The organism is Ruminococcus sp. B05 (genome assembly GCF_003628495.1).
GTDB lineage: Bacteria > Bacillota > Clostridia > Lachnospirales > Lachnospiraceae > Schaedlerella > Schaedlerella hominis.
Genome location: NZ_RBZR01000010.1, coordinates 1 through 115,343, shown reverse-complemented (window position 1 = coordinate 115,343; position 115,343 = coordinate 1). Strand labels below are relative to the sequence as shown.

General features: G+C 36.9%; 102 protein-coding genes, 2 tRNA genes and 1 pseudogene (1 of these 105 running past the window's edge). 91 read left to right on the top strand and 14 right to left on the bottom strand.

Translation table 11 applies throughout. The annotated features are described in order from the left end of the window. Positions 1-439: the 3' portion of a hypothetical protein gene (locus D8Q48_RS09370; protein ID WP_118037135.1), read on the top strand. Its footprint begins 134 nt before the window's first position; only the last 439 of its 573 coding nucleotides appear in the window; its start codon lies beyond the left edge, outside the window; it ends in the stop codon at positions 437-439. A 9-nt stretch (positions 440-448) separates the two neighbouring features. Next, complete coding sequence (locus tag D8Q48_RS09365; protein WP_118037140.1) at positions 449-820, top strand: hypothetical protein; 372 nt, start codon at positions 449-451, stop codon at positions 818-820. 76 nt (positions 821-896) lie between these two features. Here the strand turns inward: D8Q48_RS09365 and D8Q48_RS09360 are convergent, their stop codons facing one another. After that, a complete protein-coding gene (locus tag D8Q48_RS09360; protein WP_008688150.1) occupies positions 897-1,103 on the bottom strand; it encodes a DUF6219 family protein in 207 nt (68 codons plus the stop codon). Between the two features lie 179 nt (positions 1,104-1,282). Here D8Q48_RS09360 and D8Q48_RS09355 point away from each other — a divergent pair, with 179 nt between their 5' ends. The 36 genes from D8Q48_RS09355 to D8Q48_RS09175 all read left to right on the top strand — a co-directional run bounded on the left by D8Q48_RS09355 (position 1,283) and on the right by D8Q48_RS09175 (position 43,789). Continuing rightward, the gene (locus D8Q48_RS09355) at positions 1,283-1,600 is read left to right on the top strand and encodes a helix-turn-helix transcriptional regulator (RefSeq protein ID WP_117457281.1); all 318 of its coding nucleotides are present in this window, start codon (positions 1,283-1,285) and stop codon (positions 1,598-1,600) included. A gap of 152 nt (positions 1,601-1,752) precedes the next feature. Then, entirely contained in the window at positions 1,753-1,965 is a 213-nt protein-coding gene (locus D8Q48_RS09350; RefSeq protein WP_055182410.1) for a sporulation initiation factor Spo0A C-terminal domain-containing protein, read from the top strand. 7 nt (positions 1,966-1,972) lie between these two features. Further along, positions 1,973-2,404, top strand: coding sequence for a hypothetical protein (locus D8Q48_RS09345; protein WP_121056345.1), 432 nt, complete (start codon positions 1,973-1,975; stop codon positions 2,402-2,404). Positions 2,405-2,730: 326 nt separating this feature from the next. Continuing rightward, positions 2,731-3,204, top strand: coding sequence for a sigma factor-like helix-turn-helix DNA-binding protein (locus tag D8Q48_RS09340; RefSeq protein WP_181992154.1), 474 nt, complete (start codon positions 2,731-2,733; stop codon positions 3,202-3,204). A gap of 574 nt (positions 3,205-3,778) precedes the next feature. Further along, on the top strand, positions 3,779-4,159 hold the full coding sequence (locus D8Q48_RS09330) for a type II toxin-antitoxin system PemK/MazF family toxin (RefSeq protein ID WP_055182403.1): 381 nt from the start codon (positions 3,779-3,781) through the stop codon (positions 4,157-4,159). Next, positions 4,140-4,388 (top strand): DUF6870 family protein, encoded by a 249-nt coding sequence (locus D8Q48_RS09325; protein WP_005344286.1) that lies wholly within the window; start codon positions 4,140-4,142, stop codon positions 4,386-4,388. The genes D8Q48_RS09330 and D8Q48_RS09325 overlap by 20 nt, the downstream gene beginning before the upstream one ends. A 139-nt stretch (positions 4,389-4,527) precedes the next feature. Continuing rightward, positions 4,528-6,225 carry a recombinase family protein gene (locus tag D8Q48_RS09320; RefSeq protein WP_055182401.1) on the top strand — a complete coding sequence of 566 codons (1,698 nt, stop codon included), beginning with the start codon at positions 4,528-4,530 and terminating at the stop codon, positions 6,223-6,225. Then, complete coding sequence (locus D8Q48_RS09315; protein WP_055182399.1) at positions 6,226-7,926, top strand: recombinase family protein; 1,701 nt, start codon at positions 6,226-6,228, stop codon at positions 7,924-7,926. Further along, positions 7,917-9,491 carry a recombinase family protein gene (locus D8Q48_RS09310; protein WP_055182396.1) on the top strand — a complete coding sequence of 525 codons (1,575 nt, stop codon included), beginning with the start codon at positions 7,917-7,919 and terminating at the stop codon, positions 9,489-9,491. Before D8Q48_RS09315 ends, D8Q48_RS09310 begins: the two co-directional genes overlap by 10 nt. An 87-nt stretch (positions 9,492-9,578) precedes the next feature. After that, positions 9,579-10,178 carry a site-specific integrase gene (locus D8Q48_RS09305; RefSeq protein ID WP_237998803.1) on the top strand — a complete coding sequence of 200 codons (600 nt, stop codon included), beginning with the start codon at positions 9,579-9,581 and terminating at the stop codon, positions 10,176-10,178. 898 nt (positions 10,179-11,076) lie between these two features. Further along, on the top strand, positions 11,077-11,772 hold the full coding sequence (locus tag D8Q48_RS09300; RefSeq protein ID WP_121056343.1) for a response regulator transcription factor: 696 nt from the start codon (positions 11,077-11,079) through the stop codon (positions 11,770-11,772). A 45-nt stretch (positions 11,773-11,817) separates the two neighbouring features. Continuing rightward, the gene (locus D8Q48_RS09295) at positions 11,818-14,475 is read left to right on the top strand and encodes an MFS domain-containing histidine kinase (protein WP_121056341.1); all 2,658 of its coding nucleotides are present in this window, start codon (positions 11,818-11,820) and stop codon (positions 14,473-14,475) included. 200 nt (positions 14,476-14,675) lie between these two features. Next, positions 14,676-15,827, top strand: coding sequence for an SAM-dependent methyltransferase (locus tag D8Q48_RS09290; RefSeq protein WP_121056339.1), 1,152 nt, complete (start codon positions 14,676-14,678; stop codon positions 15,825-15,827). Positions 15,828-15,891: 64 nt separating this feature from the next. Then, positions 15,892-18,360, top strand: a complete 2,469-nt coding sequence (locus tag D8Q48_RS09285; protein WP_121056337.1) for a C39 family peptidase — start codon at positions 15,892-15,894, stop codon at positions 18,358-18,360. 118 nt (positions 18,361-18,478) lie between these two features. Further along, positions 18,479-19,870, top strand: a complete 1,392-nt coding sequence (gene asnS / locus D8Q48_RS09280; protein WP_121056335.1) for an asparagine--tRNA ligase — start codon at positions 18,479-18,481, stop codon at positions 19,868-19,870. A 24-nt stretch (positions 19,871-19,894) separates the two neighbouring features. Next, positions 19,895-21,229: a CCA tRNA nucleotidyltransferase gene (locus D8Q48_RS09275; RefSeq protein ID WP_022075465.1), complete on the top strand. Its 1,335-nt coding sequence runs from the start codon at positions 19,895-19,897 to the stop codon at positions 21,227-21,229. Between the two features lie 66 nt (positions 21,230-21,295). Next, positions 21,296-22,303 (top strand): CotS family spore coat protein, encoded by a 1,008-nt coding sequence (locus D8Q48_RS09270; protein ID WP_117989953.1) that lies wholly within the window; start codon positions 21,296-21,298, stop codon positions 22,301-22,303. A 179-nt stretch (positions 22,304-22,482) separates the two neighbouring features. Further along, positions 22,483-22,755, top strand: a complete 273-nt coding sequence (locus D8Q48_RS09265) for an HU family DNA-binding protein (protein WP_022075463.1) — start codon at positions 22,483-22,485, stop codon at positions 22,753-22,755. A 119-nt stretch (positions 22,756-22,874) separates the two neighbouring features. Continuing rightward, complete coding sequence (locus tag D8Q48_RS09260; protein WP_022075462.1) at positions 22,875-23,114, top strand: RNA-binding S4 domain-containing protein; 240 nt, start codon at positions 22,875-22,877, stop codon at positions 23,112-23,114. 140 nt (positions 23,115-23,254) lie between these two features. Further along, positions 23,255-23,539 carry a sporulation protein YabP gene (yabP, locus tag D8Q48_RS09255; RefSeq protein WP_022075461.1) on the top strand — a complete coding sequence of 95 codons (285 nt, stop codon included), beginning with the start codon at positions 23,255-23,257 and terminating at the stop codon, positions 23,537-23,539. Between the two features lie 9 nt (positions 23,540-23,548). Beyond that, positions 23,549-23,830, top strand: a complete 282-nt coding sequence (yabQ, locus tag D8Q48_RS09250; protein WP_117989954.1) for a spore cortex biosynthesis protein YabQ — start codon at positions 23,549-23,551, stop codon at positions 23,828-23,830. A gap of 195 nt (positions 23,831-24,025) precedes the next feature. After that, positions 24,026-24,352 (top strand): septum formation initiator family protein, encoded by a 327-nt coding sequence (locus D8Q48_RS09245; protein ID WP_117989955.1) that lies wholly within the window; start codon positions 24,026-24,028, stop codon positions 24,350-24,352. A 199-nt stretch (positions 24,353-24,551) separates the two neighbouring features. Further along, positions 24,552-25,949: a SpoIIE family protein phosphatase gene (locus D8Q48_RS09240; RefSeq protein WP_117989956.1), complete on the top strand. Its 1,398-nt coding sequence runs from the start codon at positions 24,552-24,554 to the stop codon at positions 25,947-25,949. A 42-nt stretch (positions 25,950-25,991) separates the two neighbouring features. Beyond that, positions 25,992-27,464 (top strand): tRNA lysidine(34) synthetase TilS, encoded by a 1,473-nt coding sequence (gene tilS / locus D8Q48_RS09235; RefSeq protein ID WP_117989957.1) that lies wholly within the window; start codon positions 25,992-25,994, stop codon positions 27,462-27,464. Beyond that, entirely contained in the window at positions 27,433-27,960 is a 528-nt protein-coding gene (hpt, locus tag D8Q48_RS09230; RefSeq protein ID WP_022075456.1) for a hypoxanthine phosphoribosyltransferase, read from the top strand. Before tilS ends, hpt begins: the two co-directional genes overlap by 32 nt. Before the next feature lie 16 nt (positions 27,961-27,976). After that, entirely contained in the window at positions 27,977-29,806 is a 1,830-nt protein-coding gene (gene ftsH / locus D8Q48_RS09225) for an ATP-dependent zinc metalloprotease FtsH (protein ID WP_117989958.1), read from the top strand. A 30-nt stretch (positions 29,807-29,836) separates the two neighbouring features. Continuing rightward, positions 29,837-31,891 (top strand): glycoside hydrolase family 13 protein, encoded by a 2,055-nt coding sequence (locus D8Q48_RS09220; protein ID WP_117989959.1) that lies wholly within the window; start codon positions 29,837-29,839, stop codon positions 31,889-31,891. A 13-nt stretch (positions 31,892-31,904) separates the two neighbouring features. Then, a complete protein-coding gene (metG, locus tag D8Q48_RS09215; RefSeq protein WP_117989960.1) occupies positions 31,905-33,806 on the top strand; it encodes a methionine--tRNA ligase in 1,902 nt (633 codons plus the stop codon). Between the two features lie 28 nt (positions 33,807-33,834). Then, on the top strand, positions 33,835-35,061 hold the full coding sequence (locus tag D8Q48_RS09210; protein WP_117989961.1) for a HipA domain-containing protein: 1,227 nt from the start codon (positions 33,835-33,837) through the stop codon (positions 35,059-35,061). Positions 35,062-35,070: 9 nt separating this feature from the next. Next, complete coding sequence (locus tag D8Q48_RS09205; RefSeq protein ID WP_117989962.1) at positions 35,071-35,361, top strand: hypothetical protein; 291 nt, start codon at positions 35,071-35,073, stop codon at positions 35,359-35,361. Positions 35,362-35,678: 317 nt separating this feature from the next. Then, a complete protein-coding gene (locus D8Q48_RS09200; protein ID WP_117989963.1) occupies positions 35,679-36,899 on the top strand; it encodes an L-aspartate oxidase in 1,221 nt (406 codons plus the stop codon). Between the two features lie 63 nt (positions 36,900-36,962). Continuing rightward, a complete protein-coding gene (gene nadC, locus D8Q48_RS09195) occupies positions 36,963-37,820 on the top strand; it encodes a carboxylating nicotinate-nucleotide diphosphorylase (RefSeq protein WP_022075451.1) in 858 nt (285 codons plus the stop codon). A gap of 20 nt (positions 37,821-37,840) precedes the next feature. Then, on the top strand, positions 37,841-38,353 hold the full coding sequence (locus D8Q48_RS09190) for a transcription repressor NadR (RefSeq protein ID WP_117989964.1): 513 nt from the start codon (positions 37,841-37,843) through the stop codon (positions 38,351-38,353). 171 nt (positions 38,354-38,524) lie between these two features. After that, positions 38,525-38,785: a hypothetical protein gene (locus tag D8Q48_RS09185; RefSeq protein WP_117989965.1), complete on the top strand. Its 261-nt coding sequence runs from the start codon at positions 38,525-38,527 to the stop codon at positions 38,783-38,785. A gap of 30 nt (positions 38,786-38,815) precedes the next feature. Next, positions 38,816-40,660, top strand: a complete 1,845-nt coding sequence (locus tag D8Q48_RS09180) for a GBS Bsp-like repeat-containing protein (protein ID WP_117989966.1) — start codon at positions 38,816-38,818, stop codon at positions 40,658-40,660. A 126-nt stretch (positions 40,661-40,786) separates the two neighbouring features. Beyond that, the gene (locus D8Q48_RS09175) at positions 40,787-43,789 is read left to right on the top strand and encodes a glucosaminidase domain-containing protein (RefSeq protein WP_121056333.1); all 3,003 of its coding nucleotides are present in this window, start codon (positions 40,787-40,789) and stop codon (positions 43,787-43,789) included. Positions 43,790-43,833: 44 nt separating this feature from the next. Here D8Q48_RS09175 and D8Q48_RS09170 read toward each other — a convergent pair whose 3' ends face one another. Further along, entirely contained in the window at positions 43,834-45,093 is a 1,260-nt protein-coding gene (locus D8Q48_RS09170) for a lipopolysaccharide biosynthesis protein (RefSeq protein ID WP_117989968.1), read from the bottom strand. Between the two features lie 157 nt (positions 45,094-45,250). Here D8Q48_RS09170 and D8Q48_RS09165 point away from each other — a divergent pair, with 157 nt between their 5' ends. The 11 genes from D8Q48_RS09165 to D8Q48_RS09115 all read left to right on the top strand — a co-directional run bounded on the left by D8Q48_RS09165 (position 45,251) and on the right by D8Q48_RS09115 (position 58,186). Then, positions 45,251-46,051 carry a glycosyltransferase gene (locus D8Q48_RS09165; protein WP_330514563.1) on the top strand — a complete coding sequence of 267 codons (801 nt, stop codon included), beginning with the start codon at positions 45,251-45,253 and terminating at the stop codon, positions 46,049-46,051. Positions 46,052-46,060: 9 nt separating this feature from the next. Beyond that, positions 46,061-46,750: a glycosyltransferase family 2 protein gene (locus tag D8Q48_RS09160; RefSeq protein ID WP_117989969.1), complete on the top strand. Its 690-nt coding sequence runs from the start codon at positions 46,061-46,063 to the stop codon at positions 46,748-46,750. A gap of 8 nt (positions 46,751-46,758) precedes the next feature. Further along, positions 46,759-47,112: a DUF2304 domain-containing protein gene (locus D8Q48_RS09155; protein ID WP_330514562.1), complete on the top strand. Its 354-nt coding sequence runs from the start codon at positions 46,759-46,761 to the stop codon at positions 47,110-47,112. 116 nt (positions 47,113-47,228) lie between these two features. Beyond that, entirely contained in the window at positions 47,229-48,011 is a 783-nt protein-coding gene (locus tag D8Q48_RS09150) for an ABC transporter permease (protein WP_330514561.1), read from the top strand. 15 nt (positions 48,012-48,026) lie between these two features. Beyond that, positions 48,027-48,761, top strand: a complete 735-nt coding sequence (locus D8Q48_RS09145; RefSeq protein WP_022075131.1) for an ABC transporter ATP-binding protein — start codon at positions 48,027-48,029, stop codon at positions 48,759-48,761. Between the two features lie 14 nt (positions 48,762-48,775). Continuing rightward, entirely contained in the window at positions 48,776-49,378 is a 603-nt protein-coding gene (locus D8Q48_RS09140; protein WP_022075130.1) for a hypothetical protein, read from the top strand. 15 nt (positions 49,379-49,393) lie between these two features. After that, a complete protein-coding gene (locus D8Q48_RS09135; protein WP_172696979.1) occupies positions 49,394-51,571 on the top strand; it encodes a glycosyltransferase in 2,178 nt (725 codons plus the stop codon). 1 nt (position 51,572) lies between these two features. Continuing rightward, on the top strand, positions 51,573-53,759 hold the full coding sequence (locus D8Q48_RS09130; protein WP_117989972.1) for a glycosyltransferase: 2,187 nt from the start codon (positions 51,573-51,575) through the stop codon (positions 53,757-53,759). Then, positions 53,749-55,167, top strand: a complete 1,419-nt coding sequence (locus D8Q48_RS09125) for a DUF2142 domain-containing protein (protein ID WP_172696978.1) — start codon at positions 53,749-53,751, stop codon at positions 55,165-55,167. The genes D8Q48_RS09130 and D8Q48_RS09125 overlap by 11 nt, the downstream gene beginning before the upstream one ends. Positions 55,168-55,185: 18 nt before the next feature. After that, positions 55,186-56,433, top strand: a complete 1,248-nt coding sequence (locus tag D8Q48_RS09120) for a glycosyltransferase domain-containing protein (RefSeq protein WP_117989974.1) — start codon at positions 55,186-55,188, stop codon at positions 56,431-56,433. Positions 56,434-56,467: 34 nt separating this feature from the next. Further along, positions 56,468-58,186 (top strand): glycosyltransferase, encoded by a 1,719-nt coding sequence (locus D8Q48_RS09115; protein WP_172696977.1) that lies wholly within the window; start codon positions 56,468-56,470, stop codon positions 58,184-58,186. Between the two features lie 44 nt (positions 58,187-58,230). Here D8Q48_RS09115 and D8Q48_RS09110 read toward each other — a convergent pair whose 3' ends face one another. The 3 genes from D8Q48_RS09110 to D8Q48_RS09100 form a co-directional block, all read right to left on the bottom strand. After that, positions 58,231-59,250: an acyltransferase gene (locus D8Q48_RS09110; protein ID WP_117989976.1), complete on the bottom strand. Its 1,020-nt coding sequence runs from the start codon at positions 59,248-59,250 to the stop codon at positions 58,231-58,233. A 14-nt stretch (positions 59,251-59,264) separates the two neighbouring features. Then, the gene (locus D8Q48_RS09105) at positions 59,265-60,305 is read right to left on the bottom strand and encodes an acyltransferase (RefSeq protein ID WP_117989977.1); all 1,041 of its coding nucleotides are present in this window, start codon (positions 60,303-60,305) and stop codon (positions 59,265-59,267) included. 586 nt (positions 60,306-60,891) lie between these two features. Next, on the bottom strand, positions 60,892-61,755 hold the full coding sequence (locus tag D8Q48_RS09100) for a methionyl aminopeptidase (protein WP_117989978.1): 864 nt from the start codon (positions 61,753-61,755) through the stop codon (positions 60,892-60,894). 236 nt (positions 61,756-61,991) lie between these two features. Between D8Q48_RS09100 and D8Q48_RS17190 the strand changes: the two genes are divergently transcribed. The 13 genes from D8Q48_RS17190 (at position 61,992) to D8Q48_RS09035 (ending at position 78,655) form a co-directional block, all read left to right on the top strand. Then, complete coding sequence (locus D8Q48_RS17190) at positions 61,992-63,815, top strand: GH25 family lysozyme (RefSeq protein ID WP_118687892.1); 1,824 nt, start codon at positions 61,992-61,994, stop codon at positions 63,813-63,815. A 158-nt stretch (positions 63,816-63,973) separates the two neighbouring features. Continuing rightward, the gene (locus D8Q48_RS09090) at positions 63,974-66,724 is read left to right on the top strand and encodes a VanW family protein (RefSeq protein WP_172696976.1); all 2,751 of its coding nucleotides are present in this window, start codon (positions 63,974-63,976) and stop codon (positions 66,722-66,724) included. Between the two features lie 551 nt (positions 66,725-67,275). After that, on the top strand, positions 67,276-68,337 hold the full coding sequence (locus tag D8Q48_RS09085; protein ID WP_117989981.1) for a PD-(D/E)XK nuclease family transposase: 1,062 nt from the start codon (positions 67,276-67,278) through the stop codon (positions 68,335-68,337). A 305-nt stretch (positions 68,338-68,642) separates the two neighbouring features. Continuing rightward, positions 68,643-69,035 (top strand): hypothetical protein, encoded by a 393-nt coding sequence (locus D8Q48_RS09080; RefSeq protein ID WP_147422753.1) that lies wholly within the window; start codon positions 68,643-68,645, stop codon positions 69,033-69,035. A 188-nt stretch (positions 69,036-69,223) separates the two neighbouring features. Beyond that, positions 69,224-70,906: a phospho-sugar mutase gene (locus tag D8Q48_RS09075; RefSeq protein WP_121056329.1), complete on the top strand. Its 1,683-nt coding sequence runs from the start codon at positions 69,224-69,226 to the stop codon at positions 70,904-70,906. A 137-nt stretch (positions 70,907-71,043) separates the two neighbouring features. Further along, complete coding sequence (locus tag D8Q48_RS09070) at positions 71,044-72,120, top strand: ATP-dependent 6-phosphofructokinase (RefSeq protein ID WP_121056327.1); 1,077 nt, start codon at positions 71,044-71,046, stop codon at positions 72,118-72,120. Positions 72,121-72,180: 60 nt separating this feature from the next. After that, positions 72,181-73,785, top strand: a complete 1,605-nt coding sequence (gene dnaX / locus D8Q48_RS09065) for a DNA polymerase III subunit gamma/tau (protein ID WP_121056325.1) — start codon at positions 72,181-72,183, stop codon at positions 73,783-73,785. Positions 73,786-73,787: 2 nt separating this feature from the next. After that, positions 73,788-74,141 (top strand): YbaB/EbfC family nucleoid-associated protein, encoded by a 354-nt coding sequence (locus tag D8Q48_RS09060; RefSeq protein WP_022075422.1) that lies wholly within the window; start codon positions 73,788-73,790, stop codon positions 74,139-74,141. After that, a complete protein-coding gene (recR, locus tag D8Q48_RS09055; protein ID WP_117989987.1) occupies positions 74,141-74,737 on the top strand; it encodes a recombination mediator RecR in 597 nt (198 codons plus the stop codon). Before D8Q48_RS09060 ends, recR begins: the two co-directional genes overlap by 1 nt. Positions 74,738-74,747: 10 nt before the next feature. Further along, positions 74,748-75,875 carry a LacI family DNA-binding transcriptional regulator gene (locus D8Q48_RS09050; RefSeq protein ID WP_121056323.1) on the top strand — a complete coding sequence of 376 codons (1,128 nt, stop codon included), beginning with the start codon at positions 74,748-74,750 and terminating at the stop codon, positions 75,873-75,875. A gap of 272 nt (positions 75,876-76,147) precedes the next feature. Next, complete coding sequence (gene fsa, locus D8Q48_RS09045) at positions 76,148-76,801, top strand: fructose-6-phosphate aldolase (protein ID WP_117989988.1); 654 nt, start codon at positions 76,148-76,150, stop codon at positions 76,799-76,801. A 91-nt stretch (positions 76,802-76,892) separates the two neighbouring features. Further along, on the top strand, positions 76,893-77,729 hold the full coding sequence (locus D8Q48_RS09040; RefSeq protein WP_117989989.1) for a transketolase: 837 nt from the start codon (positions 76,893-76,895) through the stop codon (positions 77,727-77,729). Next, complete coding sequence (locus tag D8Q48_RS09035; protein ID WP_022075417.1) at positions 77,717-78,655, top strand: transketolase family protein; 939 nt, start codon at positions 77,717-77,719, stop codon at positions 78,653-78,655. The genes D8Q48_RS09040 and D8Q48_RS09035 overlap by 13 nt, the downstream gene beginning before the upstream one ends. Positions 78,656-78,711: 56 nt before the next feature. Here the strand turns inward: D8Q48_RS09035 and D8Q48_RS09030 are convergent, their stop codons facing one another. Next, positions 78,712-79,230: a phosphohydrolase gene (locus D8Q48_RS09030; protein WP_243116263.1), complete on the bottom strand. Its 519-nt coding sequence runs from the start codon at positions 79,228-79,230 to the stop codon at positions 78,712-78,714. Positions 79,231-79,469: 239 nt separating this feature from the next. Between D8Q48_RS09030 and D8Q48_RS09025 the strand changes: the two genes are divergently transcribed. The 7 genes from D8Q48_RS09025 to nrdD all read left to right on the top strand — a co-directional run bounded on the left by D8Q48_RS09025 (position 79,470) and on the right by nrdD (position 85,796). After that, complete coding sequence (locus D8Q48_RS09025; RefSeq protein WP_117989990.1) at positions 79,470-80,639, top strand: LysM domain-containing protein; 1,170 nt, start codon at positions 79,470-79,472, stop codon at positions 80,637-80,639. Positions 80,640-80,699: 60 nt separating this feature from the next. After that, positions 80,700-81,893 (top strand): DUF5711 family protein, encoded by a 1,194-nt coding sequence (locus tag D8Q48_RS09020; RefSeq protein ID WP_121056321.1) that lies wholly within the window; start codon positions 80,700-80,702, stop codon positions 81,891-81,893. Between the two features lie 9 nt (positions 81,894-81,902). Beyond that, positions 81,903-82,721, top strand: coding sequence for a CvpA family protein (locus D8Q48_RS09015; RefSeq protein WP_117989992.1), 819 nt, complete (start codon positions 81,903-81,905; stop codon positions 82,719-82,721). A gap of 69 nt (positions 82,722-82,790) precedes the next feature. Beyond that, positions 82,791-82,863: transfer RNA gene (locus D8Q48_RS09010), tRNA-Ala, on the top strand. A 46-nt stretch (positions 82,864-82,909) separates the two neighbouring features. Beyond that, a tRNA-Asn gene (locus D8Q48_RS09005) sits at positions 82,910-82,981 on the top strand. A 169-nt stretch (positions 82,982-83,150) separates the two neighbouring features. Next, positions 83,151-83,441 (top strand): GIY-YIG nuclease family protein, encoded by a 291-nt coding sequence (locus tag D8Q48_RS09000; protein ID WP_117989993.1) that lies wholly within the window; start codon positions 83,151-83,153, stop codon positions 83,439-83,441. A 138-nt stretch (positions 83,442-83,579) separates the two neighbouring features. Further along, positions 83,580-85,796, top strand: a complete 2,217-nt coding sequence (gene nrdD / locus D8Q48_RS08995; RefSeq protein WP_121056319.1) for an anaerobic ribonucleoside-triphosphate reductase — start codon at positions 83,580-83,582, stop codon at positions 85,794-85,796. 63 nt (positions 85,797-85,859) lie between these two features. Here nrdD and D8Q48_RS08990 read toward each other — a convergent pair whose 3' ends face one another. After that, positions 85,860-86,711 (bottom strand): AraC family transcriptional regulator, encoded by an 852-nt coding sequence (locus tag D8Q48_RS08990; protein ID WP_117989995.1) that lies wholly within the window; start codon positions 86,709-86,711, stop codon positions 85,860-85,862. A gap of 305 nt (positions 86,712-87,016) precedes the next feature. Here D8Q48_RS08990 and gnpA point away from each other — a divergent pair, with 305 nt between their 5' ends. The 4 genes from gnpA to D8Q48_RS17535 all read left to right on the top strand — a co-directional run bounded on the left by gnpA (position 87,017) and on the right by D8Q48_RS17535 (position 92,429). After that, positions 87,017-89,170: a 1,3-beta-galactosyl-N-acetylhexosamine phosphorylase gene (gene gnpA, locus D8Q48_RS08985; protein WP_117989996.1), complete on the top strand. Its 2,154-nt coding sequence runs from the start codon at positions 87,017-87,019 to the stop codon at positions 89,168-89,170. A 78-nt stretch (positions 89,171-89,248) separates the two neighbouring features. Further along, the gene (locus D8Q48_RS08980; protein ID WP_117989997.1) at positions 89,249-90,556 is read left to right on the top strand and encodes an extracellular solute-binding protein; all 1,308 of its coding nucleotides are present in this window, start codon (positions 89,249-89,251) and stop codon (positions 90,554-90,556) included. A gap of 72 nt (positions 90,557-90,628) precedes the next feature. Further along, on the top strand, positions 90,629-91,507 hold the full coding sequence (locus D8Q48_RS08975) for a sugar ABC transporter permease (RefSeq protein ID WP_118687897.1): 879 nt from the start codon (positions 90,629-90,631) through the stop codon (positions 91,505-91,507). Between the two features lies 1 nt (position 91,508). Continuing rightward, complete coding sequence (locus tag D8Q48_RS17535; RefSeq protein WP_330514551.1) at positions 91,509-92,429, top strand: carbohydrate ABC transporter permease; 921 nt, start codon at positions 91,509-91,511, stop codon at positions 92,427-92,429. Positions 92,430-92,515: 86 nt separating this feature from the next. Here D8Q48_RS17535 and D8Q48_RS08960 read toward each other — a convergent pair whose 3' ends face one another. The 6 genes from D8Q48_RS08960 to D8Q48_RS08935 form a co-directional block, all read right to left on the bottom strand. Further along, entirely contained in the window at positions 92,516-93,430 is a 915-nt protein-coding gene (locus tag D8Q48_RS08960; protein WP_117592861.1) for a DUF6551 family protein, read from the bottom strand. A gap of 2 nt (positions 93,431-93,432) precedes the next feature. Further along, positions 93,433-94,353 (bottom strand): hypothetical protein, encoded by a 921-nt coding sequence (locus D8Q48_RS08955; RefSeq protein ID WP_117649589.1) that lies wholly within the window; start codon positions 94,351-94,353, stop codon positions 93,433-93,435. Continuing rightward, positions 94,340-94,756 (bottom strand): hypothetical protein, encoded by a 417-nt coding sequence (locus D8Q48_RS08950; RefSeq protein WP_044999283.1) that lies wholly within the window; start codon positions 94,754-94,756, stop codon positions 94,340-94,342. Before D8Q48_RS08950 ends, D8Q48_RS08955 begins: the two co-directional genes overlap by 14 nt. After that, on the bottom strand, positions 94,716-95,504 hold the full coding sequence (locus tag D8Q48_RS08945; protein WP_055145192.1) for a hypothetical protein: 789 nt from the start codon (positions 95,502-95,504) through the stop codon (positions 94,716-94,718). Before D8Q48_RS08945 ends, D8Q48_RS08950 begins: the two co-directional genes overlap by 41 nt. Further along, positions 95,501-97,354: a recombinase family protein gene (locus D8Q48_RS08940; RefSeq protein ID WP_121056317.1), complete on the bottom strand. Its 1,854-nt coding sequence runs from the start codon at positions 97,352-97,354 to the stop codon at positions 95,501-95,503. The genes D8Q48_RS08945 and D8Q48_RS08940 overlap by 4 nt, the downstream gene beginning before the upstream one ends. 129 nt (positions 97,355-97,483) lie before the next feature. After that, positions 97,484-97,873: a helix-turn-helix transcriptional regulator gene (locus D8Q48_RS08935; protein WP_008374249.1), complete on the bottom strand. Its 390-nt coding sequence runs from the start codon at positions 97,871-97,873 to the stop codon at positions 97,484-97,486. 225 nt (positions 97,874-98,098) lie between these two features. On the opposite strand from D8Q48_RS08935, the gene D8Q48_RS08930 reads away from it, so the two are divergent. The 4 genes from D8Q48_RS08930 to D8Q48_RS08915 all read left to right on the top strand — a co-directional run bounded on the left by D8Q48_RS08930 (position 98,099) and on the right by D8Q48_RS08915 (position 102,213). Continuing rightward, positions 98,099-98,314 (top strand): hypothetical protein, encoded by a 216-nt coding sequence (locus D8Q48_RS08930; RefSeq protein ID WP_013976761.1) that lies wholly within the window; start codon positions 98,099-98,101, stop codon positions 98,312-98,314. Positions 98,315-98,437: 123 nt separating this feature from the next. Next, positions 98,438-98,758: a helix-turn-helix transcriptional regulator gene (locus D8Q48_RS08925; protein WP_013976760.1), complete on the top strand. Its 321-nt coding sequence runs from the start codon at positions 98,438-98,440 to the stop codon at positions 98,756-98,758. Between the two features lie 57 nt (positions 98,759-98,815). After that, a complete protein-coding gene (locus tag D8Q48_RS08920; RefSeq protein ID WP_117649579.1) occupies positions 98,816-99,304 on the top strand; it encodes a chemotaxis protein CheY in 489 nt (162 codons plus the stop codon). Positions 99,305-99,414: 110 nt separating this feature from the next. After that, positions 99,415-102,213, top strand: coding sequence for a DNA methyltransferase (locus D8Q48_RS08915; protein ID WP_117592868.1), 2,799 nt, complete (start codon positions 99,415-99,417; stop codon positions 102,211-102,213). A 1,179-nt stretch (positions 102,214-103,392) separates the two neighbouring features. Here D8Q48_RS08915 and D8Q48_RS08910 read toward each other — a convergent pair. Then, positions 103,393-104,190 (bottom strand): helix-turn-helix transcriptional regulator, encoded by a 798-nt coding sequence (locus D8Q48_RS08910; protein WP_117649577.1) that lies wholly within the window; start codon positions 104,188-104,190, stop codon positions 103,393-103,395. A gap of 241 nt (positions 104,191-104,431) precedes the next feature. On the opposite strand from D8Q48_RS08910, the gene D8Q48_RS08905 reads away from it, so the two are divergent. From D8Q48_RS08905 to D8Q48_RS08840, 14 genes and pseudogenes are all read left to right on the top strand, one after another. Further along, positions 104,432-105,535, top strand: coding sequence for a tyrosine-type recombinase/integrase (locus D8Q48_RS08905; RefSeq protein ID WP_121056315.1), 1,104 nt, complete (start codon positions 104,432-104,434; stop codon positions 105,533-105,535). 18 nt (positions 105,536-105,553) lie between these two features. After that, positions 105,554-107,284 carry a site-specific integrase gene (locus D8Q48_RS08900; RefSeq protein WP_121056313.1) on the top strand — a complete coding sequence of 577 codons (1,731 nt, stop codon included), beginning with the start codon at positions 105,554-105,556 and terminating at the stop codon, positions 107,282-107,284. Then, a complete protein-coding gene (locus D8Q48_RS08895) occupies positions 107,271-108,779 on the top strand; it encodes a tyrosine-type recombinase/integrase (protein WP_225877012.1) in 1,509 nt (502 codons plus the stop codon). The genes D8Q48_RS08900 and D8Q48_RS08895 overlap by 14 nt, the downstream gene beginning before the upstream one ends. After that, on the top strand, positions 108,763-109,170 hold the full coding sequence (locus D8Q48_RS08890) for a DUF6262 family protein (RefSeq protein ID WP_117592877.1): 408 nt from the start codon (positions 108,763-108,765) through the stop codon (positions 109,168-109,170). The genes D8Q48_RS08895 and D8Q48_RS08890 overlap by 17 nt, the downstream gene beginning before the upstream one ends. Before the next feature lie 20 nt (positions 109,171-109,190). Next, positions 109,191-109,571, top strand: a pseudogene (locus tag D8Q48_RS08885) (TnpV protein). A 154-nt stretch (positions 109,572-109,725) separates the two neighbouring features. Beyond that, positions 109,726-110,022, top strand: a complete 297-nt coding sequence (locus D8Q48_RS08880; RefSeq protein ID WP_117592881.1) for a hypothetical protein — start codon at positions 109,726-109,728, stop codon at positions 110,020-110,022. A 185-nt stretch (positions 110,023-110,207) separates the two neighbouring features. Continuing rightward, positions 110,208-110,438 carry a hypothetical protein gene (locus D8Q48_RS08875; RefSeq protein WP_330514549.1) on the top strand — a complete coding sequence of 77 codons (231 nt, stop codon included), beginning with the start codon at positions 110,208-110,210 and terminating at the stop codon, positions 110,436-110,438. Continuing rightward, complete coding sequence (locus D8Q48_RS08870; protein WP_243116261.1) at positions 110,438-110,899, top strand: hypothetical protein; 462 nt, start codon at positions 110,438-110,440, stop codon at positions 110,897-110,899. The genes D8Q48_RS08875 and D8Q48_RS08870 overlap by 1 nt, the downstream gene beginning before the upstream one ends. Beyond that, complete coding sequence (locus tag D8Q48_RS08865; RefSeq protein WP_118687898.1) at positions 110,850-112,142, top strand: polyhydroxyalkanoate depolymerase; 1,293 nt, start codon at positions 110,850-110,852, stop codon at positions 112,140-112,142. Before D8Q48_RS08870 ends, D8Q48_RS08865 begins: the two co-directional genes overlap by 50 nt. 517 nt (positions 112,143-112,659) lie before the next feature. Next, on the top strand, positions 112,660-112,926 hold the full coding sequence (locus D8Q48_RS08860; RefSeq protein WP_330514548.1) for a hypothetical protein: 267 nt from the start codon (positions 112,660-112,662) through the stop codon (positions 112,924-112,926). Between the two features lie 93 nt (positions 112,927-113,019). Continuing rightward, entirely contained in the window at positions 113,020-114,078 is a 1,059-nt protein-coding gene (gene rsmH / locus D8Q48_RS08855) for a 16S rRNA (cytosine(1402)-N(4))-methyltransferase RsmH (RefSeq protein WP_117990001.1), read from the top strand. A gap of 40 nt (positions 114,079-114,118) precedes the next feature. Beyond that, positions 114,119-114,646, top strand: coding sequence for an anaerobic ribonucleoside-triphosphate reductase activating protein (gene nrdG / locus D8Q48_RS08850; RefSeq protein ID WP_121056310.1), 528 nt, complete (start codon positions 114,119-114,121; stop codon positions 114,644-114,646). Positions 114,647-114,654: 8 nt separating this feature from the next. Further along, on the top strand, positions 114,655-114,891 hold the full coding sequence (locus tag D8Q48_RS08845) for a hypothetical protein (protein ID WP_121056308.1): 237 nt from the start codon (positions 114,655-114,657) through the stop codon (positions 114,889-114,891). A gap of 30 nt (positions 114,892-114,921) precedes the next feature. Next, a complete protein-coding gene (locus tag D8Q48_RS08840) occupies positions 114,922-115,182 on the top strand; it encodes a hypothetical protein (RefSeq protein WP_121056306.1) in 261 nt (86 codons plus the stop codon). Positions 115,183-115,343: the final 161 nt, after the last annotated feature.

The following is a 115,343-nucleotide window of genomic DNA, read 5'->3' as shown; positions in this document are numbered from 1 at the left end:
GAAATTGATTTTAGAAAATCAGATTGTGTTAGAAGAACTAGATATGGAGTGCCAGGAGAAGATCAATGAAGATATGGCATATGCGTTAAGTTATCTGAGCATTTATAGTAATCAGCTGAATGTGCCGAAGATGCACCGGGAAATGAATAACCTGATGATCATTTACGGTTTGTCAGATATGATCTATCGCGGAATGACACTGGTGAAGTTTTATGCACCGAATGGTGTGATGCTCAGTGAGATCCTTCATTCCTGTTTTTGTAGTCATTATAATAAGACAGATGTGGAAGTACAGCAGGAGTTAGGTATAGGTAGGACTTCATTTTATAAAATGAAGAAGCAGGCACTTGGATATTTAGGGTTTTACTTTTATGAGATCGTGGTACCGCAGGCAAAGGATAAAAGATTTAAACCGTCACTGGGCGTTGAGGAAGAGTAGGTGAGTAATATGAGATACGAAGATTCGATGAAAGGTATAGCTGATCAGATAATCGAAGAACAGCAGCGAGCCAGTAAAATTAAAAACAATCCAGAAGAGTTCCATTGGCATGACGAATATGCAACGTTGAATTTCTTTCGATTCATCTGTAAAAATATTGGTAACTTGGAAAATGCAGAAATTGAAAAAATGATTAGTCGTTTGAAAAGCATAGATCAGAATGCAGTGGAAAACCATGTGAAAGGTGCTGTCTGGGCATTTGATTATGATAAGATGTTCTGTGTATTGATGGAAAATGAAATTTGCCGAAAGGTGTGTGAAAAGAATAAATATAATAGTTGGACGAAGCTGATTGGACAGTATTGTGTTTCAATGGCTTAAAGATAAAGAAAGTTGCTGGAGAGAAAGAATATTCTCCAGCAACTTTGTCTTTGATGAATAAAGATCAATTTTTTATTTAACTATTCTCACTATTATTTGATTCAGTGATTTTTTTCTTCTTTGGAGAAACCAGTTTGTGACCGGAATAAATGGACATGCCCATACAAAGCAATGAAGAATAGGCAAAGTATTTATGTGCAGTCATAGATTTTTTGATTCCAGAATAAATGCATCCCAACATACAGAAAAGTGCGCCTAAGGACCAGTATTTATGTGATTTCATGATTTGATACCTCCTTTGATTTAACTGATTCAATCATAACGCTTTTTTACGAAAATGCAAAGAAAAACTTTGAATATAGTTCTGTAGAATTAGAACTTGGTTTTGCGATTCTGTATATTTAAGATATTCACAAGTATACTAAATTCAGAACGATTATTCGTTCTGGAGGAGGTGTTACGATGGATTTGAAAGCAGTAGGACAGCGAATCAAATCAGCACGAGAAGCAAAAAATCTCACGCAAGAGGAACTGGCTGCATTAGTAAATTTAAGTCCGACGCATGTGAGTGTAATAGAGAGAGGCTTGAAAGTTACAAAATTGGATACCTTTGTTGCAATTGCAAATGCATTAGATGTTTCTGCAGATACTCTTTTGATTGATGTTGTGGCACATTCAGTTACAGGTGTTACCAATGAGCTGGCAGAGAAAATAGAAAAACTTCCGATCAAAGAGCAGAAAAAAATTATCAAAGTAATCCATACATTATTGGAAGAATAATATGACAAAACTAGGAAGAGCAAGTAGCTCTTCTTTTTTTTGCCCCTTTATCCAGCTTTAAGTTGTAAAGTGTCTTTTCATGACAATAGAAATATGCTAAATTAGTTCTATAGAACAAGATATAATTCTACCTGTATATTGGAGGAAAATGAATGAGAGAGAAAACTATTTATGAGAAGATTGCAGAAAAGTACAACACAACACCAGAAGAGGTACGCAGAGAAATGCAGATAGCCATAGATGCAGGATTTGATAATCCCGATCCGGCTGTGCAGGAAGAATGGAAGAAAATGACACTTAAAGGAGACAGACCTACACCGGAAGAAGTAGTCAATTACGCAGTAAAACAATTTAAAGGAAATTAATGAAAATATGAAGAAAAAGATAATTGCAGTGATAACAGGAGCAGTGATCTTGATAATTGCTGCAGGAAGTATTTATGGGAAATCTGAATCTGGTCATAAGGAAGGCGAACCGGATGTAGTTGGAACATTTTCCGTAAATCGAGATGAAAATATTACAGTGGTGGCTAACCGGGGACATATCGGGGATAAAGAAGCTTTTGCAAGAGAACTTTTGCAGATGTACAAGGATGATTCATTTTATTCGACAAAATTCTCCACAGACAGGGGATATGCGACGAGCCTTGATATGAACATCTATTTATGGAAAGAGGATATTGAAGATGGGGAATCGGTAATGACAGCCGAATATAGACCTGTAGAATACGGAAAGGACTATGATGTAGTCAATAATCCTGATAAATTTCAACTATATATAGATGGAAAAGAAGCAGAAAAATAACACGGTGAACTTTTTATACTGAAATATGTACGATTCCAATAATGATATGAACTTATGGGAATATATTGCGGATACTTTGTGAACTTTATCCTGATACAATGATTATGCTGATGAAAGAAGGCATAGATAACTGAATACAAGAAAGAGACGAAAGCCTCAGTAGTTAAGAAAAAACTACTGGGGCTTTTTTTCGTGCCTGAATTTCTCAGCCAATAACTGCGGGCGTATCCCGGCAGGATAAAGGCGGAGCAGGCATGATCCTAAACAGAGGTCCGCCTTCTGGATTTGAAACGAGCAACAAGATTTCAAATTCAGGAGGAACGGATATGTATATTGAACACCCATATTTTTACGAAGGAAAGTATTACGCAAATATTGATGGAGAAATGATCGAGATTACAAAAGAAGTTGCGTATGCGATGAATAATTTTTACAGAAGCAGCAAGGCAAAAAAAGTTGAGATTAAGAATGAACTGGGTGAGGTTGTGGATAAGATGCTGAGAGAAGTACCTTACAGCGGTCAGTCTATTGATGGAGAAGGCTTCATGATTGAGGATTTTCCAGATCTGAACTGTGATGTGGAGCACTGTGTACTGACAAAAATGGAACAGCAGGATATTCACACAGTGATCTATCAACTGAACTCAGAGGAACGCATGATTATTTATGGCATTTTCTTTGAAAACAAGACACAGACACAGATGGCGGAAATTATGGGGATTTCCAGACAGATGCTGTCATACAAGCTGAAATCCACTCTTAATAAGATGCGTGAAATGTATATGAATAAATTTTTTTAAAAAATTTTTCAAAATCTTTTGCATCTGCCAAAGTCATTTGACTTTAGTAATTAGAGGAAGTTAAAGGACTTCCTAAAATGAACCATGATAACTGAATATCCAATAATAACTGACGTGACATTTCATACAGTGAGCACGAGGAAGATGCCGCTATAGGATTATAAGACGTAAAAACCTTTTTAGAGCTAATAATGCTGCGAAAAAGCACTGACCAAAGCCAGTCGGCAGACTGGTGATGCGATGACATGTGTGAGATGCGATACACTTGCAGACCCTGAGAAGTCTGTAACTGGTAAACCTATGAACTGCTGGAGCCTGGAAACGAGAGTTTTTTGGTTGTGGTCCGGAGTGTAGCATCCGGACAGGTTATTATTCCCTTCCTGCAGATGTAGGAGTAACGATTCGGGGTATCGAGGATAAATAGAATCGAGCGAGCACTGTTTAATAATCAAATTGGCTATAGAGGTTATGCGGCAGAGCTTTCCGTCTTGGAAAGGAACTCTGCCGTATTCCTGTGGAGCCAATATAGCGCTATGAATGCTTTACAAATAAAAAAAGATTGGAGAGATGACAAGTGACGATTCGAAGAGGAGATATCTTATGGGCGGATCTCGGTATGTTCCCGACAACTTCGGTTCAGGGTGGAGTAAGACCGGTGATCGTAGTAAGTAACAACAAAGCTAATACATACAGTTCAGTCATTACAGTAGTTCCGCTGACGTCAAGAATATATAAGAAGCGGTATTTACCAACACATGTATTTATCAGTAAATACGATATGATAGGGATCCGAAAAGGAAGCCTGGCATTGGCTGAACAGGTTATGAGCATTTCTACAAAATGTATTATTGAGAAATGCGGAAGAGTAAATAAGTGGAGCCTGGATCGGGTACTGAAAGCAGTACGGATTCAGATGGGAATGGAAGGAGAAGGGCATGACTGCGGAAGAATATAGAAACTATCTGGAAACGGATTTTGATGATGTGGATCTGAAGGAATTGAAGGATATCCGAAAAATAAGGATTGACCGGAATCAGACGAAGGAAAAAAGAATAGCTCAATATCTCAGACAGGTGGGAAATCCCTATCTTGTCTGTATAGGAAATGTAAAAGTGAAAATAAGGTTTGCAAACAATGGAGTATCTTTTGAAGATGCATTTGAGGAACTTTTGCTTTCTGTATAAAAAGTGATGGTAAAATCTGAAGAGTTATGTTAATATGGAAACGAGGAATTCAGGACTCCTCATTCATATCAGGACAAAATCGACTCACCCTCTGGGTTTTACCAATGTTGATGGAAAGGTAAAACTAAGGAGGATGAAGATGAATCAAATTAACAATTCAAAGAAAATCTATCATGCAGCCATTTATGTTCGTTTATCGAAAGAAGATGGCGATGTTGCTACTGCTGGAAAGCGTGAAAGCAACAGTATCTCAAATCAGAAAGATCTGATAAAAAATTTCCTAAAAGATAAAAAGGATATAGTTGTTGTATCAGAACGGGTGGATGACGGTTACAGCGGTTCTAATTTTGAACGTCCTGCATTTCAGATGATGCTGGAAGATATCAAAAAAGGAATTGTGGATTGTGTCGTTGTAAAAGACCTTTCCCGTTTTGGACGTGAGTATATTGATGCCGGAAAATATATCGAAAGATTATTTCCGGCACTTGGCGTGCGGTTTATTGCGGTCAATGATCATTATGACAGCCTGGAAGGGAAAAGTCAGGCAGACGAAATCGTAATTCCCTTCAAGAATCTCATTAACGATGCATATTGCCGTGACATTTCTATCAAAATAAGAAGCCACCTGGAAGTAAAGAGAAAAAATGGGGAATATATTGGAGCGTTTACACCGTATGGATACCAGAAAGATTCAGATAATAAAAACAAACTGGTGATAGATGTATATGCGGCAGGTATCGTCAAAGAAATTTACCGCATGAAATTATCAGGTATGAGCCAGACAGCAATTGCCAATGCATTGAACAAACAGGGTGTTCTTTCACCAATGGAATACAAGCACAGTCTTGGAATAAGGATTCAGGATAATTTTAAAACACACGAACAGGCAGAATGGAGCGCCATGTCGGTAAAAAGAATCCTTGAAAATGAAGTATACACTGGAACTCTGGTGCAGGGAAAAAGAACAACACCAAACCATAAAGTAAAAAAATTGATGAAAAAGCCGGAGACAGATTGGGTTAGAATTGAAAAAAACCATAAGGCTATCGTATCAGAACGAGAATTTGCACTGGTGCAGAGATTATTAGGGATAGATACAAGGACTTCTCCGAACGAGGAAAAGGTATATCCATTATCTGGACTTGTGGTTTGTGGAGACTGTGGGGCAATGATGATCAAACGGGATGTTCCGGCAGGAGGAAAGGTATATGCTTACTATATCTGTTCCAGACATGCGGCTACGAAAGCGTGTGCAGCACACAGAATACCAATGGGTAAACTAGAAGAAACAGTATTGGAACTGGTAAAAATCCATATTGAAAATATCCTTGATATGAAAAAAATCATGGATTTTATCCATGAAGTACCATTTCAAGAATTGGATATAAAAGAACTGGAAATTAGAAAAGAAGCAAAAGAAAAAGAAGCCGTGCGATGCCGGGAGTTAAGAGATTATCTATATGAGGATTTCCGTGAAGGAATCATTTCAAAAGAAGATTATAAAGAGCTTCATGACGGGTACACAGAAAAACGGAAAAAAGCCGAGGAAGCAGTCCGAAGCATTGATCAACAGATCAGTGAAGTCCTGGAATCAAAAAGTGATAAATATCATTGGCTGGATTATTTTGCCGAGCATCAGAATATACAAGAACTTACAAGAACTGTTGCTGTTGAACTGATTGACCAGATATTGGTATATGACAAAAAACATATTGAAGTCAGATTTAATTTTGATGACTGTTATCAATCCCTGTTACGGCAGATACAGTCGGTGGGATGTGATGTCAGCACAGGTATGGACGGAAGAATAGAAATTCAAAAGAGGGAGGTCGTATAAATGGCTCGAAAATCAAGAAAAGTAGATTATGTGAATGTTGGAAATAAAGAAAATTTGGTTACAGAAGCTGAAAACCAGTGTGAAAAAGTTTCACATGCAGCCCTTTATGCAAGGCTTTCTTATGAGAGTGAAAAGAACAGAGAAAGAAATACGATAGAAACGCAGATGGTTTTGCTTCATAATTTCGTAAAAGAACAGAAAGATATCGTGGTTGCAAAGGAATATTATGATATATCTAAAACCGGAACTAATTTTGAGAGAGATGGTTTTAATGAGATGATGCAGGACATCAAAGAGGGAAATATTGACTGTGTTATTGTTAAAGATCTTTCTAGGCTTGGAAGAAATTATGTAGAGGCGGGAAGCTATATTGAAAGAGTGTTCCCATTCTTTAATGTGCGTTTTATTTCGGTGAATGATCATTATGATTCGTTCAGAGATGACATAAGTCTGCTGATCAGCATGTCAAACGTGTATAATGAGTTTTATTCCAGAGATTTGGCAAAGAAAATAAGAAGTTCATACCGGACGAGCTGGGCAAATGGCGAATTTCCTTCCGGTCAGATGGCTTATGGTTATGAAAAAGACAAGGATAATCCTCATCAGCTGATTCCAGATCCAGTAGCAGCACCAGTGGTGAAAAAGATATTTCAGTATTTTATTGATGGAATGACTTATGCTGAGATTGCCCGGAAATTAAATGCGGATGGGTATCTCTGCCCGAAAGCCTACAAGCTGGATAAAGCAGGAAAAGCAAATGAAAAGTCAGCGGCATGGACATGGAGTGGAGGAACAGTCCACAAAATCCTTGAGAATCAATATTATGCCGGTGATAGTGTGCATAATCAGTTTACCAATGATTCCTGGGCTGCACAGAGACAGAAAATGAATCAGAAAGAAGAATGGATCATTATCAAAAATACCCATGAGGCACTTGTGAGCAGAAAGGATTTTGATGAGGTACAGGAAAAGATTGGTCATATCGTAAAGCGGGTTAATGAAGCTCGTAAATCAAATGGCAATAATGTAAGAGACTTCAACTTTTTCAAGCAGAAAATTGTATGTGCAGACTGTGGAAAAACCATGTATTTATATGGGAAAACAAAAGGCAATCATCGTAGGTTTTACTGTGGAAATAATAAGCTCCACGGGAAGTGTACGCCACATTCTATCACTGATTTGGAAGTGAATGATTATGTACTGCGTGTGATACGTGCACATATCAATGTATATGTTGAAAATGTAGATTTGATTCGGCGGTTGAATCAAAGACAGGAAAGCATTAAAAAATATGATGTGTTTAACAGGGAAATCAAGAAATGCCGGAAAGAACTGGAAAAAGTGGCAGTACACCGGGAAAGATTGTTTGAGGATTATGTGTGCCGTATTATTGATGCAGAGCAGTATGAAACATTTTCAAAGCAGGATGCGGAAACAGAAAAAGAGATCCAGAATAACATGGAAATTTTATTAAAGCATCAGGTTGGATATGAAAAAAATTTTCACACAGAGGAAGAATGGGAAACATTGATCAATAAATACCGCAATACGAGAACGCTGACAAAGGAAATGGTCAATGCTTTTGTAGAAAAAATCGAAATACATGAAAGCGGTTCTATTACGGTACGTTTGGTGTATGATGATATGTTGGAAGAATTAAGAAAATATGCAAAAGAACGGGAGGCTGAGTTATGCCAGTAACAGAATGTATCGCTGTTTATATCAGACTTTCGTCGGAGGATAATGATGTAGATGGCAGTATAAAAGCCGAAAGTAACAGTGTCAGTGCACAGAGAATGCTGATAAACGAATTTATCAAAAAACAGGACGAATTTACTAACTGTCCAGTAGTTGAATATGTAGACGATGGGTACAGTGGTACAAACTTTAACCGTCCTGGCTTTCAGAGGATGATGGAAGATGCAAAAACAGGACGTATAAAAAGTATTGTTATAAAGGACTTTTCAAGATTTGGAAGAGATTATCTGGAAGTGGGGAATTATCTGGAAAAAATCCTGCCAGTCCTTGGTATTCGAATTATCTCAATTAACGATGGCTTTGACAGTATCAATTCCTCTGGTTTTACTGGAGGAATGAGCGTAGCGTTAAAAAATATGCTGAATGCAATGTACAGCAGAGATTTGTCCAGAAAAGTTCGTTCTGCTATGAAAACACATGCTAAAAACGGTGAATATATGCCGGCTTTTCCCAAATATGGATATATTAAAGATCCAGAAGATAAGCATCATCTGGTTATAGACCCAGAAGCGGCTGAAATAGTGAAACTGATATTCACAATGGCGGCAGATGGGAAAACAAAAGGACAGATAGCAAAATATCTGAACGAAACCCATGTGCTTACATGCCGGGAGTATATGTGCAGAAAAGGTATAAAAATGCACAGAGAAAACGAAAAAGAAAAGAAACTCTGGTCAGTCACAACAATCTCAGATATGCTCAAAAATGAAGTGTATCTTGGGAAAATTATTTGGAATAAAAAGAGAGTGGCAAGAACAGGAAGCAATAAATTGGTTTCCAATGATAAAGAAGAGTGGATTGTTGTAGAAAATGCACATGAACCAATTATATCCGATGAATTATTCCAGAAAGCAAATGAAAAAGCATTTACTAACCAGAAAAGAGTTCTTACAAAAAGAGGAGTAGCCTGCCCTATTTTCTTTTGTCCGACCTGTGGAAGAAGACTTGGTTTTACCAGCAGAGAGACTGGGTATCGCTGTATGCAGGCACATATCAGCGGTCTTAGTGGGTGTGTGGAAAGTAAAATGGACAGGAAAGAAGCAGAAGAAACAGTACTGGATGCAGCCAGAAATATGGCACAACTCATTTCGGAAAATCTTGAGAAAAAGAAAAGTGAATGGCATAAAACAATTTTGAAAGAAGAAAATATCGCAACACTGGAAAGTGAAAAAAAGCGACTCTCGTCAAGAAAAATGAAACTGTATTCTGATTATCGTTCAGAAGTGTTGGACAAGGAAGGGTATATGGAAGAACTGGAAAAAACGACTTCCCGTATTTCAGAAATCACTTTGCAGATAGCAGAATTGGAGAATGAGATTGCTACAGCGAAGAAAAAATGTGATGAAGCAACAGAAAAAGAAATGGAAGTAAATGAGATTGCAGCATTGCAGGATTTTGACAAAATACAGCTGTCAAAGATTATTGAGAAAGTCTTTATTTATGAACCAGGTCGTATGGAGATAAGCTGGAAGATGGATGACATTTTCTACAAAGAAGAAAAAGCATAAACGGAATAAGATTGTTCGCAGGAGCATCACTGGATGAAAACAGTGGTGCTTTTTGCGAATTAAAAGCAAATTTTTTTTAGACTTATATTGACAAAAGCAGAACTGCTTGGGCTTACATGGGATGATGTAGATTTTCGGAAACGGGAAATTTCTGTAAATAAAACGTTGGTGTATATCAAAGATAAGGAAACAAAGAAGTATGTATTCAAGTACCAGACACCAAAGACAAAGAACAGTATACGGACGATTCCCATGCAGGACAGTGTGTATAAGGCTTTAAAACGTCAGTGGATTCAGTTGAAAGAAATGCAGTTGTCAGCTAGTGAATGGCAACCATTAGAGGGATTTGAAAATCTTGTGTTTGTTGGAAAGAACGGAAAACCGATTACAGAACACACCTTTCAAGTGACGTTAGACTGGATAGAAAAATCTATCAATAAGGAACGAAAAAAGCAGGCAGAGAAAAACAAGACAGTGTTTATACCGATTCCGCATTTTTATCCACATGCACTTCGTCATACTTTTGCAACGCGTTGTTTTGAAGCCGGGATTGACGCAAAGGTAGTACAAGGATTCCTCGGACATTATTCCATAGCAATCACACTGGATTTGTATACGCACGTCACAGATGATAAAGCAAAATCGGAAATGGATAAATTACAGAATTTGTATAAGGAAATCATATAATCAGAACAAGAATAAGAAAGAGAATAGAAAAGGTGCAACATTTCTTTAGAAAATTATTTGACCGAGATTTGACCGAAGCGGATTTTGCAACAAGTACAGAACAGCGAAAACCCGCTAACCACAAGGGCTAACGGGCTTCGTTGTTTTATAGTTATCTAAAGGAATGAGAGTAAAGTGTACATCGGGAAGTTACGCCCGATGTCTACTTTATGAGGGGGGAGATAGTTGTTTTATCAACTATCTGAGATTATTATATCCAGAAAATGTGTCTAAAATATGTTGAATCTATAAAAGAAATCGAAAAATTATAAACAACTTAGAAACTAAAGTCCGAAAAAGAACAATATGCGGGGAAACAAAAATCCGCTAACCACTATGGCTAACGGATTTCGTGTTTTCTATTTAACTAAAAGGAATGAGAGTAAAGTTTGATATCTTGAAATCTGTCCAAGATATCTTAACTTTATGAGGGGGGGAGATAGTTGCTGTATCAACTATCTGAGATTATTATATCCAGAAAATATGTCTAAAATATGTTGAAATTATAAAAGAAATCGAAAAAATATTATGAAAATATGAATTTTATCTCAGTCGGAGTCCAATCTCCGACTGAGATAAACGCTCCGCGGGGATGCGCAGTGATTCTGATAAGAATATGTCAGCTCCGCTGACCAGAATCACGCGCCAAGTCTCACGGATGTTCGACTTGAATTCAGTCGGGAAGACTCCCACCTCTTCAGGTGGTGAGAAATAGTAAATTTGTCTCACAGACGTTCGACTTGAAAGAAAAGCAGCAAAAATGACATATGGATGGAACATTAATAAAATCATAAGATTTCCCCTAAACCTTTTTAATTTTTTCGTTCTATCATGTATACTGTAAGGGAGGTGATGAAGAATGTACAACATCGTAGTATGTAATGATGATAAAGAAATCGTAGAGGCAATAGATATTTATTTGACTCAGGAAGGCTATCATATCTTGAAAGCATATGATGGCGAACAGGCATTAAAGCTGTTGGAGACAGAGGAAGTGCACTTGTTAATTTTGGATGTGATGATGCCAAAACTGGATGGAATCCGTGCAACATTAAAGATTCGCGAAAAGCATAGTATTCCAATCATTATTTTATCGGCAAAATCAGAGGACGTAGATAAGATATTAGGATTAAATGTAGGTGCAGATGATTATGTGACAAAGCCGTTTAATCCGTTGGAATTAATCGCACGTGTGAAATCACAGATTCGCAGGTATACCCAGTTTGGCGGGAATGCAAAAGAACAGAAGGATACCATTTATGAGACCGGTGGACTGCAGATGAACGATGATTTGAAACAGGTCACAGTAGATGGGGAATCTGTAAAACTGACACCGATTGAATACAATATTTTAAAATTATTAATGAAAAATCAGGGAAGAGTATTTTCAATTAACCAGATTTATGAATCAATATGGAATGAGGAGGCAATCGGAGCTGATAATACAGTGGCGGTACATATTCGTCATATCCGGGAAAAAATTGAAATCAATCCGAGAGAACCACGTTATCTAAAAGTAGTGTGGGGAGTCGGATATAAGATTGAAAAGCTGTAAATATAAAATGCAGCTTCCTAAATTAAGAGGTAAGGGTGTGATTATATGAAGAAATGGTATAAAAAACCGATTACAAAGGCGATATTGGTTTTTGTTGCGATTGTTACAGCAATATTGCTTGGAATTAGTGTTTTTTTATTGGCAAGCTTGAATGGTGTAGTATATGATGCAAAGCTACGAGCAGAGAAAAAATATGAGAATGCAAAATCATTTGAGCAAACAATGTATCAGACGGCAACCTACGTGGCGGAGAGGATTCATATACAAGACGAATTCGAGACAGATGGCAAATATAATCCGGATAAGATTGTAGACATTACAGAGTATGCAAAAAACAGAACGATATCCGGAGAGAATACTTCCGGAGTTGCATACAAGTTAGGTGAGCTGGCAGCATGGGGACAGGCAAAAGAAATGAGTAGTGAGGATGCGGATGACTATCGCATTATTGTCTGTAAGAAAAAAGATGGAAAATACTATTATTACTATTATAATGAATTCCAAAACCTGATCAATGATGCTAAACTCAGGGTTATTTTAAATGGAGCCCAGCTTCGACCGGAGGAGAATGCAGGGGAGAATAGTCAGCTGCAAACATTTTACGATAATTTGTCTTATAATTATAGCGTGGGAATGTCAAAATATTATGATACCATCCGAATTGAAGATGAAAAAGGAAATACTCTCTACACAGATTGTTGGATATATGACAGTAATTGGGATTCTTCAATAGGAAAAGAAGAGGCTGCGCCGATTGGTGCAAAAAATCTGTTAACACTCATTAATGAAAATGAAAAGTTAAACGGAAAGCTGGATAAGATATACAATGATTTGAGCAGTTCATTGGAGAATATTGCTTGTGATGCAGAACAGTATGGCGAATATAAAGATTCTACAGATTTTTCGGAAGGAAATACAAATTTCAAGTATCTGCTTGTGGATCAGCAGGCGAAGAAAGTGTACACAAATAATAGTGCATGGACACAATATAGTGATGTAGATAAAAATATAGAAGAATTAAAAAAACAAGAGCATAGCAAGTATGTTGTAGTAAAGCCTAAGTTGGCAGATTTTGAATCGAACTTAAAAGATACAGATGCCAGAAAATGGAAAGAAGTCTTTCATATTTTAGCAGAAGACAATAAAGAATCCGACAATTATATTTTTGTGGCAGCGGTCGATACAGATTTCCCGGTTCAGGACGTATTTTACACATATAATCAAAATTACCGGCAATATGCTCCATATATCAATATGGCAAGTGCATTTATTATAGTCGGCATAGCACTGTGTTTAATCATTATAGTCTGGCTGACAGTAGTAGCAGGGCGAAATTCAGAAGATGAAGAACTTCATTTGAATTCATATGATTATTGGAAGAGCGAATTGGGAGCAGCGCTTGTAATTGTGCCATGGATTTTTCTGACGATGTTTGTCGGAGGATGCTGGGAAGTAACCTGTTACGATGCTGTGGGTTGGGGAAATACATCTCAACAGTATTATTATACATTTTCTTTGTCAGGAATGAATTATGTGCTCGTAACGATTTATATGGGACTGAGTATGGTATTGTTCCTTGCGGGATATCTTAGTCTGGTAAGAAGGATTAAGGGACGAATCCTCTGGAAAAATAGTATTTTATACTTCATTTTAAAATGGTGTATCAAAGTCTTGTGTGCAATTGTTAGATTTTTCTGCGATTTTTGGAGAAATCGAAGTATTACCTGGCGGGCAGTTATAGTGTTTATTGGATTTGTATGTATTCACTGGCTTGGTATGAGCTCAGGTTTCAGTTTGTTTATTTTCCTTATGTTCGTAGCGGAAATTGTAGGGGTATATTATATTGTGCGAAACGCAATTGCAAAGGATAAGATACGAAAAGGAATTGAAAGAATTGCATCCGGAGAGTTGGAATATCAGATACCGACAGAAAAACTAAAGGGCGAATATAAACATACTGCGGAGATGATAAATGATATAGGAAATGGATTGAATCGTGCTGTAGATGAAAAAATCAAAAGTGAAAGACTGAAGACGGATTTGATCACAAATGTGTCGCACGATATTAAAACACCTCTTACATCGATTATTAATTATGTGGATTTGTTAAAGCGAGAAGAGATTGATGATCCAAAGATTCAGGGATATTTGAAAGTCTTAGAGGAAAAGTCTCAGAGGTTAAAGACATTGACGGAGGATGTGGTAGAAGCATCAAAGGTGAGCAGTGGCAATATAAATCTGCAGATGATGGATGTCAATTTTGTGGAAATATTGAATCAGACGATTGGCGAAATCGAAGAGAAGATGTCGACAAATGATTTGGAAGTGATTGCATCTGTTCCGGAATCCCCGGTTATTGTTCATGTAGATGGACGCAGGATGTGGCGCGTTCTGGAAAATATTTTCAATAATGCGGCAAAATATGCAATGCCGGGAACACGTGTATATGCCGATCTGCAAATAAAAGAAGAAGTGGCAGAATTTACATTGAAAAATATTTCCGCTCAGAAGCTGAATATTAAAGCGGAAGAGCTTACAGAACGATTTATCCGTGGAGATATTTCAAGAAGTACAGAAGGAAGCGGTCTCGGGCTTTCTATTGCAAGTACATTGACAGAGATGCAAGGTGGAACATTTGAAGTATATGTGGATGGTGATTTGTTTAAGGTGACGATCACATTACCACTTAAAGAAAGTCGATAAAAAGAAATAACAGAGAGTGGGTTTATGACTTTTTACATTTTGTAAAAAAGCCATAAACTCACTCTCTTGTCGGTTGCCCCGAAAAAACTTCTGTGATAAAATAAATCCGATAGTAGGAAAAATTATATTCGATAGAAAATTTGATTTTACTGTTTTCAGGTACTGTGAACAGTAACAATTTAAACATAGAAAGAGTAAATATGGAAAATATAAAAAAATTGTTATGTGAAACATTAAATATAGATTTTATACAGGCTATTTTGAGTAATCCCCGTACAAAAGAGGGAATTATAAAAGTAAAAGTCAGACCGGTAATGATGAAAGACCGGTTATTTTTGCAATTAGAATCTTTTTCGAAGACACAAGCATTTCATGAAAATCTGGAGCCGGATGCAGCAGTTGAGAGAATTGTTGATTATATGAAAGAATTTAAACAAATGCAGATGGCAACCAAAGATACAGATTATACGATACTTATCAGTAAAAAGGGAAAGGTTACAATACAGAAAAGAGCTGTAAAAACAAGCAGGAACGTCAAAATACAGGCACATAATCGAAGCAAAAAATATATTTTACAGGAAGGTATGAAGGTACCATTTTTACAGGATCTTGGGGTTATGACACAAGATGGCAAGATTGTGAGAACACGGTTTGATAAGTTCCGGCAGATCAATCGCTTTTTGGAATTTATTGAGGATATCCTGCCACAGCTGGATAAGGATAGAGAAATCACAATTCTGGACTTTGGATGTGGGAAATCTTATTTGACATTTGCAATGTATTATTATCTGCATGAATTGAAGCAATACGATATCCGCATCATCGGACTAGACTTGAAATCAGAGGTTATCGCACATTGTAATGCATTGAGCAAGGAATACGGATATGAAAAACTGACATTTTTAGAGGGCGATATTGCAGATTATGAGGGTGTCAATGAAGTTGATATGGTTGTGACACTGCATGCATGTGACACGGCAACAGATTATGCACTGGCAAAGGCTGTTGGCTGGAATGCAAAAGTCATACTTTCAGTTCCTTGTTGTCAGCATGAATTGAACAGCCAGATTGAAAATGAGGTTCTGGCTCCGATTATGAAATACGGATTACTAAAAGAACGATTTGCAGCACTTGTGACAGATGGTCTGAGAGCAGAATATCTGGAAAGTATGGGATATGATACACAGGTTCTGGAATTTATAGATATGGAACATACACCGAAGAATATTTTACTTCGAGCGGTGAAGGCAAAGGAGAAGCATATAAAGAAAGAAAAACAATGTAAAGAACAGATTCAGGCATGCGAAGAATTTTTGCATGCATCACCGACATTGGGGAGACTGCTTAATTAGGCAGAGATGGACAGGTGAAGTCAAATGAAAACAAAATTAAAAAAATAAGGGGTCAAAACTGAATATGAAGAAAAGAAAAAAATCAAGGAAATGGATGAAAATAGGAATTCTCATCCTGATATTTTTAGCAGCAGTACTTGTGAGCAGTCTGGTCATGAATAAGGGAACCGATGACCAGACGATTAGTTTAGGTGAGCCGACATTGCCGATGGTATCGGTCATTGTAGATGACAATGAGGTAAATGCGTTGCCGGGGTATACTACGGAGATGAACATAACAGCAATGCGTGATACGATCACTCCGGTGGCAGCAACAAGGACATTACAGTTGAATCTTTATAGCTATGGAGAGCAGATCCGGAAAATTTCTTACGAGGCGTATTCGCTTGACGGAAAGGACTGCTATCTGAAAGAAAATGTTGAAGAATGGAATGGTGGAAATTCGGATACGGAATCATCGCAAGTGACGTTAAACTTAAGTCGTGCAGTGGACGATTCAATTCAGGAGGCAGTTCTAAAAGTAACTTTAACGTTGGAAGATAAGGATGTTTATTATTACACAAGAATCGAGCAGAATTTCAATCGTTCAGCCAGAGAGTGTCTGAATTTTGCTAAAAGCATCCATGAGAAAACATTTGACAAACAATATGCAGAAGAACTGGAAGCTTATCTTGAGCCAAATGAAGAAAGTGATAATACAACATTGCAGACTGTGAATATTCATTCGAATATTTCGCATTTACAGTGGGGAGACTTAAATCCACAAGTGTCAACAGATGTGGACTGGAGCATCAAAGAATGTAATACAGTATATACGTCTTTGTTAGCAAGATATCAGGTGACATGTACCGGAGACAGCGGTGAAGTGGAAACTTACAATGTAAAAGAGTTTTTCCGTGTGCGTTGTAATGCAGGGCAGATGTATCTGCTGGATTATTCAAGAACGATGAACCAGATATTCAACGGAAATAAGCAGGTGATAGATAAAGATGGTATTATGCTGGGCGTGACGAATTCGGATGTTGCCTATGCGACAAATAAAAAAGGAACTATTGTAGCATTTGTCCAGGAGAGAGATTTGTGGTTATATAATAAAAATACAGATGAATTATCACAAGTGTTTAGCTTTGCTAATATGGAAGGGCAGGATGAACGTTCCAGAAATGACCAGCATGCAGTACGTATCATTCAGATGGACAATAAGGGAAATATAACATTTGCCGTATATGGATATATGAATCGTGGAGAATATGAAGGACAGGTTGGTGTTGCGGTTTATTACTTTGATGATAATAAAAATGCCGTACAGGAAAAGGCATTTATCCCGAGTACAAAGTCATTTGCAATTGCGGAAGACGAGCTTGGAAAGATGGTATATTTTAACGAAGAGCAACAGATGCTTTATGTACTCGCAGGCGGTACGTTTTATCAAGTATCAATGGAAGATTATGAGCAGACCAAACTGGCAGAAGATCTGGACGAAGGACAGTATGTGGTATCTGAGGATGGACATTTGATCGCATATGAGAAAGATGGTTCGTTAAATACAGCTACAGAGGTAGAAGTGTTGAACCTGGCAAATGGAAAATCTTATACAGTTGAAGCGAATGAAGAAGAGGCTGTCCGTCCGCTTGGCTTTGTTGCAGGTGACTTTATTGTAGGAAGGATACGTGAATCGGATAAAGGGACTACGGTTACGGGGCAGGATATTTTACCGATGTATCAGTTGGAAATCAGGGATTCTTCAAATCAGGTGTTGAAGACATATGCACAGGAAGGTGTATATATTTCCGATATACTGGTAGATTCTAATATGGTAACGCTAAATCGTCTGACGAGAAATGAGAATACTTATACTACGGCGGTCCAGGATTATATTACGAGTAATGAAGAACGTAAAAAGAATAATATCACACTGGAGATTACTTCATCGGACGTAAAAGAAAGGCAGATGCGATTCACCTTTGCGGATGGAATTGAGGAAATGTCACCGAAGATATTAAGACCAAAGCAGGTTGTATCATCAAAGTCGATTACGATAGCATTTGATGATGAGATACGTTCGGATAAATATTATGTTTATGGTATGGGCGAGCTGGTAGCAATTTATGATAAAGCCGCTTATGCAATCCAGAAAGCAGAGCAGGTTTCCGGTGTTGTGATTTCTTCGGAACAGGCTTATGTCTGGGAAAAAGGAAACCGAGATCTGGTGTACAGTACAGATGTAGGGGCATTTAAGAAAGCGGACGATCAGACTTCATTGGAGGCATGTACAAATTATATGGAGCAGTATGATGCAAAGCGAATGGATTTGACAGGATGTTCATTAAACCAGATTCTTTACATTATCAATAAAGGAAGACCGGTTATTGCTATGACAGATGCAAGTCACGCGATTCTGCTGGTTGGATATACGACAGACAATGTCACTTATATTGATCCGGACACAGGCGAAGGCAAGACGGTAGATACTGCGACAATGGAAGCAATGGTGGCAGGAAGCGGAAATACATTTATAGGATATGTAAAATAAGAAACACGAAAGAAGATAGTTGGAGTAAATAATGTATTGAAAGCATTGCACTTTAGAAACGAGCAGTGCTATAATACTGATATTGTGTAACTGAAGATAGAAAAAGGAGTATTTTGATATGGATTTGATAACAGTAAAAGAGTTATTTAAGAACAGAGAAGAATATCTGGATAAGAAAGTAACAGTTGGTGGATGGATCAGAAGTATCCGTGATTCTAAAACATTTGGATTTATCGTGGTAAATGATGGCTCGTATTTTGAACCACTTCAGATTGTGTATCATGACAAGATGGAGAATTTCCAGGAAATCTCAAAGCAGAATGTCGGAGCTGCAATCGTAGTGACAGGAACATTGGTCGCAACACCACAGGCAAAACAGCCATTTGAGATTCAGGCAGACGAAATCACAGTAGAGGGTGCTTCAGCACCGGATTATCCACTGCAGAAAAAGCGTCACAGCTTTGAGTATCTTAGAACTATTTCGCATCTTCGTCCGAGAACAAATACATTCCAGGCAGTATTTCGTGTACGTTCTCTGGCAGCATATGCAATTCATCAGTTCTTCCAGGAGAGAGGATTTGTATATGTACACACTCCGTTAATCACAGGAAGTGACTGTGAAGGTGCAGGAGAGATGTTTAGAGTAACAACACTTGATATGGAAAATCTTCCAAAGAACGAAGACGGAACAGTAGATTACAGTCAGGATTTCTTTGGTAAAGAAACAAGCCTTACAGTAAGTGGTCAGCTTAATGGTGAGACTTATGCACAGGCTTTCCGTAACATTTACACATTTGGACCAACATTCAGAGCTGAGAATTCTAATACAACAAGACATGCAGCAGAGTTCTGGATGATCGAGCCAGAGATTGCATTCGCAGATTTGGAAGATGACATGGAGCTGGCAGAGGCTATGTTGAAATATGTTATCAATTATGTGATGGAACAGGCTCCGGAAGAGATGAACTTCTTCAACTCATTTGTAGATAAAGGACTGATTGAGCGTCTGAAGAACGTTGTAGAGTCTGATTTCGCAAGAGTAACATATACAGAAGCGGTAGAGATTCTTGAGAAGAATAACGATAAATTTGATTATAAAGTATCTTGGGGATGTGATCTGCAGACAGAACATGAGCGTTATCTTACAGAAGAGGTTTATAAACGTCCTGTATTTGTTACAGATTATCCAAAGGAAATCAAAGCATTTTATATGAAACTGAATGAAGACGGTAAGACTGTAGCAGCAGTAGACTGTCTTGTACCGGGAATTGGTGAGATTATCGGAGGAAGCCAGAGAGAGGATGACTATGACAAGCTCCTTGGAAGAATGAATGAGCTTGGGCTGGAAGAGAAGGACTATCAGTTCTATTTGGATCTTAGAAAATATGGTTCTACACGTCATGCAGGATTTGGTCTTGGATTTGAGCGTTGTGTAATGTATCTGACAGGTATGTCAAACATTCGTGACGTAATTCCATTCCCAAGAACAGTAAATAACTGCGAATTATAAGGCTAAGAGGAGAACAGAAATTATATGAAGATTACGTTACCTGGCAAAGTGACAGAGATTATTGAAAATTTACAGATGCATGGATATGAGGCATATGCGGTTGGAGGATGTGTGAGAGATTCAATTCTTGCAAAAGAACCTCAGGACTGGGATATCACTACGTCTGCAAAGCCGGAAGAAATAAAAGCACTTTTTCCGAGAACAGTAGATACTGGAATTGAACATGGAACGGTAACGGTTCTTATGGGGAAAGATATGTATGAAGTGACGACATATCGAATTGACGGAGTTTATGAAGACAGCCGCCATCCAAAGGAAGTAATCTTCACAAATAAGCTGGAAGAAGATTTGCGCCGTCGTGATTTTACGATCAATGCAATGGCATATAATGATGATGTTCGTCTGGTAGACGCATTTGGCGGAATGAAGGATCTGAATTATCATTTGATCCGTTGTGTAGGTGATCCGAAGGAACGCTTTGAAGAAGATGCTCTGCGAATCCTGCGTGCAGTGAGATTTTCCGCACAGTTGGATTTTGCAATTGAAGAACATACCGCAGATGCAATTCGTTCACAGGTGCTGTCATTGAAAAATATCAGTGCAGAAAGAATACAGGCAGAATTGATAAAGCTGCTTATGTCAGATCATCCGGAGCGTCTCAAGGATGCATACGAGTTGGGAATCACAAGAGTGATTCTTCCGGAATGGGACCGTATGGTCGGGGTGGAGCAGCACACACCGCATCATATGTATGATGTGGCAGAGCATACACTTCATGCGATCATGAATGTAAAGCAGGATAAGATACTGCGTCTGACGATGTTATTCCATGATATGGGAAAACCATTTGCAAAAACGACAGATGAAAACGGACAAGATCATTTTAAAGAGCACTCAATCGGCAGTGAGGAGAAAGCCCGTTCCATCATGCAGCGCCTGAAGATGGATAATGATACGATCAAAAAAGTAACAAAACTGGTATGTTATCATGATTATCGTATCGAGGCGACAGGACCGAATGTACGGCGTGCCATGAATCGTATAGGAGTAGAATTATTTCCATATTATCTGGCAGTTCGTATGGCGGATGTGAAAGCACAAAGTTCATATCAGCGACGTGCAAAGATTGAAAATATCATTGCAATGCGAGAGATTTATCAGGATACTTTGATCAAGGAGCATTGTGTGACACTTAGAGACCTTGCAGTTACGGGCAAGGATCTTATGGAGATTGGCATGAAGCCGGGAAGAGAACTTGGCAATATGTTGAATGAGCTGTTGGAGTGGGTTATTGATGATCCACAATGTAATAAAAAAGAGCTGCTTTGTGAGTATGTAAAAGAAAGGCTTGGACTTTAAGAATACTTTGGCTGCCTCTTACATAGATTAAAAAGAGTTATGAATCGTGTAATGTAGGGGGCAGCAATGAGAGAAAGTGAATTAGAAATCTTAGAACAATATCCAATTGAGGCAGAAAGCACCCGTAAAATCAGGGGTGCGTTTTTTATCAACACGAAAGAGGGAACGATGCTGTTAAAAGAGACAAAAATCTCTGACAGACGTGCCCTCTTATTTTATACGCTATTATGTCAGCTTGAAGAGAGTGGCAAATATGTGGACACACCGATACTGAATTCGGAAAATAAATTGGTCAGTACCGCAAGAGATGGAAGCCGGTATCTGCTGAAAAAATGGTATGACGGGAGAGAGTGTGAGGTGCGGCGTGAAGCAGATGTGCTTATGGCAGCAGAAAATCTGGCACACTTGCACCTAGATATGAAATGGAGAGACATATGCAGTGTAGAGGAAAAACAGGAGATACGGCCGCCGGCGGGAAGACATTTGAAAGAAGAAATGATATGTCATAACCGCGAATTGAAAAAGGTGAGGGCATTTGTGCGAAAACGCGTGAATAAAGGGACATTTGAAGCAATGTATTTAAAATCCTTTGAGCAAATGTATGAGGCAGGAAAAGCGGTGGAGGAGCGTCTTGCAAATTCTAAATATGATGAGCTTTATAAATCGAGTGTTGAAGAAGGTTTGTTAATCCATGGAGATTACAATTATCATAATGTGCTCTTGCTTCCGCAAAAGGTTGTGACAACTAATTTTGAACATTTTAGAAGAGACGTGCAGGTGTTGGATTTGTATTATTTTTTGCGGAAAGTTATGGAAAAATATCATTGGAGTGTTGTACTTGGAAATGAAATTTTAAGCCGGTATAACAGTGTGAGGACACTGCAGAAAGAAGAACTAGAATATATTGCGTTGAAAATAGCTTATCCGGAGAAATTTTGGAAAATTGTGAATGCTTATTATCATTCCAATAAGGCGTGGATGCCAGAGAAAAATGTCGAAAAACTTGAGCTTGCAGTAGCTCAAAATCAGGAAAAACTACGATTTTTAGAAGTGATATTTGACTTTCGGTTATAGGAGGTGGAAAAAACGGCAAAAACCACGTGTTTTCGCCGTTTTTTAAGCGTAGAATGCTTGACAAATAGTAGTGGAAATTGTATAACAGTATCTAAGGGCAAAGCCGAGAAACGGCGAAGAAGAGCCTTTACCCGGTTAGAATTAGAATTCTACTATAATAAAAAGGAGGAAATATTCATATGAACAAAACAGAATTAATCGCAGCAATTGCAGAAAGAGCAGAAATTTCTAAGAAAGATTCAGAAAAAGCAGTAAAGGCTTTTATCGATGTTGTTACTGAAGAACTGAAAAAAGAAGAGAAAGTTCAGTTAGTTGGATTTGGAACATTTGAAGTAAGCAAGAGAGCAGCAAGAACAGGTAAGAACCCACAGACAGGTGAGCCTATGACAATCAGCGCTTGCAACGCACCAAAATTCAAAGCTGGAAAAGCTCTGAAAGATGCTGTAAACTAAGACGAATAGATGAAAAGCAGGCATCGCAGGATGCCTTGTAAATAAAGGAGAAAGAGGCAGAGGGTTATATCCTCTGCCTCTTTCTCCTAAAAAAGGGATTAAAGAAAAGGAAAGATAAGATGAGATTAGATAAGTTTTTGAAGGTTTCCCGCTTGATCAAACGAAGAACAGTTGCGAATGAAGCCTGCGACGCGGGACGAGTTCTGGTGAACGGAGTTGTCGCAAAAGCTTCTGTAAAGGTAAAGGTCGGAGATATTATAGAAATCCAGTTTGGAACAAAGACGGTTAAAGTAGAAGTTTTGGATATTCAGGATACAACAAAGAAAGAAGAAGCAAAAGATTTGTTCCGTTATTTGTAAAAAATAAAAAGACATAAAATTTAAAACTCTTTCATATATATTTGAATGGAGATACTTTCAATCTCGAAAGGTTGAGAAACTCCTGACATATCCAGACATGGAAAACATGCTTTGGAGATATTGAGAGAGGGGGAGTTTGTGTGGAAGAAAGGCAGATTGCAAAGGCACACAAGCTGGTCATCAATAATCGAAAGACAAGTATGGTGACTGGTGTGCTTGACGTATTATCCTTTGATTTAAATGAAGTTGTGCTTGAGACCGAACAAGGCATGTTGCTGGTCAAAGGTACGGACCTGCATGTAAATAGGCTTAGCGTGGAAAAGGGAGAGATAGATATTGCCGGCAATATAGACAGTATTATTTATTCCGATACAAATCAAACAGGGCATCCAAATGAAAATTTGTTTACAAAATTATTTAAATAGGAAATGCCTATGATGCTTGGAATTAGAACAGAAGCTGTTATTTTTTTCTATGCGTGGCTGTCTGGCTGCATTTTATTTATTGTTTATCAAGTGTTGATCCAGATGAGAAAGTTAATACGACATTCAATTGTAATGATAAATTTGGAAGATTTTTTGTTCTGGATGGGAACCGGGGGTTATTTGTTTAGACAGATGTATCGCACAACGCATGGAACGATACGATGGTTTTTCCTCCTGGGAGTGATTTTGGGAAGTGTAAGTGCATGGCTTGTGAAACGAAAAGTTTTCTGATGTGTATCCTTCGTGCCAATCAGCGTAGTGATTGACACGGGAGTGAACGGTAATGTCAATGTAACAATTTATTAAGAAATATGTAAAAATTACTTGAAAATAAACATTAAACCAGATATTATAAAAACACAAGCAGAGGTATAGAAAAGTAGAAGGGACGTAACATGTAGTTCGCAAAGTAAGGTGAGTGCAGTTATGAATAATAAAAAAGCAGGAAAGCAGGGCCATAAGAAAAAAAGAACAGCCCGTCCGCATATGAAAAGTGTACAGATAATCTGCGTAGGATTGGCAGTGTTAACATTAGTATTTGGCATAGGTTCCATCTCTATTTATTCAAAAAATCAAGACTATAAACAGCAGGAAGCTGAATTGGAAGCCCAGATAAAGAAAGAGGAAGAACGGTCAAAAGAGATAAAAGAATATCAGGATTATGTTAAGACTGATGATTACATAAGAGAAGTTGCGGAAGATAAACTGGGCTTAGTGGATCCGAATGAGATCCTTTTCAAGCAGACGAATTGAATATAGAAAAATAAAAACACGAACGAAAAACTCCGGAGAGAACTCCGGAGTTTTTTATTACATTAGGAAAATTTATTTCTTATGTAATAAAAATCCTCCGGCAGGATACGCACTGCGTCGTACAATGTAAATGTCGCAAGCGGCCGCCGCAGGTGCTTGAATGTGCAAAGCACATTCTTTTTGGAGGTGACATAATAAAATGGAAGAAGGACAGATGCTTCATACAAGCCCATACGTGGCACAGATAGAAAAGTTTGCAGATTCACTTACACAATTGGCGAATACATTTCTGAAAATGGAAAATAAGAAAAAATCTTTTACAAATGATGAGATTGATGCGATGTTTGCTCAAGTGAAAGAGCATGTCTGCGCAAAATGTGAAAAAAGAGACTGGTGCTGGGGAGAAAATTATGTACACACATGCCAGATGGGGTATGAAATATTATCGGCGGTAGATAATTATGGAGATGAAATGAATGTAGAAACGAAGCGTAAGCTGAAACAGTGCTGTATTCGTGCTCCGCGATTTCTAAGAGAAATGTTAGAGGCATTTCAAGCGGCCCGGCAGAACATGATGTGGACAAACAGGATGGCATTAAGCAGGGAGGGATGTGCGATCCAGATGGACACATTTGCCGAAATGATACGTCAGACCGCAAAGGAAATGGAGGATAGTATTTTCCATGATGAATGGTTGGAAAAAAGAATTATTGAGGCACTAAAGAAAAAAGGAGTCCGGGTGTTAAAAACTGATTTTTTTATGAATTCGGAAGGAAAATATGAAATCCATGTAACTGCAAGAGCAATGTATGAGCAATGTTTTACAGTCCGTGAGATTGTGAAAGAAATTTCGATTGCAGCCAGACGAAAACTAACTCCCGCAAAGGAACAGGCACAAATAATGGGTCGGGAATACATTACGGTAGTATGCATGGAAGGACCGGAATATTACACGTTGCAGGGAGTTGCAAAAGTCGGAAAAGGAAGCTGTGAAATATCAGGCGATAATTTTATGATGCTGGATCTTCCGGGAGGAAAGCAGGGAGTTGCATTGTCAGACGGAATGGGTTCGGGAGAGCGGGCATGCCGCGAGAGTACATTGGTGATTGAGTTATTGGAGGAGTTGCTTGAAGCAGGATTTCCTGAGAAAATGGCAATTCAGATGATTAACACAACACTGGTAATGGGACGGGAAGAGATACATTATTCTACAATAGATATGTGTGTGTTTGATTTGTATAGCGGCATATGTGAGTTTTTAAAAGCCGGCGCATCGTCGACATTTATTAAAAAGAAAGATAGCATCGAGCACTTGCGTTCAACTAGTCTGCCGATAGGAGTGGTTCATAAGCTGGACGTAGATCACGCAAAAAGACAGTTGGAAGATGGTGATTTTGTGATTATGGTTACCGATGGAATTATGGATGCGCTGCCGGTAGGGGAGCAGGATGTGTTATTGGAAACGATTATAAAAGGAACTGCAATCATAAATCCGAAAGAAATGGCACAACACATTTTAAAACAAGTATTGAATTGGACAGGCAAACCGCCTGAAGATGATATGACCGTATTGGTTATCGGAATTTGGAAATATTAAGGGATTGTTGCATTTTTCGGGGAGATTGAGTATAGTTTACTTATGAAACGAATAGAAAAATTTATCCAAAAATATCATATGCTCACCTGTGGCGATAAGGTGATTGCAGGTGTATCGGGAGGTGCAGATTCGGTATGCCTGTTTTTGATGCTCTTAGAATTGAGAGAAAAAATAGGGTTTGATTTAATTGCAGTGCATGTACATCATGGGCTTAGAGGAGAGGCAGCAGACCAAGATCAGCGATTTGTAGAAGCATTATGCGAGCAGCATCGAATCCCATTGGAAATTTTCCGTGTGAATCTGGAATCAATTGCGAAAAAGAGGAAACAATCTTTGGAGGAAGCCGGGAGAATGGTGAGGAGAGAAGCATTTGACAGTGTGTGCCAAAAATACGGAGGAAATAAAATTGCATTAGCACATCATCAAAATGATAATGCAGAGACACTGCTTTGGAATCTGTCACGAGGAACCGGGTTAGACGGACTAGGAGGAATCCGTCCGGTTAATGGAAAATTTATCCGTCCGCTGCTATGTATGAACAGAAAAGAGATTGAAGAATATCTTTCCAAGAGAAAGCAATCCTATTGTATTGATGAAACGAATGCAGGGACAGATTATACAAGAAATAAATTGCGGCATCTGGTACTCCCGATTTTAGAAGAACAGGTCAATTCGGCTGCAGTCCGGCATATGAATGAAACAATGGAGCAGATATGGGAGCTCCAGGAATATATGCAGGAACAAGTGGAGGCTGCATATCAAGAATGTGTACAGGAACATTCTGAAAAAGCATGTTGGATTCAAATTCAGCAAAATTCCTTTGAAACATTTCCGGAATTGATAAAGAAAATGGTGATCCGAAAAGGCATGGAACAAGTGGGGGGCAAAAAAAGAGATTTGAGCCACAAACATGTCGATGTGATGATGGAGTTAATGAATAAGCAAGTAGGACGGACACTGGATCTTCCTTATGAAATGCATGCAAAACGAAATTATGAAGGAATCCGGTTAGAGAAAAGAAGAACATATTCGTCCGGGGAAGAAAAGAAAGCAGAAATCATGCAGGAATGCATGAGTGAATTGAACATTCCGGGGGAAATCATACTTGCAGACAGGAATCTTAAAGTTCGATGTAAAATACTGGAAAAGCCTAAAAATCTTTCAATAAAGGATATACCACAAAAAATATACACGAAATGGTTTGATTATGATATAATAAAGAGCAGTCTGTATATTAGAACAAGACAGGCAGGCGATAATATTGTAATTGATGAAAAAGGTCATCAAAAAAAACTAAAGAGTTGGTTTGTAGATGAAAAAATCCCGAAAGAGGTAAGAGACAGTCAATTGTTGCTCGCAGAGAACAATGATATTTTATGGGTTTTGGGACACCGGATGAGCCAGGCTTATCAAGTGAAGCAGTCAACTAAGTGGATTCTACAAATTGAAGTAGAAACATACAAAAGTGATGGAGGAAAAGAAAATGGCAGAAACAATTCGAGAGTTAGTATCTGAAAAAGCTGTAGACGAGAGAATCGTAGAGCTGGGAAAACAGATTAGTAAAGATTATGAAGGAAAGCAGGTACATTTAATCTGCGTACTGAAAGGCGGAGTCTTCTTCATGTGTGAATTGGCAAAGAGAATTTCTGTGCCTGTATCGATGGACTTTATGAGTGTCAGCAGTTATGGCGATGATACAAAATCCAGCGGAGTTGTAAAAATCGTGAAAGATCTGGATGAAGCAATTGAAGGAAAAGATGTGTTGATCGTAGAGGATATCATTGATTCCGGACGTACATTGTACTATCTGATTGATATTTTGAAGAAGAGAAATCCAAAAAGCGTTCATTTGTGTACATTATTAGACAAACCGGAACGTCGCGTGAAAGACGTGAAAGTAGATTATGTTGGATTTAATATTCCAGATGAGTTCGTAGTAGGATATGGTCTGGACTACGCACAGAAATATAGAAACCTGCCTTTCATCGGAGTAGTGGAAGGTCTGGAGTAGAGAGGAGCATATTAAATTGAATAATGACAGCAAGAAGTATAAAGGCACTGGCGTAACATTCTTTGTAGTCATCATAGCAGTGCTTTTTGCACTTTGGTTTGCAAGCCGGATCCAGGCTCAGGGGCAGGAAGTGACTTACACAAGATTTGTACAGGAAGTCCAGGATAGCAACATCAGTGACGTAACAATTAACCAGAACCGGACTGTACCAACCGGCTCAGTGTCATTTGTGTTAAAGAATAGTGGCTCAGCAGGGAAAGTGAATGTATCAGATGTGAATAAGGTGCAGGAGCTTCTCAGTAAATATGATATAGATTATAAGATGCCGGATGTAGCGGAAGCAGGAATTTTTGAGACAACAGTATTGCCGGTTATGTTGACGGCATTAGTTGTGATGTTCTTGTTTATGTTAATGAACAGACAGGCAGGAGGCGGTTCGAACGCAAAAGCCATGAATTTTGGGAAGAGTCGTGCGAAGATGAGTGCTCCTGGTGAAAAGAAAGTAACATTTGAAGATGTTGCCGGATTAAAAGAGGAAAAAGAAGAACTTGAAGAAATCGTAGATTTCCTGAAAGATCCAAAAAAATATGTTCAAGTCGGAGCAAGAATTCCGAAAGGTGTATTGCTTGAGGGACCTCCGGGAACAGGTAAGACATTGTTGGCAAAAGCTGTTGCGGGAGAAGCCGGAGTACCATTCTTTACAATTTCAGGTTCTGATTTTGTGGAGATGTTTGTCGGTGTCGGTGCATCACGTGTGCGAGATTTGTTTCAGGATGCAAAGAAAAATGCACCATGTATCATTTTCATCGATGAGATAGATGCAGTGGCAAGACGACGTGGAAGTGGTCTCGGTGGCGGTCACGATGAGAGAGAACAGACACTGAACCAGATGCTTGTAGAGATGGATGGTTTCGGAGTTAATGAAGGAATCATCGTAATGGCTGCAACGAACAGAAAAGATATTCTGGACCCTGCAATCCTTCGTCCGGGAAGATTTGACAGAGATGTTATTGTTGGCCGTCCGGATGTCGGGGGCCGTGAAGAGATTCTTAAAGTTCATGCAAGAAATAAGCCACTTGGAGATGACGTGGATTTGAAACAGATTGCCCAGACAACAGCCGGATTTACCGGAGCAGACCTGGAAAATCTGTTAAATGAAGCGGCAATTCTCGCAGCAAAGCAAAACCGTATGTATATTCAACAGGCTGATATTCGTCATGCGTTTGTAAAAGTCGGTATCGGACCTGAGAAGAAGAGTCGTATTGTATCTGAGAAGGAACGCAGGATTACGGCGTACCATGAAGCAGGTCATGCAATTCTCTTCCATGTGCTGCCGGATGTAGGACCTGTATACAGCGTATCTATCGTACCGACAGGTGGTGCAGGTGGTTACACAATGCCACTTCCGGAAAAAGATGATATGTTCAATACAAAAGGACATATGTTACAGGAAATTATCGTATCACTGGGTGGTCGTGTAGCAGAAGAACAGATATTTGATGATATCACAACGGGTGCATCCCAGGATATTAAACAGGCAACTGCAATTGCAAAATCAATGATCACGAAATTCGGTATGTCAGAAAAGCTTGGTCTGATTAATTATGATAATGACAGTGACGAAGTATTTATCGGAAGAGATTTCGGTCATGCTTCATCAAGGGGATATGGTGAGAAGGTTGCAGCAACAATTGATGAAGAAGTAAAACGCATTATAGATGACTGTTATGAAAAAGCGAAAGCTCTGTTAGACGAATACCATCCAGTATTGGAGTCCTGTGCTCAGTTACTGTTAGAAAAAGAAAAGCTTACAAGAAGTGAGTTTGAAGCACTTTTTGAAAAATAATGTGTACGGTAGTTGAGAGGAGTTAGAGTTATGAGAAGAGACGCTTTGTTCTGTGATGGGACTTCGTCTTATGTGATGCCTGCCGAACCAAAGGCAGGAGAAACTGTTACACTACGGTTTCGAACAGCAGAAAATGATGTCGCAGATGTGATTCTGCTCGTTGGTGAAGAAAAAGCCAGATATACGATGCAGAAGGCAGATAGTATAGAAAATTTTGATTTTTGGGAAATACAGTGGACACTGGATGAGGATCCATTGGTTTACTGTTTTGAAATCCAGCGTGGCGGAGAAATCTGTTATTATAATCGCTGCGGGGTGTCAGATCGTATTGTCGATTACTATGATTTTAAGATTGTACCTGGATTTTCCACACCAGATTGGGCAAAAGGTGCAGTAATGTACCAGATTTTTGTGGATCGTTTTTATAATGGCGATTCGCAAAATGATGTGGAAGACAGGGAATATATTTATATCGGAGCACCATGTGAGCAGGTCAAAGATTGGGGCTCTATACCGGCAACACCAGATATCCGCCGGTTCTACGGCGGAGACCTGCAGGGAGTTATGGATAAATTAGATTATCTTCAGGATTTGGGAATCGAAGTAATCTATTTCAATCCATTGTTTGTATCTCCATCAAACCATAAATATGATATTCAAGATTATGATTACATTGATCCACATTACGGAAAGATTGTTAAAGATGGCGGAGAGGTTCTGGCAGAAGGGGATATGGACAATACCCATGCTACGAAATATCAAATCCGCACAGGCGATAAAGAAAATCTGGAAGCCAGCAATGCATTGTTTGCAAAATTGGTAGATGAGATGCATAAGCGAGGCATGCGAGTGATACTGGACGGTGTGTTCAATCATTGTGGTTCTTTCAATAAATGGATGGACCGAGAGAGAATTTATGAGCAGCAACCGGCTTATCAGGATAAACAGGGTGCTTTTGTAAGTTCACAGAGTCCGTACCGCAGCTTCTTCCATTTCTTCAAGGAAGAGGAAAGCGCATGGCCATATAATTATAATTATGATGGCTGGTGGGGGCATGACACACTTCCAAAATTAAATTACGAAGATTCACCAAAACTGGTGCAATATATTATGGATATCGGTAAAAAATGGGTATCTCCGCCGTATAATATTGACGGATGGCGTCTGGATGTTGCGGCAGACCTTGGATATTCCAATGAATATAATCACATGTTCTGGAAAGAATTCCGTAAACAGGTGAAGAGTGTGAATCCGGATGTATTGATTCTTGCAGAGCATTATGGAGATCCGGGAGAATGGCTTCAGGGGGATCAGTGGGACAGCGTCATGAACTATGATGCATTTATGGAGCCACTGACCTGGTTTTTGACAGGTATGGAGAAGCACAGTAATGAGCGCCGTATTGATCTGTGGGGTAATGCAGAGATATTTGTGAATTCAATGAAGCATTTTATGGCATGCATGCTGACACCATCTTTGCAGGTTGCAATGAACGAATTATCCAACCATGACCATTCCAGATTCCTCACAAGAACAAATCATATTGCCGGTCGAGTAGAACAGCTTGGATATAAGGCAGCAGAAGAAGGAATTAACGAGGCTGTATTCTGTGAGGCAGTTGCAGTACAGATGACCTGGGTTGGAGCACCGACCATCTATTATGGAGATGAGGTTGGAGTTGTCGGATTTACAGATCCGGATAATCGCCGTACATTCCCGTGGGGTAATGAAAATCAACGATTATTGAATTTTCATAAAGAGATGATCCGTATTCATAAAGAACAGGAAATCCTTAGAACAGGTTCGATCAAGATGCTTACATGGAAAAATAATGTGTTGGCATATGGACGTTTTCAGGATGATGAACAGATTGTTGTAATCTTGAACAACAGTAAAGAATTGAAAGAAATAACAGTTCCGGTGTGGCTTGCAGAAGTACCACAAAATACCCGTATGTATCGTTTGATGTATACATACGAAGAAGGATTTACAACAGGGTATGATGAATATATTGTGCAGGACGGAGAAGTTGTTGTAAACATGGGACGACATTCCGTACTGATTTTAAAAACATTGAAGGAATAAAGGAGAGAGCACGATGGCAGATAAACAGAAATATTATATTACAACAGCGATTGCCTATACATCGGGTAAACCGCATATAGGAAACACATATGAGATCGTACTTGCAGATGCAATTGCAAGATACAAAAGAAGTCAGGGATACGATGTGTTTTTCCAGACAGGAACTGATGAACATGGACAGAAGATTGAACTGAAGGCAGAAGAGGCCGGAATTTCACCAAAGGAATTTGTAGATAACGTATCCGGTGAGATTAAGAGAATCTGGGATTTGATGGATACATCTTATGATAAATTTATCCGTACGACAGATGAAGAACATGAGAAACAGGTACAGAAAATCTTCAAGAAACTGTATGATCAGGGAGATATCTACAAAGGACATTATGAAGGTATGTACTGTACACCATGTGAGTCATTCTTTACAGAGTCACAGCTTGTAGATGGAAAATGTCCAGACTGCGGACGTCCGGTTCAGCCTGCAAAAGAAGAAGCATATTTCTTTAAAATGAGCAAATATGCAGACAGACTGATCGAACACATTAATACACATCCAGAATTTATTCAGCCGGTATCTCGTAAAAATGAGATGATGAATAACTTCCTCCTTCCAGGGCTTCAGGATTTATGTGTATCAAGAACTTCATTTAAATGGGGAATCCCGGTAGATTTTGATCCGAGACATGTTGTATATGTATGGCTGGATGCTTTGACAAACTATATCACAGGAATCGGATATGACTGTGACGGAGAAAACACAGAACAGTTTAAAAAAGACTGGCCGGCAGACTTACATCTGATCGGTAAAGATATCATCCGTTTCCATACAATTTACTGGCCAATCTTCTTGATGGCGCTTGATCTTCCACTTCCAAAACAGGTATTTGGTCATCCATGGCTGCTTCAGGGAGATGGTAAGATGAGTAAATCGAAAGGAAATGTACTTTATGCTGATGAACTGGTAGATTTCTTTGGTGTAGATGCAGTTCGTTATTTTGTACTTCATGAGATGCCATTTGAGAATGACGGAGTTATTTCATGGGAACTGATGGTAGAGCGTATGAATTCAGATTTGGCAAATACACTTGGAAATCTGGTAAACCGTACAGTATCCATGACAAACAAATACTTCGGTGGCTCTGTAACAGATAAGGGAGTATCTGGAGATGTAGATGCAGATCTGAAAGCAGTTATGGAAGCAACACCAAAAGCCGTAGAAGCAAAAATGAATGAGCTTCGCGTAGCAGATGCGATTACAGAAATCTTCAATCTGTTTAAACGTTGTAATAAATATATTGATGAAACAATGCCTTGGGTACTTGCAAAAGATGAAGCACAGAAAGATCGTCTTGAGACAGTTCTGTGGAATCTGATTCAGGGAATTTCAGCAGGAGCAGAACTTCTGGAGTCCTTCATGCCTTCTACAAGCAAGAAGATTTTAGAGCAGCTTGGAAATGGTAATGTAACTGACAAACCAGAGATTTTATTCCAGAGACTGGATTTAGAAGAGGTTATGAAGAAGGTTGCAGAACTTCACCCACCGGTTGAAGAAGAAAAAGAAGAAGAGGCAGTTATTGATATCGAAGCAAAACCAGAAATTACATTTGATGATTTCGGAGCGATGCAGTTCCAGGTTGGCGAGATCATTGCATGTGAAGAAGTGAAGAAATCAAGAAAACTGCTTTGTTCACAGGTTAAAATCGGAAGCGAAGTAAAACAAATCGTTTCAGGAATCAAAGGACATTATTCAGCAGAAGAAATGGTTGGCAAGAAAGTTATGGTTCTTGTAAATCTGAAACCTGCAAAACTGGCAGGAGTACTGTCAGAAGGAATGCTTCTGTGTGCAGAAGACGCAGAAGGCAATCTGGCACTTATGGTACCGGAGAAAGAGATGCCGGCAGGAGCAGAAATCTGCTAGGTAGTTAAAAATGACGGAGGTGGAAATCATGAGTACAATAGAATCCAATGTTCCGAATAATCTCTTTGTGTTAAAACATAAAGATCTGGATGTGGCTATGGTTGCAATTGATTTGACCTCCGGAAAGATAGAACACGTGTTGGCTGTGTATTTGCCAAAAGAATTACCAGTTGGTTGTAGTGAAGACAGCTCCAATAGCATATTGTCCTGGTGGGAATCGAGAGCAATCCCGGATTCGAGAAGAGGAATACAGCAGGCGTTAAATTTTCTGCATGAGGAGTCCAATCTGTCCTTGATGTTATCGGGGTATGGATTAAGTCTCACAGACCATTATTGGATGCAGCCATTAGGGAAAGAACTATATTGGAAAAATTTGAATTTTTATGAAAATGCATTCTCAGACGAATTGGGATTGCTTTTGACTGATTCGGAGAAAATAGATATTAATGCCAATATTTCAAAATTCTCCCCATCCTCTTCGGTTACGGGAGAAATGAAAAAAAAGTGGATTATAAAAAATGATATCCGATACCTGATGAAATTAAGTGCAAATGATTATGCACAACAGGCGGTAAACGAAGTAATTGCGACTACTCTACATAAACAGTCAGGGTGGAAGAATTATGTTACGTATGAAGTTGAGACAACAAAAATAGAAGGTAAAGAAATCCCTTGTTCGTTAAATCCGTTGTTTACTTCAACCAGATATGAGTTTGTATCAGCATATCAATTGATAAAAAACTATAAAATACCGAATGAACTGTCTTCGTATGAGGCAATCATTGAACAGGCAGTAAAATTAGGAATGGACGAAAATGAAGTGCGGGATCAATTGGAATATACAATTATGACCGACTTCATTTTGACAAATGTAGACCGACATTTTAATAATTTTGGATTTTTATATGATTCAGAAGTTGGTAAGCTGGTTGCGATGGCTCCGATTTTTGATACAGGAAACTCATTATTTTATGCTACTGATATCATTCCTCAAAAAGAAAATCTGTTAGATATTCGTGTGAATTCGTTTTGCAAGAGGGAAGCAGATATGCTTCGATATGTGAAAAATAATAAATGCCTGAATTTAGATAAATTAGATGGTTTTCCAGATAAAGTACAGAGTTTGTTACTGACATATACGGACATGTCGGAAAAAAGAGCAGTAGAGATCAAACAAACAGTTGTGCAGAAAATAGAATATCTGAAATTGTTTCAGCAGGGAAAGAAAATCTGGAAAAAGGAAAAATACTGGTAGGGTGATTATATGCAGGAGGCACAGGTTACAAGAGATGGAAATATCCTTACAATAGGAAAAGATATACAGTTAATTGTGAATTTGGATAATCAGCAAAATTATGTGAAGTATGATTCCAGGAAAGTTCCATATCAGCGGGAGATTGTATTTGGGAAAGATCTTCTGGAGGGTAAGCGACAAAATGTATTTCGTACGGCAATTAATTACTATTATGAACAGGCATGCAGATTTGTAGAAGGATTGCAAATAGCTGAAAACTATCAAAAGACAATAAATACGACGGTAAGAGAAATAAAGTAGAATAAAAAATAAGATATAAAATGAGAATGCAGGAAACTGTATTCTCATTTTTCAATTTATAAGAGTTTGCTATATGTTTCGCAGTTTAAAAAATAGAAAGATTATTTTGTATAAAATGAAATATGAATGTGTAAAATACCTGTAAAGATTTGTACAACATCTGTCTTGTCAGATGTAAAGGTGGATGCTATAATGACAACAATATGCGTGACTGCTTAGCAGAGATAAGGTAAGCAACAATAAATGTGCAGAGAAATGAATCAAACAAAGATGGAGTTTTGTACAATAAATTCAGCATATTAGAAAGAGGTTTCGTGATGAGAATAGATGCAGATGTTGTAATTGTAGGAACAGGAGTTGCAGGATTGTTCAGTGCGTTGAATCTGCCAAGAGATAAAAAAATAGTTATGATCACAAAGGCAGATCTGGAGAGCAGTGATTCTTTTTTGGCACAGGGAGGAATTTGTGTACTCCATGATAAGGATGACTATGACAGTTACTTTGAAGATACAATGAAGGCAGGACATTATGAGAATCGTAAAGAGTCTGTTGATATTATGATTCGAAGCTCTAGCCAAATCATTGAAGAACTGGTACAATATGGTGTGGATTTCGAACGTCTGGAAGGTGGAGAGTTTGCATACACAAGAGAAGGAGCACATTCCAAGCCGCGTATTCTGTTTCATGAGGATGTGACAGGAAAAGAGATTACGAGTAAATTACTTGCACAGGTGAAAAAGCTGGATAATGTAACAATATATGAATATACAACGATGACAGACATATTGGTAGAAGATGGTGAGTGCAAAGGAATCATAGCAGAAAAAGCCGGAGATTTAATTGAAATCTACGCACCGGATACAATATGGGCCAGTGGCGGAATTGGCGGATTATATAAACATTCCACAAACTTCCCACATCTTACCGGAGATGCTTTGGATATTTCCAAAAAGCATGGAATACGTCTGGAGCATTTGGATTATGTACAGATTCATCCGACTACATTATATTCCAAAAAGCCAGGAAGAAGATTTTTGATTTCCGAATCTGTACGAGGTGAAGGTGCTGTATTATATAATAAGAATATGGAGCGGTTTGTAAATGAATTGCTTCCTCGAGACGTAGTGACAAAAGCAATTCATGAACAAATGCAGAAAGATGGAACAGATTATGTCTGGTTATCAATGGAGCACATCGATAAAGAGACAATTTTGAATCATTTTCCAAATATTTATCAGCATTGTCTGGAGGAAGGATACGATGTCACAAAAGAATGTATCCCCGTTGTTCCGGCACAGCATTACTTTATGGGTGGTGTATGGGTTGATTCAGACAGCAGAACCTCCATGGCACATTTATATGCAGTCGGAGAGACAAGCTGTAATGGAGTTCACGGGGCAAATCGTCTCGCAAGCAATTCTTTGTTAGAAAGCCTTGTATTTGCGCAGAGAGCAGCAACGAAGATTTGCGGTGGAGAAAATCCATTTACACCATATGTGGAAGCAGAAGAATCCGAGGACGAAAAAATCAGAGCGTAAAAGTTGATGAAGTTTTAAAATTATAAAATCAGAGAAAAATTATGTATAGAATGGAGAAACGACATGAATAAGATTACAACAACATTACAGGTAGATCAGTTAATTCTGGAGGCATTACGTGAGGATATATCAAGCGAGGATGTGACAACAAATGCTGTTATGAGAGAGGCTGTAGACGGAGAAGTGGATTTAATTTGCAAGCAGGACGGCGTGATTGCAGGATTAGATGTTTTTAAACGAGTATTTGAGCTTCTTGATGATAAGGTAAGAGTTGAATTCTATTGCAAAGATGGAGACGAAGTGAAAAACAAACAGCTGATGGGAAAAGTATATGGAGATATCCGTGTGCTTCTGTCAGGGGAACGTGTTGCATTGAATTATCTGCAGAGAATGAGCGGAATTGCAACATATACACATTCTGTAGCAGACTTGCTCAAAGGAAGCAAAACAAAATTGCTGGATACAAGAAAAACAACACCGAATATGCGTATTTTTGAAAAATATGCAGTTCGTGTAGGTGGCGGATACAATCACCGTTACAATTTGTCTGACGGTGTACTTTTAAAAGATAATCATATCGGGGCAGCTGGAAGTGTTACAAAAGCAGTAGAGATGGCTAAAGAATACGCACCATTTGTACGTAAGATTGAAATAGAAGTAGAGAATCTTGATATGGTAAAAGAAGCTGTCGAAGCCGGTGCAGATATCATTATGCTAGACAACATGTCAACAGAAGAAATGCAGGAAGCAATCAAGATCATTGACGGAAGAGCGGAGACAGAGTGTTCTGGAAATGTGACAAAAGAAAACATTGGTCGTTTGACAGCACTTGGAGTAGATTATATTTCCAGCGGTGCACTGACGCATTCAGCACCAATTATGGATATTTCTCTGAAAAACCTTCATGCTGTAAATAAGTAGAAAGTGTCTTGGAGGGAGTTATGACCGGAACAGAGCGTAGAAATCAAATTGTTGAACGGATCAGGAAGAATGAGGTACCGGTATCGGGAACTATGCTTGCAAAAGAATTTGAAGTAAGCAGACAGGTCATTGTACAGGATATCGCACTTATTCGGGCAGCGGGATATGATATTATATCAACCCATAGAGGATATCTTTTAAATGAACCAATCAGTGTAAGCAGAGTATTTAAGGTGCAGCATACAGATGAACAGACAGAAGAAGAATTGTATTCCATTGTAGATCTTGGTGGGACTGTGGCAAATGTGATGGTGAATCATAAAATATATGGACAAATGGAAGCTGAACTGAATATTAATTCCAGAAAAAAGGCAAAAGACTTTATTGATGATATAAAAAGCGGTAAGTCAAGGCCATTGAAAAATATTACCTCGAATTATCATTATCATAAAGTTGTGGCAGACAGTGAAGAAACATTAGATATGATTGAAGAAACATTACAGGAAAAAGGTTTTTTAGTTACTGCTAATTAAAAAGCAAAAACAGATGTGTGAAAAAGCACATCTGTTTTTGCTTTTTTAAAGAAAATGTGATATTGTATTTAAGAATGTGTAAAGTTATTTGGTTGAAGAATGAATTTACAATAGGTAAATTTGTATCATACAACTGAATTTTGATGTGAGTACAAGAAAGAGGATGAAATAATGAAGTACGTATCAGGAGATATTTGCTACATATTAGAAGATAATAAATATGCAACAAAAGTCAAAGTGATGGGCCGTCATGGGGATGAATGTATTGTTCAGCGGATAGGTGCCTGTGGGGCGTTAAGATTTAAAGATCATGAGCTGTTCGGAACAGAGGAGGCTGCATTGGAAAGCAGAGAGACTACATTTGCGAAGGTGAGTCCGCAGTTGTCTATGTTTCCGGAGGGGGATAATATCCCTAGTATAAAGATTGGGTAAGAAAGGAAAAGATAGGGAAGAATTCAGAAGATGAAAGTGGAGATTCGAGAAAAGGTAAAGAAAATATTATTAATAATCGGAGCTATTTTAGGGGCATTACTATCGACTATAGGAACATTGTTATATTTTAGTATTAAATGGATGTTTAAAACATGGACAAATCTAACAATGGATGAATTAGTATACCATATGACAGCTCCATTAGAGGGAACAAATGATGGAATGATTCAGGAATATCTGGATGTATGTGCAGTACCGGCTATTTTGATGTTGTTATTAGTCGTAATTTTATTTATTGCATGGAGAACAAAAAAACGTTGGTATGTTGTTATGGGGGCATCTATCATTGTTCCGATAATTGTAAGTGGAGTTTCAGTGCATGGAGCATGGAATGAATTAGATGTTGGAAGTTTTGTGGATGGACAAAGCACATATTCATCGTTTATTGATGATAATTATGTTGACCCGGCCGATGTAGCATTGACATTTCCAGAGCAAAAGAGAAATTTAATTTATATCTTCTTAGAATCAATGGAAATGACATATGCAGACAAAGAAAATGGTGGTGCATTTGATAAGAACGTAATTCCGGAACTTACAGAGTTAGCACAGGAAAACGAAGATTTTTCAGGGGAAGATAAAGAATTGAATGGCGGTTATGCAATGACAGGTGCAACATGGACAATGGGTGCTATGTTTGCACATACGTCAGGTATACCATTGAGTATTTCCATTGATGGAAATGATATGAATACACAGGAACATTTTTTTGCAGGAGCAGTTACGTTAGGTGATATTCTGGAGAGTGCAGGGTATTGCCAGAATCTTATGATTGGTTCAGATGCAACCTTTGGAGGAAGAAGATTATATTTTACAGAGCATGGAAATTATAATATTTATGATTATAACTATGCAAGTGAAAATGGTCTGATTCCACCGGATTATCGTGTATGGTGGGGATATGAAGATGAGAAGCTATTTAGCTTTGCAAAAGATAAATTAACAGAACTATCACAGCAAAGCACCCCATTTAATTTTACAATGTTGACGGTAGATACACATTTTGAAGATGGATACCCATGTGAATTGTGTACAGATGAATTTGGAGACAATCAGTATGCAAATGTTATGGCATGTTCGAGCAGACAGGTGAAAGAATTGGTTGACTGGATTCAACAACAAGATTTTTATGAAAACACAACGATTGTTATTGCCGGAGATCATCCGACGATGGATAAAGATTTTTGTGAAGATATCGACGAAGATTATATAAGAAAAGTTTATACTACATATATTAATCCAGCAGCGGAACTTGAAACAACAGAGAAGAGAAATTATACAACATTTGATAATTTCCCAACAACGTTGGCTGCATTGGGAGTTAAAATTGATGGAAATCGTCTCGGTCTGGGTACAAATTTATTTTCATCAACTCAGACATTAACAGAACGTTTTGGAATCGATAAGATGGAGTCAGAGTTAAAGAAGAAATCAAAAATGATGGAGAAGCTGGGAGATATACGAGAAGTAGAGACTGATATAGGAACTCAGACAGTTCAGGAAGAAAATATTCCGGCAGCAGAGTTGTCAATAGGTGATTATGATTATAATTATAGCAGTTTACCGATATCTGTAACTAACATAAGTAACGTACCAGGGAACATTCAGTCTGTTATGGCAGCAGTATGGAAAGAAGCAGATCAGAGTGATTTGCAGTGGATAGAATTATATCAACTAGATGATGGAAGTTATTATACGGATTTGTATGTAGCAGATTATGGAGAAAATCCAGGAGATTATAATGTTCATATATATGTAATAGATGAGTTGGGAACCCCAACCATAGTTACTGGGCAGACAAAAACTATTAATTAGCATTTAAAAGAACAGTTTCGATGATGAAACTGTTCTTTTTGCTATCTTTACAGATGACGAAAAAGTTGAATTATGTTAAGATGGGAATTAGAATAAATATTGTAGGAAAGTGGGAGGAGGAAGTTGATGAAACACAAAAGAAGAATAAGTTGGATGTTGAGCATATGTATGTTGATACTAACTGTTATGGCCAGTGGAATAGATGTTGGTGCGGTTGACTTTGATCAAGAATCAATCCAAGCAACTGAGGATAGTAGCTTGGAAAAGACGGAAAACGAGGCAACAAAAGAAACAGAAGATATTACTGGTGAATTTACAAATTCAGGAGAACCCAACACAGCAGAGTTTGAAGTACGAGAAGACGAAACGATAACGAGTATGGATGAAGAAGGTAATGTTTCGGAAGCACCGGATGAGTCGGGACTGCTTGAGATTGATTTATTGAGTAATGATGGAAAGATAGTTAACTTTAATACAAAAGGAGCAGTGGTAACAACATACACCGAAGTTGGAACCGGTAACGCCGGGTATACTTGTGGGGCATATGGTGCTGATGCAGCATATCTTGGGACAGAAAATGGAAAAGTGAAATTTTTGTTATCAGGAGTTACAGGGCTAGTTGATGCAAATGATGTACAGGTTGTAAGTGTGAACAGTGCATCATCTGTCAGTTATTATGCTGTCAGTGCAGGTCGGTTAATACATAATATTACGACAAATATTACACAAGGAAATTATATCACATCATTGGATAACGGACCGGCACCATCGTATTTGTCAGAAGGTGTACAATATTATAGTTATGACGGACATTATTTCTATACAAGAGACAGATTTTCAAATATGCTGGATGATTATAAGGCAGGAGTAAGAACAAATTCGATTAACAGCTCTTCACCATATTATAATTATTATCAATATCTTCCTTTACGAAGCAAAACAGTATATTCAGCAGCTCAATTAAATGAAATTATAAATAGCAAAGCAGCTGGATATAAAATGAGTAATACAGGGGATATGTTTAAAAATTATCAAAACACATACGGAGTAAATGCATTAATTGCAGTTGGAATTGCAGCAAATGAAAGTGCGTGGGGAAAAAGTAGCATTGCACAGGAGAAAAACAATCTGTTTGGCTTAAATGCTGTGGATGCAGCTCCGGGACAGAGTGCAAACGCATATGAAAGTATTGATGCATGTATTAAAACATTTACAGAGACATATATGTCAAAAAGATATCTAAACCCTAAAAACTGGGTATATTCAGGGGGATATCTCGGTAATAAAGGAAGCGGGATGAATGTAAGATATGCGTCAGATCCATACTGGGGAGAAAAGAATGCCAATGTTGCATGGATGATTGATAAAATATATGGGAATAAAGACAGTAATCGTTATACCATAGGTATAAAAGATGTGATAGGAAATGAACATACAGATTTAAATGTTCGGACAGAGGCGAATGGCTCATCTACTGTAATTCACACAACAAAAAATTATTCAAATCAGGCATTTATTATTTTAGATTCAAGCCAAGGCAATTTTTATAAAGTACAAAGTGATGCTGCGTTAACAACAAATCGTACCACTGTTTCGGATGCAGGAAATTATGATTTTTCTAGTATGTATGCATATGTTAGTTCGGGGTACGTGAAGAAAATCTTAACAGGTTCCGGAAATTCAGGTGGCTCAGGAGAATCAGGTGGAAATGAAAATAAACCAGATAATTCATTAGGTAGTGGAGCAATAGCGGTACCAACGGAACTGGCAGGAGCAATAGAATACAGTGCACATGTACGTGAGATTGGTTGGATGGATTGCGCTAAAAATGGACAGATGATGGGAACCACAGGGAAAAATCTTCCAATGGAGGCAATGAAAATAAATATTTCGGGTGTTGCAAATTTAGGGGTTGAATACCAGGTGCATGCACAGGATATTGGTTGGATGGATAGCGTGTCTAATGGAGAGGTAGGAGGAACTGTTGGACAAGCAAAAAATCTAGAGGCAATTAAATTAAAACTGACAGGCGATGCTGCATCAAATTATGATCTTTACTATAGGGTGCATGTGACGAATATTGGCTGGATGGATTGGGCAAAAAATGGAGAATTAGCCGGAACGCAAGGATATAATTACGCATTACAGGCGGTTCAGATTGCATTATTGCCAAAAGGATCAGCAGCACCAGGTGGAACAGAGACACCATATCAGATTAATACAGTCAAAATTGGATATTCTGCACATGTACAGGATGTTGGATGGCAAAACGAAGTGCTGGGAAGCAAGATAGCAGGAACAACTGGTCAGAATAAAAAAATAGAAGCAATGATTTTGAATGTAAAATCTAATTTGTTAGGAGTGAAATATCGTTCATATTTGCAGGATACTGGCTGGCAAAATTATCATAAGGACGGTGAAATTGCGGGAACAACAGGGCAGAACCGTCGAATGGAAGCAATTGAAATAGAGCTTACAGGAAATCAGAAAGATAATTATGATATATATTATCGGGTGCATGTACAAGATTTGGGGTGGCTCGGTTGGGCAAAAAATGGAGAGACAGCCGGAACAATGAACTATGCTCTTAAAGTGGAAGCAATTCAGATGTTAATTGTGCCAAAAGGAACGCCAACAATAGAAAATGAACAGAGTTCGTTTAAAAAGAAAAGTACAAATATAGAATATAGCACGCATGTGCAAGATATTGGATGGCAAGATGCAGTACAAAATGGAGAATTGGCAGGAACAACAGGGCAAAATAAGCAGGTAGAAGCAATCAGGATAAATTTGCAATATCCAGAATATTCAGGCGAAATTAAGTATAAAAGTCATATTCAAGATATCGGCTGGCAAAATTACGTGTCAAATGGTGCTATAAGTGGAACTGTAGGCAGAAACAAAGAAATGGAAGCAATATGTATTGAGCTTACAGGTGAAATGGCTGAAAAATACGATGTATATTATCAAGTACATTCCAGTGAATTTGGCTGGCTTGGTTGGGCAAAGAATGGAGAAAAAGCAGGAAGTGAAGGATATGCACGTCAGGTAGAGGCAATTCATATTCAATTAGTAGAAAAAGGTGGAAAAGCGCCAGAAGATATCGGAAAAGCATTTTATAAAAAATAAAAAAATATAGCATATGTTCCTTTATCGAACATATGCTATATTTTTTATTTGTTTTTCTTTTTTTCAAGATATAAAAATATAAAAATCATAAATGCTAATACAAGAAATAATGTTCCGGCAGAAATAGTATATGCATAAGCAGCACCTAATAAAGCGTACTTCTTAACAAGGATTCCGGAGATAAGCATAGCAATAACACTGGAAATTCCAAAACCGATTAATAAATATACTTGTCTACGCATTACAGTCAGTATGACTTGTTCAATAACTGCAAAAGCAAAGAAAGCACCGCCAATCAATAATACCACCAATACTTGCGTATATGATGATAAGGAGACACCAAATACAATAGATAATATTGGACATCCAAGGATGGCTCCGGCAATGATGATTAATGCAGAGATGAACAGCGCTCCAGCAAAAATTAAACCGCATAATTTTATAAATTTGCGATATTCCTTATGGACCCAGGATTTAGATAAACGAACTAATAAAGGCTGCAAAGCAAAACCTACAAATAAATTGGTCACAAAGCAAGGCATGAATAGATAAGTGTAGTAAGCCTGATCTTTTGCAGTAAGGTAAGCATCAATTGCATATTTTGGTGCATTACCCATGTAGATAAGTAAAAAAGCACTAATACACAATGGGAAACATTCTGTTAACAGATTCCAAATTTTATTCCATTGAAAAGAAGGCTTTTCTAAAGGAATAATAATTTTCGTTGAGTGAATAAGTACAATTAATATGATACTTGAAATTATAATGGAAATCAAACAACTTAGAATCAGGTTGTGTGTAAAAATAAGTGTAAGTATAAAACCAAGAACATATGCGCCAATGCGAATGCTCATGATTTTTCCGGCAATATCCAGTCGGCCTTTCACCTGATAATATCCACCATAAACATCATCAAATGCATCTGTAACTTTGAGTAAACACAGCAGAATAGTAATTAGTGCCTTTTCGAAGTAATAACCCTCAAACCATACAAAGCCTAATACAGATACCATCATAATGATATTTGTTACGATTCGGGAAGCTTCATAAACTTTTATGGAATATTTATTTGTCACATCAGTTGCCTGATAGTTTCGCATTCCATAATTACCAATTGTCAACATCATCTGTGAAGTAGAAAATCCCAAAGAAAATATCCCGGCATCGGATACACCATTCAGCAAAGTTACGACCCAGAGCAATAGCATTGATACAATAGAGTTCAAACCGCTGGACATCATGTTCCAAAATACACTTTGTTTTCCAATGTCATCTTCTTTTATCAACCAAAATTTCTTAAACATAATTTACCCCTGTTCTTTATTAAATAAGTGGATTTTATTATAACATGGAATAGTAGAAAATCATTAAAATATTTGGAAATCTTCAGGGGGTTTGACAGAAAAAGTGAGACGAAGTATACTACTATAGATAAAGAATAATTAGAAGAGGAATCGGAAAATGGGAGATATGAGTGCGAAGCATACATTTGTAATATGTGCATATAAAGAAAGTGCTTATTTGGAAGAATGCATTCTTTCGTTAAAACAACAAACTGTAAAATCAAATATTATTATGATAACATCTACACCGAATGATTATATTCGGACACTCGCAGAAAAACATGAGATACCATTGAAAGTGAATGACGGAGAGGGAGGAATCGTTCAAGACTGGAATTTTGGATATGCACAATGTAGAACACCGTATATAACAATCGCTCATCAAGATGATGTGTATTTTCCAGAGTATGCAGAGCATGCTGTGAATATGTTAGAATCTGCAAAAAAACCATTGATTTATTTTTCGGATTACTGTGAAATTAGAAATGGGGAAAAGGTTGAAAACAATCAACTGTTAAAAGTAAAGAGGATGTTATTGTCACCTTTAAAAGTAAAGAAATTTCAAACTAGCCGCTTTATTAGAAGACGCAGTTTGGCATTTGGATGTGGAATTTGTTGTCCATCTGTTACATTTGCAGTGGAGAATCTGCCTAATCCTGTTTTTACAGTGCACTTCCGTTCATGCGAAGATTGGGAAGCATGGGAAAGACTTTCAAGATTAAAAGGTACGTTTGCTTATGACGCGACAATTCAAATGGGACATCGTATTCATGAAGAGTCAGAAACATCAATTATCATAGGAGATAATGTAAGAAGTACGGAAGATTATGAGATGTATTGTAGATTTTGGCCAAAATGGATTGCAAAGATATTGATAAAGTTATATTCAAAAAGCCAGCAATCAAATAATATAGATTAAGGAGTATGTATGAAAAAGCTAATTATTATACCGGCATATAATGAGAGTGCAAATATTGAAAAAACAATTAAAATGATTCAGGAAAATGCTCCGGAATTTGATTATGTAATTATAAATGATTGTTCTACGGATGATACGAAAAAAATTTGTGAAAAGAATGGTTATAATTATATAGACTTACCAATTAATCTGGGAATTGGCGGGGCCGTGCAAACAGGCTATCGATATGGTTATGAAGAAGGCTATGATATGGCTGTGCAGGTGGACGGAGATGGTCAGCATGATCCAAAGTTTTTGGCAACAATGGCAGATTATCTTGAAGAACATGGACTGGATATGGTAATTGGTTCTCGTTTTATTAATAAAGAAGGCTTTCAGTCATCCGGAGCAAGAAGAATGGGTATCAAATATTTTACAGTGCTTATTCAGTTGCTGACCGGAAAGAAAATTACAGATCCAACATCAGGATTGAGAATGGTTAATCGTGACGTTATGAAAATATTTGCATATGATTACCCGAAAGATTATCCGGAACCTGAGAGTGTGGTTGCAATTTTGAGACAGAAAAAGAATGTTGAAGAAATTCCTGTTATTATGAAAGCTCGTGAAGGAGGAGTTTCTTCCATATCGCCGAAAAAGTCAGTTTATTATATGATAAAGGTGACCTTAGCAATTTTAATTGAGCGAATTAGAAAGTAAGAGGTGAGATGATGAATATTCGAATTCAGGTAATTGTAGCAATCGTGATTGTGCTGGCATTGTGTGTGATTATAAATATGATCAGAAAAAAAGCACTTGAGTTAAGATATGCACTTGCATGGCTTTTGGTAGGATTTGGTACATTGATCCTAGATCTCTTCCCGGGTGTAATGATGGGTCTTGCAAAATTTATGGGAATAGAAGTTCCAAGTAACATGTTGTTCTTCTTAGGATTTTGCTTTGCATTGGTCATTATTTTCGTATTGACAATAGCAGTTTCAAGAATGTCGATTCGAATTAAAAATTTAACGCAGGAGATGGCGTTGTATGAGAAGAGAATGAAAGACAATGAAAGACAATGATGGGTAACTTGTCAAATATAGAAAAAGGTGTTATACTACAAATGGTTGTTATGTATGTGATATAACGCCTTTTTTCTTGTATAAAAATGTATAGAAAAATAATGGATGATGGAGGTATGAGCGTGACTCAATATATACAAAATTTTGTAAAATTCCAGCCACTATTACGAGAGTTGGTTGCACGAGATATTAAGATTAAATACAGACGTTCTGCATTAGGAGTTCTGTGGACACTATTAAACCCATTGTTTATGATGATTGTATTATCGGTAGTTTTTTCAAATCTTTTTAAGTTTGATATTGAAAATTTTCCGTTGTACTTGCTAAGTGGACAGGTGATTTTTAATTTTTTTAATGATACGACAACAACATCAATGGGAGCAATTATAAGTAACTCTTCACTGATAAAGAAGATATATGTACCAAAATATCTTTTTGTTTTGTCAAGAGTCTTTTCAAGTTTTATTAATTTGATGGCTTCATTTACTGCATTAATGCTCGTAATGATGGCTATGCGTGTTGAGATGCATTGGACAGTTATTTTATCACCAATTCCATTGCTGTTTTTAGTTGCATTTTCATTGGGAATAGGCTTGATATTAGCAGCAATAACTGTAAGATTTAGAGATATCATGCATTTGTATTCTGTATTTACAACAGCGTTGATGTATTTGACACCAGTTATTTATCCAATGTCAATCCTTCCAAAATGGTTATCGCCGATTGTTAGAGCTAATCCAGTTACAAATATATTGATTATGTTCCGTGATGTTATGCTAAACGGAAATTTGCCAAGTATTTCTGGGATTATTATAGCTCTGATTGAAACTGTGCTGGCATTGGGAATTGGATTATATGTATTCTATAAAAATCAGGATCAATTTATTTTAAATATATAATATTAGGAGAAAAATATGGAAAAACCAATAATGATTCAAGCAGATCATGTGTATATGAAATTCAGTTTGTCATCTGAGAAGTTTGATAGTTTTAAAGAGTACGTGATAAAAAGTATTAAAAAACAGGTGTCATATGATGAATTCTGGGCATTAAAAGATGTATCGTTTGAGTTAAGAAAAGGAGATGCATTGGGATTAATCGGTTTAAACGGTAGTGGAAAAAGTACAATGTTGAAAACGATTGCCGGAGTGTTAAAACCGACGAAGGGAAGTGTCACTGTAAATGGCTCAATTGCTCCGTTGATTGAATTGGGAGCTGGATTCGATATGGATTTGACAGCACGTGAAAATGTATTTCTTAATGGAGCACTTTTAGGATATTCACGTAAACAGATGCAGGAATATTATGATGATATAGTAGAATTTTCGGAGTTAAAAGATTTTATGGATGTACCGGTAAAGAATTTCTCTTCTGGTATGGTTTCAAGATTGGCATTTGCGATTGCAACAATCGGAACGCCGGATATTCTTATTGTAGACGAAGTGCTTTCTGTTGGGGACTTTCGATTCCAAGAGAAATGCGAACAACGTATACAGAAGATGATGAATGGAGAAACGACAATTCTTTTTGTTTCGCATAATATTAATCAGGTAGAAAAGTTATGTAATAAAATTGTGTGGTTAGAAAAAGGGGTTGTCAAAGCATTTGGTGATGCCAAAGAAATTGCAGAGGAATATAGAAATTCTTAATCAGAGGTAAAAAGATGAAGAAAAAAGTTATAAGAGTATTAGAAAGTATAGTAGTGATTGCACTGGTGTTTTTATATGCGCACATAGCAAAGCCTCATGCGATTTATGATAAAACAATAGACCCAAGTGCATATGGAACAGTTACGGAAAGTAAGAATGCTATATTAGAACAGGAATTTGAAGTAAATGAGGATACTTTAGATGGAATCCGTGTAAAGGGTGCAGAAAGTGGAGATATTAGTAAAGTGTCTCTTAATTATACATTAGAAGAAGTAGATACAAATGAAGTTGTGGCTGAAGGTGAGATAAATGCTAAAAAGGCGTTAAAAAGTCGATTTTATGAATTACCTTTTGATACGATTGAGAATTGTAATGGAAAGCAATATCGCTTATCCTTGACACAGAATGCAGAAGATAATGAAAGTGCAGTGCAGTTCTCGTTTGAGAAACAAGAAGAATCTAATACAGCTTTTTATGTTGATGGGGAAAAAATAGACGGAACGATGATTTTAAAAACGTTGACGGATAGATTCGATTTGGAAACTTTCTTTGTAGTAATGATATTTGTGATTTATATCGTTGCATTCATGAAATTATTGTATAGATTATTTAAATAATGAGGGATATCTAATATGCAGGAAATATTAAGGAAAGTTACAAAGACACTAAAAGATGAGGGAATTGCATCAGTTGGGAAAAAGGCACGTTCTTATATAAAAACAAAAAATATTGAAAAGAAATTGAAAACAAGTCAAGTATTCCAGGATGTGTTGTTTATAAATGGGTGTGGACCAGAAGTGCCACACCCTGCTCGTTATAGGGTATCACATCAGAGAGAACAGTTGACTTATTATAATATTTCGAGTAATGAAGTCTTCTATCAACATTTATCAATGGATATGGTAAGGTTATATAGAGGCTTCATTTTTTTTCGGTGCCCATATAATGAACAAATAGGAGAATTTATAAAACTTGCAAAGAAATTGAACAAAGTTATTTTATATGATATTGATGATTTAGTAATTGATACAAAGTATACGGATATGATTCCATATTTGGATACAATGAAATCAGAAGATAGGAAAGCTTATAATCAGAATGTAATGGAGATGGGACATTTACTCAGATTGTGTGATGCTGGAATTACAACGACGACACATTTACAACAAGAAATGCTACATTACGTTCCGGAGGTTTTGATAAATCGTAATACTGCATCGGAAGAGATGGAAAAGCTTTCTGACAAGGCTTTACAAAGCAAAAAAGAGTTAGATCATATTCACATCGGTTATTTTAGCGGCAGTATTACGCATAATGATGATTTTAATATGATTATGCCAGTGATAATAGAACTTATGAAGACATATCATCATTTGAAGCTGCATATAGTCGGAGAATTAGAACTGCCGGGAGAACTAAATGAATACAAAGAACAGATAATACAGCATCCGTTTGTTGATTGGAGAGAATTACCTGAATTAATAGCACAGGTGGATATAAATCTAGCACCATTAACAGACACATTATTTAATGCTGCAAAATCAGAAAACAAATGGATGGAAGCTGCATTGGTTCAGGTTCCGACAATTGCTAGCAATCTTGGAGCATTTGAAGAATGTATAGAATCTGGTGAAACTGGAATTTTATGTTCTTCAGTAGAAGACTGGAAAGAAGCACTTGTTGATTTGATAGAAAATCCAGATAAGCGAAATCGTATTGCAAGGAACGCTTGGTATGTGTGTAGAGAACGCTGGCTTGCTTATAAGACAGGATATAAGTTAGCAGAGTTCCTAAAGAAAAAATTCCATAAGAATATTATTTTTGTGTTACCATCACTTGAGATTAGTGGCGGGGTAATGGTTACATTGAATCATGCTGCTATAATGCAAAAACGTGGATACGATGTGTCAGTGGCATATTTGAATGCAAAAGAAAATTGGTGTACTGTAAAAGCACAGAAAATACCGGTGTTACATGCAAATGAAGGTGTGCTAGAAGGAAGTATAGATGCTGCGGTAGCTACAATGTGGACAACAGTACAAATACTAAATAGAAATTCGAAAATAAGGAACAAATATTATTTAGTACAAAATTATGAGACCAATTTTTATCAGGCGGGTGACCCATTGAGAATTCAAGCAAATAGAACGTATTCTGAAAATAAAAATATAAAATATCTTACAATATCTAAATGGTGTGAATCGTGGTTAAAGACGGAATTTGGTAAAACATGTAAATACGCACCGAACGGAATTGAGTTTGACAGATTTCATGATACTGCGGAAGAGAGAACATTATCTGGAAAAATTCGAATACTAATAGAAGGCGATTGTGCATCTTACTATAAAAATGTTGATGAAAGTTTTGAAATTGTAAACAAGTTAGAAAAAGAAAAGTTTGAGATATGGTACATGTCTTATAATGCACAACCGAAAGAATGGTATCGGGTAGACAAATTTTTTCATAAAGTTCCGTATGCGAAAGTAGCACAAATATATAGAGAGTGCGATATTTTAATTAAGACGAGTGTTTTGGAAAGTTTTTCGTATCCACCATTAGAGATGATGGCGACAGGAGGTCTTGTGTTGGCTGTGCCAAATGGTGGCAATGTGGAATATTTAGAAGACGGAAAAAACTGTTTATTATATGAACAGGGTGATATAGAGCAGGCTGTTTCTAAAATCAATCAATTATGCACAGAGAAAGAATTAAGACACAAATTATATATAGAAGGATTAAAGACTGCAAAAGAACGAGATTGGAATAACATAGAGTCTGCGATAGAAAGTCTGTATATGGAGGAATCATAAGATGAGTAAAACGGAAAATTTACAACAAAAATTAGTTAGAATAGTAAGAGAAGAGGGGGTTAAGACTGCATATAGAAAGGGAAAAAATTATATAAAATTGCGTGTATCAGGAGACCCTATTCGTCATTGTTATAAAGATGTATTGTTTATAAATGGATGTTATTTGCCGCATCCGTCAAGATATCGAGTGGATCATCAGGTAGAGCAGTTACAAGCTTTTGGTTTGACAGTAGATAGCATGTTTTATGAACGTGTCAATTTGGAGATATTGAAATATTATCGTGCATTCGTATTTTTTAGATGTCCGATTACGACAGAAATAGAGGAATTTATTGATAGAGCCAAATATTATAATAAACCGGTTATATTTGATATTGATGATTTAGTGATTGACAAAAAGTATACAGATATGATTCCGTATTTGAAAACAATGTCTGAAAATGACAAAAAAGTTTATGATGATGGTGTTGAAAGAACAAAACAGACATTACTGAAATGCGATTGTGCAATCACAACAACAAGTGTCTTGGCTAATGAATTGCGTAATTATGTTGATGATGTTTATATAAATAGAAATGTTGCATCAGAAAAAATGCTGAAATATTCTAAAAGAGCATATAGTAATGTTGTAAAAGACGAAAATAAAATTATTATGGGATATTTTAGTGGAAGTATTACTCATAATGCGGATTTTGAATTGATTATGCCTGTAATCAAGGAAATTATGGAAAAGAATGAGCAGGTTTATCTTAAGATAGTTGGTGAATTAGACTTACCAAAAGAGTTGGACAGTGTTCGAGAGCGAGTGATTGCGGAACCATTTGTAGAGTGGAAAAAACTACCGGAGTTAATAGCTTCTGTAGATATTAATCTGGCACCATTAGAAGAGTCTATTTTCAATGCTGCGAAATCAGAAAATAAATGGCTCGAGGCAGGACTTGTTCATGTGCCGACAATTGCAAGTAAGGTCGGAGCCTTTGAAGAAATGATTCAGGATGGACAAGATGGTATTTTATGTGCGAATATACATGAGTGGCAAGAAAAATTACAGCTTCTTATAGATGATAAAACGTACAGAGAAGAAATTGGAAGTAATGCATATGCAATTACAAGAAAGAAAATTACAACTTATACAGGTCGAGGTATAGCCGAGTATGTGATTTCAAAGATGCCAAAAAATTTCGGATTTGTTTTGCCAACTACTAATATTAGTGGTGGAGTAAATGTAATTATAAAGCATTGTAATATGCTTAGAGACCATGGGTATGATGTGTTTATAGTAAACGAAGACAGAAAATCTGATGATATTATAAATAAAGATGGACGTATTCCGGTTGTACAAAGTTATGACACACGTTTTGAGGCATATGTGGATACTTTAGTTGCAAGTTTATGGAGTACACTTACATTTGTGAAAGTATATCCGAATGTTTTGCATAGAGCATATTTGGTTCAGAATTTTGAAACCAATTTTAGTCCGGACGGATATTTTGAGAAAACAATGGCAAATGCAACATATAATTCTCTTATTCCAATTCATTATCTTACAATATCAAAATGGTGTCAGGATTGGTTAAAAGAAAAATTTGGAAAAGACAGCATTTATGTACCGAATGGAATTGATTTGGGAGTTTTTTCTTATAAGGAAAGAAATTTCGAAGGAAAAATTAAAATTCTTATTGAAGGAAATAGTGATGATCACTATAAAAATGTAGATGAAAGTTTTAAAATTGCTGAAAAATTAGATAAAGATAAATATGAGATTTATTATTTGTCATATCAAGGAGGAGCAAAATCATGGTATCGTGTAGACAAATTCTTACAAAGAGTTCCACATGACGAAGTTGGAAAAATTTATCAGTCGTGCGATATTTTGTTAAAAACAAGTATTTTGGAAAGCTTTTCGTATCCACCATTAGAAATGATGGCAACTGGTGGGCTGGCTGTTGTAGCACCAAATGGAGGAAATATTGAGTATTTACGTGACGAAGAAAATTGTCTAATGTATAAACTTGGTGACATAGATAAGGCAGTTGAACAAATTGACAGACTTGCTGAGGATGCTTTATTAAGAGAAAGATTGATTGCAGGAGGATTAGAGACTGCCAAAAAACGTGAATGGAGTAAGATTGAAGAGCAAATAGTTACAATGTATCGAGACTTGAAGGAGAATGCCGATGAATACTAATAGTATTGCAAAAAAATTTGTTTATCTTTCACTCATATTTGGTATATTATTTATGGTTTTAACACCGCCTTTTCAGGCGCCAGACGAAGATAGCCACTTTAAGAAGGCCTATGTATTATCAAAAGGAAATTTATTTCCAGATGTGCAGGATGGGAAAGTGGGATATATGCTGCCAAAGGGAATGTTAGATTATATCACTATGCAAAATAATAAAGGTGGTAATCTCGATGAAAAATTTAACTATAAAGACATGTATTTGACAGAACGATTACCAGGAGAATATGGAGAACAAAAGTTTGATGGATTCTCGACAGCAAAAACAAATCCGGTAGGGCATATTGTACAAGCAACAGGAATTGTTTTTGGCAATGTAGTGGCGAAAATATTAGATATTGATAATCCTTCAGTATTATATTTTTTATATTTTGCAAGATTTTTCAATTTGTTATTTTACGTAACAATAGTGGCAATTAGTATCTCTATTACACCAATATTAAAAAGAACGATGGCAATGATTGGAATTATGCCGATGTCGTTATTTTTGGCAGCTACAGTATCGTATGATCCAATATTAATTTCACTTGCGTTTCTAGCATGTGCAATGATATTCAGAATTTCTTTTGGCGAAAATCAAAAAGAGCTGACTACTGCATACATAGTTATTTTAAGTGTGATAGCGTATGTGTTTGTTGTTATAAAAATTGTATATGTACCAATATTTTTGTTGATGTTATTTTTGCCAAAATTTGAACTCAAAAATAAAAAGATCTATGCTAAGAAATTGATAAGTATGGGAATTATTGTGATAGCTTTGTATTTTATTACAAAGCTGATTATGCCAAGTGGAGACACAAGTGTTATTACAGAAGATGCCAAATTGGCATCACAGCAGATGCAGTTTGTAATTCATAATCCAGTAAAGTATCTGCAAATATATTTTAATACATTATCAAGTATGAAACTATTTTTTGTTTCAACAACAATTGGTACCTTTGGATTAATTGATACAAATTTGTATTGTGTATTTTTGGGGGCATATTTATTTATCATGCCAATTATTGGAATTGCAGAAACAAGTTTAGATAATATAAAAGTAAAGGTTATAGATAGGATTATAGTGTTTATAAGTGTCTCAGCCGCAATTTTTGGATGTTTTCTGGCAATGTATATATACTGGACATCCATATTGGATAATTATGGAGTGGGAGCAGGGGCTATTACGGGAGTGCAAGGACGATATTTCATACCAGTAATACCATTAATATTTTTAATATTTGCGAATACAAAATTGCAAAAAGTAGAAAAATTAAACAAAATTATGAAAACCATAGTAGATAATTTTATATTGCCAAGCAGTATAATCCTTTGCGCATCTGTCGTTGCTATATTATTGCGATTCTGGTGTTAGAAAAGTGAGAGGAAAGAGATGAAAACCGAAAAAATATGTATATACACTTGTATAACTGGAGATTATGACAATCTTCATGATGTGGAAAAAGATGAAGATATTGATTATATATGTTTTACAAATAACCATACGTTAAAGTCAGATTGCTGGCAGTTTGTCTATATTCAAGATGAAGAGAATATAGGTGATATGTTATTATCAAGAAAAATTAAAATATTGGGACATCCGCTTTTGGAAAAATACGATATAAGTATATGGGTAGATGGAGCTCTCCAGGTAAAGAAAGATATACGTAAACTACTTACGACATTTTGTGATTTGGAAAATTACTCAATGGCATGTTTTCGTCATAGATTACGTAATTGTGTTTATCAAGAAGCAACGGCATGCGTTATTCATAGAAAAGCAAATAGGGAAGAGATTATTCAATATTTGGACTTTATAAAAAAAGAGCAGTTTCCGGAGGATTATGGATTAGCGGAATGTACGGTTTTGATACGAAGAGAAAATCAACAAGATGTAAAAGATACGATGCATCTTTGGTATGATTTACTTTGTAAATATGTGAAAAGAGACCAGTTATCATTTCCGTACAGTATATGGAAAACAGGATTAAAGATTTGTTGGATTGATTTAAACGTATTTGATAATCCGTGGTTTTTCTGGTATGCACATAAACAGAAGACAGAGAAGAAAACTGCAAGGATATTTTTCGGAAATTATCAAGACGTGTATACAGATGTATATGTAGAGAAGAAAATGGAGTTGGATGGAAATATCTGCAAGATTAAATTTGTATTTCCTAGAGACTACTCGAAGATATCAATCAATATTGGGCAACATTTTGGTAAAGTAATTACTTCATTGAAAACATCCATTCCAGTAAAAAGGATATCAGCATTTCCTGGGATTTCACATTCAGGTTATACAGTTTTTGATTATGATGATATGGTTCTTTATTTTGAAGGAAAATTCCAAAAAAATCAAAAATTCGAGGTATCATTTGATATACGGAAGTTTGGGGAGACTAAGATACAAGAAGTGTTGGAAGGAATTGTAAGTGAATACTATTATGATAAGATAATTCGAGATAATATGATTAATGGGTTGAATAAACGCTGTACTGAATTGGAAGGACAGATAATATACTTGCATAAAGAACAAGAAAATTCACTAATTAGACGAGCAAAAAAACTATGTAGCCAACAAGATATAAAATCTAAAATTTTGAAGAAACTAATTATGAAATGTGTAAAACTCAATTAGGAAGGTCAAAATGGAATGTATACAAAGGGGTATTATGAAATATAGAGAATTATATAAAAAAGTTAAAAAGACGATGGTCTATACAAAATTTTATGGAATTAAAAATATGATTCATCGTAATTTTGATAAATATCAAGTGAATGAACAATGGTATTCAACTTGGTTCGAACAGAATAAGGTTACACAAGAGGAAATAAAGATACAAAAACAGCAACGATTTGTATATGAACCTGTTATTAGTATTTTGGTTCCAGTATATAATACTCCACAGAAATATTTACAGCAGATGATAGAATCGGTATGTGAACAGACATATGATAAATGGGAACTTTGTATTGCGAATGCGAATCCGGAAAATTTAGAAGTTCAAATCATTTTAGATGAATATAAAAAGAAAGATTCAAGAATTAAGGTGGTAGATGTTCCGGAAAATTTAGGTATTGCTCAAAATACAAACAAGGCTTATGAAATTTCAACAGGACAATATATTGCCCTGTTGGACCATGATGATATGTTAGCAACGAACGCCTTATATGAAGTTGTTCGGATCATAAATGAGAAGAATAAATCGGAAGTGATTTATACAGATGAGGACAAAATATCAGAAAATTCAAATGAACACTTTCAGCCTAATTTTAAACCAGAGTTCAATTTAGATTTATTAAGAGCTAATAATTATATATGTCACCTTTTTGTATTTAAGAGAACTTTGATAAAAGAATCAGAACCATTTCGAGAGGAATATAATGGGGCCCAAGATTATGATTTAATACTAAGATGTACGGAACAAGCAGAGAATATTGCTCATATATCAAAGATTTTGTACCACTGGCGTATGCATAGACAATCAACAGCAGATAATCCGGCTAGTAAATTATATGCGTATGATGCGGGTAAACGGGCATTACGGGCACATCTAAAAAGATGTGGGGAAGTCGGTCGCATAGAAAAATTAGACGATTTGGGCTTTTATAAAATTATTTATGAATCTAAGGATAATAAGGATTTGGTTACCACCGTGATTAAAAGTGATGGGGAAATCAATTATCTAAAGAAATGTATTAATTCGTTAAAAGAAATGGATTATGAAAATTTGCAGATAATAGTGGTGGATATGGGAAATCAGAGCGGTAAGGTAGAAAAATATTATCAATTCTTGGAAGGACAAGGAATACAGGTTGTTAAAGGTCAAAAAGATTCTTTTCCTGCGACTATTAATATTATCAAGAAGCAAATAAAAGGAGAATATATTCTTTTGCTTTCGCAATATATTGAGTTTCAAGGAAAGAAGGACTTGGAACAGTTACTTGCAAATTGCCAACGTGAAAAAATTGGTGTCGTTGGTGCAAGAAGTTATTATAGAAATCATACAATTCGACATGCAGGTATTGGAATTGGAGGAGAAAAATTCTCATACAGATTATTTGAAGGATTGCCAAATATGTGTAAGGGCTATATGCATAGAGAGGCACTGCAACAGGAACTGAGTGCCGTTAGTATGGAATGTATGATGTTAAGAAAAAGTTTGTTAGAACAAATTGATGGATTCGATGATAAATTGGGAGACGAATTTGCTGCTATAGATTTTTGCCTGCGAGTGAAAGAAAAACAGTATCGAGTTTTGTACGTTCCGACAGTTGTGATGCGGTATAATGCTTCCTATGATAAAGAACGTATCGAAGCAAAGAATATAACAATTATGATGCAGCGATGGAAAAATGTTTATGAAAATCAATATGGTTACAGTAGTTAACTTGTTGAGTTTAAATTCGTCAATTAGAAGGTAAAACTTATGTATTAACGAAGAAGTTGATTAAAAAATCGATTTTTCAAAGTGTAAGAGTAAGTACAGATTAAAATCGACATAAGAATTACTATAAAAAATAAAGCAGTAACAGGTAATATCTTTCTGGTTACAAAAGATAATATATCAATTACAGCAATTAAAATCCGATGTAAAAAATACATTCCGGTACTTAAATTTCTTAAGTATTTTGCGTGCTTTAAATGTAATGAACTCTTTGTAAGTATTATTAAGAGGAGTGGGGCGATAAATAAATGCGATATAAATAATGCACCATCATCTAGCGGAACATGTTGATTTACTAGTAGTAATTCGAAAAAATAAAGTATGGTTGAAATAAAAAGCAAAGGTTTTGTATATTGATAAAGTTTCGGGGATTCGATATGAACTCCGACATAAATTCCAAGTATTAAGAAACAGGTTCCAACAAAAATTCCATTTCGTGCAGAAATGAATAATTGCATGTAAGAGTCAACAATTATCTGCAAGCAGGAATTTTCGATTAAAAAGTAATAATTATTACATAATAGGGCGAAGGCATATAAGAAAATACTAATTATCAGTATAATTTGAATTCGTCCTTTTTTAAGAAATGGATAGATAATAATAATTGCAATAATGCTTGCCTGTACATACCAGAGCGCTCCATAAGGATAAAATAATATATGTTTAAGTATATCATGACAAATAGTAAGTTTGGGGGTTTGTCTTAAAAGTTGTTTGATGATTTCCAATAAATTATTTATATTTTCGAATATAATAAGAGGAATGAGCAAACGAAAGATATATTTTTGGATAATGATATCTAGCTCGGCTGGTTGCTTCAAATATTTTTTTCCAATCCAAAATCCGGAACATACAAAGAAAAATGGTACAGCTAATCGGAAAAAACCTCTTCCGATTAGTAATTGTAACGCTTTTGGAAAGATGCTGGAAATATTGGTATGTATTCCGATAATACAAAGGCAAAAAATAAATTTCATTAAATCAATGCTGTCATATTGTTTGCTCATAATTTTGTCTCCATTTAATTTCTTAATATTCTTCTAAAAAAATTCCCGAGTATTTTTTCATATATAATATTTATAAAAGTAGCAAGTAAATAAATACAGAAAGCAAAGAGCGGAAGCATACAAAGAGTAAAAAGTATTCCATAATGGTTTATTTGCCACATGATGAAAGATTGCCTGAAAATTGTTAACCAACAAGTAGAGTGAATTAAATATGTAATAATTGTACTCTGAGGAAGATTGCGTAAAAACCAGTTTGTTTTTATATTATTATTGGAACGTATAGCAAATAGTAATAAAGTAATAGAGGCTATTGCTACGCATGGATTATTATATGCATAAAAGGTCCATGCTCTTAAACCATTGCCGGATTTGTAAAGTAGCTTTATAAGCAGGCTGTTTAAGAGTATAACAGTAAACCAAGTAAGAATGTAAAATTTTCTGTTGTATAAAAGCAATCGCCACTCATTTTGAAATTTTCTAATACCGTTACCTAAAATATATAGGGCAACTGCCATAAGGTAAGAGTAGCCGTAGGAAAGATGGAGGCTTCCATCAATTGTAAATCCATAAATACAGATAATTAAGAAAAAACCAATAACATAAGATTTAAACATAGATAATGAGATATTATCAATTATCAAGTTTAAAAGTGGAGAAGTAAACATTAATAAAATGTATGCTCCAAGAAACCAGTAATAATCGAATGGATTAAGAGTGTTTTTTATCCAATCAGAATCAAAAGGAATATGGCCTGACAGAAGACCAGTTAGCTGTATCAAGGTGGAAATCAGGTACACTTTTATTATGAGCAATAATACTGTTTGAGGTTTTAAATGAATTTTACAATAGCCGGACATCAAAAAGAATAAGTTGACTCCGACAATAACAATAGAATTCATAATAATTAAAAGGTTACCAAAACGGGTTAAAGTATTTTCTTTTAGCATGGTTTGTAATCCGAAATCATTGATAATACAATGGTGCATGATAATAAAAAGCATAGAAAATATGCGTAGCAAATCAATGCGTAAATCTCGTTTTGCAACTTGTGACATAATAAATCCTCCATAATTATATAAGAGTTTCAGGTAATTATAAACAACGAATTAGTTTAGATAAAAGTCTTTATACCATTCAGCAAATTTGCGAAGTTCATCTCTTAGGCTTGTGCTAGATTTGAATCGTAAGTAGGTAATCATCCGTATTACCAACTTACAAATGATACCAGTGAGGTAAGATTATTATTCGTGTTATCTACAAAAATTTCATTCGGCTCAAATCCAAGAGTTTCGTATAATGCTTCCAGCAGTGGAAAAGGCGGAAGAGAATAAATACACGATAGAGTCTTGTCGCAGCAGTAAGTGTCTGATATGTCATTTTTTCGTCAGTTCTCTTTGCAGAAATCAAGTTAGCTAAAAGAGACAGAGATACTTTTTTTATAGTTAGTTACGAAAGCAAATAGTTTAAAATGTAAATTTTACTGTAAATAACAAATCAGACGTGAATGTGTAATGAAAATAGTTTGATTAATAAAACGTTAGATGTAGAACGACAAAAAGGAGTTATAATATAAAAGGAAGCCGCGTTCAACGTGGCGTTCGTAGTTCAACGTTAAAGCGACAACCCTATAATTTAAATAGTTTATTTTGTTAACACCTCAACCCCATCTTCGGTCACAAGTACCATATACTCAATCTGAGCAGACAGACCATCATCAATGGTATAAACGGTCCAACCGTTATCTTCATCAACGAAGAAGTCAGGGCTACCTTCATTAATCATAGGTTCAATCGTGAACATCATACCCGGAACCAATAGCATCTCAGATCCTTTAGGAGTAACAAAGCTGACAAATGGATCTTCGTGGAATTCAAGTCCGATTCCATGTCCACCGATTTCTTCTACAACAGAATATCCATTTTCCTGAGCATGAGTGTTGATTGCATCAGCAATATCACCAAGATGTCCCCATGGTTTTGCGGCAGCAAGACCAAGTTCAAGGCATTCTTCTGTGACTTTTACGAGACGTTCAGCACGTTCGGATACCTGTCCGATTTTGAACATTCGAGATGCATCAGAAAAATATCCATTAAGAATTGTGGATACATCAACATTGATGATGTCACCTTCCTGCAAAATGATATTTTTATCAGGAATACCATGACAAATTTCGTTGTTAATAGAAGTACATACACTCTTTGGGAATCCTTCATAATTTAATGGGGCTGGAATCCCACCATTTTTTGTTGTTACATCATATACGATTTTGTCAATATCTTCTGTACTCATTCCGGCATGAATCTGTTCAGCAACAGCATCAAGAACTTTTGTATTGAGTTCAGCACTTGCTTTGATTTTTTCAATTTGAAATGGGGTTTTTAGTAATTTGCGGCTTGGGACAATCTCTCCGCGATCAGCATGAAGCTGCATCTTTTCTTCGATTGGCATGTGGCATTTTTTATATTTTTTCCCACTTCCACACCAGCAAGGGTCATTTCTTTCCATTTTACAATCCTCTTTTCTGAAAAATTTAAAATATTCATGTTGTCATATGTATATAGTTAAATATCTACTATTTATATTTCTACAGTTTAACATATATGATAGAAAAAAGCAAAGTTAGAAATGACGAACAAAAACAGAGAAAAATTTGACATGAAAAAAAAGAGGAAGTATACTGATAAAGTTCAAGAAATAAGGAAATTTAATTGTTTATGAAAACATAAAAGAAAGGAAAATAAATGAAGAAAAAAATAGGTGTTATTGTTGCATTGTCAATTATGATCACAGGAATAAATTATCCGACATACAGTGTATATGCACAGGAAGAAAATCAAGATATTTTTCAGAGTGAAGAGAATAGTGCAGAATCAGATCTTCAACAAGAGAATGGGGAACAGACATTGAATGAAGATGTGGATATAGATACAGAGTCTGTAACAGAAGAATCTCAGGAACAGGGCGTTTTAAAAGAAAACAGTTGGCGTTATCAAGACGGAGAATTGATTAGAAGTGCTGAGGATGAAATTTCTGTAATTAGTGATGTATATGCTCCAAATGCAACAAAAAAAGGTATTGATGTAAGTGAGCATAACCGTAATATTGATTGGGAAAAGGTTAAAGCCGCAGGAATAGATTATGCTATTATTCGGTGTGGTTATGGGGATAATTACGATAATCAAGATGACAAACAGTGGCTGAGAAATGTAAGTGAATGTGAACGTTTAGGAATTCCATATGGAGTGTATATTTATTCATATGCTCAAAGTACAGATATGGCTACAAGTGAAGCACAGCATGTATTAAGATTAATAAGCGGGCACAAGTTGAGTTACCCGGTTTATTTTGATATGGAGGATAATAGTACGTTAGGAAGTGACTTTGGTGCAATTGCTCAGACGTTTTGTAGTACAGTTCAAAATGCAGGATATACAGTTGGAGTATATGCAAACTTAAATTGGTGGAACAATTATTTGACAGATACAAGGTTCAATCAATGGCATCGTTGGGTTGCTCAGTATAATATACAGTGTGATTACTCAGGTACATATGCAATGTGGCAATATTCGTCAAAAGAATTAGTTGATGGAATAGATGGACCAGTTGATATGAACTATCTTATTGGAACACCAGCGGATCATGGAGTTAAAGAACTGCAAAGTGGGGTTTCGTATGAAGCTCACGTATCAGATATTGGGTGGCAAACTTTTGTCCAGAACGGAGAAATAGCAGGAACAACAGGCCAAAATAAAGGAATAGAAGCCTTGAAAATGCAGTTAAACGATGTGGATGGTGGAATAGAATATAGAGCGCATGTACGAGATATTGGTTGGCAGGATTATGTATCAAATGGGCAGCAGGCAGGAACAACAGGTCAGGCAAAACCAATAGAGGCGGTATCTATCCGACTTACAGGCGAAGTCTCAGAACAATATGATATCTATTATCGAGTACATTCAAGCGATTTTGGATGGCTTGGCTGGGCGAAGAACGGGGAAGATGCCGGAACACAAGGCTATGCAAAGAAAGTAGAAGCAATACAGGTTCAATTGGTTCAAAAAGGTGGAGAAGCTCCAGGAGAGACTTCAAATGCTTTTAAGATAAAAGAGACAGAAGTTCAGTATCAGGCGCATGTATCAGATATAGGATGGCAGAATATCGTAACAAACGGAGAAATAGCAGGAACAACAGGCCAAAATAAAGGTGTAGAAGCATTAAAATTGCAATTATCTAATGCTAGAAATGGTGGAATAGAATATAGAGCGCATGTACGAGATATCGGTTGGCAGGATTATGTATCAAATGGGCAGCAGGCAGGAACAACAGGTCAGGCAAAACCAATAGAGGCAGTATCTATCCGACTTATAGGCGAAGTCTCAGAACAATATGATATTTATTATCGAGTACATTCAAGCGATTTTGGATGGCTTGATTGGGCAAAGAATGGGGAAGATGCCGGAACACAAGGCTATGCAAAGAAAGTAGAAGCGATTGAAATTTGTTTGGTAAAAAAAGGCGATGCAGCACCGGGAAGTACGGAAAAAGCATTTTTAAAGAATAATTAAAAAAAGAGTTATTGCTGGTTTGAGGTAATTCCTCAATATCAGTAATGACTCTTTTTTTCTAAAAATATAGGAAAATCTTGTGTTTTAAACCTAAATCAAATAAAATAAAAGCAAATACTTGATAAACGAAAGGAGCATATATGAGAGGGAGAAAGTTTATGAAGTTATTGGGCGTGATTGTTATATGCATGGCTATGATAATAACGACGCCAATATCAGCATTTGCAGAGGATACTGTACAGACTGATAATGTACAACAAACTACTCAAGAAGATATTAATCAGGACGAGAGTAATAATAACCAGGATGAGAGTGGAACTACTCAGAATGAGGGAGAGCAGGATGTAATACAGGGATCTGAGGCAGAAATAACAGAATCTGATTTGAATAGTAGCGTTGAGAATGATACAGAAAACAATGATGAATCCGTTATGCCAGCTGAGGAAGCGACAGACGTATTAAATATTAAATACAGTGCATATCTTCAAGGAACAAATTGGCAGAAAGAAAAAAGCAATGGGGAGACAGCTGGAACTGTCGGACAAAACCGTGCTATGAAAGCACTCAAGGTTCAGCTGGAAAATAACACAGGTATAGCAGGAACAGTTCAATATTGTGCCCATGTGTCGAATATTGGTTGGCAGGATTATGTGGAACAAAATGAACTGGCAGGAACAACAGAAACTGGATTACAAATTGAAGCAATCCGAATGAAACTCACAGGTGAGTTGGCAGAACAGTACGATATTTATTATCGAGTTCATGCAACGAATGTAGGCTGGATTGGATGGGCAAAAAATGATGAAAAAGCCGGAACAGTGGGGTATGCATATTCTGTTCAGGCAGTAGAGATTAAAATTTGTAAAAAGAATAGTGCAGAGGCACCGATTACTGACGGAAAAGGTTTTATGTCAGAGGAAACAGTTGGAAAAATTATGTACCAGACCCATGTACAGAACATTGGCTGGCAAAACAAAGTTTACGACGGAGCAACTGCAGGAACAGTAGGAAGAAATTTAAATCTTGAAGCATTAAAATTAAAAGTTACAGAAGCAGGAAGAGATAATCTGACAGGTTCTATTACATGTGAGGCACATGTACAGGATATTGGTTGGCAATCGCCAGTTGCAGATTGGAATACTGCAGGAACAACCGGAAAAAACAAAAAAATTGAGGCTGTTAAAATCAACTTAACTGAACAGTTGGCAGCAACATATGATGTTTATTATCGAGTTCATTCAGCTAATTATGGCTGGCTTGGCTGGGCAAAGAACGGGGAAGAAGCTGGAACAAAAGGGCTCAATTTAGGTGCTCAGGCAGTAGAGGTTAAATTATATGAAAAAGGTTCTCCAGAAGCCCCTGCTCAGACGGGAAAAAGTTGTGTATCCGTAGAAAATTTGGGCTTAGTTCTTTACAATACACATGTACAAAATATTGGTTGGCAAAATAAAAATTTTTATGATGGACAAACAGCTGGAACAACGGGAAGGAATCTTAGTGTCGAAGCAATAAAAATAAAAGTTACAGAGTTGGGAAAACAAGAGAGTAATTTGAGCGGATCCATTTTTTATGAAGCGCATGTACAAGATATTGGTTGGCAAGGAGAAGTTTCAGATGGACAGATAGCCGGAACAACCGGAAAAAATAAAAAAATTGAAGCAATTAAAATCCGTTTGTCAGAACAGTTAGACGCTCAATATAATATTTATTATCGAGTACATAGTGCAAGATTTGGTTGGTTGGACTGGACTAAAAATGGAGAGGTTGCAGGAACTGTTGGATATAATGCAGGTGTAGAAGCAATAGAAATTAAACTGTATGGAAAAGGAGATGTAAGTGCTCCGGCATGCAGTGGAAGAAGCTATTTGTCAGCGGATCAAATTGGAACATTGACATTTAAAACAAATGTAGAAGGTTTAGGTTGGCAAGATGCAAAAGAAAATGGAGAAATAACAGGAACAACGGGAGCAAATAAAGCCATTCGACAGCTTTCGATGAATATAGCATCTTCAATGACAAGTGGGTATATAGGAAACATTGAATATCGTTTACATTTAAGCAATGTAGGCTGGCAAGACTGGAAGACAAGTGGAGAAGTGTCCGGCGATGGAATAAATCAGGCAGAAGCAGTCCAGATTCGTTTAACGGGAGAACTTGAAAAATATGCGGATATTTATTATCGCACACATGTTTCTAATTATGGCTGGTTAGGTTGGGCAAAAAATGGTCAGGCTGCAGGGACAACGAAATGTAATTATAAATTACAGGCGATTCAGATAAAGATTATACCAAAGGGCACTCTAGCACCTGGTGTGAATTCGAATTATTATAAAGAAACTAAACATGTAAGAATGTTAGCAAGATTTTCAACAGTAAGTACAAATAATGCAAACGGATTTTATAACATGTCAAGAGCATTAGGTTCATTTAACGGGGTAGTAGTTAATCCGGGACAGACATTATCGTTCTTTGGTGTTGCAGGACCTTGTGGACAGGCTCAAGGCTATCGTCCTGCTGGCGTTGTCGGTGGTGTCGGATATGGCGGAGGTATCTGCCAGGCTTCGACAACATTGTACGGAGGTGCAATCCGAGCAGGAATGACAATCATTGAACGAAATAATCATACAATTGCTTCGACATATGTTCCAAGAGGATTGGATGCGATGGTATCATATGGAGATTCAGATTTGAAGTTCCGCAATGATTTGGGATTTCCGGTAACAATTAAAACATATACAGTAGGAAATACATTATATGTAGAATTTTATGGTCAAGATCCGGGATGGTTTGATTTTATCGAGCCAGTATCTTGGGCATCAGGACATTCTGCATGGGCACAGAGAAAATACTATAAAAATGGTTCGGTGATTCGTACAGAGAATCTTCCGAGTTCTTATTATTATAATTAAAGCAGAGAAAAAGGGCTGGCTGGGTTCCAATGTACGATTTCAAAACGAAATCGGAAATGTTAAGATCTTGAGTCTTAGAAAAGGGAGATATAATTTGGATTTGGAATGAAAATGAAGGTGGAAAATATGGGATTAGTGATACTCATCATATAGGATTTTTCTGGGGCGACACATCGAACCAAGATTTATTCTGGCATTCTGCACCGAATGGTGGAAATCGAATTAGTCCAATTACAGGATTGTCTAATAATGTAAGTTATACGGTAATGAAGTTGTAGATTTATAGATTGAGAAAGTAATCGAAGATAGAGAAGTGTGTTTTATCTTAAAGGGATAGATGCATTTCTCTATTTTTTATTTGTAATTTGTTTTTTGGGCATAATTACTTCTTTACAGCATTTTCAAACTATGCTATGTTAAATAAACATCTAGGAGAAATTCTTTTCTCCGCATTTATCTAAAGCCGAAAGGCACTCATCTCGGGTTTCACATTCTGAAACAATATCCGATATGAAAAAACGAAATATTTCACACTAAGGAGGGCTATGCCTATGAAGAACATGTTACAACAGTATTTCCCAATGATTCGGACGAAGGAAGAACTGATGTCCGAGATTAGAAAGGGTTCTGTTCTGAGCAGAGAGTTTTACAGCTGGAAACAGGAGGCAAGAAAGGAGTTTATTGATTTTTGTACTGGAGCCAAAGGCGTTAAGATGATGTACGATTTTATCAGTAAGGAAATCTTAAATCCGGAGGTTGTACCGGAACGTGTGGACGAGCTATTATCACTTCTACTTGGTCAAGAAGTACATGTAAAAGATGTGCTTCCAAACGATGGAACGAGAATCGCGGATGAATCAGCGCTTGTCATCATGGATATCGTGGTGGAATTGCAGGATAAAAGTATCGTGAATCTGGAAGTACAAAAAATCGGGTACAAATTTCCGGGAGCAAGAAGTGCCTGCTATTCAGCAGATTTATTAATGCGTCAATATAAAAAAGTACGCAGTAAACGCAAGAAAAAGTTTAATTACAATGATATAAAAGACGTTTATACGATTGTTCTATTTGAACAAAGTCCTGGAGCTTTTCATGAATTTCCAGACGATTATCTACATCAATTCCATCAATGTTCCAATACAGGATTAAAACTGAATTTATTACAGAAATATTTGTTTGTTCCGCTTGACATCTTCTTGGATTCTTTGCAATATAAAGATATCAAAATACAGAATCGACTGGATGCATGGCTTGCATTTTTAGGCTCGGATGATCCGGAAATCATCATTGATATCATTGAGCGATATCCGGATTTCAAAGAGATGTACCAGCAAGTCTATGATATCTGTCGAAACATCGAGGAGGTCATGGGAATGTTTTCGAAAGAGCTGTTGGAGATGGACAGGAATACTGTGGAGCTGATGATTGATGAGATGCAGGATGAGATAAAGCAGCAGAAAGAAGTGATAGAGGAAAAAGATACAATAATACAAAAAAATGAGGCGGAATTAAAAGAAAAAGATGAAGTATTGCAGCAAAAAGATAGTGAATTACAAGAAATGCAGCAGAAGATGAAAGAATTGCAAGAACAGCTGGAACAATTACAAAAATAACCAAAAAGTTAACAGATTTAAAGAAAGACATTGCACAATCAGAAAAACTAATGATTGTGCAGTGCATTCAACAACAATAATATAAATAAACATCTAAGGAGAAATTCTTTTCTCCACATTTATCTAAAGCCGCAAGGCACTCATCTCGGGTTTCACATTCTGAGACAATATCCGATATGAAACAATAAAATATTTTACACAAAGGAGAGTTATGTCTATGAAGAACATGTTACAACAGTATTTCCTAATGATTCGGACGAAGAAAGAAATATCGGTTCGTTCCGCTTGACATCTTCTTGGATTCTTTGCAATATAAAGATATCAAAATACAGAATCGACTGGATGCATGGCTTGCATTTTTAGGCTCGGATGACCCGGAAATCATTATTGATATCATCGAGCGATATCCGGATTTCAAGGAGATGTACCAGCAGGTCTATGATATCTGTCGAAATATCGAGGAGGTCATGGGAATGTTTTCGAAAGAGCTGTTGGAGATGGATAGGAATACTGTGGAGCTGATGATTGATGAGATGCAGGATGAGATAAAGCAGCAGAAAGAGACAATACAGGAAAAAGATGAAGCATTGCAACAGAATAAAGAAGTGATACAGCAAAAAGATAGTGAATTACAAGAAATGCAGCAGAAGATAAAGGAACTGCAAGAAGAACTTGAAAGGACAAAAGGTCTAAAGTAACGATAGAAACCATAAGAATCAAAATTTTCAAAAAAATATAATATAGTTTGAAAATTGTGATAATATTGTATATTTTTTGAAAAACTTTCCTTTCGCAATTGCTGTATTACCTCAGATATGGTATATTTAAATTAGTTTTTTACATAAGGAAAAAATAAAAAATGAAGAAGAGTCAGGAGTGATAGAAAATGTATCAGGATGAATACAAACGTTGGATGGAGGCTGATCTGGAGGACGCAGATCTGAAGCCTGAGCTGACAAAAATTGAAGGAAATGATGACGAGATTAAGGAGCGTTTTGCAGTTGCTCTTAAGTTTGGAACTGCAGGACTTCGCGGGGTTCTTGGAGCAGGTACAAACAGAATGAATATCTATGTTGTACGTCAGGCAACACAGGGACTTGCTAATTGGGTAAAAACTCAGGGTGGAACTCAGACTGTTGCAATTAGTTATGACAGCCGTATCAAAAGTGATGTGTTTGCGAAGAATGCAGCAAGTGTATTGGCGGCAAACGGAATCAAGGTTCGCATTTATGATGCGTTAATGCCTGTTCCGGCACTTTCTTTTGCAACTCGTTATTATAACTGTAATGCAGGTGTCATGGTGACAGCTTCTCATAACCCGGCAAAATATAACGGATATAAAGCGTATGGTCCGGATGGTTGCCAGATGACAGATGATGCTGCAGCTATCGTATACGATGAGATTCAGAAGACAGATGTATTAACAGGTGCGAAGTATATGCCATTTGCACAGGGTGTTGAAGAAGGTCTGATTCGTTTTGTTGGTGATGATTGCAAGAGAGCACTGTATGATGCAATCGAAGAGAGACAGGTTCGTCCGGGCCTTTGCAAGACAGCAGGATTGAAGTTAGTATATAGTCCACTTAATGGTTCTGGATTAGTTCCGGTTACACAGATTTTAAAAGATATCGGAATTACAGATGTTACAATCGTTCCTGAGCAGGAATATCCAAATGGATATTTTACAACATGTAGCTATCCGAACCCAGAGATTTTCGAAGCTCTTGAGAAGGGTCTGAGTCTTGCGAAAGAGACAGGTGCAGATTTGATGCTTGCAACTGATCCGGATGCAGACCGTGTCGGTATTGCTATGAAGTGTCCGGATGGTTCGTATGAATTGGTTACTGGTAATGAAGTTGGAGTTCTTCTTCTTGATTATATTTGTGCAGGCCGTATTGAAAAAGGTACAATGCCTAAGAATCCGGTAGCGGTAAAATCTATCGTATCTACACCTCTTGCTGATGCTGTTGCAGAGCATTATGGTGTTGAGCTTAGAAGTGTTTTGACAGGATTTAAGTGGATTGGAGATCAGATTGCAGGACTTGAAGCAGCAGGAGAAGTTGAACGCTTTATCTTCGGATTTGAGGAGAGTTATGGATATCTGGCTGGTCCATATGTTCGTGATAAGGATGCAATCATCGGTTCTATGCTGATTTGTGAGATGGCAGCATATTATAGAAGTATTGGAAGTTCTCTGAAACAGAGAATGGAAGAAATTTATTCTGAATATGGTCGTTATCTGAATCAGATTGACAGTTTTGAGTTCCCGGGACTTAGTGGTATGGATCAGATGGCTGGAATCATGCAAGGCTTAAGAGAGAAACCGCTTGAAGAAATTGCAGGATATAAGGTTGTGAATGTTACAGACTACAAGAAACCAGAAGAGACAGGACTTCCGGCTGCGAATGTTCTTATTTACAAATTGGAAAATAATGAGACTGTTATTGTTCGTCCTTCAGGAACAGAACCTAAGATTAAGATTTACTACACAACACTTGGTAAAAATCTTGAGGAAGCACAGGCAGAGAAAGATAAGTTGTCTGAGGCTTTAAAACCAATCATGAAATAAAAAGTTAAAAAAGTGATAGAATAAAATAATGAGACTATGGGGAAATGTGATCGATGAGATTTTTCTTTATAGTCTCATTTATTTATGCTAAAATAAATACAGTATGCAAAAGTTTTTCAGCAAGGAGGATAAATACTATGCTTAGAATTGGAATGTTGACAAGTGGTGGAGATTGTCAGGCACTGAACGCAGCAATGCGAGGAGTTGTGAAAGGGATCTGCACAAAGCGTGATGATGTAGAGATTTATGGTTTTCAAGATGGATATAAAGGATTAATATATGGTAACTTTAGCATGTTGACTCCGAAAGATTTTTCGGGAATTCTGACACGTGGAGGTACGATTCTTGGAACATCAAGACAGCCGTTTAAATTGATGCGTGTGCCGGATGCCGATGGTCTTGATAAGGTTGAAGCTATGAAGCACACATATCACAAGTTAAACCTGAATTGTCTTGTGATTCTTGGCGGTAATGGAACACATAAGACAGCAAACTTGCTTCGCGAGGAAGGGCTGAATGTAGTAACTTTACCAAAAACAATTGATAACGATCTCTGGGGAACAGATATGACTTTTGGATTCCAGAGTGCAGTAGATATTGCGACAGATACAATCGACCGTATTCACACAACTGCAACATCACACAGTAGAGTATTTATCATTGAGGTAATGGGTCATAAAGTAGGTCACGTTACATTGCATGCAGGAATTGCAGGCGGAGCTGATATCATTCTTCTTCCGGAAATTCCATATGATATTAAGGTGATTTCTGATGTGATTCAGAAACGCACAAAGGCAGGTAAGAAATTTACGATTCTTGCGGTAGCGGAAGGTGCGATTTCAAAAGAAGATGCGAAGCTGAAGAAGAAAGAGTATAAAGAAAAGCTTGCAAAGAGAAAATATCCTTCTATTGCATACGAGTTAGCTGAACAGATTCAGCAGACAACAGATAAAGAGGTTCGAATTACAGTTCCGGGACATACACAGCGCGGCGGTTCTCCATGTGCATATGATCGTGTATTTGCAACAAGAGTCGGAGCTAAGGCGGCGGAGTTGATTTTAAATCAGGAATATGGATACATGGTAGCAATGCGTGACGGAGAGATTACAAAAGTTCCGTTGGAAGAGGTTGCCGGAAAGCTGAAATATGTCGATCCAAAATGCAGTTTTATTCAGGAAGCGAAAATGATAGGAATTAGCTTCGGAGATGAATAATGAGATAGTCCGTGACAGGATATTTTCAAAAAAATAACTAGAAACAAAGAGGTGTGATTCATGTCATATACGGCATTATACAGAAAGTTCCGTCCGACTACATTTGAGGATGTAAAGGGTCAGGATCATATTATAAAGACATTACAGAATCAGATTAAGGCAGACCGTATCGGACATGCGTATCTATTTTGCGGAACTCGTGGAACAGGAAAGACGACTGTGGCAAAAATATTTGCCAAGGCAGTGAATTGTGAACATCCGGTGGATGGAAGTCCATGTGGAGAGTGTGCGATGTGCAAAGCGATTGCAGCCGGCACGTCGATGAATGTGATTGAGATTGATGCGGCATCTAACAATGGTGTGGATAATATTCGAGAGATCCGGGAGGAAGTGGCGTATCGTCCGACGGAAGGACGCTTTAAGGTTTACATTATTGATGAGGTGCATATGTTGTCTATCGGAGCATTTAATGCACTTTTAAAGACATTGGAGGAACCGCCGGAGTATGTGATATTTATTTTGGCAACAACGGAGGTTCATAAGATTCCAATCACAATTTTATCTCGATGTCAGCATTATGATTTTCATCGAATTACGATTGATACGATTGCAGGCCGAATGAATGATCTGATGGAAATTGAACAGGTGGATGTTGAGCAGAGAGCAATACGATATATTGCAAAGGCTGCAGACGGCTCGATGCGTGATGCGTTGAGTCTTCTGGATCAGTGTATTGCATTTTATCTGGGGCAGAAGCTGACGTATGATAATGTTTTGGAAGTGCTTGGTGCAGTGGATACCGATGTCTTCAGCCGTTTGCTTCGTAACATTATAGCGAGAGATGTTCCTAAGGTTTTGGATACGGTGGAAGAACTGGTAATGCAGGGGCGAGAGCTTTCGCAATTGACGGCGGATTTCACTTGGTATCTTCGTAACTTGCTTCTCGTTAAGACTTCTGATAATATGGAAGATGTTCTGGATGTGTCTTCAGAAAATCTTCAGCAGTTAAAAGAAGAAGCACAGATGATAGAGGTGGATACACTGCTTCGCTATATCCGCATTTTTTCGGAATTATCCGGTCAGATGAAATATGCGACACAGAAGAGAGTGCTCTTGGAAGTGGCATTGATCAAGTTATGTACACCGGCGATGGAAGTGAATACGGATAGTCTTCTGGATCGGATTCGTGCGGTGGAAGATCGATTAGATCGTGAACTGGAAGCTGTACAGGAGAAGGTAGTGTACGTCAATGCGTCTGAGGTCAATGGTATGGCAGGGAGTACGAATGCTTCTTCAAGAAAAAGCCAGCCGAAACCAGAGCTGCCGGATGCAGTACCGGAGGAGATACAGAAGGTGGTGCAAAATTTCCGCTCTATCGCAGATGAGGTATCTGCACCGACTAGTATTTATCTGAAACAGGCGAGATTAAGTCTGGGAGGAGATAATCGGTTATTGATTGTTCTGTCTGATAGTATTGCAGCGGAAAGTGTGAAAAGGGAAGATCATAAGCAAGAAATCGAGTCGGTGATTGAGCAGAGAATCGGCAAAAAGGTTGAAGTTGAGGTGCGTCAGTTAGATGATGGGCGAAGATTTGAAGATACATTTGTAGATTTAGAAAAACACATGGAAAAAGTAATTAACATGGAAATAACAGTGGAGGATTGATCATGGCAAAACGTGGTGGTTTCCCAGGTGGCGGAATGCCGGGGAATATGGCAAATTTAATGAAGCAGGCTCAGAAGATGCAGCGTCAGATGGAAGAGCAGGCAAAGGAAATGGAGACAAAAGAATTTACAGCAACAGCTGGAGGCTCAGCTGTAGAAGTGACAATGTCTGGTAAGAGAGAAGTAGTCAGAGTGAAACTGTCTGAAGAAGTAGTGGATCCGGATGACATTGAGATGTTAGAAGATTTGATCGTTGCAGCAACGAATGAAGCACTTCGTAAAGTTGATGAAGAATCAGGTGCTGCAATGTCTAAATTGACAGGTGGACTTGGCGGCGGAATGCCGGGGTTATTTTAATGGAATATTATAGTAATCAGATCAGCCGGTTGATCGAAGAGTTTTCAAGACTTCCGGGAATCGGTGCAAAGTCAGCACAGAGATTGGCATTTCATATTATTAATATGCCGAAAGAGCAGGTAGAGAATCTTGCAAAAACCATGGTAGATGCACGTAACAACGTGCGCTACTGTGCACAGTGCTGTACTCTTACAGATCGGGAGATATGTCCAATCTGCAGTAATCCAGACCGAGACCATAAGACAATCATGGTAGTTGAAAGTCCGAGAGATTTGGCAGCATATGAGAAAACCGGAAAGTATAATGGTGTGTATCACGTGCTTCATGGAGCTATTTCACCGATGCTTGGAATCGGACCGGGAGATATTAAATTAAAAGAATTGATGGCTCGGCTTCAGGGGGATGTTGATGAAGTAATCATTGCGACAAACTCTAGCTTAGAAGGTGAAACAACAGCAATGTACATTAGTAAATTGATCAAGCCGGTTGGAATCAAAGTCAGCCGGATTGCCAGCGGCGTTCCGGTCGGCGGTGATCTTGAATATATTGATGAAGTGACACTTTTGAGAGCACTGGATGGCAGAACAGAGCTGTGAGGTAGAGTAATTGGGAAAAAAAGTAACATCTTCAGATGTGGCAAAACATGCAGGAGTATCGCAGGCAACGGTATCTATGGTATTAAATAAGAAATATAATGTCTCGTTTTCTCGAGAGGTAATAGAGAGAGTGGAGCATTCAGCAGAAGAACTTGGGTATGAGCTTCCGAAACGAAAGCGTAAAAGGGAGAGCAGAAGAGAAAAACTGCTGGTAGTATTTTGCCCAAATCTGACCAATCCATATTATGTGATGTTGCTGCAGGGAATTGAAGCACGCGCAACGGAACAAGGATATGGATTGTTTGTCTGTAATACACAGCGAAGTCTTGTGCTGGAGGAACAGTATTTGAAAATGTTATCGTCTCTGAATCCACGAGGTGTGATTTATACTTGTAATCCGAGCCGGTGTTATCTGGAAATGATAGAAGAACTATCAAAAACCATTCCATTTGCAATTATTAATAATCAGAATGAAAAACTAGAAGTTGATGCAGTGGAGCTTGATAATTCAAAACTGGGCAGGATCATGGCGAGACATTTGTTAGATTTGGGACATAAGAAAGTGGCATACATCGCACCGCCGCTCACAGTGCGGCAAAAACAACGTTCAAAGCGGGTGGAAGGATTTTTAAAAGAGTTCAGTGAAGCCGGGTTGGCAAATGGCGTTGTTATCAAGTCTGCAAATGAATCCATTGATCAGGATGTACCGGGTATTGATTCGGAATATCGTATTGGATATGATTTGACAAAAGAAGTACTGGCGGAGCATGGAGATGTGACTGCAATCGTAGGGTTGAATGATATGATCGCATTTGGAATTTTGGACGCACTTTATGACGAAAAGTACAAAGTGCCAAATGACATGTCGGTTATGGGATGTGACAATACCCTGTTTTCTAAAATGAGAAAACTATCTTTAACTACGATAGAGCATTTTGTCATTTATAAAGGCAGAGATGCCTGTGATATTATAATGAAGAAGATAAAAAGTGCTGATCAGAAATACGGAGAAATCCAGCCGATCAGTATTTATCATGTGGAATATGAGCCTCAGCTTGTGGCGAGGGGGACGACATCATATCCACCGGGTAAAAAAACAAAAATTAATGCAAAAAAGAAAAATATTAATAAATATTAATACAAGTAGAAAGTATTGATATAAAAATAAAGTTCCTATTAGTTTAATTATGGGGATGAAACTGCGAAGCAAAAAAATAGCAAGCAGGTAAACAATGAAATAAATTGAATTTTATTAATAAAGTTAATTTATAAAAAGACGAAAATTACTAATAATTTTCCGGCCTATTGACCGTTTTGTTTTTCATGACTATAATCGAAAGTAAAGAGAGCAAATGAAAAATTTGCAAAAATTATCTCGTGAACAGGTCGTATTTTAAGGAGGAACAAGACATGAAATTTTTTATTGACACAGCAAAAGTAGAGGATATTAAAAAAGCAAATGATATGGGAGTAATCTGTGGAGTTACAACAAATCCATCTTTGATCGCTAAAGAAGGCCGTGTATTTGAAGAAGTTATCGCTGAGATTGCTTCTATCGTAGACGGACCGATCAGTGGAGAGGTAAAAGCTACTACAACAGATGCAGAGGGTATGATTGCAGAAGGACGTGAGATTGCAAAGATTCATCCAAACATGGTTGTTAAGATTCCAATGACAGTAGAAGGACTCAAAGCAGTTAAAGTTCTTACAGCTGAGGGAATCAAGACAAATGTGACATTGATCTTCTCTGCAAACCAGGCACTTCTTGCAGCAAGAGCTGGTGCTACATATGTATCACCATTCCTTGGAAGACTGGATGATATTTCTACAAGAGGAACAGATTTAATCGCAGAGATCGCAGAGATGTTTGCAGTTGCAGGAATTGAGACAGAGATCATTGCAGCAAGTGTAAGAAATCCAATCCATGTAACAGATTGTGCTCTTGCAGGAGCTGATATTGCAACAGTACCATATGCAGTAATTGAGCAGATGACACATCATCCATTGACAGATGCAGGAATTGAAAAATTCAAAAAAGACTATATTGCAGTATTTGGTGAGTAGGTCGAACAAGTCTCATAAAGAGACTTGCGGTTTGTAGTTGTGCTGTATTATAATACAGTTATGTATGAACATAAAAATCAGGAGGAGTCTCATGGACAAATTAGAATTAATGAAAACAGCCAACGAAGTCCGTAAAGGAATCGTGACTGCTGTACATAGCGCAAAAGCCGGACATCCGGGCGGATCTTTATCTGCAGCAGATATCTTTACATATCTGTATTTTGAAGAAATGAACATTGACCCAAAAGAACCTAAGAAAGCAGACCGTGACCGTTTTGTTCTTTCAAAAGGACACACAGCACCGGGATTGTATTCTGCATTGGCACACAGAGGATATTTCCCTGTAGAAGATTTGAAAACACTTCGTCATACAGGTTCTTATCTGCAGGGACATCCGGATATGAAACATATCCCGGGTGTAGATATGTCATCTGGTTCACTTGGACAGGGAATTTCAGCCGCAGTAGGTATGGCACTTGCTGCAAAATTGTCTAATGAAGATTATCGTGTATATACACTTCTTGGAGATGGTGAAATTCAGGAAGGACAGGTATGGGAGGCATCTATGCTCGCAGGTTCCCGTAAACTGGACAACTTGGTTGTGATCGTAGATAATAATAATTTACAGATTGACGGAACAATTGAAGAGGTAAACTCTCCATATCCAATTGATAAGAAATTCGAAGCATTCAATTTCCATGTAATTACAATTAATGGTAATGATATGGATGAGATTGCAGCAGCTTTGAAAGAAGCAAGAGAGACAAAGGGAATGCCGACAGCAATTATTGCAAAGACAACAAAAGGAAAAGGTGTTTCCTTCATGGAGAATGCAGTAGGCTGGCATGGAAAAGCTCCAAACGATGAAGAATATAAGATCGCAATGGAAGATTTAGAGAAAGCAGGTGAAGCATTATGTCAGAAGTAAAGAAGATCGCAACGAGAGATAGTTATGGTAATGCTTTAGTTGAGCTTGGTAAAGAACATGACAATTTAGTTGTTCTGGATGCCGACCTGGCAGCAGCAACAAAGACTGGTGTGTTCAAAAAAGAATTTCCAGAGAGACATATTGACTGTGGTATCGCAGAAGGCAATATGGTAGGTGTAGCAGCAGGACTGGCAGCAGCGGGAAAGGTTCCATTTGCAAGTTCTTTTGCAATGTTTGCAGCCGGACGTGCATTTGAGCAGATTCGTAACTCTGTTGCATATCCACATTTAAACGTAAAGATCGGAGCAACTCATGCAGGAATTTCTGTAGGAGAGGACGGAGCAACTCACCAGTGTAACGAAGATATCGCACTGATGCGTTCAATTCCGGGAATGGTTGTTCTTAATCCATCTGATGATGTAGAAGCAAGAGCTGCTGTAAAAGCTGCTTATGAGTATGAAGGACCGGTTTATTTGAGATTTGGCCGTCTGGCGGTGCCGGTTATCAATGATAGAGAAGATTACAAATTTGAGATGGGTAAAGGTGTTGTTCTTCGTGAAGGAAAAGACCTTACAATCGTAGCCAGCGGACTGCCGGTTGCAAATTGTCTGGAAGTGGCAGAAAGATTATCTGCAGAAGGAATTGAAGCGAAAGTAATCAATATCCATACAATCAAACCTCTGGACGAAGATTTAATCGTTGCAGCAGCAAAAGAGACAGGTAAAGTAGTTACAGTTGAAGAACATTCTGTAATCGGCGGACTTGGAAGTGCAGTATGTGATGTGCTTTCAGAGAAAGCTCCAACAAAAGTTCTGAAGATTGGTGTGAATGACGTGTTTGGAGAATCCGGACCGGCATTAGAACTGCTTAAGAAATATGGTTTGGATACAGATGGAATTTATGAGAAAGTGAAAGCTTTCTGCTAAGATAAGAACCGAACAGGGACGGAGTTAGGCGGCTTTTTCGTATGAGAAAAAGCCGCCTAACTCCGTCCCTGTCCGGTCTCCAGAGCCCCGCAATATTTATCGGTCAAAGTGGTGATCCAGCCTTCTTTTGTTTTTGGTACTTTTAAAACTGTTACCGGCCACATGTGGGCAAGAATGATATCTTCTTCAATCGGATTCAGGTTGAAGAATTTTTTTGCATGTCGATAGGCATGTTTGGGATGGTGGATTCCGTGAAAACGTTCACCGGTCTTCTGGGCATGAGTATGCCAGTCATACAAAAATAAATCGTGGAGCATACCGCCGCGGGCAGCAGAGCGGGCATCCAGATGAAAATAACGGCACACCACATAATTATAATAGGCTACATGCAGGCAATGCTCATAACAGTTAGTGTGTCCGTGATGAGGGTATAATTTCATGCGAAGGACAACAGGATGTTCTGCAATATCTCTGATACATTCGTAAAAATCTTCACCCCATTCCTTTTTTAAGTCAACAGGATCGTACAATGCTTCTTTGTGAAGCTGATCTAATAATTTATTCTTTAATTTCATTTTAATCACCAGATTTCCAAATTCTGAAATTATCATAGCACTTCTGACAAGATAAAGTAACCCCATTATTTATTTGTCGAATTCTCCTGACAGAAAATGATAAAATCATACATTTCCAAGGTGCTATTCTTTTGAGTGTTCAATGTGGAACGGATTCCTGTTCTTTAGACAATCTGCGGGATGCCAAATTACAGTGCGCGCTGGTATACCTGCAAAAAATATAGCAGAGGTGAGTAGAAATGGAAAGACAGATACCAAAAAACGTACGTCAGATCGGAAATGTAAGTGATACACCTAAAATATATGTGGAAGATTATGTAGATACTTTTTTTACCCAACTATGCGAGAAAGCAGGAGAAACACCAATCGGTGCATTTCTTGTCGGAGACATGCAAAAGACAAAGGAAGAAGAATATGTCTATATATATGGGGCAATTCAGATGCATGATCTTAAAACAGATGAATCCGGGTTTGTGATAGATGAAGAAACCTGGAAACAAGCCTATGAAGATTGTAAAGAATTTTTTGAAAACGGAGAATTACTGGGATGGTTTGTGACGCAGGCCAATATAGAATTAACAGTATCAAACAATACTTTGCGTTTACATAAAAAATCATTTCCGAAAAAGAATACAGTATTTATCATGAAAGATGCGGCAGAAAAAGAGGAAGCTTATTATGTGCATAAATTCAATGATCTTATGGAGATTGCAGGACATTATACCTATTATGAAAAAAATCCTTGTATGCAGGATTATATGATTGCAAATAGAAAGAAAAATGGGATGTCTCCCACGGAAACTGTGGAAGATCAGGCAGCGAAGGATTTTCGAAATATTGTGCACACCAAAACGGGGGAACGAAAAAAGAAAGTTTACACAAATCGTATCATGCAAGGAGTAAGTGCGTGTCTTATTCTTCTTGTTGTTGTGATGGGGGCGGTCATGATCAATAACTTTGGTAAAATGAAGGCAGCACAGGTTACACTTGGAGAAAGAGCAGGAATAGAAGATTCTGCCGGTGAAGAGGTGGCAGAAACAAGCGGAAATGTAACTGCGGTAACAGGAGAAGCTGCGAAGGAAGAAGCGAAAAAGACAGATACAAAACAGAATAATAGTGAGCAGGGACAAGCAGGAAATATTGAAGATACAGAGAAAGAAGAAACAAAAGAAAATCCAAATCAAAATAATGAAGTAAAAACAGCATGGGAAGAAAGTACAGAAACGGTGTCAGGCGATACACAGGTAAATGGTTCAGATGGAATTTATGTGGTAGAGCAGGGCGATACACTGGCAATTATCAGTCGGAAAATGTATGGGGATGTAGGACATGTAGATGCTATTTGTAGAATGAATGGACTTGAGGACGGTAACCTGATTTATATCGGACAAAAATTGCTATTGCCATAACTTCATGCTATAATGAGCGTTAGTAAGCGTTGGAAAAATATATTAAGAGGTAAGTATAATATGGCACGAAAGAGAAAATCTACACTGAAGGCGGCGGGGCCATTGTCAATGGAAGAAATAAACCGTTTGACAAGAAAATACCGGACTGCCCGGGCAAAGAGAAATGCAACAATTCTCTTTTTTCTTATTATGGTAGTGGCCGGAACTTATATGCTTATAACAGAACACGCATATTCAAAGGTTTATAAAGCCGCATCTTACACGAAGACATCGTCAGATAACAATCAATATGTTGCATTTCATAATGGAATTGTTCGTTATAGCAGAAATGGTGTGACATATCTAAATCATAAGAACAAGGAGTTGTGGATTCAGTCAGGACAATTTAAAAATCCAATCATTGATGTAAATAAAAAAGTGTTTGCAATTGCTGATTGCGGAGGAAACTCAGTTCAGATTTTTGACCGTAAAGGATTAAAAGGGGAATTTGAGACGACATTGCCGGTTGAAAAGATTTCTATTTCAAATCAAGGTGTTATAAGCATAATTTTGAAGAACGGGAATACACCGTATATAGTGACTTATGATTCTTCTGGTAATATTCTGGTGGAAAATGAAGTTTCGGTAGGCAGTCTCGGATATCCGACAGCGTTGGATATGTCCGAAGACGGTACAGTGCTGGCAGTGACTTATCTGGATACAGGAAGCGGAAGCCTCAAATCAAAAGTGATTTGTTACAATTTCGGAGAAAAAGGTAAGAATAAAACAAATCATATCGTCAGTCAGAAAGAATATGATGAAGAGATTATGCCGGAAATTTATTTTATGGATAAATCCAATCTTGTGGTTGTTTCCGATCATTCTTTTATAATCTATTCAGGTAAGGATGTTCCGAAGAAAAAGAAAGAAGTTACGTTGAAGCAAGAAATCCAGAGTACCTTTCACACATCAAAATATATCGGTTTCATTTTGTTGAAAGAAGATAAAACCGGTTATGAAGTGTGTTTGTATAACAAGGCAGGAAAGCAGATCATGTGTAAAGACATAAAAGGTGAATATAGTAATGTCAGCATGACCGGAAGCGAGATTATTATGTATGAAGGCAGTAGATACTGTGTTATCACAAAGACAGGTGTAGAGAGGGTTAATAAGGATTTGGGAATGAATATTTTATCAGTCATTCCGGCAAATGGAATTAATAAATACTGGGTGATGGGGACAAATGAATTGCGTGTGGTTTATCTGGTACGATAGGAGAAAAATATGGATAACTGGTTGTTGATTATTGTAGGGGTAATATTTTTACTGTGCATTGCAGTGGGATATATAAGAGGATTTTTTAAAATTGGATTATCATTATTGTCATCGGTTCTTACAATTGTGATTATGATGTATTTATCCCCATATGTGGCAGATGCATTGGCAAAATATACTCCGATAGATGAAATGATAGAAAAGAAGTGTGTAGAATCGTTTATGCCGGAGGTGTCGGGTTCTATTTTCGAGGGAAAGGATTTGACAGGGACACCATTTGCAAATATTGATGATGATACATTGCAAAATATTGCAAATGAGGACTGGAAGAGAATCGGGATCACAACAGATGATATTTTGAATGTTATTGGAGAAATTCCGAAGGACCAACAAATCAGCCTGATTGAAAAATCAAATTTGCCATCGTTCTTAAAGACTGCTTTGTTGGAAAATAATAATTCGGAAATTTATGATGAACTGGGTGTGTCTAAATTCCCAAATTATGTTGCAGAGTATATCTCAAGAATGGTGATAAAGATACTATCATTCTTGGTTACATTTGTATTGACATTTGTGATCGTGCGGGCACTGATGGTGGCGGTGGACATTATAGGCGAGCTGCCGATGCTGGGCTTTCTGAATCATTGCGGAGGCGGAGTGCTGGGACTGGGTGTCGCTCTGGTGATTGTTTGGCTTCTGTTTCTTGTGCTGACACTGATCTATTCAACAGATGTGGGTAAACAATGTTTTGAGTTGATAGAGAAAAGTCCGGTTCTGATGGGATTGTATCAGATGAATCCATTATTAACAAAATTACTGTCATTTTAAAAAAATTGTCTTGACAACTTTTATAGGATTATGTTATCCTATAGAAGTTGTAGGACAAAACAATGTTATGGGGGATTAGCTCAGTTGGGAGAGCGCCTGCCTTGCAAGCAGGAGGTCACGAGTTCGAATCTCGTATTCTCCACTTATCCCAGTATCAATTGATACTGGGATAAATTGAATATAGGTATTCCTCGATAGCTCAGCGGCAGAGCATTCGGCTGTTAACCGAAGGGTCGTTGGTTCGAACCCAACTCGGGGAGTTCAGATGAGACGCAGACAGTAATGTCTGCGTCTTTTTGTGCAGATTTAATAAAACTCAGACTTGGACTTGCATTATAAACAATGTATGGTGTAGAATACTCTCTAGTGCGCAAAGAAAGAATGCCGGGAGCAGAAGCTGTTCCCGGCATTTAAAGGGAAAAAAGAAATATGAACTATACTTATATTTTGAAATGTAAAGACGGCAGTTTTTATACCGGATGGACGAACAATCTGGAAAAACGGATAAAGGATCATAATGCGGGAAAAGGGGCAAAGTATACAAAAAGCAGATGTCCTGTAGAATTGGTATATTATGAGACTTTTGATACAAAAGAAGAAGCGATGCGACGAGAATATGCTGTCAAGCAATTATCACGTATAAAAAAAATACAATTGATATCTGGTAAAAATAAAGTAGCTCAAACCCTACTGGTTGAGCCAAAAAATGAAATTGTCTGAAAACGAGAGAAGAAAAGGCTTAAATTTGTACTTCCTTTTCTGGGCAAGATGATGTATGATAGATTCAGACACTTCACACAAGATATAGTGTATGAAAAAAGTATAGAACGGAATATATAGTAACAGGAGGAGATTGTGATGAGCCCAGAAGTAAAGACAAAAGTAATAAAAAGGAATGGAAAAGAGGTATCTTTCGACATTTCCAAGATTACACATGCAATTGAAAAGGCGAATGAAGAAGTTGATAATCTCCATCAGATTAACATCTTCCAGATTTCAGCAATTGCAGATAAGATTGCAAAAGAAGTAGAAGAATCTACACATGCAGTGAATGTAGAGGATATTCAAGATCTTGTTGAGACCGGCATCATGGAGATGCGAGGATATGAAGTGGCACAGAAGTATGTGCGCTATCGTTATAAACGTGAGATGAAGAGAAAGTCCAACACAACAGATAACGGCATTCTTGCATTGTTGGATCATATCAACGAAGAAGTTAAACAGGAAAATTCTAACAAGAATCCGGTAATCAACTCAACACAGAGAGATTATATGGCGGGAGAGGTCAGCAAGGATCTTTCAAGACGTGTATTACTGCCGGAAGAAATTGTGCAGGCACATGAGCAGGGGATTATCCATTTCCATGATACAGATTATTTTGCGCAGAGAGAACACAACTGTGATTTGATCAACCTGGAAGATATGCTTCAGAATGGTACAGTGATCAGTGAAACTATGATTGAGAAACCACACAGCTTTTTTACAGCTTGTAACGTGACAACACAGATTGTTGCACAGGTTGCAAGTAACCAGTATGGTGGACAGTCATTCACACTGGCACATTTGGCGCCGTTTGTTGACATTAGCCGAAAGAAAATCCGTGCAAATGTTATTGCAGAGCGTAAAGAATGTGGCGAAGTATTAGATGAGACAATTATTGATAAAGTGACAGAGCGCCGACTTCGTGATGAAGTAAGAAGCGGTATTCAGACAATCCAGTATCAGCTTATTACATTGATGACATGTAATGGCCAGGCACCATTTGTAACGATGTTTATGTATCTGGATGAAGTACCGGAAGGTAAGACAAGAGATGATCTGGCTACTATTATTGAAGAGGTATTGATCCAGAGAATGCAAGGCGTAAAGAACGAGAAAGGTGTATGGATTACACCGGCGTTCCCAAAACTGATTTACGTGCTGGATGAAGATAATATTACAGAAGATTCAAAATACTGGCACTTAACGGAGTTAGCTGCACAGTGTACAGCAAAGAGAATGGTTCCGGATTATATTTCCGCAAAGATTATGAAGGAACTGAAAAAAGGTGAAGTTTATCCATGTATGGGATGCCGTTCATTCCTTACGGTTGAAGATAGCCAGCTCAATGCAGACGGTTCGCATAAGTTTTATGGACGATTTAATCAGGGAGTTGTTACCATCAACCTTGTAGATGTAGCATGTTCTTCAAACGGAGATATGGATGAATTCTGGAAGATTCTGGACGAACGTCTTGAATTATGTCATAGAGCACTTCGCTGCAGACATGAGCGTTTGAAGGGGACAATTTCTGATGTCGCTCCGATCTTGTGGCAGAATGGTGCACTCGCACGATTGAAAAAAGGAGAGACAATCGATAAATTATTATATGATGGATATTCAACGATTTCTCTTGGATACGCAGGACTTTATGAGATGTGTATGAGAATGTATGGTAAATCACATACAGATCCGGAAGCAAAACCATTTGCACTTAAAGTTATGCAGCATTTGAATGATAAATGTAATGAATGGAAAGCGGCTGAGCATATTAGTTATTCTATTTACGGAACTCCGATGGAGTCTACAACTTATAAATTCTCAAAATGCTTGCAGAAGCGTTTTGGAATTATTCCGGGAGTTACAGATAAGAATTATATTACAAATAGTTATCATGTGCATGTTTCAGAAGAGATTGATGCATTTAGTAAATTGAAATTTGAAGCTGAATTCCAGAAGCTTTCACCGGGTGGTGCAATCAGCTATGTGGAAGTTCCGAATATGCAGAACAACATTCCGGCAGTATTAGCTGTTATGAAGTTTATTTATGAAAACATCATGTATGCAGAGTTGAATACAAAGAGTGATTATTGTGAATGTTGCGGATATGACGGAGAGATTAAGATTATAGAGGAAGATTCCGGTAAACTGGTGTGGGAATGCCCAAACTGCGGAAATCGTGACCAGTCAAAGATGTCGGTAGCCCGCAGAACATGTGGATATATCGGAACACAGTTCTGGAATCAGGGACGTACACAGGAGATTAAAGACAGAGTATTGCATTTATCTAATCATACAAATCCGGAGTACAAATAAAATCAAAAAAATACACCAATTTGGTGGGGAAAATTAAAAGGGTGGCGAATGAAAAGCCACCCTTTATTTATTATTTCCTTTATTTGAATACAATTTCCGATATTGTCGTGGTGACATCCCTACCTTCTTATTAAAAAGCTGTGAAAAATAGGACTGGGAAGAAAATCCGGCACTGGAAGCAATCTGCGTTACAGACAGATCAGATGTCGTTAAAAGTTCTTTGCACGCTTCGATTCTCCTATTTGCCAAGTAGTTGATGGGTGATTGACCGATACACTCAGTAAAAGAATGGGCTAAATAAAACTTATTGATATGTGTAATTTCAGCCAAAGAGTCTAAAGTGATGTTTTGGGAGTAATTTATATCAATGTATCGTTTGGCAAGTGCACATTCCTTTGAAAGATGGAAAGATGAATCTGAAATAACGGAGAGATTCTGTTTCCTGGAAATATATACTAAAAGAACCTGCAACAATCCATGACATACCTTTTCAAATCCCTGTTTTTTATTTTCAAATTCATGCATCATCAATTGAGCAAAATTTATAAACTGATTCTTATCAGAACCATAACTATAGAAGCTATACCCTTTTGGTGTTTCTTGCTCTGAATCTGTAAAGGAAAAAGCAAGACCTTCGACACCGAATACAATATATTCCATAGGATTGTTAGGAAGGGTCCTCTCTGTGTGTTCTACATTAGGATTAATAATCATTAAATCATCCGTTTTCACAGAGATTTTTTCATTTTCTATATAGAAAACACCCTCTCCATGGAGAACATAGAAAAGTTCTGAAAATTGATGGGTATGTGGCAAGGACTGCCAATCACCTTCGTACTTTGAAAAAGAAATATAGCGAAGCTGAAAATCTTCATGGTTCTTCGTAGAACCGAGATTAATAAATTCGTTGCTCATAGATAAATACCTCTTCATTATAGCCGTTACGTAAATTTTTGGATTGAACAAATTTTATATATCATATATAAAAAAAGCAATAATCTTAAAATAAATTTGTAAAAAAGACGAAAAATTATTGAGATGAAACAGCTTGTTAAACATATTATACATAAATAAACAAGAAAAAACAGTATTTTAGTGGAGAAATAGCAAAAAATATAACAAATCGAGCAATAAAGAAATTGATATCAATTTGGGGAATCGGTATACTTTAGCTATCAAATGAAAAACAATATATAAGTTATTTGGAGGGAAGCATATTGATGACAGGAAGACTGACGCTGCCGACGGATGCAGATGTCATTGATGAAACAATACGATTAAAAAATCTCTTGGGAGCGGATGCTTTAAGAGACTGTGACGGAACAGAGATGCCGGAAGCACTTTTATCAGAACCAGTTAAGAAATATGCAACTTATTATACAACAAGAAAAGATAATGAGTGGGCGAGTGCGAATCCGGAAGAGATTCAGCAGGAATATTTGATCAGTAATCGTGTAACGGCAAGAGGCGAAACACTTCGCATCCGATTAATGGAAGGATTCCATACAGAGCAGCTTAAGGTGAATACTTTAGATGATCCAAAACGCTGGTGGGAAGTGATCGATCGAACAACAGGTGAAATTGTTCCTACAGATAAATGGGAATTTGATGAATCTTCGGGAGAGGTTGAGATTCAGACAAAGCCATATCATGAATATACAGTAAGTTTTCTGGCATTCCTTATCTGGGATCCGGTACATATGTATAACTTTATTACAAATGATTGGCAAGATACACCTCACCAGTTAACATATGATGTGAGACAGCCAAAAACACAGAAGTATGTAAAGGAGAAATTGAAAAGATGGTGTGAAGAGAACCCAGAGATAGATGTAGTACGATTTACAACATTTTTCCATCAATTTACATTAACTTTTGATGATCAGAAGAGAGAGAAGTATGTTGAGTGGTTTGGATACAGCGCAAGCGTAAGTCCATATATTTTAGAGAAGTTTGAGAAATGGGCAGGATATAAATTCCGTCCGGAATATATCGTAGATCAGGGATATCACAATAGTATGTTCCGTGTGCCGAGCAAACAATTCCGAGATTTTATCGAATTCCAGCAGATAGAAGTTTGTGCACTTGCTAAAGAAATGGTTGATATCGTGCATTCTTATGGAAAGGAAGCAATGATGTTCCTTGGAGATCATTGGATTGGAACAGAACCTTACGGAAAATATTTTGCAGGAATCGGATTGGATGCGGTTGTAGGTTCTGTTGGAAGTGGTGTGACACTCCGTATGATTTCTGATATCAAGGGAGTTGATTATACAGAAGGACGTCTTTTACCATATTTCTTCCCGGATGTATTCTGCGAAGGCGGAGACCCAATCGGGGAAGCAAGAGATAACTGGAGAAAAGCAAGACGAGCACTTCTTCGTTCACCATTAGACAGAATCGGATATGGCGGATACTTAAAGCTCGCAAGCAACTGGCCTGGATTTATTGATGAGATTCAGAATGTTGTTACAGAATTCCGTCAGATTCATGAAAATATGCAGGGAACACCTTCCTATGTAGCACCATTTAAGGTTGCAATCCTCAACTGTTGGGGTGGCCAGAGAAAATGGATGTCCAACCAGGTACATCATGCAATCTGGCATAGAGAGACTTATTCAGCCGAAGGCGTGTTGGAGTGTTTAAGCGGAATGCCGTTCGAAGTTGAATTTATTTCCTTTGATGATGTGAAAAATGGTATCCCGGAGGATATAGGGGTAATCATTAATGTAGGTGATGCATATACAGCATTTAGTGGAGCGGAAAACTGGATTGATGAAGCTGTTGTAACAAGTATTCGTCGTTTTGTTGATGAAGGAGGCGGATTCATCGGAGTTGGTGAGCCGACAGCTTATCAGCATCAGGGAAGATTCTTCCAGTTATCTGATGTACTTGGTGTGGATCGTGAGATGTGTTTCTCTCTCAATACAGATAAATATAATGAGATGGATGCAAATCACTTTATCTTAGAAGATATTGATGGTGAGGTAGATTTCGGTGAGGGAACAAGCCGCATCTATGCACAGGGTAAAAACTATCAAATCCTTGCAATGGATGGAGAATACAGCCAGCTGGTTGTTAATGAATATGGTAAAGGACACAGTGTATACTTTGCAGGTCTTCCATATTCTCCACAGAACTGCAGAATTCTTCTCCGTGCCATTTACTATGCAGCAGGTATGGAAAAAGAGATGAAGCGTTACTATGTAACAAATGTTGATACAGAAGTAACTGTATTCCCAAAAAGCAAAAAGATTGCAGTTATTAATAACTCATCAGAAGCGCAGCACACAGATGTATATATCAATGGAAAATGTGTGTATGAACTGGACTTAGAGCCAGGTGAGATGCGTTGGGTAGACGATGTTGAATAAAGATAACTTATGAAAGGCAGGGTATGCATTTCATATTTTATAAAGCAGTACTTTTCATGTATAAGGAGGAAAAAAGGTATGAAAAAGAAAGTATTGAGCGTGCTTTTAGTAGCAGCAATGTCAGTATCTGTACTTGCAGGATGCGGAAGTAAGGCTGACGACAACAAAGATGCAAAAAATGATGCATCACAGGAAGAAACACTTAGCGTATGGTGCTGGGATCCAAACTTTAATGTGTACGCTATGAAACAGGCGGAGGCAATCTATCAGAAAGATCACCCGGATTTCAAACTGGATATTCAGGAAAAAGTATATTCAGATATCGAGACTGCATTGATCACAGCAGCTGAGGCTGATGATTACAGCACATTGCCAGACATTTTCCTGATGCAGGATTATTCATTCCACAAAAACGTTGCAAACTATCCTGGAATCTTTACAGAGTTAACAGACTCAGGAATTGATTTCAAAGAGTTTTCAGCAGGTAAATTGGCTGATTCTACTGTAGATGGAAAGAACTATGGTGTTCCATTTGATAATGGTGCTACAATCATGGCAATCCGTAAAGACATGGTTGAGGCAGCCGGATTTACAGTAGATGATTTCAAAGATACAACATGGTCAGATTTTATGACAAAAGCTAAAAAAGTTGTTGAAACAAACAATGTTCCAATGCTTACAAGCTCAGGCGGATCTGAAATTATTATCGAGATGCTTCAGTCAGCAGGTGCTTCTCCGATGGTAGACGGAAAAGTTGACTTAGTTAATAACAAAGCTCTTAAGAAAGCAATCGAGACATACAAACAGCTCATCGACGAAGGAATCATGGTTGATTACACTGACTGGGATCAGTATATCGCTTCTATGAACAAGGGAACAGCAGCTGGTGTTATCCAGGGATGCTGGATTATGTCTTCTATCCAGGCAGCTGAAGATCAGGCTGGAAAATGGGCAATCGTAAACATGCCTAAACTTGATGATGTTGATGGTGCTACAAACTACGCAAACTGTGGTGGAGCAAGCTGGGCAGTATCTTCTAACTGCAAAAACACAGATCTTGCATATGACTTCCTTAAGACAACATTTGGCGAAAGTGTAGAGTTGTATGACGACCTTCTTCCAAACGCCGGAGCAATCGCAAGTTACTTACCGGCAGCAAAGTCTGAAGTTTACAATGAGACATCTGATTTCTATGCTGGACAGGCTGTATACAAAGATATAGTAGAGTTTGCCGGAAAGGTTCCGGGAATCGATTATGGTGCATACTACTCAGATGTTAGAAGTGCATTAACAGATGCAATCACAAATGTTGTTCAGAATGGCGCTGACATTGACAGCGAAATCAAGAACGCTCAGGATACAGTAGAATTTAATATTGGTGAGTAATCATCAACGATTAAAAACAGAATGTGCCGGGAGTGCAGTATTGCGTTCCCGGTTCTGTTTTAGGAGAAAAATATGGAAAAAAAGAAAACAAAATTAACTTTAGAAAAAAAGTATAATCTTACCGGATGGGCGTTTCTGCTTCCGGCAGCACTTTTAATATTTGTATTTTGTTTTTATCCAATGGCACAGGCAATCCTGCTTTCTTTTAGAAAAACGGGGGGAGTGTTTACTGGAGTATCAAATTACGCCAGAGTTTTTCAGGATAAAACATTTCAACAATGCTTGTTTAATACAATCTTTTATTTTGTAATCCAGGTTCCGATCATGCTTGTTTTGGCTCTGATCCTGGCGCAGCTTTTGAATAGCCCGAAAATTAAAGGAAAAGGTATTTTCCGTACATTGATTTTCCTTCCTTGTGCAACATCACTTGTATCTTATTCTATGATATTTAAGTCTTTGTTTGCTCCGGATGGAGTTGTGAATCGAGTGCTTACAGCAATTGGGTTATCTTCTGTTGACTGGTTCCAGAGCACATGGCCGGCACGATGGGTAATTATTATAGCCTTAATCTGGAGATGGACAGGTTATAACATGGTATTTTATCTTGCAGGATTACAGAATATTGATTATTCCGTATATGAGGCAAGCTATATCGACGGAGCAACACCATTTAAGCAGTTTATAAAGATTACGATTCCACTTTTGAAGCCGACAATCCTTATGACAGCAATTATGTCAACTTCAGGAACATTGCAGTTGTTTGACGAGTCTATGAACTTGACTGCCGGAGGTCCTGGTAAGTCAACAATGACACTGGCGCATTATATCTACAATATTTCCTTTGTGGAGACACCGAAATTTAATTATGCAGCAGCATTGTCTGTATGTATTCTTATAATGGTAGCAATTCTGTCTGCAATTCAGATGAAAGTAGGTGATAAACGTGACTAAGATGAAATCAATTATTTCCTATGCAGTTTTAATTATTGCAAGCTTCTTATCTGCATTTCCGCTGTATTACATGCTTTGTGGAGCGACAAATACAAGTATCGATGTCGTAAGAGGGCGACTTTATCCGGGTACTTATCTGGTAGAAAATTTCAAGACACTGGTAGGTATGCAGAACCTTGGACTTGCAATGTTTAACTCATTTAGAAATGCAATCATTATTACATTTGTAGCATTGCTTGTATGTTCAATTGCCGGATATGGATTTGAGATTTACCACGACAAAGGAAAAGATATTTTGATGAGCATTTTGCTTCTTGCAATGATGCTTCCATTTGTAGCGATTATGATTCCACTGTTTAAGATGTTTACTTCGTGGGGACTGGTCAATACATGGATCGCACTTGCACTTCCATCGATTTCTACTCCATTTATGATCATGTTGTTTAGACAGGCAGCCCGTTCTTTCCCACATGATATTATCGAGGCGGCAAGACTTGAAGGGTTAAGTGAAGTTCAGATTTTCTTTAAGATGTTATATGTACTATATAACAATTATATATATAACGTATATAAGGATGGAAAATATAGATTAGAGGGAAGGCATAGGAACGATATGAACATTAAGTATAGGTTATTGTGTAAAAGGTTAATAGAGGAAAGGAAGAGAGTAGGTGTCATTCAATATTATAATGTACTGTTCATAATGGAGTTATTGTCAGATAAAGACATATGGTTTTTAGAACAGTGGGTGAACGGTATAAATAACATATATATGAAGGATATACATAACTGGTGTAGAATGCATTTTGTTAAATATCACACTGTATTTGTTTACAGGAAAGAGTATCCGGTAAAAGCAAATATTTGGAATGGATATTCATATATAAGGTGGCGGATGGAGCGGATGATGAATTTGGAATAAGATAAAATAGTGCTTGCATGAAAGGGAGTCTTAGAGTAGGGTATTCTTTTGAAAGTATGGATAGAACGAAGGCTGAAGGCTCTGCGCTATTCGTTTGGCAGAGCCTGAGTGTTGTCCTGATCCGTAGAAAATAAATCTAACTGACCTTCTGGAGTGGAACTTTGACCGGATTCATCTTCAGTTGATTGTTCTCTTTTTTTGGGTGTTTTATGAGTGTATAATTTCTCAAAAGGAAGTGAATACTTGGATTTTTTATTGTATTCTAGTAAAAGAGCTTCTGCAAACCCTAATGAACCGGCACGACGTTCTCTGGCAGTACGACTGATTTCTCTGACAGAGACACGTCCTACTTTTTCTTTAAATGTGTCATCTTTCATTGTTTCTCCATAAGCATTATCCAGACGGGCAATAGCATTAAGCATATTGGAGCTAAAGGACATAGGCGCGCCTTCCCATGTGGCAACGCAAAGGCGTAAAACACGATCAAGAGTGTGAAAACCATATTTTTCATAGATATTAATTAAAGTGGATACAGCACATATACCTCCGGGGCGAGAGGAAGAAGTAATAGAGAGATCATATGATTCAACAAGGTCACGAATAATAAGTTCTCTATCATTACCAGCTTCAATATTAGCCATGAATATTTCATAAGGTAGTAACGATTTGACATATTTCATCTGATTTGCAAAAATATCTGCTTCTTGAGTGTAAACAAGATCATCATAAACCATGCACCAGACAGGAGTTTCTCTTGATCCAGAGACGAGAGCGACAATTTCTATAGTGTGTTGTCCGTTGAACACATAATTTATCCCATCACGTCTACTTACTTTTACAGGGTTTATCTGATAAAGGTCAAAATTAGCTGCAGCACGCTGAACGTGTTTGATAGAAAGATTACGTTGGTAATCTTGATTTGAACATAAATTTTTAATAGGTATTTGCTCAAAATGCACTTGGGGAACAAACTTTTGTAAATCTTCGGTATTTCCATCCATAATTATATTTCCTCCAATTTTTTCAAAATATTATTTGTGGTTGATATTAGGCACATAAGCTGATATTTAAGCTTATATTTTGCTGTATCAGATGCAATTTTAAAATCTGAAACTTTTAATACTCTTTCGATAGAACTGTTCCATGAGGGAATCGTCAACGTAAGACTTGCAATTTCCGCATCTGGATCAAATTGTGGCAGATTGCGTATAGATGGAATAGAAACGGAAGATTCTTTCTTTAATATCGGTTTGGCGTAATTATTCCACAGTAATTCCCTTTTCATATCATGATAACTGAGATGTTCTATCTTTTCGGCAAGAAGGTAGTTATTTAGACTTAAAAGCTGCTCTTTTGATAATCCTGAAAGTTCAATAATATTAGCTTGGGAAATCCAAAGCTGACCAGAACGAACTCGTTTGACAAGATCCGGAACTTTTTCATCAATTATATCTAGTGCACTACTGTAAGCAGAATATTTGTAAACGGTAGCCATTGCTACATTACATTCTTCGGATATTTTTTTTGCTGCGATGCTTGCACCGGAAATATGAGATATATTCGTAGATGAAAGTTGTCTTGAAACTAAAATTTTTTCAGCATCATATTTTTTCCCAATCAGGTATTTTTTATTGATATTGGTTAAATCCTCTCGTTTAAGTTGGTCAGTACATATCCATGAAATTACATCTTCTTTACTGGAAAAATGGAGTCTTTTTATTCGGAAAGGAATACTGTGTTTACGAAATAATTCATATGCTTCTATACCATTAATGACAATACCATTCCATGTGCAGATGGGGGTGTGATAGGAATGACATAATATCTGTTGCTCAAGTTGTTTATAATCTTTTTCACTGAGATATTGATACAAATTGGTGAATTCTAGTTTTGTTTTTAATGTATATATACTATAATTGCGCATACTCATCTCCCATTATTTCTGATTTGAATTCTGTTTGTGGCAGTTTTGTGATGATGTTATCCATGGAAAATAGAGCTATTTTCTTATCTGGGTAAATATTGCCTTCTAAACGAAAAATGTTAAATTTCTCCCAAGAAAGGTTAAGCTGGGAAAGTGAATATAGTAATTCTCGGCTGTACAATTCATAACTGTTACCATTGATGACAAAATAATCCTTAACTTTATGTGCCAATTTATCCTCTGCACAACTAGCCTTTATACCTATCATTTTTTGATCAGGATTAACAAGAAGTTGAATATATTCTGGGTTACCAATTTGACGGAGTGTATTGCGGTGGATTCGTATACGATTCTTTTTAAAGTCAATACATATTAGTGGATGGGAAGAGTGTTTGTTGTTCATAGGATTTTTCCTCACTTTCTGCTGTTGATGGTTCTTTTGCTTTTTCTATGGATTTATCAGTTGCCTTCTTCTTTTCTTGTATGTCAAATACTGCGTAGCCTTCAAATATATTGACTTGCATTGATTTCTGATGTTCTTCCACTGGAATACCGAATTGATTCTTCCATTCTTCAGGATAAGAAGGTGTCCTAGCAGTGGTTACAGTTCCATTGTCTTTTAGTGTACGAGGAAATATTTCAGGTGAAGTTAAATCGAAAATGAACAGTATTTCATTGCCAGAACGAATTAATTTGCCGAGAATCTTGTACCGATAATTAGGATTCCAATCCATGAGAGATATCACTTTAGCAAAGAAAATTCGACAGGTGATTTGTTTTGGCGAACGCTTTTTTCCAGAGGAACACCAACGAAAAGAGTCTTTTTCTTCTTCTCGACAGGGACGGACAGCCAGTTTTTTTTCAATGGGATTGACTAATATTTGCACATATTCGACATCGGGTAGCTTTTTTATGCAGGCGGTATTTACAGATACCTTGTAGTTATTAAACGTAAACGAAGGTTCGTAAATATGAGCGAAGAATTCACCACGTACAACTTGATAACCGTCATAGCTGAAAGAATCATCGTCAATGACTTCCATTTGATTTGAGGGGCTGGGTGCGACTGTTATTGGCATAGGTGTGTTGATTTTCATCATATCAGAAGGTTCTGTAGTCATATTCCATTGATTTATAGGTTGCTCGCTCATTGGGTGTCTCCTTTAATTTCTGTAATAATATTCTTTATATTTTGTATAATGGTTTCTTTGGGAGTGGTTTGTAGCTCGGGTTCTTTATAAGGTTTACTTTCTGAAGCAGTTTGCCAGTTTTTGTCCACTGTAAATTCTGTTAATTCTGGCGCTTGAGACTGAGTATAGTAATTATTACCGAAGCTATTCATCCAGTCGGCAGGATAAGCTAACACACTCTTAGAATCAGATATTGTATCAGGCGTGTTGTTATTGGGGGCGGATACGTCGTTGGTACTTGTCGGGATTCGTATTTCTGTATCGTCCATGTTGAAAATAAGGACATTTTCATTGTCTTTTTGGTGAGCAACTCCTAATATTCTATATTTGCATTTTTTGTCCCACTTAAATATCTCGTATAATGTTGGCAAAAATGCAGCACCGGAAATTGGTTTTGGAATAAGTTGACCATCTTTGAGACGTGACCACTGCACTTTATTTTTTGTTTCAGAGGAACATGGTCGAATAGCAAGTAGTTTTGAGCTCGGGTGTATTAGCATTTCGACAAATTTTATGTTTGGAAATTTCCGTATAGCATCTTTGTTAAAAGAGATCTGTTTATATGAAAAAGAAACAGAAATCCGACCAACCGAGGAGAAAAATTGTCCTCTAGCAACTTCATAGTCTCTTAAATCGAAGGAACCGGCGGAAGCAGTAATTGTATCAGGTGCATTTATATTTGCCGGTTTAAGGACGCTTTGAGATGCTTCAAAGTAGTCTCTGGATTTAAATCCAGACCATCTTGGATTAATGCTTATAAATCCACTTAGAGAGCCTTCTTGTATCACATGTAATTCTGGTAAAATCTCTTTATTTCCATATTTCGCATTTGTAATTAATTTTTGAACAGCTATGAAATCATCTCGGGAGATAATAGCTTCATGATGTCCGACTTTTCTGTATTGATTACGGTCTTGATTGTTTTTCCTTGATTTATGGTCAAGATAATTCGGAGTCCATGTTTTTCTCGCCAGAACATCCCCACAATGGCGTTCATTTTGAAGGATTTGTAGTATGGTACTGGATGACCAGACATCATTATTCTTTTTTGTTTTACAACCGAGTTCTGTCAAAGAATCAGCAATTTGTTGAGTACTGCTTCCATTAAGATACATATAAAAAATAAGCTGCACAGTTTTAGCTTCATGTGGATTGATTACAAGATCTCCATTTTCGTCTTGGTCATATCCGAGCAGAGGAGGTGTAAGGAATATTCCCCGACGAAAACGCATTTCAATGGAAGAATTCATAATTTCACTTTTGGTATGACTTTCTTCCTGCGCAAGTGTTGACATGAATGACAGAATCATTTCGCTTTTGGGATCAAGAGTATTTAAATGCTCTGTTTCAAAAAATACACCGACGGGTGGACGGAGTGAAGAAAGCTCTCGTACATATCGGATACAGTCAACAACGTTTCTTGCAAATCGGGATACACTTTTTGTTATGATTAAATCAATTTTTCCGCCTTCACAATCTTTAATCATTTTTTTGAATGCATCTCTATGTTGAAGCGAAGTGCCGGAAATGCCTTCGTCGGCATATATTTCTACAAGCATCCAATTCGGATTTTTATTTACTACATCCTGATAATGATTTTTCTGTAATTCATATGAGGATGTTTGGCGTGGATCATCCGTAGATACCCTTGCATATACAGCTACTCGTAGTTTTTTTTCTGTTTTAAAAATATCCTCTGGTGGAAGTGCCGGAATTACTTCCAGTTCTTCTGGATCAATACCTTTGTATCTTTGCCGGATTCTGGCTTTCTGTTCATCAATATTACTGCTTCGTTCTTCACTTTCTTTCATCAATAGCGACATCCTTTATAGTTGATATAACTATCATAGAATTTTTGGATTGAAAAAGACATAAACCATCGGTTAAGTGATTAACGGATGGTTTATGTAGAAATAGATATTTGATTGTTATTGAATGATTTAATAATCATTCGGGTTATCAGCATCGTAATTGTGTTTTGAGGATAGATGCCAATCATTGATTCGTAAAATGTTTTTTATGGCTGAAAGAACCTCGAATATGTAACGTTTTTCAGTGCTGGTACAATCTGCCATTAATAAATCAATGTCAGTTTGATATTCCGTAGGATTGTATAACAAGTTCCCATAGAGTAATTCATCAATAGTAATTTCAAGTGCGTTGCTAATTTTGATTAAAGATTCTAAACTGGGTTTACGCTTGGCATTTTCAATATAGCTTATATAAACAGTAGAAAGATCAGCAATTTCAGCCAGCTCCTCGGCAGATAATCCTCGTTGTTTGCGGGTTTCTCTTATACGTTTGCCAATAAGTGCATAATTTATTTCCATGTCCTCACCTCCTTTCCATCACAACTTGACTTTTTTGTGTTGTAGATAGAAAAAATGGTGAGCTATACAACAGCAATTGATTGTATAAAGAGAAGTATATCATATGTATATAGCAAAAAGAAGATTGTCGATTGATGGGAGAAAAAGGCGATAAGTTGTAATTGAACAACAGCGAAAAAAGGGTTATCATTTATGTATTAAAAATTATGTCTGGGAGGAAAATACATGGCAGATAAAGAGGAAATCAAAACACTGGAGGAATTAGAGGAAAAAGGAAGAGTACTGCGGGAGTACAAAGAAAAATTCCGGCAGATGTGCCAAGAGAATAAAATGATAAAGGGTTCGACAGTGCTGAAACTATATGATAAAATTGAAGAAATACAAAGAGAATATGAGCATTTAGATAATAAGCTGACATTAATGGAATACAACTTTATATAGTTCTATTTTTTTGTTTTAATACTACTGTTTCCCTTAGTAAATACTTGTAAGATACATCTCTAATAATTTTGCGGATTTCTAGTTACAATTAAGGTAACTACTATCGGAAAGAGGTGTATTTACTTGCGTACAGAGGATTATATTGCGGACAATATTATAGCTTTATGTAAAAAACGTGATATGAGTAAATATCGGCTGTCACAATTGACTGGTATATCTCAATCTTCGATTGGAAAAATTATTGCTAAAGAAAGTTTACCAACTATGCCTACTGTAGAAAAGATATGTGATGCACTGGGAGTAACAATGGCACAATTCTTTGCCGGAATGGATGTTCCAGTAAGCTTATCAGAATCACAACAAGAGGTTCTGAATATTTGGAATAATCTTGATGAAAAAGAACAGAATGTAGTGATACAAATGCTCCGGGGACTTCAAAAATAAAGGAAACAGTTGTAACGAAAATGTTGACTGTTTCTTTTTTTATGGAGTTGAGAGATTATGGTGATTGAAAAGAAATATTATGATATTGCACAGCATGAATTGGAAGAAATGCAAAGAGAAATTAATGAAGAAAAAGCGCAAATGTCAGAAGAAGAGATACTAGAGGATAAAAAATGGCATGATGAACAATTGGAAACAATTATTAAAAAGGCAGAAGCTCATATGCGTCGTTTTAAGAAAGTTCCAGATCCTCAAAAAGTAGTGAAATTCACTTTTTTACAAAAAGATGCATTGGAAATTGCACGAAATATGCAGATGAATATAAAAACTGAGCGTAAAGAAGATGATTTATGGGGGACGATAGAAATGTCATTTAATAATATGTGGTTTTTAGATTCGGCTCCTAGTGAATGGAAAGATATTTGGAATAACTTGCTGAAAGAAGCTCAGAGAGTGTATATAGAAGCAAAAGATAACATGATCATGTATCAATATTATTATGATTTGGCGGTAGAAGTTCCTTGTGTGCAGACACAATACAAATAATGATATATGAATGCTGTTCTGTAATAATTTTATGATATACTGTGGATATGATATGTAAAAATAGTCGGAGAAAGATTTGTGAATGCACGATTATTTAGGAGGAAAAAAGCATGACAGATGCAGAACAAAGAGAGGCTGCCCGTCAATTTGTAAACCGATGGATGGGAAAAGGGAAAGAAGATGAAGATGGACGTTCTTATTGGATTGATTTATTGACGAATGTTTTGGGAATGGATAATGTGACAGAACGTTTGAACTTTGAAAAGAAAGTTGTAATTGATGGAAATACAAAACGTATTGATGTGTATATTCCTGAAACACGAGTAATTATTGAACAGAAGAGTCTTGGAAAAGCATTGGATCAGAAAATCAGGAATTCAGGAGATGTTGATCTTACTCCATTTGAACAGGCAGACAGATATAATGGAAAGCTGACTTTTGATGAAAGAGCTCGGTGGATTGTTACGTCAAATTTTGCTGAAATTTGGATTTATGATATGAACCAGAAACAGCCAGAACCGACAAAGATTGCTTTAGATGAATTACAAAGCAAATATCCATTGTTGGACTTCTTGGTGAAAAAGGAAGTAAAGACAATATCGCATGAAATGGAAGTATCAATAAAAGCAGGAGGTATTGTTGGGCTTATTTATGATGCGTTTTTAAAACAATATCGTATACCAGATATTAAGGAAAAGGATGAAACACTTGAGCAGAGAGAAAAAAGAGAGCATAAACTAAAGAGCCTGAATGCTTTATGTGTGCGAATTGTTTTTTGCTTGTATGCAGAAGATGCTGGTATTTTTGGAAAGAGAAATATGTTCCATGATTATTTGGAAACATATGAAGTAAAGGATTGCCGGAGAGCTATAATAGAATTATTTAAGATATTGGATACACCTGTATCAGAGCGAGACGAGTATTTAGAGGAAGAACTTGCTCAGTTCCCGTATGTAAATGGTGGGTTATTTGCTGATGAAACTATTGAGATACCACCTTTTACAGAGAAAATTAAAGAATTACTTCTTACAAAAGCGTCAGAAGATTTTGACTGGAGTGATATTTCTCCAACTATATTTGGAGCGGTATTTGAATCTACATTAAATCCTGAGACCAGACGTTCAGGAGGAATGCATTATACATCTATTGAAAATATTCATAAAGTTATTAGTCCTCTTTTTTTGGAAGATTTGCAGAAGGAATTTGATAGTATTAGAGCAATTCAAGTGAAGCGTACCAGAGATAAAAAATTGGAAGAATTCCAAAATAAATTGGCATCACTTACATTTTTTGATCCTGCGTGTGGTTCCGGAAATTTCCTTACAGAAACATACCTGTCGCTTCGTCGTTTGGAGAATGAGGTGATAAAGGAAAAAGTTGGCGGACAAATGACATTGGTAGAGGTAAATAATCCAATTAGAGTTTCTATTCAGCAATTTTATGGAATAGAGATTAACGATTTTGCAGTTACAGTTGCGAAAACGGCTTTATGGATTGCAGAATCTCAAATGTTGGAAGAAACGAAAAATATTGTGTATGGATTTAATGACGATTTTCTTCCTTTAAAGACATATGTAAATATTACAGAAGGAAATGCATTAAGAATTGATTGGAATGATGTAATTCCTGCAGAAAAATTATCGTTTATAATGGGAAATCCGCCATTTGTAGGAGCACGTTGGATGGCGTCGGAGCAGAAGGAAGATGTTGAGAAGATATTTGAAGGATGGAAGAGTATAGGAAATCTTGATTATGTTAGTTGCTGGTATAAAAAAGCGGCTGACTATATGGGAAATTATAATATCAGAGCAGCATTGGTATCAACTAATTCAATTACACAGGGAGAAAGTGTTTCGATTCTCTGGAAACCGCTTTTTGAATCAGGTGTACACATTGATTTTGCATACAGAACATTTATATGGGATAGTGAAGCGTCAATAAAAGCGCATGTTCATTGTGTAATTGTTGGCTTTAGCAGAGCTGTAAATAATAAGCAGAAAATAATTTATTCAGGTGAGAACGCAATTCCGGCGAATAATATTAATGGATATTTGCTTGATGCAGAAAATATATTCATTGAAAAAAGAATGAAACCATTGTGTAATGTTCCTGAAATAGCATTAGGTGGGCAAGCAATTGATGGTGGATTTTTAATATTGACGGAAGAGGAAAAGGAAGAGTTTTTGGAAAAAGAACCACAGGCTTCTCCGTTTTTTAGACATTATATGATGGGAAAAGATTTTATTGATCGAAAGCCGAGATATTGTATTTGGCTTGTTGGAGCTGATCCTGGATTATTAAAAAAATGTCCGATGATATTAGAACGAGTGAATAAAGTACGTGAATTTAGACTTAGTAGTACAAGAGCGAACACAAAAAAAGCGGCTGAGAATCCAACTTTATTTGCATCAATACTTGAACATAAAAATCAATATATTGCGATTCCCAAAGTTTCTTCTCAGAATCGTAGATATATTCCAATGGATTATTTAGATGGTGAAATTATTCCGGGAGACAAATTATTCACTATGCCCAATGCATCATTTTATGAATTTGGTGTATTGATGTCGAATGTTCACATGGCATGGATGCGAGCAGTGTGTGGAAGATTAAAAAGTGATTATAGTTATTCAAACACAATAGTGTATAACAATTTTCCGTGGCCTGTAGTAACGGAGAAGAATCGAGAACAAATTGAAAAATCGGCACAGGAAATTTTGAAAGCAAGAACATTATATCCTAGTAGTAATCTTGCGGCTTTATATGATCCTTTAACAATGCCAGCCGAGTTACGACGAGCACATACTGCAAATGATAAAGCTGTTATGGCTGCGTATGGCTTTAGTACAAAAATGACGGAAGCAGATTGTGTGGGAGAGTTGATGAAATTATACCAGAAAATGCAATGATAAAAGTTTATAGAGCTGTTTTTTGCTCAAAGTAAAATATTTGAAAACATAGAATATTCCAAATCCATAAAAGATGAATGAAAACCAATATGGGAATTTTACATGTGTTACAAAATTTGTAAAATTTTCATATTGGTTTTTTTGTAATCTGTAAAAATTATAAATTTGGATATCGAGTAAGGTTTCGGATTTTTGATTTTTATGTATTTTTCAATTTTGGATATGGCTCCGAAATTGGCAATTTTGCGGAAGTGTATCCACACTTCCTGTCCTTGCTATTTTATAATCACATGGTGATTTCACAGGGATATAGGGCTGTTTAGCCTATTTTTTCTCCCTGTGCTGTGACCGAAGAAATTCGAGGAACCAATCATATATTTATGCTGAATGTGAGGAACTAGGGAGCACAATCCTTAGCAAGATTCCAACATCCGGAAAATGCCATAATGCTAAAATAGCGATATGGTATTACCGGGGTGGATCTTGCTCTAATGTGTACAGTAATCTCGGCATAAATAGAAAGAATGGGTTTGGGGAATCCCCAGCAAGATATAAACCTGATGAAAGAATATTTGTCGGAAAGACAATATTGTTAAACACAGGTGGATCTTGCTCTGGGGTAATTGAGAAACTTATGAGAAACAGAGATTCCACATATATTCTATTTACAAGGGATTTTATTTCAACGATGAAAGAAGTATTTTTATATCATCAAAATGCTATTGGGAGTTTATGCTGTTGGAAAGGCGTTGGCAGGAAAACAACTTCTAGTTGTCGGTGCAAATATAATGAATAGAAGTGTCCATTATATTTTTGGTGATAGGTATTTTTGTGGAATGCACTTTTATTTTTTTTGAATAATAAAATTTTAAATCTGTAGTCGATAGAAGCAGATGGTTAAAAAAAGCTTTTGATAACCATGAGTGTAAAAACAGAAAGCTGCGAAAATTTATTATGAGCTAATAGCAAAATTTGATATTTTGTGATATTGAGGGTATGGAGAATCGTAATCTCTATCAAGTTTGTCAGAGAATCATAATCCAGAAAAGGGATTTTGAGTTACTCTAGGCGATACTTGCTTTAGAAAATGATTAGCCATAATGAGTTGGAACGTGGGAGGAGGAAGTGTTAAAAAAAGAGAGAGCCATAAGTAACTCTCTCTGTGATAAAATCAAAAAGTTATAGTATCAGTGATTCGGTAAGATTACAAAAATCCTTAACAGGAATATTTTCTTTAAGTGGTAAAGCTGTCTCTAAAAAGGTTTCGTCTGCAAATCTTTCGAGTTCAGAATCAAAATGTATAATTGAAGCATTTGTATTTAATTGATATGGCGGAATTGTAACAAAATAATCATAATCTTCGTAAGAAGGAGTGGCGCAAGAAACTTTGATTTTTCCGCCCAATTTCAATTTTGCAAATTCTCCATAAATGGCAGTTAAGGCTTTTTTTCTTTCTTCATCAGAAGTAATTCTATCTACATATCTAATATACCAATAATCTATATTTCCCTCTTTTAATTCAATTAAATAATCGTATGATCTGGGTGTTCCGGATTTTATTGTCCATTCAACTTTATGCAGACTTGTCATCATGGAAAGTCCACGCATTAAGGTAGAAAAAAATTTTTCATGCACCTGAACAGTAGAGAGATCCAGAGAAAATCCATTGTCTGCAATTATCTTTTTTCGTTCCCGTATTTTCTTAGAAGAATATCCCGTTGCATCATATAACTCTTGGATAAGTTCTGGATCATCAATGGCTTTTGCAATTTTATCAATAGTGCTTTTATATGGTCTTCCAGATCGGGCACCGTTGAGCATTCGTGAAATGGTTGCATTATTTAAGCCTGTTTGTTCAGATAATTCTTTTTGTGTTTTTTTCTGTAAAATGATTTGAAGTATATTGATGAATCTTTCCTGATCGTAAACGCTGTCAGGATTTATTAGTGTGCCTGAATTTGATATAAATTCGTTCATGCAAATCTCCTCTTGACTTCTTTGACTTTATATAAATTGACTTCTTGTATTTTATCTTATCAATTATATCCCTAAAAATCAATTTAAAACATAAAGAAATCAAAAAATGTTTTATTGATATTCTTGCAAAAGTCAAAGAAATCAAAAACGTAATTGACATTTTGACTTCTTTGTGTATAATGTAGAATTAAGAAGTCAAAGAAGTCAAATAAATCAAAACGAAAGGAAGGAGGGCTGTGGATTGAAATATAGGGTTGTTTCGATTTTGAAAGATAATAGACCACGTTTTTTGATTATTTCTGATATTGAAGAAATTGAAATTCTTCCATCAAAGTATTTGAAGCATCTGGATCAGATTAATGCTTCTCCGAATACTGTAAAATCCGCAGCCTTCGCACTTTCATATTATTACAATTATCTGCAGGAGCAAACGATAGGATTGGATGAGATTACATTGCTATCCTATTCAGAGCAGAATAAACATTTTATTGATTTCTTGTATTGGGTTAAGAGTGGAAAGCATACTGAGCATAATACACAAACGAGCAATAAGACCTGCAATATGTATCTTGGTGCAGTTTTCAGATACTACCAGTTTTTGGCACTGGAAGATGTTTTGCCAATGCTTAAAGTCTTACGAGTAAAAAAAGTATCGTATTTTGACAGTATGGGAGTAAATCATCAAAATGCAGTGAATTCGTTTAAAGGTTTCTTCAAAGAAGAAGAACCTAATCTGGAAGAAATAACATCCGAAGAAATACAGGAGCTGATAAATGCCTGTACGAATGATAGAGATCGATTGCTGATAGCAATGATGGCAGAAACCGGTCTTAGATTAGGGGAAATTTTGGGAATCCATTATACCGAAGATATTGATTTTGAAAGAAGGACGGTTCGGGTAAGGTATCGTGAATCCAATACCAACTTGGCAAGAGCAAAAAATGCAGAATATAGAATGGCTTTGTTAAGTAATACAACTTTTGAGTTCTTGGTTAAGTACATTTCTGATAATCGAAAAAGTCTGATGAACTCGGAGTATCTATTTACAAAATTGACTGGAAAAAACAAAGGAGAGCCATTAGATGCGGATTCTGTGTATAGCATGTTGAAAAGACTATCCAAAAAAACGGATATCAATTCCCATCCGCATCAGCTCCGACACTATTATGCGGAGGAAAGAAGAAAAGAAGGATGGGATTTGAATGACATTCGTTTTGCCCTGGGGCATAAGAAAGTTGAAACTACCATTAAATACTTGGGTGAAAATAATGAACGATTGATAGAAGCAACAGATCAATACTACTCAAATAATGAAGATTTATACCAAATTGCAGATTTTCTGTAAAAGGAAGGAGGGATTACCTTGGCAGTATTAAAAATTGTTCCGAAGTTATATCAGGAAAAAATATCTGAGAAATTAAAGGAAGAAATATCTTTAGTTACGAATGGAGAAGCAAAATACTATAACCGGTTATATAAATTTTTTCAGTATACAGATATACAGTGTACTGCAGATATTAACTATGAAACAAGAAAAATGTATATGGAGTCTCTTGAAAAAGAGGATATTTCAGAAAAATATAAAGTGGAATTAATGAGCTTATTTGATCGTTTAAAAATAGAAAATATGCCGGATGTCTATTCACAAGGAAATCCTTTCTCTGTAGAACAGGAGTTTTTTAAGCAAGACAAATTGTTTTTGCTGTATGTCCCCAATAAGAAGAAAGCACAATCTTTCCGTCAGGTGGTCGATAAGAATGATTTGTTATGGGACTTAACGAGGATACATTCATCACAGTTGGTGCGACAGACAAAAATATTGCTGTGTGAAATTCTGAATATGGATAAGGTACAAAGACATCGAAGATATTTTTTAGAACCATTAAAAGCACTTGTACGGTTTTGCGATAAGTACGGAATAGATGATATTGAAGAAATGGAACAGGCAGATGAAAACAGATTTTATCTGTATTTAAACAAGGAGTCAGAAATTATAAAAAAACAGGCTTCTAAGATTGTTGAGTTTGCGAGAAGAACGTTATTTCTAACAGATTCAGAGATAAATTGGCAAGCATGTATCTGGTATATGGATAGGTTTCAGTTTGATAAATCAAGAATCAATGCCAGTTCACCTGTTAAAAGCCTTTCATTTATTAATATTTACGAAAAAGAAAATCGTTGGTATTTACAATTATACGCAAAATATTTAGTTGGGATATCTGATCTGTCTTTATCAAATATCCGAAATACAATAAGTTTTATTTCACAATTTTTAAAATATCTGGATGGACAGAGTAAGAAAGTAACTGAACTGGAGATACAAGATATAGCGGATTATGTATCTATTTTGGATGTGTCCGATATTAAATATTCCACGTTTAACCGATATATAACTCATATACATACATTTCTACAGTTTTTGAAAATGAAAAATATTGAAGTGTTGAAGTTTTATCCAGAACGATTTTTAAAAAAAGGTTTTCCAGAACACAACGAAAGAAGTGTTCCAGAAAAAACAATTGCTCATCTGATTAAGGAGTTGCCGGCATTCCCAGAGCATTTACAGTTGATGTATTTGATTTTGTTTTGCACAGGAATTAGGAAAAGCGAGGTTTGTACAATAAAATCGGGAGCCTTTTATTCACAAGGCAATGAGAATTGGATGCGCATATATCAAAGCAAAATGCGGAGGGAAAAAGTCATTCCTGTTCCGAGTTTATTGGTTGGACTGGTGAACGATTATGAAAAAAAGTACGGAATAAAAAATGGGGAGTATTTATTCAAAAATAAAAAAGGTGGTGCATTTAATGGACAGACATTTTCAAATCAGATGATTCGGGAGTGTAAGGCTCGTGGGATTGCCTGTGGAGATTATATCTTTAGAGCACACGATTACAGACATAACCTTGCAACTTCAATGTACGGAAATGGAGTTTCTATACAAGGGGTACGAGATTATCTGGGACATTCAAGTGAGAATATGACAAAACAGTACATTGATTTCATGCCGGAACGTATTGTATCGGCTGAAGATAAATATTTTTCAAGAAATCAGTCATTTAAATTGAAAGGAGTAGAAGATGATGAAAGGTAATATTAATTTGATTTCTTATGACTGTTATCAACAAGCTACAGAAAAACAGTTGGCTGGGCTGAAATGGAAGGAAAACAGGGTGTACTACATATCAGAGATTCGTAATGAAAAGATACAGGATGAGATTTATGGGTATATCGATGATAGATGTAGACGTTTATCATTATCAACAGCCGTAAATGATATTTACAGATTTGATCTGTTGAAAGAATTTCTGAATGAGAAGTGTACAAGCTGTAGCAGTATTACTGATAAAAAATGGGAAGAACTGGAGAGAAGCTATAAAGCATTTTTATATAAAAAAGGATTGGCGCTGTACGTTAGAAGAAATAGACCGGATAGGCGGAATGTTGAGCAACAAAATAGCGCTCAGGTTTCTTTTCTGAAAATGTATTATGAGTATGTTGTGAAGTGTAAAACAGCAGATATTCCAGAAAATGAAAAAGATGTATGGGATATGAGAAAGCTGGATATTGTGCCAAGGAGTAATCCGATTCGTGGAAGATATAGATTAGATTTTCGTGAGATTAGGCAGAGAGAATTTAAAGAGATAATAAAGAGAATATTGTATAGCCACTGCCAGACAAAAGCAATGGGTAGTATAAAAGGCGAATTGTGTGGATTCCGTCGGTTTGCTAGATTTATGTATGATCGGTTTCCAGAAGTAAAGCATTTTACAGAAATTAGCAGGGATATGATAGAAGATTATCTGGTTTATATAAAAACGGATACCGGTCTTACATCAGTCAGTTACACAACAGAACTGTCCGTTTTGGATAATCTGCTGGATGAAATTGGGCGGGAACTGGAAATAGAAAATTTATGCAATCTTTTTCTGTCCAGTGATTGCAGAGCATATGACAACGCTTTGCCAGAAGCGTATTCAGATGCAGAAATCAGGAGATTTAATAGTGCATTAACAAAATTAAAGCCCCAGTTAGGAAGATGTCTAATAATACATCAGATGCTCGGTACAAGAATAGAGGATACGTTGACTTTGCGAAGGGATTGCTTATCTGAGAAATCTGGGCATTATTTTATAACTATTCTCCAGCATAAAACAAGGAAATACAAAAGACCAGTCAGCGATCAGCTGGCAGAAGTGATTAGAAAAGCAATAGAAGTTTCAGAAAAGGACCATCCAGATTCAGAATATATTTTTCTGCAAGATAATGGGAAATTATATACAGATTCAATGCTGAAATATCATGTAAATATCATGATTTATGAAAATGATATCAGGGATGATAATGGAAATTATTTTGAGTTTCGTACACATCGTTTTAGACACACTTTTGGAGTAAAACTTACAGAAATGAAATTAGATGATGATAGCATTGCAAGGCTGTTGGGGCATAAGGATACACGAACCATACCACATTATCGGCGGTTAAGAAACGAAGCATTAGCGGAGGATACAAAGGCTGTACGAGATGAAATGAATGAATTATTAGCACAATACAGGAGGGAAAAGGAAAATGCAGAAACACGATAAAATGGTAGCACTGGCAAAAGAAAAAAGTGCGGAAATGACGGAAACAGCAATAACAGCTATTGAAACAATGTATAGAAAAAATATAAAAATTTCAGTTGCTGAACTTACAAAATTAACAGGACTTTCCAGAGGTTTTTTCTATAATAATCCGAATGTGAAACAGGTCATGATGGAATTGAAGGAAAAACAACAGGGAATGATATTGCGAAATCCTAAAAGCGATGCTATTGCAAAAGCACAGGAAGCACGGATTAAGAGTTTAGAACAGAAATTATCCGATAGTGTTCCGAAAAACGAATATGAGAATCTACAGAAAAAATATGAAGAATTACAAGTGAAATATAGTCAAATGAAAAAGGGAACACTGTTGAAGATGTACGACCAATTATAGGAAGAAAAGGAGAATATTTTATGCAGAACGAAATTTACGATGAGAAAAATGGACTTACTTATATGTTATGTGGTGATTATTATTTGCCGGAATTGGCACTTAAAGATATTGAACCAACATATGGGAAATATGGGATGCTTCGTAAAAGCTATTTACAGGAACACAGAAGGGCAAAATATCAAATATTGTTGTTACAAGGAAAACTTGTTGAGCATTTGAATCAGATTGATGCAGAAGCAAGGGATAGGGAAGAACAATTAGTAAAATAGATGATGGAGAAACAAGGAATTACAGAGAAATTAAAAAGACAGGACAACATGGAATGGACTAGGAGGATGAATACCATTTGTCATGATGCAGAAGAGATGATTTTGACGGAAATGATATACACGAAAGGATAATGAACTGTATTGGATAGCAAGAATTTTGCAGCCCGGATAGCAAAAAAGTGGAAGTCCGGATAGCAAAAAAATGGAAGTCCGGATAGCAAAAAAATGGAAGTCCGGATGGCAGGATTCTTGCTGTCCGGAAAGATAAAAAAGTGAGGGATTAAAAATGTTGGTTAAGTACATAATAAAAGTGTTTTTGTGTTTGATTCTTGTAGTAATGACATTGATTTGCTGGTTATTAAAAATTCCTATGATGTTGGGAAATATTTTTCTTTACTTTTTATCAATTATATTTATTCTGACAGGTGTTTTGAGCTATGGATTTGCATTGGAATCTGCAAGAGAATGTGGTCGAATGATAATAATTGGGATGGCATTTGGTGCAATACCAGACTTTGTCCCATTTTTGGGAAAAAGTTTAGAGACATTGGTTGACAAACTGTTGAGTATGACAAATGAATGAGAAAGTCGATATGAAAGAGGGCTGTGAAAGGTTCTCTTTTCTTTTTGCAACTGTGAAATGGCAAGATAATAACGTTATATACATTGTGTATTAAGTACAGATATTGTATTTCTGCATGATGGGAACATAGGGAGTCCATATAAAGGCCTTTTATTCCGGTCATGAAATCTACATATGGAGCAGCCATGACAGTAACATTTATGAATGCATGGAATAACTACTTATGGCCAACAATCATTTTACAGGATAGCAAGGCAATCACAATGCCGATGCTCGTTGCGAACTTGAAGAGTGGTTATAGCGTTGATTATGGTATGTTGATGCTTGGGGTATTAATTTGTACACTTCCAACTGCAATTATTTTCTTGTGCTTACAGAAGAGCTTTGCAAATGGAATTACAGGAGCAGTAAAATAATGCAGCAGAATTATTGTATAAAAGCAGATGGCTTAAGAAAGGCACAGGGTGCTTTCCTTTTGGCAAAAAAAATGGGGCTGCTAGAGAATCCTTCCATGGAAGGACTGGAAGCAAGACGACAGAAACATAACGAAATGCTAAAGATGATGGAGCAGGAAAATAAAATATTCTATGGTCCAAGATATTTTTCAGCACCGGCGTATTTACAGTATGAACTGACACGGTTAAAGCTGGATTTTGTTCAGCCGAGTGAAGCGGTTCGAAATACAGGCTTGTGTCCAGAATTTACAGAGCAGGAAAAGAAAACTTTTTACGAACAAAACATGGATTTGTTTGGACGATATTTTGGCGATTTCTTTACTTACGAAGAAGTAGCACAGATTATCGAAAAAAGGTTACGGGAGGATGCGTATGACAAGCTTATCGAAGACGTATTACGTGAGTTCGAAGACGGGAAATGATTCGAATGATGGATTGACAGAAGAAAATGCATTTGCCAGTCTGTTTGCGATAAACCATATAAGTTTGCAGCCGGGAGATAAAGTACTGCTTGAGAGAGGCTGTGTGTTTTATGGACAATATCTTCAGGTGACAGATAGCGGAAGCAAAGATGCACCGATTGTGATTGGAGCGTATGGGGACGGAAATGCACCGCGTATTGAGGCCTGTGGCCAGGGAATATGGTATCAGGATTATGGCAATTTGCTGGATGCACCGACACATGTATATCATGGATACGTGTCTTCCGCACTTTTATTATATGACGCAGAATATATTGTTGTGGAAGAATTAGAAATTACAAATGAGGCGGATAAGATTATAGGAGAACATTATTCTCTTGGAGATAAAATGAATCGTACCGGAGTTGCCGTCATAGCAAAAAATAAAGGGGTGCGTCATGGAATTACGCTGCGTAATTTATTGATTCATGATGTAAATGGTAATGTATACGATAAACATATGAATAACGGCGGTATTTACATGACAGCACTTCGTCCGGAAAAGGAAGAAGTTACAGGAGTTGCACGCTATAAAGATGTCATGGTTGAGGGATGTTTTGTGTATCAAGTGAGCCGTTGGGGAATTGCGGTAGGCTACACTTATGCACATGAGAAATTCCAGGGAGCGGAACTGGAAGAGGAGATATTTTTAAAGTACGGACATGAAAATATACGGATTTGCGATAATTATGTGAAAGCAGCAGGTGGGGATGGTATTACAGCAATGTATGCATTACGGCCATTGGTAGAACATAATATGGCAGATTCTATTGCTTGTGAAATTAATGATCGGATATATAGTGAACCGGGAAACCGATTAGGGAAGGTAGCTGCGGCTATCTGGCCTTGGAAGTGCAAAGATGCATTGTTTAGATATAATGAAGGTGCTGATACAAGACTAAATCAAGATGGAATGGCATATGATGCAGACTCTGGAGATGGAACTATTTATGAATATAATTACAGCAGACAAAATGAAGGCGGCTGCGTAATGTTCTGTCTGCAGGAAGCAATTCATAATACCTTTTGCAATAATGTTAGTTTTGATGATCTTGGGGGAACAATCAGTCCGGCAGAAAATCCGGATGCGTTGATTAAGGATAATATTTTTTATGTGAGAAAAGGTGTGCCATTTGTTCGTAAAAATATGGATGGGGGAAATTATAAATTGGAAGATAATCAGATAATTAATCTGGATATCTAAATATAGGATTATAAAAAAACGGAAATTGTGGGGGACAATATTCCGTTTTTTTAGTGGATAAATTACAAGTAAATCCATATACGTTACAGGCGTATTTTCTATTTCAGTTCAGCTATACCTATCATAATGATATTCAGTAATTCTAATGTACCTTCCCATTCATGATTTCCCATAATTGCATCGTTAGTCAGATGAAAATGATTTATACTGTCTTTTTTCATATTCATACAGACCCAGATTGAGTACACCTTTTTTATATCATTGTAATAGCTACCCTTTTACCAAGTCTCCTGCTTTTATATGTTAATGGGTATAAAAGCATAGATTCTTGAAATGCGATTAGAAAATAGATGGTGACAAATCACCTTAGAATTCATAAGAAATATGCTTTTTGACAGTTTAACATGATTGCAGTTTGAAGTGCAATAAAAATGTTGAAATTCGTTGAACCGAACATTGAAATTTGTTAAAATTTTAGTTGTATCAATGTGAATATAGAAAATGAGGAAAGATAGAATTGGAGAAAACAGAAGAATTATATAAAGTATTATTAAGCAGGGGATATCCGAAAGAATTCTGTGCAGAGATTGCGTATAAACATATGAATACAGATTATACTGCAACAAGAATGCTTGGTTATTTATATCGGGTGAGTAATCCGAGAATTGAGGATCTTGTGGATGAGATGCTTGCGATTCTAAGTGACAGAGAAGCAATCATCAAGAAAAAAGAGCTGGAGTATGCACAGGCCGTGATTAATGATATGTATGAGCGTGGGTTGTAAGAGAAATATCCTCATAAAATGTGTAAAACAGAGAAAAGAACGCTCATAAAATGTGTGAATATATTTAAAATATAACTCAACGGAGGAAAACAGATGGAAAAGGAAACACAGACACCGCACAAGAGACGTGTGCGCTACAAAGGAAAATACCCAAAGAAGTTTGAGGAAAAGTATAAAGAGTTACAACCGGAAAAATATCAGGATACAATTCAGCATGTTATCCAGAAGGGAAACACTCCGGCAGGGATGCATATTTCCATTATGGTGCAGGAGATTCTGGAGTTCTTGAAGATTCAGCCGGGAGAGATTGGATTTGATGCGACGCTGGGGTATGGCGGACACACGAAAGCGATGCTTCAGTGCCTGGATGGGAAGGGACACATTTATGCGACAGATGTGGACCCGGAGGAATCAGCAAAAACAAGAAAACGTCTGGCAGATCAGGGATTTGGCGAAGACATTTTGACAATTCGTTTGCAAAATTTCTGTACAATAGATGAGATAGCCAAAGAAGTAGGCGGATTTGATTTTATTTTGGCAGATCTGGGAGTATCATCAATGCAGATTGATAATCCAAAGAGAGGATTTTCGTTTAAGGTAGACGGGCCATTAGATTTGCGTTTGAATCAGGAGAAAGGAATCAGTGCAGCAGAGCGTCTCGATACAATTTCAAGAGAAGAGCTTGCAGGAATGTTATATGAAAATTCGGACGAGCCATATTGTGAGGAACTTGCAAAAGCAATTACAGATGAAGTTCGAAAGGGCAATCGAATCGATACTACTACAAAACTTCGACAAGTAATTGAAAAGACATTGGATTTTCTTCCGGAAAAAGAGAAGAAAGATGCAGTTAAAAAAACGTGCCAGAGAACATTTCAGGCGTTGCGTATAGATGTGAATCGAGAATTTGAAGTGTTGTATGAGTTTATGGAAAAGCTGCCGTTGGCACTTCGTCCGGGTGGCCGAGTGGCAATTTTAACATTTCATTCGGGAGAGGACAGGCTTGTGAAACGTGCGCTGAAGGATGGGTATAAGGCCGGTATTTATTCGGATTATGCTAAGGATGTGATTCGTCCGTCGGCACAGGAATGTGCACAGAATGGAAGGGCAAGATCGACGAAGATGCGTTGGGCTGTGAAAGCAGAGGAATAATAAAGCTTTGAGAATAGAGAAAGCAGATGGAGGACTAACAATGCATTATGGTGAAATATTAATCGCAGATTGTGCAAATGGAGTTGGAATCAGGGTGAGTTTATTTGTATCCGGTTGTACAAATCATTGCAAGGGTTGTTTTCAGCCTCAGACATGGGATTTTAATTATGGAATGGAATATACACGGGAAACAGAAGATTTTATTATCAGTGAAGTATCTAAACCATATTATCAAGGGATGACAATACTCGGAGGCGAACCGATGGAGCCGGAGAATCAAAGGGAACTTGTAAAACTAATCCGGAGAATGAGAAAAGAATGTCCGGACAAGGATATTTGGGTGTATTCGGGATTCATTGTGAATGAGGATTTAATTCCAGACGGAAGAAAATATACAGAAGTAACAGATGAAATCCTTGGAAACATTGACATTCTTGTGGATGGTAAATTTGAAGAAGAATTGAAAGATATTACGCTTAAATTCAGAGGCTCCAGAAATCAGAGAATTATAGATATGAAGAAAAGCAAAGAAAAAGGGCAGCTTGTGTTGTCTGATTTGAATAAATAGGGGGCAGTATGATACAGCAAGAACAAAATTATCGGGTGATACTGAATAATTGTAAAGGAAAAGAGTTGGAGGTTGCAAGATATCTACATATAATAACCGGGATGGAAGAGCACGAAGGCCGAAAAATTGTATCGAACCTGCCAATTATTCTTTTTGAAAGTCTGGATGGCGAAGTATGTTCATATATAGAAGAAGCATTTGATTTTTACGGAATCAAATATAAGATGGAGCCGGTTGACGAATGATATGATATACCGGAGTATCCTTCGAAACAAGTGATTGCCCTTGGATTGATGGTAGATTATATCGGACAGGGAACAGATTATGCTAATATAGCAAGAAAATATGATTTTAAGATTAATGGGAATTTAAGGAAAACTCCATTTCTTGTGAAAGATGGATTGTCGGAGAAGCAGGCTGTTGCATTGAAACAGGAATTACGTAATATGGGGATGTCTGCACAGGTGATTCGCAGTTCCAGTGAGATACAGGCGATTAAGAAGAGAAGCCTGCTAGGAGTATTGTTCTCGAAATAGGGAAAGCGGGGACCAGTGCCATTCGGGGACGGAGTGGTATGATTCCCCTTAAGTAGACAAGGTAAATAACCAAAATCTACTTAAGGGGGTTTTTTATGTCTAAATATTCAAAAGAAATAATTATAAAAGTATGTGAAGAATACTTATATGGAAACCTTTCA

Bases quoted from the DNA above. Each gene is read 5' to 3' on its own strand.
- D8Q48_RS09365 (WP_118037140.1), top strand. From the start codon at position 449: ATGAGATACGAAGATTCGATGAAAGGTATAGCTGATCAGATAATCGAA.
- D8Q48_RS09360 (WP_008688150.1), bottom strand. From the start codon at position 1,103: ATGAAATCACATAAATACTGGTCCTTAGGCGCACTTTTCTGTATGTTG.
- D8Q48_RS09355 (WP_117457281.1), top strand. From the start codon at position 1,283: ATGGATTTGAAAGCAGTAGGACAGCGAATCAAATCAGCACGAGAAGCA.
- D8Q48_RS09350 (WP_055182410.1), top strand. From the start codon at position 1,753: ATGAGAGAGAAAACTATTTATGAGAAGATTGCAGAAAAGTACAACACA.
- D8Q48_RS09345 (WP_121056345.1), top strand. From the start codon at position 1,973: ATGAAGAAAAAGATAATTGCAGTGATAACAGGAGCAGTGATCTTGATA.
- D8Q48_RS09340 (WP_181992154.1), top strand. From the start codon at position 2,731: ATGTATATTGAACACCCATATTTTTACGAAGGAAAGTATTACGCAAAT.
- D8Q48_RS09325 (WP_005344286.1), top strand. From the start codon at position 4,140: ATGACTGCGGAAGAATATAGAAACTATCTGGAAACGGATTTTGATGAT.
- D8Q48_RS09320 (WP_055182401.1), top strand. From the start codon at position 4,528: ATGAATCAAATTAACAATTCAAAGAAAATCTATCATGCAGCCATTTAT.
- D8Q48_RS09315 (WP_055182399.1), top strand. From the start codon at position 6,226: ATGGCTCGAAAATCAAGAAAAGTAGATTATGTGAATGTTGGAAATAAA.
- D8Q48_RS09310 (WP_055182396.1), top strand. From the start codon at position 7,917: ATGCCAGTAACAGAATGTATCGCTGTTTATATCAGACTTTCGTCGGAG.
- D8Q48_RS09300 (WP_121056343.1), top strand. From the start codon at position 11,077: ATGTACAACATCGTAGTATGTAATGATGATAAAGAAATCGTAGAGGCA.
- D8Q48_RS09295 (WP_121056341.1), top strand. From the start codon at position 11,818: ATGAAGAAATGGTATAAAAAACCGATTACAAAGGCGATATTGGTTTTT.
- D8Q48_RS09290 (WP_121056339.1), top strand. From the start codon at position 14,676: ATGGAAAATATAAAAAAATTGTTATGTGAAACATTAAATATAGATTTT.
- D8Q48_RS09285 (WP_121056337.1), top strand. From the start codon at position 15,892: ATGAAGAAAAGAAAAAAATCAAGGAAATGGATGAAAATAGGAATTCTC.
- asnS (WP_121056335.1), top strand. From the start codon at position 18,479: ATGGATTTGATAACAGTAAAAGAGTTATTTAAGAACAGAGAAGAATAT.
- D8Q48_RS09275 (WP_022075465.1), top strand. From the start codon at position 19,895: ATGAAGATTACGTTACCTGGCAAAGTGACAGAGATTATTGAAAATTTA.
- D8Q48_RS09270 (WP_117989953.1), top strand. From the start codon at position 21,296: ATGAGAGAAAGTGAATTAGAAATCTTAGAACAATATCCAATTGAGGCA.
- D8Q48_RS09265 (WP_022075463.1), top strand. From the start codon at position 22,483: ATGAACAAAACAGAATTAATCGCAGCAATTGCAGAAAGAGCAGAAATT.
- D8Q48_RS09260 (WP_022075462.1), top strand. From the start codon at position 22,875: ATGAGATTAGATAAGTTTTTGAAGGTTTCCCGCTTGATCAAACGAAGA.
- yabQ (WP_117989954.1), top strand. From the start codon at position 23,549: ATGATGCTTGGAATTAGAACAGAAGCTGTTATTTTTTTCTATGCGTGG.
- D8Q48_RS09245 (WP_117989955.1), top strand. From the start codon at position 24,026: ATGAATAATAAAAAAGCAGGAAAGCAGGGCCATAAGAAAAAAAGAACA.
- D8Q48_RS09240 (WP_117989956.1), top strand. From the start codon at position 24,552: ATGGAAGAAGGACAGATGCTTCATACAAGCCCATACGTGGCACAGATA.
- tilS (WP_117989957.1), top strand. From the start codon at position 25,992: ATGAAACGAATAGAAAAATTTATCCAAAAATATCATATGCTCACCTGT.
- hpt (WP_022075456.1), top strand. From the start codon at position 27,433: ATGGCAGAAACAATTCGAGAGTTAGTATCTGAAAAAGCTGTAGACGAG.
- D8Q48_RS09220 (WP_117989959.1), top strand. From the start codon at position 29,837: ATGAGAAGAGACGCTTTGTTCTGTGATGGGACTTCGTCTTATGTGATG.
- metG (WP_117989960.1), top strand. From the start codon at position 31,905: ATGGCAGATAAACAGAAATATTATATTACAACAGCGATTGCCTATACA.
- D8Q48_RS09210 (WP_117989961.1), top strand. From the start codon at position 33,835: ATGAGTACAATAGAATCCAATGTTCCGAATAATCTCTTTGTGTTAAAA.
- D8Q48_RS09205 (WP_117989962.1), top strand. From the start codon at position 35,071: ATGCAGGAGGCACAGGTTACAAGAGATGGAAATATCCTTACAATAGGA.
- D8Q48_RS09200 (WP_117989963.1), top strand. From the start codon at position 35,679: ATGAGAATAGATGCAGATGTTGTAATTGTAGGAACAGGAGTTGCAGGA.
- nadC (WP_022075451.1), top strand. From the start codon at position 36,963: ATGAATAAGATTACAACAACATTACAGGTAGATCAGTTAATTCTGGAG.
- D8Q48_RS09190 (WP_117989964.1), top strand. From the start codon at position 37,841: ATGACCGGAACAGAGCGTAGAAATCAAATTGTTGAACGGATCAGGAAG.
- D8Q48_RS09185 (WP_117989965.1), top strand. From the start codon at position 38,525: ATGAAGTACGTATCAGGAGATATTTGCTACATATTAGAAGATAATAAA.
- D8Q48_RS09180 (WP_117989966.1), top strand. From the start codon at position 38,816: ATGAAAGTGGAGATTCGAGAAAAGGTAAAGAAAATATTATTAATAATC.
- D8Q48_RS09175 (WP_121056333.1), top strand. From the start codon at position 40,787: ATGAAACACAAAAGAAGAATAAGTTGGATGTTGAGCATATGTATGTTG.
- D8Q48_RS09170 (WP_117989968.1), bottom strand. From the start codon at position 45,093: ATGTTTAAGAAATTTTGGTTGATAAAAGAAGATGACATTGGAAAACAA.
- D8Q48_RS09165 (WP_330514563.1), top strand. From the start codon at position 45,251: ATGGGAGATATGAGTGCGAAGCATACATTTGTAATATGTGCATATAAA.
- D8Q48_RS09160 (WP_117989969.1), top strand. From the start codon at position 46,061: ATGAAAAAGCTAATTATTATACCGGCATATAATGAGAGTGCAAATATT.
- D8Q48_RS09155 (WP_330514562.1), top strand. From the start codon at position 46,759: ATGATGAATATTCGAATTCAGGTAATTGTAGCAATCGTGATTGTGCTG.
- D8Q48_RS09150 (WP_330514561.1), top strand. From the start codon at position 47,229: ATGAGCGTGACTCAATATATACAAAATTTTGTAAAATTCCAGCCACTA.
- D8Q48_RS09145 (WP_022075131.1), top strand. From the start codon at position 48,027: ATGGAAAAACCAATAATGATTCAAGCAGATCATGTGTATATGAAATTC.
- D8Q48_RS09140 (WP_022075130.1), top strand. From the start codon at position 48,776: ATGAAGAAAAAAGTTATAAGAGTATTAGAAAGTATAGTAGTGATTGCA.
- D8Q48_RS09135 (WP_172696979.1), top strand. From the start codon at position 49,394: ATGCAGGAAATATTAAGGAAAGTTACAAAGACACTAAAAGATGAGGGA.
- D8Q48_RS09130 (WP_117989972.1), top strand. From the start codon at position 51,573: ATGAGTAAAACGGAAAATTTACAACAAAAATTAGTTAGAATAGTAAGA.
- D8Q48_RS09125 (WP_172696978.1), top strand. From the start codon at position 53,749: ATGAATACTAATAGTATTGCAAAAAAATTTGTTTATCTTTCACTCATA.
- D8Q48_RS09120 (WP_117989974.1), top strand. From the start codon at position 55,186: ATGAAAACCGAAAAAATATGTATATACACTTGTATAACTGGAGATTAT.
- D8Q48_RS09115 (WP_172696977.1), top strand. From the start codon at position 56,468: ATGAAATATAGAGAATTATATAAAAAAGTTAAAAAGACGATGGTCTAT.
- D8Q48_RS09110 (WP_117989976.1), bottom strand. From the start codon at position 59,250: ATGAGCAAACAATATGACAGCATTGATTTAATGAAATTTATTTTTTGC.
- D8Q48_RS09105 (WP_117989977.1), bottom strand. From the start codon at position 60,305: ATGTCACAAGTTGCAAAACGAGATTTACGCATTGATTTGCTACGCATA.
- D8Q48_RS09100 (WP_117989978.1), bottom strand. From the start codon at position 61,755: ATGGAAAGAAATGACCCTTGCTGGTGTGGAAGTGGGAAAAAATATAAA.
- D8Q48_RS17190 (WP_118687892.1), top strand. From the start codon at position 61,992: ATGAAGAAAAAAATAGGTGTTATTGTTGCATTGTCAATTATGATCACA.
- D8Q48_RS09090 (WP_172696976.1), top strand. From the start codon at position 63,974: ATGAAGTTATTGGGCGTGATTGTTATATGCATGGCTATGATAATAACG.
- D8Q48_RS09085 (WP_117989981.1), top strand. From the start codon at position 67,276: ATGAAGAACATGTTACAACAGTATTTCCCAATGATTCGGACGAAGGAA.
- D8Q48_RS09075 (WP_121056329.1), top strand. From the start codon at position 69,224: ATGTATCAGGATGAATACAAACGTTGGATGGAGGCTGATCTGGAGGAC.
- D8Q48_RS09070 (WP_121056327.1), top strand. From the start codon at position 71,044: ATGCTTAGAATTGGAATGTTGACAAGTGGTGGAGATTGTCAGGCACTG.
- dnaX (WP_121056325.1), top strand. From the start codon at position 72,181: ATGTCATATACGGCATTATACAGAAAGTTCCGTCCGACTACATTTGAG.
- D8Q48_RS09060 (WP_022075422.1), top strand. From the start codon at position 73,788: ATGGCAAAACGTGGTGGTTTCCCAGGTGGCGGAATGCCGGGGAATATG.
- recR (WP_117989987.1), top strand. From the start codon at position 74,141: ATGGAATATTATAGTAATCAGATCAGCCGGTTGATCGAAGAGTTTTCA.
- fsa (WP_117989988.1), top strand. From the start codon at position 76,148: ATGAAATTTTTTATTGACACAGCAAAAGTAGAGGATATTAAAAAAGCA.
- D8Q48_RS09040 (WP_117989989.1), top strand. From the start codon at position 76,893: ATGGACAAATTAGAATTAATGAAAACAGCCAACGAAGTCCGTAAAGGA.
- D8Q48_RS09035 (WP_022075417.1), top strand. From the start codon at position 77,717: ATGTCAGAAGTAAAGAAGATCGCAACGAGAGATAGTTATGGTAATGCT.
- D8Q48_RS09030 (WP_243116263.1), bottom strand. From the start codon at position 79,230: ATGAAATTAAAGAATAAATTATTAGATCAGCTTCACAAAGAAGCATTG.
- D8Q48_RS09025 (WP_117989990.1), top strand. From the start codon at position 79,470: ATGGAAAGACAGATACCAAAAAACGTACGTCAGATCGGAAATGTAAGT.
- D8Q48_RS09020 (WP_121056321.1), top strand. From the start codon at position 80,700: ATGGCACGAAAGAGAAAATCTACACTGAAGGCGGCGGGGCCATTGTCA.
- D8Q48_RS09015 (WP_117989992.1), top strand. From the start codon at position 81,903: ATGGATAACTGGTTGTTGATTATTGTAGGGGTAATATTTTTACTGTGC.
- D8Q48_RS09000 (WP_117989993.1), top strand. From the start codon at position 83,151: ATGAACTATACTTATATTTTGAAATGTAAAGACGGCAGTTTTTATACC.
- nrdD (WP_121056319.1), top strand. From the start codon at position 83,580: ATGAGCCCAGAAGTAAAGACAAAAGTAATAAAAAGGAATGGAAAAGAG.
- D8Q48_RS08990 (WP_117989995.1), bottom strand. From the start codon at position 86,711: ATGAGCAACGAATTTATTAATCTCGGTTCTACGAAGAACCATGAAGAT.
- gnpA (WP_117989996.1), top strand. From the start codon at position 87,017: ATGACAGGAAGACTGACGCTGCCGACGGATGCAGATGTCATTGATGAA.
- D8Q48_RS08980 (WP_117989997.1), top strand. From the start codon at position 89,249: ATGAAAAAGAAAGTATTGAGCGTGCTTTTAGTAGCAGCAATGTCAGTA.
- D8Q48_RS08975 (WP_118687897.1), top strand. From the start codon at position 90,629: ATGGAAAAAAAGAAAACAAAATTAACTTTAGAAAAAAAGTATAATCTT.
- D8Q48_RS17535 (WP_330514551.1), top strand. From the start codon at position 91,509: ATGAAATCAATTATTTCCTATGCAGTTTTAATTATTGCAAGCTTCTTA.
- D8Q48_RS08960 (WP_117592861.1), bottom strand. From the start codon at position 93,430: ATGGATGGAAATACCGAAGATTTACAAAAGTTTGTTCCCCAAGTGCAT.
- D8Q48_RS08955 (WP_117649589.1), bottom strand. From the start codon at position 94,353: ATGCGCAATTATAGTATATATACATTAAAAACAAAACTAGAATTCACC.
- D8Q48_RS08950 (WP_044999283.1), bottom strand. From the start codon at position 94,756: ATGAACAACAAACACTCTTCCCATCCACTAATATGTATTGACTTTAAA.
- D8Q48_RS08945 (WP_055145192.1), bottom strand. From the start codon at position 95,504: ATGAGCGAGCAACCTATAAATCAATGGAATATGACTACAGAACCTTCT.
- D8Q48_RS08940 (WP_121056317.1), bottom strand. From the start codon at position 97,354: ATGAAAGAAAGTGAAGAACGAAGCAGTAATATTGATGAACAGAAAGCC.
- D8Q48_RS08935 (WP_008374249.1), bottom strand. From the start codon at position 97,873: ATGGAAATAAATTATGCACTTATTGGCAAACGTATAAGAGAAACCCGC.
- D8Q48_RS08930 (WP_013976761.1), top strand. From the start codon at position 98,099: ATGGCAGATAAAGAGGAAATCAAAACACTGGAGGAATTAGAGGAAAAA.
- D8Q48_RS08920 (WP_117649579.1), top strand. From the start codon at position 98,816: ATGGTGATTGAAAAGAAATATTATGATATTGCACAGCATGAATTGGAA.
- D8Q48_RS08915 (WP_117592868.1), top strand. From the start codon at position 99,415: ATGACAGATGCAGAACAAAGAGAGGCTGCCCGTCAATTTGTAAACCGA.
- D8Q48_RS08910 (WP_117649577.1), bottom strand. From the start codon at position 104,190: ATGAACGAATTTATATCAAATTCAGGCACACTAATAAATCCTGACAGC.
- D8Q48_RS08895 (WP_225877012.1), top strand. From the start codon at position 107,271: ATGATGAAAGGTAATATTAATTTGATTTCTTATGACTGTTATCAACAA.
- D8Q48_RS08890 (WP_117592877.1), top strand. From the start codon at position 108,763: ATGCAGAAACACGATAAAATGGTAGCACTGGCAAAAGAAAAAAGTGCG.
- D8Q48_RS08880 (WP_117592881.1), top strand. From the start codon at position 109,726: ATGTTGGTTAAGTACATAATAAAAGTGTTTTTGTGTTTGATTCTTGTA.
- D8Q48_RS08875 (WP_330514549.1), top strand. From the start codon at position 110,208: ATGACAGTAACATTTATGAATGCATGGAATAACTACTTATGGCCAACA.
- D8Q48_RS08870 (WP_243116261.1), top strand. From the start codon at position 110,438: ATGCAGCAGAATTATTGTATAAAAGCAGATGGCTTAAGAAAGGCACAG.
- D8Q48_RS08865 (WP_118687898.1), top strand. From the start codon at position 110,850: ATGACAAGCTTATCGAAGACGTATTACGTGAGTTCGAAGACGGGAAAT.
- rsmH (WP_117990001.1), top strand. From the start codon at position 113,020: ATGGAAAAGGAAACACAGACACCGCACAAGAGACGTGTGCGCTACAAA.
- nrdG (WP_121056310.1), top strand. From the start codon at position 114,119: ATGCATTATGGTGAAATATTAATCGCAGATTGTGCAAATGGAGTTGGA.
- D8Q48_RS08845 (WP_121056308.1), top strand. From the start codon at position 114,655: ATGATACAGCAAGAACAAAATTATCGGGTGATACTGAATAATTGTAAA.